Annotated in this window: 91 protein-coding genes, 2 tRNA genes and 2 pseudogenes (1 of these 95 running past the window's edge); 44 read left to right on the top strand and 51 right to left on the bottom strand. The window is 70.8% G+C overall.

The window, feature by feature from the left end:
• Positions 1–116 precede the first annotated feature (116 nt).
• A complete protein-coding gene (locus OJ962_RS02985; RefSeq protein ID WP_202955404.1) occupies positions 117–1265 on the bottom strand; it encodes a hypothetical protein in 1149 nt (382 codons plus the stop codon).
• A 279-nt stretch (positions 1266–1544) separates the two neighbouring features.
• On the opposite strand from OJ962_RS02985, the gene OJ962_RS02980 reads away from it, so the two are divergent.
• From OJ962_RS02980 to OJ962_RS02965, 4 genes are read left to right on the top strand one after another with little or no spacing between them, the layout of a single operon-like run.
• The gene (locus OJ962_RS02980) at positions 1545–2831 is read left to right on the top strand and encodes an O-acetylhomoserine aminocarboxypropyltransferase/cysteine synthase family protein (protein WP_238931824.1); all 1287 of its coding nucleotides are present in this window, start codon (positions 1545–1547) and stop codon (positions 2829–2831) included.
• The gene (locus tag OJ962_RS02975; protein ID WP_202955405.1) at positions 2828–3301 is read left to right on the top strand and encodes a CoA-binding protein; all 474 of its coding nucleotides are present in this window, start codon (positions 2828–2830) and stop codon (positions 3299–3301) included. The genes OJ962_RS02980 and OJ962_RS02975 overlap by 4 nt, the downstream gene beginning before the upstream one ends.
• Positions 3294–4295 carry a homoserine O-acetyltransferase MetX gene (gene metX, locus OJ962_RS02970; RefSeq protein ID WP_202955406.1) on the top strand — a complete coding sequence of 334 codons (1002 nt, stop codon included), beginning with the start codon at positions 3294–3296 and terminating at the stop codon, positions 4293–4295. The genes OJ962_RS02975 and metX overlap by 8 nt, the downstream gene beginning before the upstream one ends.
• 6 nt (positions 4296–4301) lie before the next feature.
• Positions 4302–5015, top strand: coding sequence for an alpha/beta hydrolase family protein (locus tag OJ962_RS02965; protein ID WP_202955407.1), 714 nt, complete (start codon positions 4302–4304; stop codon positions 5013–5015).
• Here the strand turns inward: OJ962_RS02965 and OJ962_RS02960 are convergent.
• Both OJ962_RS02960 and OJ962_RS02955 read right to left on the bottom strand, forming a co-directional pair.
• Positions 4990–7485: an ATP-binding protein gene (locus tag OJ962_RS02960; RefSeq protein ID WP_202955408.1), complete on the bottom strand. Its 2496-nt coding sequence runs from the start codon at positions 7483–7485 to the stop codon at positions 4990–4992. The two genes, OJ962_RS02965 and OJ962_RS02960, sit on opposite strands and share 26 nt — an antisense overlap.
• On the bottom strand, positions 7482–8198 hold the full coding sequence (locus OJ962_RS02955; protein ID WP_202955409.1) for a response regulator transcription factor: 717 nt from the start codon (positions 8196–8198) through the stop codon (positions 7482–7484). The genes OJ962_RS02960 and OJ962_RS02955 overlap by 4 nt, the downstream gene beginning before the upstream one ends.
• A gap of 58 nt (positions 8199–8256) precedes the next feature.
• On the opposite strand from OJ962_RS02955, the gene OJ962_RS02950 reads away from it, so the two are divergent.
• From OJ962_RS02950 to OJ962_RS02935, 4 genes are read left to right on the top strand one after another with little or no spacing between them, the layout of a single operon-like run.
• Complete coding sequence (locus OJ962_RS02950) at positions 8257–9639, top strand: acyl-CoA synthetase (RefSeq protein ID WP_202955410.1); 1383 nt, start codon at positions 8257–8259, stop codon at positions 9637–9639.
• A 41-nt stretch (positions 9640–9680) separates the two neighbouring features.
• Positions 9681–11486 carry a putative bifunctional diguanylate cyclase/phosphodiesterase gene (locus OJ962_RS02945; RefSeq protein WP_202955411.1) on the top strand — a complete coding sequence of 602 codons (1806 nt, stop codon included), beginning with the start codon at positions 9681–9683 and terminating at the stop codon, positions 11484–11486.
• 49 nt (positions 11487–11535) lie between these two features.
• The gene (locus tag OJ962_RS02940) at positions 11536–12669 is read left to right on the top strand and encodes a hypothetical protein (RefSeq protein ID WP_202955412.1); all 1134 of its coding nucleotides are present in this window, start codon (positions 11536–11538) and stop codon (positions 12667–12669) included.
• Between the two features lie 26 nt (positions 12670–12695).
• The gene (locus tag OJ962_RS02935; protein WP_270006171.1) at positions 12696–12884 is read left to right on the top strand and encodes a hypothetical protein; all 189 of its coding nucleotides are present in this window, start codon (positions 12696–12698) and stop codon (positions 12882–12884) included.
• Here OJ962_RS02935 and OJ962_RS02930 read toward each other — a convergent pair.
• The 5 genes and pseudogenes from OJ962_RS02930 to OJ962_RS34295 form a co-directional block, all read right to left on the bottom strand.
• Complete coding sequence (locus OJ962_RS02930) at positions 12881–13783, bottom strand: hypothetical protein (protein WP_270006170.1); 903 nt, start codon at positions 13781–13783, stop codon at positions 12881–12883. The two genes, OJ962_RS02935 and OJ962_RS02930, sit on opposite strands and share 4 nt — an antisense overlap.
• 662 nt (positions 13784–14445) lie before the next feature.
• Positions 14446–15684, bottom strand: coding sequence for a S8/S53 family peptidase (locus OJ962_RS02925; protein ID WP_202955415.1), 1239 nt, complete (start codon positions 15682–15684; stop codon positions 14446–14448).
• The gene (locus tag OJ962_RS02920) at positions 15681–17384 is read right to left on the bottom strand and encodes a peptidase associated/transthyretin-like domain-containing protein (protein ID WP_202955416.1); all 1704 of its coding nucleotides are present in this window, start codon (positions 17382–17384) and stop codon (positions 15681–15683) included. The genes OJ962_RS02925 and OJ962_RS02920 overlap by 4 nt, the downstream gene beginning before the upstream one ends.
• A 37-nt stretch (positions 17385–17421) precedes the next feature.
• Positions 17422–17898, bottom strand: a complete 477-nt coding sequence (locus OJ962_RS02915) for a DICT sensory domain-containing protein (protein ID WP_270006169.1) — start codon at positions 17896–17898, stop codon at positions 17422–17424.
• A 242-nt stretch (positions 17899–18140) separates the two neighbouring features.
• Positions 18141–18677: pseudogene (locus tag OJ962_RS34295) on the bottom strand (EAL domain-containing protein); the annotation flags it as partial.
• Positions 18678–18737: 60 nt separating this feature from the next.
• On the opposite strand from OJ962_RS34295, the gene OJ962_RS02905 reads away from it, so the two are divergent.
• Together OJ962_RS02905 and OJ962_RS02900 are read left to right on the top strand one after the other, a co-directional pair.
• Positions 18738–19493 carry a polysaccharide deacetylase family protein gene (locus tag OJ962_RS02905; protein WP_202955418.1) on the top strand — a complete coding sequence of 252 codons (756 nt, stop codon included), beginning with the start codon at positions 18738–18740 and terminating at the stop codon, positions 19491–19493.
• Entirely contained in the window at positions 19490–20482 is a 993-nt protein-coding gene (locus OJ962_RS02900; RefSeq protein WP_202955419.1) for a C45 family autoproteolytic acyltransferase/hydolase, read from the top strand. The genes OJ962_RS02905 and OJ962_RS02900 overlap by 4 nt, the downstream gene beginning before the upstream one ends.
• Here OJ962_RS02900 and OJ962_RS02895 read toward each other — a convergent pair.
• From OJ962_RS02895 to OJ962_RS02855, 9 genes are all read right to left on the bottom strand, one after another.
• Positions 20424–21389 carry a TerC family protein gene (locus tag OJ962_RS02895; RefSeq protein WP_202955420.1) on the bottom strand — a complete coding sequence of 322 codons (966 nt, stop codon included), beginning with the start codon at positions 21387–21389 and terminating at the stop codon, positions 20424–20426. The two genes, OJ962_RS02900 and OJ962_RS02895, sit on opposite strands and share 59 nt — an antisense overlap.
• 68 nt (positions 21390–21457) lie before the next feature.
• Positions 21458–22570: an aminotransferase class I/II-fold pyridoxal phosphate-dependent enzyme gene (locus OJ962_RS02890; protein ID WP_270006167.1), complete on the bottom strand. Its 1113-nt coding sequence runs from the start codon at positions 22568–22570 to the stop codon at positions 21458–21460.
• Positions 22549–22707: a biotin synthase auxiliary protein BsaP gene (gene bsaP / locus OJ962_RS02885; RefSeq protein ID WP_238931826.1), complete on the bottom strand. Its 159-nt coding sequence runs from the start codon at positions 22705–22707 to the stop codon at positions 22549–22551. Before bsaP ends, OJ962_RS02890 begins: the two co-directional genes overlap by 22 nt.
• A complete protein-coding gene (gene bioB / locus OJ962_RS02880; RefSeq protein ID WP_202955422.1) occupies positions 22704–23693 on the bottom strand; it encodes a biotin synthase BioB in 990 nt (329 codons plus the stop codon). Before bioB ends, bsaP begins: the two co-directional genes overlap by 4 nt.
• Complete coding sequence (gene bioD, locus OJ962_RS02875) at positions 23690–24277, bottom strand: dethiobiotin synthase (protein ID WP_202955423.1); 588 nt, start codon at positions 24275–24277, stop codon at positions 23690–23692. The genes bioB and bioD overlap by 4 nt, the downstream gene beginning before the upstream one ends.
• Complete coding sequence (locus OJ962_RS02870; protein ID WP_202955424.1) at positions 24274–25476, bottom strand: adenosylmethionine--8-amino-7-oxononanoate transaminase; 1203 nt, start codon at positions 25474–25476, stop codon at positions 24274–24276. Before OJ962_RS02870 ends, bioD begins: the two co-directional genes overlap by 4 nt.
• Positions 25473–27008 carry a metallophosphoesterase family protein gene (locus OJ962_RS02865; RefSeq protein WP_238931827.1) on the bottom strand — a complete coding sequence of 512 codons (1536 nt, stop codon included), beginning with the start codon at positions 27006–27008 and terminating at the stop codon, positions 25473–25475. The genes OJ962_RS02870 and OJ962_RS02865 overlap by 4 nt, the downstream gene beginning before the upstream one ends.
• 22 nt (positions 27009–27030) lie before the next feature.
• Positions 27031–27786, bottom strand: a complete 756-nt coding sequence (locus OJ962_RS02860) for a GNAT family N-acetyltransferase (protein WP_202955425.1) — start codon at positions 27784–27786, stop codon at positions 27031–27033.
• Positions 27787–28066: 280 nt separating this feature from the next.
• Positions 28067–28762 carry a ribonuclease activity regulator RraA gene (locus OJ962_RS02855; RefSeq protein ID WP_202955426.1) on the bottom strand — a complete coding sequence of 232 codons (696 nt, stop codon included), beginning with the start codon at positions 28760–28762 and terminating at the stop codon, positions 28067–28069.
• A 15-nt stretch (positions 28763–28777) separates the two neighbouring features.
• Here OJ962_RS02855 and araD point away from each other — a divergent pair, with 15 nt between their 5' ends.
• From araD to OJ962_RS02840, 3 genes are all read left to right on the top strand, one after another.
• A complete protein-coding gene (gene araD / locus OJ962_RS02850) occupies positions 28778–30451 on the top strand; it encodes an L-arabinonate dehydratase (RefSeq protein WP_202955427.1) in 1674 nt (557 codons plus the stop codon).
• Positions 30448–31650 (top strand): L-2-hydroxyglutarate oxidase, encoded by a 1203-nt coding sequence (gene lhgO, locus OJ962_RS02845; RefSeq protein WP_202955428.1) that lies wholly within the window; start codon positions 30448–30450, stop codon positions 31648–31650. The genes araD and lhgO overlap by 4 nt, the downstream gene beginning before the upstream one ends.
• Before the next feature lie 22 nt (positions 31651–31672).
• Positions 31673–31745 (top strand) — tRNA-Thr (locus OJ962_RS02840).
• Positions 31746–31800: 55 nt separating this feature from the next.
• Here OJ962_RS02840 and OJ962_RS02835 read toward each other — a convergent pair.
• The 6 genes from OJ962_RS02835 to OJ962_RS02810 are packed head-to-tail and all read right to left on the bottom strand — an operon-like array spanning position 31801 to position 36713.
• Positions 31801–32952 (bottom strand): tyrosine-type recombinase/integrase, encoded by a 1152-nt coding sequence (locus OJ962_RS02835; protein WP_202955429.1) that lies wholly within the window; start codon positions 32950–32952, stop codon positions 31801–31803.
• Positions 32949–33389 (bottom strand): helix-turn-helix domain-containing protein, encoded by a 441-nt coding sequence (locus tag OJ962_RS02830; protein WP_202955430.1) that lies wholly within the window; start codon positions 33387–33389, stop codon positions 32949–32951. Before OJ962_RS02830 ends, OJ962_RS02835 begins: the two co-directional genes overlap by 4 nt.
• Positions 33386–33604 (bottom strand): helix-turn-helix transcriptional regulator, encoded by a 219-nt coding sequence (locus OJ962_RS02825; RefSeq protein WP_202955431.1) that lies wholly within the window; start codon positions 33602–33604, stop codon positions 33386–33388. The genes OJ962_RS02830 and OJ962_RS02825 overlap by 4 nt, the downstream gene beginning before the upstream one ends.
• Positions 33601–34986 carry a replication initiator gene (locus OJ962_RS02820; RefSeq protein WP_202955432.1) on the bottom strand — a complete coding sequence of 462 codons (1386 nt, stop codon included), beginning with the start codon at positions 34984–34986 and terminating at the stop codon, positions 33601–33603. Before OJ962_RS02820 ends, OJ962_RS02825 begins: the two co-directional genes overlap by 4 nt.
• Positions 34983–36356: an FtsK/SpoIIIE domain-containing protein gene (locus OJ962_RS02815; RefSeq protein WP_202955433.1), complete on the bottom strand. Its 1374-nt coding sequence runs from the start codon at positions 36354–36356 to the stop codon at positions 34983–34985. The genes OJ962_RS02820 and OJ962_RS02815 overlap by 4 nt, the downstream gene beginning before the upstream one ends.
• 9 nt (positions 36357–36365) lie before the next feature.
• Positions 36366–36713 (bottom strand): hypothetical protein, encoded by a 348-nt coding sequence (locus OJ962_RS02810; protein WP_202955434.1) that lies wholly within the window; start codon positions 36711–36713, stop codon positions 36366–36368.
• Between the two features lie 137 nt (positions 36714–36850).
• Here OJ962_RS02810 and OJ962_RS02805 point away from each other — a divergent pair, with 137 nt between their 5' ends.
• The 7 genes from OJ962_RS02805 (at position 36851) to OJ962_RS02775 (ending at position 43323) form a co-directional block, all read left to right on the top strand.
• Complete coding sequence (locus tag OJ962_RS02805; protein ID WP_270006166.1) at positions 36851–37477, top strand: helix-turn-helix domain-containing protein; 627 nt, start codon at positions 36851–36853, stop codon at positions 37475–37477.
• A complete protein-coding gene (gene cutA, locus OJ962_RS02800; RefSeq protein WP_202955436.1) occupies positions 37474–37836 on the top strand; it encodes a divalent-cation tolerance protein CutA in 363 nt (120 codons plus the stop codon). Before OJ962_RS02805 ends, cutA begins: the two co-directional genes overlap by 4 nt.
• 69 nt (positions 37837–37905) lie before the next feature.
• The gene (locus OJ962_RS02795) at positions 37906–39102 is read left to right on the top strand and encodes a hypothetical protein (RefSeq protein ID WP_202955437.1); all 1197 of its coding nucleotides are present in this window, start codon (positions 37906–37908) and stop codon (positions 39100–39102) included.
• Positions 39099–40106, top strand: a complete 1008-nt coding sequence (locus tag OJ962_RS02790) for a hypothetical protein (RefSeq protein WP_202955438.1) — start codon at positions 39099–39101, stop codon at positions 40104–40106. The genes OJ962_RS02795 and OJ962_RS02790 overlap by 4 nt, the downstream gene beginning before the upstream one ends.
• Positions 40107–40277: 171 nt before the next feature.
• Positions 40278–41582, top strand: a complete 1305-nt coding sequence (locus OJ962_RS02785; RefSeq protein WP_202955439.1) for a DNA cytosine methyltransferase — start codon at positions 40278–40280, stop codon at positions 41580–41582.
• Positions 41583–41702: 120 nt separating this feature from the next.
• Positions 41703–42416 carry a hypothetical protein gene (locus tag OJ962_RS02780; RefSeq protein ID WP_202955440.1) on the top strand — a complete coding sequence of 238 codons (714 nt, stop codon included), beginning with the start codon at positions 41703–41705 and terminating at the stop codon, positions 42414–42416.
• 64 nt (positions 42417–42480) lie between these two features.
• Positions 42481–43323: a hypothetical protein gene (locus OJ962_RS02775; protein WP_270006165.1), complete on the top strand. Its 843-nt coding sequence runs from the start codon at positions 42481–42483 to the stop codon at positions 43321–43323.
• A 375-nt stretch (positions 43324–43698) separates the two neighbouring features.
• Here OJ962_RS02775 and OJ962_RS02770 read toward each other — a convergent pair whose 3' ends face one another.
• Positions 43699–44475, bottom strand: coding sequence for a hypothetical protein (locus tag OJ962_RS02770; RefSeq protein WP_202955442.1), 777 nt, complete (start codon positions 44473–44475; stop codon positions 43699–43701).
• Positions 44476–44820: 345 nt separating this feature from the next.
• On the opposite strand from OJ962_RS02770, the pseudogene OJ962_RS34290 reads away from it, so the two are divergent.
• Positions 44821–44919: pseudogene (locus OJ962_RS34290) on the top strand (type II toxin-antitoxin system HicA family toxin); the annotation flags it as partial.
• 102 nt (positions 44920–45021) lie between these two features.
• Positions 45022–45249, top strand: coding sequence for a type II toxin-antitoxin system HicB family antitoxin (locus OJ962_RS02765; RefSeq protein ID WP_270006164.1), 228 nt, complete (start codon positions 45022–45024; stop codon positions 45247–45249).
• A 17-nt stretch (positions 45250–45266) separates the two neighbouring features.
• Here the strand turns inward: OJ962_RS02765 and OJ962_RS02760 are convergent, their stop codons facing one another.
• From OJ962_RS02760 to OJ962_RS02725, 8 genes are all read right to left on the bottom strand, one after another.
• Positions 45267–46274, bottom strand: coding sequence for a lytic transglycosylase domain-containing protein (locus tag OJ962_RS02760; protein ID WP_202955444.1), 1008 nt, complete (start codon positions 46272–46274; stop codon positions 45267–45269).
• A 4-nt stretch (positions 46275–46278) separates the two neighbouring features.
• Positions 46279–46863 carry a hypothetical protein gene (locus OJ962_RS02755; protein WP_202955445.1) on the bottom strand — a complete coding sequence of 195 codons (585 nt, stop codon included), beginning with the start codon at positions 46861–46863 and terminating at the stop codon, positions 46279–46281.
• Complete coding sequence (locus OJ962_RS02750; protein ID WP_202955446.1) at positions 46856–48823, bottom strand: type IV secretion system protein; 1968 nt, start codon at positions 48821–48823, stop codon at positions 46856–46858. Before OJ962_RS02750 ends, OJ962_RS02755 begins: the two co-directional genes overlap by 8 nt.
• On the bottom strand, positions 48820–51231 hold the full coding sequence (locus OJ962_RS02745) for an ATP-binding protein (RefSeq protein WP_202955447.1): 2412 nt from the start codon (positions 51229–51231) through the stop codon (positions 48820–48822). Before OJ962_RS02745 ends, OJ962_RS02750 begins: the two co-directional genes overlap by 4 nt.
• A complete protein-coding gene (locus OJ962_RS02740; RefSeq protein ID WP_202955448.1) occupies positions 51228–51743 on the bottom strand; it encodes a TcpE family conjugal transfer membrane protein in 516 nt (171 codons plus the stop codon). Before OJ962_RS02740 ends, OJ962_RS02745 begins: the two co-directional genes overlap by 4 nt.
• Positions 51743–52042: a hypothetical protein gene (locus OJ962_RS02735; protein WP_202955449.1), complete on the bottom strand. Its 300-nt coding sequence runs from the start codon at positions 52040–52042 to the stop codon at positions 51743–51745. The genes OJ962_RS02740 and OJ962_RS02735 overlap by 1 nt, the downstream gene beginning before the upstream one ends.
• A 5-nt stretch (positions 52043–52047) precedes the next feature.
• Positions 52048–52893, bottom strand: a complete 846-nt coding sequence (locus tag OJ962_RS02730; RefSeq protein WP_202955450.1) for a conjugal transfer protein — start codon at positions 52891–52893, stop codon at positions 52048–52050.
• 193 nt (positions 52894–53086) lie between these two features.
• Positions 53087–53260 carry a hypothetical protein gene (locus tag OJ962_RS02725; protein WP_202955451.1) on the bottom strand — a complete coding sequence of 58 codons (174 nt, stop codon included), beginning with the start codon at positions 53258–53260 and terminating at the stop codon, positions 53087–53089.
• A gap of 378 nt (positions 53261–53638) precedes the next feature.
• Here OJ962_RS02725 and OJ962_RS02720 point away from each other — a divergent pair, with 378 nt between their 5' ends.
• Complete coding sequence (locus OJ962_RS02720; protein ID WP_202955452.1) at positions 53639–53911, top strand: hypothetical protein; 273 nt, start codon at positions 53639–53641, stop codon at positions 53909–53911.
• On the opposite strand, the gene OJ962_RS02715 is transcribed toward OJ962_RS02720, so the two are convergent.
• On the bottom strand, positions 53880–54923 hold the full coding sequence (locus tag OJ962_RS02715; protein WP_270006172.1) for an alpha/beta fold hydrolase: 1044 nt from the start codon (positions 54921–54923) through the stop codon (positions 53880–53882). The two genes, OJ962_RS02720 and OJ962_RS02715, sit on opposite strands and share 32 nt — an antisense overlap.
• Here OJ962_RS02715 and OJ962_RS02710 point away from each other — a divergent pair.
• The gene (locus OJ962_RS02710) at positions 54807–56348 is read left to right on the top strand and encodes an alkaline phosphatase PhoX (protein WP_202955454.1); all 1542 of its coding nucleotides are present in this window, start codon (positions 54807–54809) and stop codon (positions 56346–56348) included. The two genes, OJ962_RS02715 and OJ962_RS02710, sit on opposite strands and share 117 nt — an antisense overlap.
• Here OJ962_RS02710 and OJ962_RS02705 read toward each other — a convergent pair.
• Positions 56345–57037: a DUF2461 domain-containing protein gene (locus OJ962_RS02705; protein ID WP_238931904.1), complete on the bottom strand. Its 693-nt coding sequence runs from the start codon at positions 57035–57037 to the stop codon at positions 56345–56347. The genes OJ962_RS02710 and OJ962_RS02705 overlap by 4 nt on opposite strands.
• 124 nt (positions 57038–57161) lie before the next feature.
• On the opposite strand from OJ962_RS02705, the gene OJ962_RS02700 reads away from it, so the two are divergent.
• The gene (locus tag OJ962_RS02700) at positions 57162–58511 is read left to right on the top strand and encodes a prolyl oligopeptidase family serine peptidase (RefSeq protein ID WP_202955456.1); all 1350 of its coding nucleotides are present in this window, start codon (positions 57162–57164) and stop codon (positions 58509–58511) included.
• A 44-nt stretch (positions 58512–58555) separates the two neighbouring features.
• Here the strand turns inward: OJ962_RS02700 and OJ962_RS02695 are convergent, their stop codons facing one another.
• The 4 genes from OJ962_RS02695 to OJ962_RS02680 are packed head-to-tail and all read right to left on the bottom strand — an operon-like array spanning position 58556 to position 59799.
• Positions 58556–58735, bottom strand: coding sequence for a hypothetical protein (locus OJ962_RS02695; protein WP_202955457.1), 180 nt, complete (start codon positions 58733–58735; stop codon positions 58556–58558).
• 20 nt (positions 58736–58755) lie between these two features.
• Entirely contained in the window at positions 58756–59238 is a 483-nt protein-coding gene (locus OJ962_RS02690) for an RICIN domain-containing protein (RefSeq protein WP_202955458.1), read from the bottom strand.
• Between the two features lie 34 nt (positions 59239–59272).
• Entirely contained in the window at positions 59273–59590 is a 318-nt protein-coding gene (locus tag OJ962_RS02685; RefSeq protein WP_202955459.1) for a DUF3140 domain-containing protein, read from the bottom strand.
• Positions 59587–59799 (bottom strand): hypervirulence associated TUDOR domain-containing protein, encoded by a 213-nt coding sequence (locus OJ962_RS02680; protein WP_202955460.1) that lies wholly within the window; start codon positions 59797–59799, stop codon positions 59587–59589. The genes OJ962_RS02685 and OJ962_RS02680 overlap by 4 nt, the downstream gene beginning before the upstream one ends.
• A gap of 55 nt (positions 59800–59854) precedes the next feature.
• Between OJ962_RS02680 and OJ962_RS02675 the strand changes: the two genes are divergently transcribed.
• Positions 59855–60118 (top strand): hypothetical protein, encoded by a 264-nt coding sequence (locus tag OJ962_RS02675; RefSeq protein ID WP_270006163.1) that lies wholly within the window; start codon positions 59855–59857, stop codon positions 60116–60118.
• On the opposite strand, the gene OJ962_RS02670 is transcribed toward OJ962_RS02675, so the two are convergent.
• On the bottom strand, positions 60115–60435 hold the full coding sequence (locus tag OJ962_RS02670; protein ID WP_202955462.1) for a hypothetical protein: 321 nt from the start codon (positions 60433–60435) through the stop codon (positions 60115–60117). The genes OJ962_RS02675 and OJ962_RS02670 overlap by 4 nt on opposite strands.
• Before the next feature lie 121 nt (positions 60436–60556).
• On the opposite strand from OJ962_RS02670, the gene OJ962_RS02665 reads away from it, so the two are divergent.
• Entirely contained in the window at positions 60557–61045 is a 489-nt protein-coding gene (locus OJ962_RS02665) for a hypothetical protein (protein ID WP_202955463.1), read from the top strand.
• Here the strand turns inward: OJ962_RS02665 and OJ962_RS02660 are convergent, their stop codons facing one another.
• On the bottom strand, positions 61046–61504 hold the full coding sequence (locus tag OJ962_RS02660; protein WP_202955464.1) for an Lrp/AsnC family transcriptional regulator: 459 nt from the start codon (positions 61502–61504) through the stop codon (positions 61046–61048).
• 106 nt (positions 61505–61610) lie between these two features.
• Here OJ962_RS02660 and OJ962_RS02655 point away from each other — a divergent pair, with 106 nt between their 5' ends.
• Entirely contained in the window at positions 61611–62816 is a 1206-nt protein-coding gene (locus tag OJ962_RS02655) for an APC family permease (RefSeq protein WP_202955465.1), read from the top strand.
• On the opposite strand, the gene OJ962_RS02650 is transcribed toward OJ962_RS02655, so the two are convergent.
• Both OJ962_RS02650 and OJ962_RS02645 read right to left on the bottom strand, forming a co-directional pair.
• Positions 62813–63424, bottom strand: coding sequence for an HD domain-containing protein (locus tag OJ962_RS02650; protein WP_202955466.1), 612 nt, complete (start codon positions 63422–63424; stop codon positions 62813–62815). The genes OJ962_RS02655 and OJ962_RS02650 overlap by 4 nt on opposite strands.
• A gap of 6 nt (positions 63425–63430) precedes the next feature.
• Entirely contained in the window at positions 63431–63796 is a 366-nt protein-coding gene (locus tag OJ962_RS02645; RefSeq protein ID WP_202955467.1) for a hypothetical protein, read from the bottom strand.
• Positions 63797–63903: 107 nt separating this feature from the next.
• On the opposite strand from OJ962_RS02645, the gene OJ962_RS02640 reads away from it, so the two are divergent.
• Together OJ962_RS02640 and OJ962_RS02635 are read left to right on the top strand one after the other, a co-directional pair.
• On the top strand, positions 63904–64254 hold the full coding sequence (locus OJ962_RS02640) for a hypothetical protein (protein ID WP_202955468.1): 351 nt from the start codon (positions 63904–63906) through the stop codon (positions 64252–64254).
• A gap of 12 nt (positions 64255–64266) precedes the next feature.
• Positions 64267–64536: a DUF3303 domain-containing protein gene (locus tag OJ962_RS02635; RefSeq protein WP_202955469.1), complete on the top strand. Its 270-nt coding sequence runs from the start codon at positions 64267–64269 to the stop codon at positions 64534–64536.
• A 47-nt stretch (positions 64537–64583) separates the two neighbouring features.
• Here OJ962_RS02635 and OJ962_RS02630 read toward each other — a convergent pair whose 3' ends face one another.
• Both OJ962_RS02630 and OJ962_RS02625 read right to left on the bottom strand, forming a co-directional pair.
• Entirely contained in the window at positions 64584–65009 is a 426-nt protein-coding gene (locus tag OJ962_RS02630; protein ID WP_202955470.1) for a VOC family protein, read from the bottom strand.
• 11 nt (positions 65010–65020) lie between these two features.
• Positions 65021–65455, bottom strand: a complete 435-nt coding sequence (locus tag OJ962_RS02625; RefSeq protein ID WP_238931829.1) for a helix-turn-helix domain-containing protein — start codon at positions 65453–65455, stop codon at positions 65021–65023.
• 67 nt (positions 65456–65522) lie between these two features.
• Here OJ962_RS02625 and OJ962_RS02620 point away from each other — a divergent pair, with 67 nt between their 5' ends.
• From OJ962_RS02620 to OJ962_RS02610, 3 genes are read left to right on the top strand one after another with little or no spacing between them, the layout of a single operon-like run.
• Positions 65523–67748: an NADP-dependent isocitrate dehydrogenase gene (locus tag OJ962_RS02620; protein ID WP_202955472.1), complete on the top strand. Its 2226-nt coding sequence runs from the start codon at positions 65523–65525 to the stop codon at positions 67746–67748.
• Positions 67749–67802: 54 nt separating this feature from the next.
• Positions 67803–68555, top strand: coding sequence for a VOC family protein (locus OJ962_RS02615; RefSeq protein WP_202955473.1), 753 nt, complete (start codon positions 67803–67805; stop codon positions 68553–68555).
• Complete coding sequence (locus OJ962_RS02610) at positions 68555–69022, top strand: cupin domain-containing protein (protein WP_202955474.1); 468 nt, start codon at positions 68555–68557, stop codon at positions 69020–69022. The genes OJ962_RS02615 and OJ962_RS02610 overlap by 1 nt, the downstream gene beginning before the upstream one ends.
• Here the strand turns inward: OJ962_RS02610 and OJ962_RS02605 are convergent.
• A complete protein-coding gene (locus OJ962_RS02605) occupies positions 68914–69390 on the bottom strand; it encodes a hypothetical protein (RefSeq protein WP_202955475.1) in 477 nt (158 codons plus the stop codon). The two genes, OJ962_RS02610 and OJ962_RS02605, sit on opposite strands and share 109 nt — an antisense overlap.
• On the opposite strand from OJ962_RS02605, the gene OJ962_RS02600 reads away from it, so the two are divergent.
• The 4 genes from OJ962_RS02600 to OJ962_RS02585 all read left to right on the top strand — a co-directional run bounded on the left by OJ962_RS02600 (position 69389) and on the right by OJ962_RS02585 (position 72253).
• A complete protein-coding gene (locus tag OJ962_RS02600; protein ID WP_202955476.1) occupies positions 69389–69643 on the top strand; it encodes a DUF7218 family protein in 255 nt (84 codons plus the stop codon). The two genes, OJ962_RS02605 and OJ962_RS02600, sit on opposite strands and share 2 nt — an antisense overlap.
• Positions 69644–69653: 10 nt before the next feature.
• The gene (locus OJ962_RS02595) at positions 69654–69935 is read left to right on the top strand and encodes a hypothetical protein (RefSeq protein WP_202955477.1); all 282 of its coding nucleotides are present in this window, start codon (positions 69654–69656) and stop codon (positions 69933–69935) included.
• A gap of 251 nt (positions 69936–70186) precedes the next feature.
• Positions 70187–70261: transfer RNA gene (locus OJ962_RS02590), tRNA-Arg, on the top strand.
• Positions 70262–70414: 153 nt separating this feature from the next.
• The gene (locus OJ962_RS02585) at positions 70415–72253 is read left to right on the top strand and encodes a TROVE domain-containing protein (protein WP_202955478.1); all 1839 of its coding nucleotides are present in this window, start codon (positions 70415–70417) and stop codon (positions 72251–72253) included.
• A gap of 33 nt (positions 72254–72286) precedes the next feature.
• Here the strand turns inward: OJ962_RS02585 and OJ962_RS02580 are convergent, their stop codons facing one another.
• The 5 genes from OJ962_RS02580 to OJ962_RS02560 all read right to left on the bottom strand — a co-directional run bounded on the left by OJ962_RS02580 (position 72287) and on the right by OJ962_RS02560 (position 77569).
• Entirely contained in the window at positions 72287–73597 is a 1311-nt protein-coding gene (locus tag OJ962_RS02580) for an acetamidase/formamidase family protein (protein ID WP_202955479.1), read from the bottom strand.
• Between the two features lie 13 nt (positions 73598–73610).
• Entirely contained in the window at positions 73611–73856 is a 246-nt protein-coding gene (locus OJ962_RS02575; RefSeq protein WP_202955480.1) for a MoaD/ThiS family protein, read from the bottom strand.
• Entirely contained in the window at positions 73853–75997 is a 2145-nt protein-coding gene (recD2, locus tag OJ962_RS02570; RefSeq protein WP_202955481.1) for an SF1B family DNA helicase RecD2, read from the bottom strand. The genes OJ962_RS02575 and recD2 overlap by 4 nt, the downstream gene beginning before the upstream one ends.
• 95 nt (positions 75998–76092) lie before the next feature.
• Positions 76093–77034: a C40 family peptidase gene (locus OJ962_RS02565; protein WP_202955482.1), complete on the bottom strand. Its 942-nt coding sequence runs from the start codon at positions 77032–77034 to the stop codon at positions 76093–76095.
• Between the two features lie 7 nt (positions 77035–77041).
• Entirely contained in the window at positions 77042–77569 is a 528-nt protein-coding gene (locus OJ962_RS02560) for a TetR/AcrR family transcriptional regulator (protein ID WP_202955483.1), read from the bottom strand.
• Between the two features lie 61 nt (positions 77570–77630).
• Here OJ962_RS02560 and OJ962_RS02555 point away from each other — a divergent pair, with 61 nt between their 5' ends.
• The 5 genes from OJ962_RS02555 (at position 77631) to OJ962_RS02535 (ending at position 87290) form a co-directional block, all read left to right on the top strand.
• Entirely contained in the window at positions 77631–78530 is a 900-nt protein-coding gene (locus OJ962_RS02555; RefSeq protein ID WP_202955484.1) for an oxidoreductase, read from the top strand.
• Between the two features lie 96 nt (positions 78531–78626).
• Positions 78627–81806, top strand: a complete 3180-nt coding sequence (locus OJ962_RS02550; protein WP_270006162.1) for a response regulator — start codon at positions 78627–78629, stop codon at positions 81804–81806.
• A complete protein-coding gene (locus OJ962_RS02545; RefSeq protein ID WP_202955486.1) occupies positions 81803–82204 on the top strand; it encodes a response regulator transcription factor in 402 nt (133 codons plus the stop codon). The genes OJ962_RS02550 and OJ962_RS02545 overlap by 4 nt, the downstream gene beginning before the upstream one ends.
• A gap of 10 nt (positions 82205–82214) precedes the next feature.
• Positions 82215–86882: an NAD-glutamate dehydrogenase gene (locus OJ962_RS02540; protein ID WP_202955487.1), complete on the top strand. Its 4668-nt coding sequence runs from the start codon at positions 82215–82217 to the stop codon at positions 86880–86882.
• A gap of 3 nt (positions 86883–86885) precedes the next feature.
• Positions 86886–87290, top strand: coding sequence for a nitroreductase family deazaflavin-dependent oxidoreductase (locus tag OJ962_RS02535; RefSeq protein ID WP_202955488.1), 405 nt, complete (start codon positions 86886–86888; stop codon positions 87288–87290).
• On the opposite strand, the gene OJ962_RS02530 is transcribed toward OJ962_RS02535, so the two are convergent.
• Complete coding sequence (locus OJ962_RS02530; RefSeq protein WP_238931909.1) at positions 87265–87579, bottom strand: PilZ domain-containing protein; 315 nt, start codon at positions 87577–87579, stop codon at positions 87265–87267. The two genes, OJ962_RS02535 and OJ962_RS02530, sit on opposite strands and share 26 nt — an antisense overlap.
• A gap of 29 nt (positions 87580–87608) precedes the next feature.
• Here OJ962_RS02530 and OJ962_RS02525 point away from each other — a divergent pair, with 29 nt between their 5' ends.
• Both OJ962_RS02525 and OJ962_RS02520 read left to right on the top strand, forming a co-directional pair.
• Positions 87609–88199, top strand: coding sequence for a flavin reductase family protein (locus tag OJ962_RS02525; protein WP_202955490.1), 591 nt, complete (start codon positions 87609–87611; stop codon positions 88197–88199).
• 48 nt (positions 88200–88247) lie between these two features.
• Positions 88248–88790, top strand: partial view of a putative bifunctional diguanylate cyclase/phosphodiesterase gene (locus tag OJ962_RS02520; RefSeq protein ID WP_270006161.1) — the beginning only. The gene runs 1401 nt beyond the window's last position; only the first 543 of its 1944 coding nucleotides appear in the window; the start codon lies at positions 88248–88250; its stop codon lies beyond the right edge, outside the window.

Below are 88790 nucleotides of genomic sequence, written 5' to 3'. Positions count from 1 at the left end.
ACCCCCCCCCCCCCCCCCCCGCGCCCCCCCCGCCCCCCCCCCCCGCCCCCCCGCCCCCCGCCCCGCCCGCCGCCTCCGCCCGCACCACCAACTTCTGGAAGACCATGCGCCCCTTTTTAGCCGGTCACCCGCGGCGTCCGCCGCGATTGGACCTGCCGCGGCTGCCGGACCGTGAAGCGCGCCACGTCCGAGCACTGCGCCACGCGGATCGTCGCGCGGCCCGACTTGGTCGGCCGGACGCGGAACGTCGCCGTCCCGGACGAGTTCGTGTTCGCCCGCAGGACCTTCCCGCCCGGAAGCGTGATGCGCGCCTGCGTGCCCGCGTCCACGTTGCGCACGCGCACGCGGATCGTGGTCAGCTCACCCGCGCGCACGGTCAGGCCGGTGGGCGACGCGATCTCGCACGGCGCCTGCGTCGCGTTGGCCGGCTTGACGCCGGCGGCCGGAACCGGCGGCGGGTTCTGGGCGGGCGGGCTCGCGGGCGGGTTGCCCGGCGGGTTCGTCAGCACGACCGTCCACGTGTCCGGCGGCGAGCACACTTTCGACTCCGGCCGCGGGTCGAGCGCGTTGTAGGCGCAGGCCTTGGCCGTGTTCGTGTATGAGCCCGGCGCCTGGTGCAGCATCGAGCAAGTGAAGATGTAGACCTCGCCGACCGCCAACTGGCCGTCGCCGTTGTCGCCGCTTCTGTACACCGGGTTGGTGCAGATGTCATCCTCGACCGCGACCTGCGAAAGCGGGATCGGCGGCTTGCTCGTGTTCCGCACCTCGTAGGTGTAGTCCACGTTCTGCGGACCCACCCCGGTCTCGATCGAGCCCTTCTTGTCGATCGTGAGCGTCGGCGGCACGATGATCAGGCTGACGGTGTTGTACCGGTTGAAGGGGTCCAGCGCGCCGTCGAGAGACTGCAGCATGCCGTTCGTGATCGTCGCCTCGGCCTGGGCCAGCTTCACGCCGGGATTGAGGACGAGCCTGTGCGTGAACGTGCCGATCGTGTGCTTCGGCGTCCCCGCCGGATAGGCGGCATCCGTCGTCACACGCGTCATCGGGCCGGCGGGCTTGCCATCCGGACCCGGGAACCTGATGAAGACGTTGACCTTCTCGACGTCGCACGTGCGCGCACCCTGGTTGGTGATGCTTACCGTGTACGTGACAAGCTCGCCGGAGCTGTAGATGCCGTCCGTCCGGTCACGGCCGGTCGACAGCAGTAGGTCGTTCTCGGCACACGTCGAAGGGCTGTGGCGCTGCGCCGATGCCGGTACCGCCATTGCCAGGCTCGCTACCAACACCGCACCAATAAGAACTGCTCGCCGCATCGATCCCCCTGCCGCTTTCATAAAGACGCGGCCACGCTATACCCTTGGCCAGGTCCGGTTTATGCCCGCTTGCAGGTGCATCGTCGCCTCTTTCTCGGCATAAGGCATTCCACCGCAATGCACCGGAAAAGTCGGTGAGTGAAACTGCAAGCACTCGTACAGCGGGCGTTGTTGGCGCTCTGACCCGCCTCCCCCGCAGGCCCGCCTGTGGCCCTCGGTACCGTCATGGGCATGAGCGACCCTGCAGACCGCGATTGGGGCATGCGCACACGCGCGATCCACGCCGGCGCGCGCCCTGACCCGACGACCGGGGCTCGCGCCGTGCCGATCTACCAGACGACCTCGTTCGTGTTCGAGGACACCGAGGACGCGGCCGACCTGTTCGCGCTGCAGAAGTACGGGAACATCTACTCGCGGCTGGGCAACCCGACGGTCGCGGCGCTGGAGGAGCGGGTCGCGAGCCTCGAGGGCGGGATCGGCGCCGTCGCCACGTCCAGCGGCCAGGCCGCGGAGACGCTGCTGTTCACGCAGCTGTGCGACGCCGGTGACCACGTCGTCGCGTCCAGCGCCCTCTACGGCGGCACGTTCACGCTGCTCAACGTCACGCTGCGCCGGCTCGGCATCGAGACGACGTTCGTCTCCGCCGATGACCCGCAGGCGTTCGCGGACGCCATCATCCCCGGCCGCACCAAGCTGCTGTACACGGAGATCGTGGCCAACCCGTCGGGCATCATCGCGGACCTCGAGGCGCTCAGCGAGATCGCCCACGCGGCCGGGCTCCCGCTCGTCGTGGACTCCACGCTCGCGAGCCCGTACCTGTGCCGCCCGCTCGACTTCGGCGCCGACGTCGTCATCCACAGCGCCACCAAGTACCTCGGCGGGCACGGCACGTCGATCGCGGGCGTGATCGTCGACTCGGGCCGCTTCCCGTGGGACAACGGCAACTTCCCGGTGATGACCGAGCCGGTCGCGACCTACGGCAACCTGCGCTTCTGGGACAACTTCGGCGAGTACGGCTTCGCCACCAAGCTGCGCGTCGAGGGCCTGCGCAACCTCGGCGGCGTGCTGTCGCCGTTCAACGCCTTCCTGATCCTGCAGGGCATGGAGACGCTGCCGCTGCGGATGGACGCGCACGTGGCCAACGCCCAGCGGATCGCGGAGTGGCTGCAGGCCGACCCGCGCGTCTCCTGGGTCCGCTACGGCGGACTCCCGGACGACCCCAACCACGCGCTGGCCAACAAGTACCTGCCCAAGGGCCCGGGCGCCGTGTTCAGCTTCGGCTGCGAAGGCGGGCGGGAAGCGGGCGAGGCGTTCATCGGCCGCGTCGAGCTGTGCTCGCACCTGGCCAACGTCGGCGACACGCGCACGCTCGTGATCCACCCCGCCTCCACCACGCACCGCCAGCTCTCCACCGCCGCGCTCGAGGCCGCCGGCGTGCTGCCGGAGCTCGTGCGCATCAGCGTCGGCATCGAGGACGTCGACGACATCATCTTCGACCTGGATCGAGCGCTCGGATGATCACGACAACGGCCGGTCAACGCCTGCAGATCCTGCGCCGCGCGAAGACGATCGCGGTCGTCGGCGCCTCCGCGAACCCCGCGCGCGCGAGCAACTTCGTGCTCACCTACCTGCTGTCGAGCTCGACCGACTACGAGGTCTGGCCCGTCACGCCCAAGGAGGACGAGATCCTGGGCGCGCAGTGCTACCCGTCGCTCGCCGACCTTCCCGGCGCGCCGGACATCGTGGACGTCTTCCGCCGCGCCGACCAGCTGCCCGCCGTGGCGCGCGAGGCGGTGGAAGCCGGCGCCGGCGCGTTCTGGATGCAGCTCGGCCTGCACAGCGACGAGGCGGCGCAGATCGCGGACGCGGCCGGGCTGGACGTCGTCTCCAACCGCTGCGTGAAGATCGAGCACGCCCGCTTCAACGGCGGCCTGCACCTCGCCGGCTTCGACACCGGCGTGATCTCCTCCAGGCGCACCCGTGGTTGAGACGCTCGTCGTCGAAGGCGGTCTGACGCTCGAGTCCGGCGCGCACCTCGCGCCGCTGGAGATCGCGTACGCGCGCTACGGCGACCCGTCGCACCCCGTCGTCTACATCTGCCACGCGCTCACCGGCGACGCGGAGGCGGCGGTGTGGTGGGACACGCTGATCGGCCCGGGCAAGGTCCTCGACACCGACCGCTTCCACGTCGTCTGCGCGAACCTCCTCGGCGGCTGCATGGGCACGACCGGGCCGAGCTCGACCAACCCCGCCACGGGCGAGCCGTACGGCACCGACTTCCCGCTGTTCACCATGCGTGACCTCGTCGCCGTGCACCGCACGCTGCTGCGCGCGCTCGAGATCGAGCGCGTGGACATCGCGGTCGGCGGCTCGCTCGGCGGCATGCAGATCCTGCAGTGGTCGCTCGACTTCCCGGGCGAGATCGACCGCGCCGTGCTCGTGTGCGCCTCCTCGCGGCTCACGGCGCAGAACATCGCGTTCAGCAAGGTCGCACGCCACGCCATCCTCACGCACGACGCGATGGACGTGGCGCGCATGATGGCCCACATCACCTACCTGTCCGAGGAGGGCATGGAGCGCAAGTTCCAGCGCGCCCGCCGCGTGCCCGACGCGGACATGACCCTGCACTCGGACTTCGAGGTCGAGCACTATCTCGACCACCAGGCGAAGATCTTCCTCGCGCGCTTCGACCCCGGCACGTACCTGTACCTCTCGCGCGTGATGGACTACTACGACGCGTTCGCCGACGAGCGCCCGCAGCCGCCGACCACGAAGTACCTGCTGGTCAGCTTCAGCTCGGACTGGCGCTTCGGCACCGACCACTCGGTGGCGATCCAGCGCCAGCTCAAAACGCTCGGCGCCGACTCCACCCATCACGAGGTCGAGTCGCCCTGGGGCCATGACTCGTTCTTGATGAACGTCCCGGAGTACCACCGGCTCGTCAAGGAGTTCGTGTATCAGGACGTGGCCAGCGCGCTCTAACCGGGCGTGACCGAGCTCTGCGTCATCCACCCCGGCGAACTCTCCCCGCTCTCCTGGCCCCGCATCGTCCGGCACCTGCCGGCCGGAACGCGCCTGCGCGTGCTCGAGCTGGAGGCCCTCAACGGCTACTGGGAGCACGATCCCAACGCCACCGTCAACGGCCTCGCCGACCGCCTCCGGCTCACGCTGGACCCGCGTACCGAGCGCGTGCTGATGGGCTGGGGCGTCGGCGGCGTGATCGCCGAGGCGCTCGCCGCGCGCCTCACCGTCGCGCCGCGCCGCACGGTGCTGCTGGACACACTCGCGCCGCGGCTCGCGCGCCGGCCCACCGACGCCGCGCTGCGCCGCTCCTACGCGTTGCTCGTGTGCGCTCGCCGCGGCCGCCCCCACGCCATCCCGACGGACGCGCTGGACCCGATGGTCGCGCGTCTGTCAGAGCTCGGCTTCGGCAGCCAGGAGGCGCTGCGCAAGGGCTTCTTCCAGCACCAGCGCGCGCGCCAGTTCGACCAGCGCCTGATCTCGGGGCACCACCCCGCCGGCGTCCCGCTCACCGTCGTGCAGCCGACCGGCAGCCTGCACGCCGACCTGGGCTGGGAGCTGACGAATCCGGTGGAGACGCTCACGGTCGGCGGCGACCACTACACGATGCTGACCGAGCACGCGGTGCCGCTGGCGCTGGCGCTCTCGCGCTGGCTCACGCCGCCGCTTGCAGTCGCGTAGTCAGCGCGCGATCGGCCTGGGCGGCGGTGTCGTCGACGCAGTGCAGCGGGGCCATGATGCCCTTGCGCGCCGCCGCCTCCACGCGGCGCAGGCGGGAGGCCAGGCGCGCGATCCCGAAGCCCGCCGAGGGTGAGCGCAGCGCGTGCGCAGCCTCGCGCAGCTCCTCCGGCGTCCGCGCGGTGGCCAGCCGCTCGAGCCGGCCCGGCAGCTCGGAGTGGTAGACGGCCAGCATCTGGTCGACGAGCGCGCGGCCCCCGAGGTTGTCTGCGAGCTCGTCGAGCAGCGTGTCGTCGAGCACGGGCGTGATGCGGCGGTCGAGCTCGGTGCGCAGCGCGGGCAGCGAGATCGGCTTGGCCAGGTGGCCGTCCATGCCCGCCGCGCGGCAGCGCGCGACGTCCTCGGCCGCGGTGTCGGCGGTGAGCGCGAGCATCGGCACCTCGTCGTCGAGCGCGCGGATCCGCTCCGCCGCCTCCAGACCGCCCATGACCGGCATGCGCAGGTCGAGCAGGACCGCGTCGAAGGACTCGCGGGCGATGCGGTCGACGGCGGCCTGGCCGTGCTCGACGAGCACCGTGGTGACCCCGAGGCGCTGCAGCTGCATGCCGATCAGGCGCCGCAGCGCCGCGTCGTCCTCGGCCACCAGCACCTTGCTCGCGGAGAGCGCGGGTGCCGCCCCGAAGCCCATGTCCGGCGTCGCCTCGCCCGGCTGCAGCGGCAGCTCCAGCGTGAACGCGGAGCCCTCGCCGAGCGTGCTGACGACGGTCACGTCTCCCTCCATCGCGCGCGCCAGCCGGCGCGCAATGCTCAGGCCGAGGCCGGTGCCCGCCCACGCCCGCGTGTGCGTGCGCGTCCACGGCTCGAACAGCCGCTGCAGGTCCTCCGCGGCGATGCCGCGGCCCGTGTCGGAGACCGTGATCTTGAGGCGGTCGCCGTCGACGTGGGCGTGGATGCGCGCGTGCCCCTCCTCGGTGTACTTGACCGCGTTGGAGGCGAGGTTGAGCACGATCTGGCGCACGCGCGCGGGGTCGCCGCGGAGCGCGTCCGGCACGTGCGGGTCCACGTCGACGGTCAGCTCGAGGTTGCGGCCGCGCAGGCTCGGGCGCAGCACGCCCGCGATCGAGCTCAGCAGGCGGCGCGGGTCGTAGTCGGAAGCCTCGCCCTCCTCGCGCCCGGCCTCCGCGCGGGAGACGTCGAGCACGTCGCGCAGCAGGCCGGTGAGCGACTGGGCGGCGTCCGAGATCACCTGCGCGAGCTCCTGCTCGTACTTGGGGAGCCCGGCGTCGACCAGCAGCTCGGCCGCGCCCGCGATGCCCGACAGCGGCGTCTTGATCTCGTGGCTCATCGTGGCCAGGAAGTTGCGCTGCTCCTCCTCGATGACCTTGAACTGGGTCACGTCGCGGAACGACCACAGACGCCCGCCGTCGGCCAGCGGCACGAAGTCGAAGCCGACGCGGCGCCCGTCCTTGCACTCGAAGAACACGAACCGGACCGGCTCGCGCGTCTTGCTGATCTCCAGCAGGCGCTCGATCGACGCGTCCGGCTCGGCCAGCAGGCGCCGGATGGCGTCGATGACGGGGCGCGGGTCCGCGCCGACGAGCTCCGCCGGGGCGGCCGCGAGCTCGAGCAGCGAGCACGCCTGCTCGTTGATGACGGCGATCTTGCCCAGCTCGTCGATCATCAGCGTGCCGTTCGGCGTCGCCGCGACGAGCGCCTCGAGCTGGGAGGACAGCTTGCGGCCGCGGTCCTCGGCGGCACGGGTGCGCGTGATGTCGCGGCCGGTGATCTCGACCGCGATCGCCCTGCCGTTGAGGAAGCGCAGCGTGGCCTGGCCCTGGATCGTGCGGTAGTCGCCGTCACGCGTGCGCAGGCGCAGCTCGAGCATCTTCGTGCGCGGCTCGTCGGGGCCGGCGTCGGCGAGCGCGGCGCGCAGCGTGGGCACGTCCTCGGGATGGGTCAGCGCGCGCCAGAGGCGGCCGAGCACCTCGTCCTGGCGCAGGCCGAGCGCCTCGGCCACCGAGGGGCTGGCGTACTCGATGATCCCGGAGGCGTCGAACATCCACACGAGGTCCGGGGACTCGTCGACGAGCGTGGTGATGCGCGCGGCGGCGCGCGCTTTCGCCTCGGCCTCGGTGATCGGCGTGAAGAGGGAGACGATCAGGCCGTCGGGCGTGGGCGCCGAGCGCACCGCGACCCACAGCACGTCCTCCTCGTCGAGCGCGATGCCGTACTCCTGGTCGACGCGGCCGTGGGTGCGGGCGACGCGGCGCGCGGGCAGCTGCTCCTCCGGCAGCACGCCCCCGCCGGGCTGGCGCAGCCAGGACACGTCGGAGGGCGAGCCCACGATCAGCTCCCGCGGTGCGCGCAGCAGCCGCGCCATCGCGTCGTTGACGTCGACGACGCACCCGTCCGGGTCCCACACCATCAGGCCGTCCTCGAGCACGGACGGCAGCGCGATCGAGACTGCTGTCACCGTCCCGCGCCCATCCGGTAGCCGACGCCGCGAACGGTGCAGACGAAGTCCGGAGAGCGGGGATCATCCGCGAGCTTGCGGCGCAGATTGGAGACGTGGACGTCGACGAGGTGGTCGTCGCCGAACCAGTTGGGGCCCCACACGCGCTCGAGGAGCTGGGCGCGGCTGAACGCGACGCGCGGCTCGGCGGTGAGGGTGTCGAGCAGGTCGAACTCGATGCGGGTGAGGTCGAGCGGCTGGCCGTCGAGCGTGACCTCACGAGCGAGCGGGTCGAGCGTGAGCGAGCCGAACGTGCGGCTCGTCGCGGGCGCGGCGGGAGCGGTCGCGGGGGTGCGCGTCGCGCGGCGCAGCACGGCCTTCACGCGGCCGACGAGCTCGGCGACCGAGAACGGCTTCGTGACGTAGTCGTCGGCGCCGGCCTCGAAGCCGACGACCTTGTCGAGCTCGGTGTCCTGGGCCGTGAGCATCAGGACGTGCGCGTCGCTGAAGGAGCGCACGCGGCGGCAGACCTCCACGCCGTCGATGTCGGGCAGGCCGATGTCGAGGACGATCAGGTCGGGGTGCGTCTGCTCCGCCGCCTGCACCGCGGCCTCGCCGTCGGCCGCCTGATCGACCTCGAACCCCTGCTGGATCAGCAGGGCGCTGACGAGCATCCGGTTCTCGGCCGCGTCGTCGACGACGAGGGCGCGGGGTGTGGCAGTGGTGCCGGGCATGGTCTCGGCCACTGTCATCGGCACGCGTGAGCGAACCTGCACCGGGTAGAACTTCCGCGTGCTTCTGACAGGTTTGCGCGATCCGGACGGGCGCGAGGCGGTGCGGGTGGGGGAGAACGCCCTGAGCTACGAGGCGCTGGCCGCCGCGGCCGGGGCGGTCGCCGCGCGGGTGGAGGGCGCGTCGCGGGTGGCGGTGGTCGCTCAGACGCGGCTGGAGACCGTGGTGGCGGTGGTCGGCGCGCTGGCCGCCGGGGTGCCGATCGTCCCGATCAACCCGAAGGCGGGTGAGCGCGAGCTCGAGCACATCCTCTCGGACTCGCAGCCGGACCTGATGCTCGACGACGTGGACCTGTCCGCCGCGGGTCCGTGGCCGAAGGACGAGCCGGAGGACGAGGCGCCGGCGATCATCGTCTACACCTCGGGCACGACCGGACCGCCGAAGGGCGTCGTGCTGCCGCGGCGCGCGCTGGCCGCGAACCTGGACGCGCTGTACGACGCGTGGGCCTGGACCGCGGACGACGTGGTCGCGCACGGGCTTCCGCTCTTCCACGTGCACGGGCTGATCCTCGGGACGCTCGGCCCGTTGCGGCTGGGCGGCGGCGCGTGGCACCTCGGCAAGTTCTCGACCGCGGCGGCCGCGGAGGCGTTGCGCGGGCGCGCGACGATGCTGTTCGGCGTGCCGACCATGTACCACCGGGCGGCGGCGGACCTGGAAGCGGACCCGGAGCTCGCTGCCGCGTTCGGCGCCGCGCGACTGTTGGTGAGCGGCTCGGCGGCGCTGCCGGCGGCCGACCACGAGCGGATCCGCGCCGCGTGCGGGCAGGAGCTCGTCGAGCGCTACGGGATGAGCGAGACGCTGATGAACACGGCGATCCGCGCCGACGGCGAGCGCCGGCCTGGGACGGTGGGCGTGCCGCTGTCCGGCGTCTCGGTGCGGCTCGTGGACGACTCCGGGGCCGAGCTCGACGTGTGGGACGACGAGACCGTGGGCGAGATCCAGGTCCGCGGATCCAACCTCTTCCTCGAGTACCTCAACCGGCCGGACGCGACGGCGGAGGCGTTCCGGGACGGCTGGTTCGCGACCGGAGACGTCGCGACGCGGTCCGCCGACGGCTACATCCGGATCGTGGGCCGGCGCGCGACCGACCTGATCAAGAGCGGCGGCTACAAGATCGGCGCGGGGGAGATCGAGAACGCGCTCAACGAGCATCCGGCCGTGGCCGAGTCGGCCGTGACCGGCGAGCCCGACGCGGACCTGGGCGAGCGGATCGTGGCCTGGGTGGTCGTCGAGGAAGGCGCGTCGCGGCCGTCGGCCGAGGAGCTGGCCGACCACGTCGCGCGGCTGCTCACGCCGCACAAGCGTCCACGCGATGTGCGGTACCTCGACGCGCTCCCGCGCAACGCGATGGGCAAGGTCACCAAGGCGACGCTGGGCTCATGAAGCGGTAAAGAGCGTCCGGTTCCCGCCGACCACCCGGGGGGATGTTGAGCAGGCGCACCTTCACGATCGCGAGCGTCGTCGCGTTCGTCGCTCTGGCGGCGGGCCTCGGCATCGCCATGCTGCACCTGCACGCGGACGAGCAGCGCCAGCGTTACGAGGTCTTCATCGAGCTCGAGTCCAGCGCGAACCGGATCGACGCGCTCGAGTCCGAGGTCAACGCCGAGCGTCGCGTCCCGCTGCGCGCGCAGGCCGAGCTCAACGGGCTGCTCGACACGACGCGCGCCGACCTCGCGCAGCTGACCCAGGACGGCGCGCACGGTGCCGCCGCGCTGCTGCGCGCCTTCGACGGCTACCGGCCCCTGATCGTCGAGGAGTTCGCGCTCATGCGGGCCCGCGACTTCGAACAGGCGGAGCGGATCGACGCGCAGGTCGACTTCGACGCGGTGCGCGCCGGGTTGCGCGCCGGCGCCGTGCGCTCGCACGACCTCGCGGACCGCACGGACCGCATCTCCTGGATCGGCACCGTGATCGTGCTGATCGCCGCCTTCACCGGGCTGACCGCGCTGCTCGCCCTGCTCGACCGCGCCGGCCGCCGCCGCGTGCGCGAGGAGGAGCTGCAGGAGCTGGCGTTCACCGACTCGCTGACCGGCCTCCCGAACCGCGCACGCTTCGAGAACCGGATCGCGGAGGTGCTCGAGGGCGGCGAGGACGCGGTCGTCGCGTTCCTGGACCTGGACGATTTCAAGCGCGTGAACGATTCGCTCGGGCACGCCGCGGGTGACCGCCTGCTCGAGGTCTGCGGCGAGCGCCTGCGGCACGCGCTGCGCAGCTCTGACACGGTCGCACGGCTCGGCGGCGACGAGTTCGCGGTGCTGGCCGTCGGCGCGGACAACCCCGACGCGCTCGTCGACCGCCTGTTCGGCGTGCTCGCCGCACCCGTGATGCTGGAGGGCAAGCGGCTGCATCTGCGCGCGTCGATCGGGATCGCGACGACGGCCTCGGGCTCTGAGCTGCTGCGCAACGCGGACCTCGCGATGTACGCCGCCAAGGGCAGCGGCACGAACCGCTTCGCGGTCTACACGGCCGACATGCATGTGCACGCGCTGGCGCGGCTGGACCGGCGCGAGGAGCTCGAGCGCGCGATCGAGAACGAGGAGCTCGTGCTCCACTACCAGCCGATCGTGGACCTGGACCTGGGGCGCGTCGCGGGCTTCGAGGCCCTGGTGCGTTGGCAGCATCCCTCGCGCGGACTGCTCGGCCCGGGCGAGTTCATCCCGCTGGCCGAGGAGACTGGCCTGATCGTGCCGTTGGGGCGTTGGGTGCTGCGCGAGGCGTGCAAGCAGGCGACGAGCTGGGCGGGCGCGCCGTATCTGTCGGTGAACGTGGCCGGCCCGCAGCTCGAGCAGGAGGGCTTCGTCGAGGAGGTCGCCTGCGCGTTGAGCGACGCGGGCCTGGTGTCTTCGCGCCTGGTTGTGGAGGTCACCGAGTCCTCCTTGGTCGGCGACGCCGAGGCCGAGCGCCTGCAGGCGCTGCGCAAGCTCGGCATCCGGCTCGCGATCGACGACTTCGGCACCGGCTACTCGTCCTTGTCGTATCTGCGGCGGTTCCCGATGGACGTGCTCAAGATCGACCGCTCCTTCACGCGCGACGCGTGCGAGGACAGCGCGCTGCTGCAGGCGATCGTGGCCATGGGCGAGTCGCTCGGGCTCGTGCTCGTGCCGGAGGGCATCGAGACCGAGGAGGTCGCCGACGAGCTGCGCGCGCTCGGCTGCCGCCTGGGCCAGGGCTACCTGTTCGGCAAGCCCGTGCCCGCGAGCGAGCTGACCGGGATCGCCCTCTCCGCGTAAACGAACGTTCGGCGCGGCGCGAGCGGCCCGTCGCCTACCTTTGTCGGCCGTGCTTCGTGCTGCTGCTCTGGTCGTGCTGTGCTTCGCGGCGTTCGCCGGGTCCGCCTCGGCTGACGTGTTCGACGACAACCCCGCCGCGGTCGCGACCGGTCCCGGCGCGGTGACCGTGTACGTGCGCGGCGCCGACGGCGGGCTGCTCGCCCGCTCCTCGGCCGACGGTGCCTGGGGTCCGTGGACGGCCGTTCCGGGCCTCGAGGCCGGGTCAGGGCCCGCGGCCGTGCGCTACGGGTCCTCGACGATGCTGTTCGTCCGGGGCGCCGCCGACAGCCAGCTGTGGACGAACACGCTCACCGACGGTGCGTGGAGCGGCTGGCTCAGCCTCGGCGGCTCCCTCGTCTCCGCCCCGGCGGCCGCGCTGCGAGCCGGCAGCACCACCGTCGACGTCGTCGCCCGCGGCACCAACAACCTGATCGTCCGGCGCGAGTTCGTGGGCGGCGGCAGCGGCTGGGGTCCCTGGGGCGCGCTCAGCACACCCATGACCGCCGGTCCCGCGGCGACCGGCACCGTCTACGAGGGGTTGTCGGCGAGCAACGTCCTCGCCCGCGGCGAGGACGGCGGCCTGCGCTCGATCCACCTCAACGGCACCGCGCAGCCCTGGGCCGACCTCGGCGGCTTCATCCTCGGCTCACCCGCGAGCGCCTCCGCCGCCCCGAACGTGATCGACGTCTTCGCCCGCGCCGGCGATTCCACCCTGCACCATCGGCCCGTGTCCGGCGGCGCCTGGCGCCGCGTCGACACGCAGCGGCTGAGCTCCTCACCCGCCGCCGTGTCCGACACGCCGGGCCGGGAGCTGACCTTCGCCCGTGTCGGCAGCGAGATCTGGACCATGACCGTCACCCGCGCCGGCACCGACACCCCGGCGTTCGGCCCGTGGTCCTCGCTGGGCGTCCCGAGCCCGCCCGGCCCGCCCGCACCGCCTCCCGGGCCCACGGACACCGACACCGACGCCGACGGCGTCCCCGACCCGGGCGACCGCTGCAGCACCACTCCGGGCGCGCCGAGCCGCTCCGGCTGCCCGGCCGGGCTCCGCGCCGACCCGTCCATCCGCTACCGCGTCGTGCGCGGCGGCATCCGCGTGGTCGCCTACTACGTCAAGGCCACGCGCGGGCCCGCGTCGTGGTGAGTTGCTCGCGCGGCTGCCGCCGCACGGTGTTGAAGGGCCGCGGCACCACCCGCGCCGTCCGCGTGAGCCGCCTCAACGGCCGCAGGTTGCGCAACGGCACCCGCATCACCGTCACCGCCTCGATGCCGGGCCGCCTCACCACGACGGTCACCGACCGCGTCACGCGCGGAAGGCGCGTCGAAGGCCGCCCGATCTGCAAGCCGGTCGGCTGCTAGCGGCGGCCCGTCTCGATGCTGAACTCGACCGCGGTGTTCGAGCTCCGCGACGCCGAGCGCGCGAGCCGCCGCTTGAGCGTCGTCTTCCTGAAGTCCGCCTGCCCGGCGTAGCTCAGCGTCAGATACATCGCGCCGGCCGCGCGCAGTGTCGGCGACAGCTTGAGCCGGATCGACCACTTCCCCTGGCGCGGGGTCGTCCGGCTGCTGCTGAGGATTCGGCCCGAGCGGCTGCGAGCGACGCCCGCCGTGATCCGCGCGGACGCGCCCCGCGCGATCGTGCCGGACAGCGTGAGCGTGGACCCGGACCGCCGCGCCTTCGTCACCTTCAGCCGCGACGACGGCGCCGGCCCGGAGGGCAGCAGGATCGGCGGGTTCGTGTCCAGGACCCGCGGCGACCGCTGCACCGACGTGTCCACCGGAACCGTGGCGTGCCGGCTCGGATCGGCGTTCCCGGCTTCGTCCTCCAACCACACGCGCAGGGCGTACTTGCCTGCGGGCAGGCTCAGCTTCTCCACCGGGGTCCGTACGCGCTGTGCAGCCTGACACGTCTGCACGGGCGCCTCCTCGCAGATCGCATAGCGGGCCGCCACGACCGGGGCGGCCGTGCCTTGATCCCCGTTGGTCCAGGCCAGCGCGTAGGTCCCGTTCTCGTCGGGCGTGAGGCTCAACCCGCTCGGCGCCACGGGCGCCGTGCGGTCCACCCGAATCGTCCCGGTCGTGGCCGCGGGCTGGTCCGCAGCGTCGGTGGCGACCACCTTCAGCTCATGCGTCCCGTCCGGCACCTTCGCGGTGTCGAGCACGAAGGTCTCGTTCATCGAGCCCTGGCACGGCTGCATCCGCGTGTAGTCGCACGCGCCGGCCTTGCTGGCGAGCTCGTTGTTGCCCGCAAACAGCCGCATCGTCCGAATCCCGCTCGCGTCGCTGGCCGACACCGAAACCGAGTCGGTCCCGCGATGCCACCCGGCATCGCTGAAGCTCCCGCTCAGCGCCGAGACACTCGGCGGCGCGGGATCCTCGATCTGCAAGGTGGCCTGGTACACGGCGATCAGAGCTCGGTGTTCGTTGGTGCCGTTCGTGCACCCGCCGCTCGTGCCGCATGCGACGCGGAACGTGACGGCTCTCGTCCGGAGGTCGTCGAATTGCGCTGTGTTCGCCCGACCCGACGCCGCGGGGGCTCCGCGTTCACAGGAGACGAGGTACCAAGGAACGTCACAGGAATCGAGGACGACCCCTTCGTCGGTGACGATCTCGGCGCGCCAATCCCACCATCGGCTCAGGTGCCGGGAGACCGTCATGCGCCGAATCACCGTCGACGGCGGTGCTGCGACTCGCCAGGACGCCGCAGAACCGTGCGAGCTCGCGCCGCGACCACGCGCATCACCGGCGAAGAACCCGGCTCCCGGACAACTCGCCGAGGACAGCGTTCCGGTCGACGATGTGCTCGTCCAGCTGGTGTCGGTTGCGCCGGACGTGCAAGCGCGGACCTCATACACCTGGGCGCCGCTCTTCGCCGGCAAGAGGCATGCGCTGAGCGCACACGCGATGAGCACGATCGCGCGCCTCATCGCTTGTGTGAAACCGTCGTGGTCGGGCTCGCGGTGCTCGCCGCGCTCGGGTCGGTGTACTTGACGACCACGCGGGACCAACGCCGGACACGGATCCGCATGGTGGCCGCCTGGCGCGAACGTGTCGCGACCCGCCGCAGCCTCTTCCCGTTCCTTACATACACGCGTACCTGGACCGTGGTCCCTGCCGGACGATTCCTCACACGCACCGTGAGCACGCGCGCCCGGAACTTCACGGTGACTCGCGGCTTGACAAGCCGCGGCTTTGGCGTCGGCTGCACGGGTGGTGGCACCGTGGCAGGAGTGGCCGGAGGTTGGACGACGGTCGAAAGGCCGGCTGCGGTGAAGGCGGCGGCAAGATTGAGCCTGCGACCGGCCAACGTCGCTGTGCCCGTCTCGTTGAGGAGCTGTTCGGCAATCGCCGGCGCCAGGTCGGGCCGCCAAGTGCGCAGGGCGGCGAGCGCTGTACCGACAATGACCGCCGCGGCACTGGTCCCGCTCTGGCTCGTGATCGGCTGCCCTGTGGAGGGGTCGGCGCCGTCGATCGAGCATCCTGGCGCCAGCAGCAGGGCACCCGTTGCGCTCGACGCACAGAGGCTGCCCGAGGCCGCGTCCGACGCGCCGACGGAGAAAGCTCCGGGCGCGTTGGCCGGTGTCCCGACCGGTCGCCCGTCCAGGTTGCCGGCCGCGACGACGACGCTGAGGCCTTGAGCCCGTGCCGCGGCGACCACCTCGTGCAGTTGCTGTTGCTCTCCCTCGGTGAGCGGCGATTCAGAGGCGATCGGCACGACGATCACCCTCACTCCGTGGGTCTCGGCAGCGCGTGTGCACACGTCGATTCCTCGCACGTAGGCGGTCACGACAAAGGCATCCTGGCCAGGGAAGTTGGCTTGGACACTCACGATGCGAGCCGAGGGCCAGAGTCCGACCATCCCGTAGCCATTCGGAGCCGCACTCGCGAGCATCGCCATCTGGGTTCCGTGAAGCGTGGGACTCTGGTCGGTCCCGTCGAGCCCGGGGAGGGAGAACTTCGCGACCACGCCACCAGTATCCGGGTTGGCGTTGACACCGGTGTCGACCAGGCAGATCGCTGCTGGTGCCGCGGGCGGCGTGGCACGCAAGAGAAACTCGGCGTTCGCCGCTTTGGCCTGAGCCGTCACGTCGACCGGCTCCGCGGTCGCAACTGATATGGGTCCCAAGAGCAGCGCGCACACCAGGAATGCAAGACGTTTCATGGCCTCACCTGCACGTCGATGGTGCGGCTCACGCCGCGGGAGTAGGTGAACGCGGAATCGTCAGCCGCGACCACGCGGAAGCGATAGGTCGACGGTTGGAAGGTACGTCGGAACCGGTATGCGAGCCGGAAGCGACCTGTGGCGTTCGTTCTGACCCATCGGCGGGTCGTGGCGACCGGGATCCAACGTCCCGGTTCGCGAACCTCGAGGGCGACGAGGACGCCTCCGGCGGGGATGGGACCTCGAACTCGCCCAGTGAACACGGCGGATTGGCCGTTGCGAATTCGTGTGGCACGGGCGCTTGCGGTCACTTGGGCCGGAACGATGACATCCGCGTGCGCCGCGACCGCGGCGAGCCCGTCGCCGGCCTCGCGCATGACCTGCACTGTGCGCGAATCGCCGGCGGGAATCCGCGCGTCGAACCTGCCGTCCGGCCCGGTGATCACTTGCCCGACGACGGACCAATCGCCGGTGGCGAGGTTCGCCTTCGGCACGAAGGGACGGCTCCGCACGGTCAGGGTGGCGCCCGCGAGCGGGCGCCCGTCGATCTCCGTGAGGCTTCCGCGCAGTCTGAACGGCTCGGACTTCGGCAGGCTGCGCCGGGCAGCGCCTTCGACACGGAGCATGAGGTTCCGAGGAGCCGCCGTGAGCGCGGGTGTCGCGCTTCCGGGAGGCTCTTTCGCCAGGAACTTGCGCGCCGTGATCACCGGCGTCCGGTTGCCGGAGGCGTCCTCGACGGTGACGCGGAAGTCGTGTTCGCCCTGAGGGAGCGAGTCGGTCTCGAACTCGACTCGCGCGCCACTGAGGGTCAGCGGGCAGGGCTGTGGATGGTCGAACTCGTACGGATGCGCGGTGACATCGAGTTCTCGACACGAGACGCGTCCGTGGCCGATCGGGACCGTGGAAAGCGTGAGCCAGTTGCCTTTGCCGAGCAGGCGCGCCTCGACCACGGCGCGGTAGGCCCCGACACCCCTGTCGGACACGTCGAAATCGACGCTTTCCCGGCCGGCGTGCGAGAGGTTCGACGCGAGCGCTCCGCGCACTTGGCTGACGAGGGGGGCCTGATCGTCACGGATGTCAGCGCGGAAACTCGCGATCTCGACCGAAGCCTGCACGGGCAGCGAGCACTGCACCAAGCACGCTGCGGTGAAGTGCACGCTGGGGACCGGTGGAACCGATCGCTGAAAGGTGTTCCGAACGTCGGCCCAGTAGGAGGAGCCGCCGTGACAGCCGACTTCGCCCTTCGAGGTCCAGGGACCTCCCTGCGCCGACCTGAGCGGCAGCGCGTTCGGCCAGCCCAAGCCGGCGACACCGATCGGTCCGGAATCCACGGTGAAGGAGCGCAAGCACGCCGCCGCCGCGAACCCGATGATCGAGGTGTCTGCCACGGCGCTGAAGGCCCACGAAACGGTTTCGGGCAAGGGACGGCCGCCTGCGCGGACGTAGAGCGCGCCGTACGGTCCGTTCTCGCAGTCGCTGAACGCCTGACCGCGATCCAAGCCCGCTGTGTGGCTCCATCCGTGGACTCCGACGGGGGTGCCGGTCGGCGTGTGGCACGAGTAGACGTGCATCGTCCCCGCCTGCGCTGACGCGGCGACCACGAGCAGCGCGATCAGCGCAGCCTGAGTGGCGATCAATCCCCTGATGGGCGGCAAGCTTGCATGCCGCCGCCCGTTTTGCAACCCGTTGGAGTGCTTCACTCCCCCACCTAGGCGGAGGAGCGAAAAGTTCTCCCCCCTACCGCGGAGCGATGCGCGCGAGCAACCCGCGCGCGGCCTCCACAGCGAGGTCGCGATCGTAGGTCAGGCAGAAGTCGAAGCGCCGCTCCATGTCCGCACAATCGGTGTCGCCGAGGTCGCGCGCGACGAACGCCGCCGCAAAGTGCGGAGCGACGACGGTCACGTTCCACTCGCCCGCGAGGGCGTCGTCGACGTCGAGGTCCGCGCCGCGCACGCCCGGGACGGGCTCGGCCGTCAAACCGACGCCCAGCGCGCCGACCAGAGCGGCCGACGCGGCCAGCTTCTCGTAGCGAGCGGCAGAGCGCGGGGTGAAGTGGCGCGCCTCCTGGAAGGCGGCGAAGACCACCGCGGATTCGCCCTGCGCCGCCACCTGGGCCTCGAGGTGGCGGGAGATGGCCAGCAGCAGCGCCTTGGTGCCGCGGCGGGGCCGCACGCGGGCGGCGACGGCGCGGTAGGGGGACGCCGGGGCGGGCACAGAGGGGCGGCGCGCGGCGAGCGGCGCGGGCACGGGAGCGGTGCCGGCCGGCAGCTCGCCCGGCCGGCCGAAGAGCCACCCCTGGCCGTAGCGGGCGCCCAGCGCGAGCGCGACCGCCAGCTGCTCCTCGGTCTCGATGCCCTCGGCGAGCAGGACCGCGCCGGGCGCTCGGCCTCGGCGTTGACGGCGTGCACGATGGCGGCGATCGCGGGCGACGGGTTCTCCTGCACGAGCCGCAGGTCGAGCTTGATGACCTCCGGGTTCACGAACGGCATCAGCGCGAGCGAGCGGGGGTCGGCGCCGATGTCATCGAGTGCGATCATCATGCCGCGCGAGCGCATGGTCTCGACGCGGGCCAGCATCTCGGCGGGCTTGTCGGTCAGGGCGCGCTCGGTCAACTCGATCACGACCTCGAGCTCGCGCGTCGCGCGCGCGAACAGGGCCATGAGCTCCTCGGGCATCGCGACGTCGAGCAGCGACGGCTCGACGTTGACGAACAGCGTCTTGCGCAGCCGGGCGTCCAGGGCGCCGCGCAGCGCGGCGGCGCGGCACGCCCACTCGAGCTCTTCGACCAGCCCGCACGCGCGGGCGGCCTCGAACAGCAGGTCGGGGCGTTCGAGCGGCGACCCGACCGGGCCTCGCGCCAACGCTTCATAGCCGACGACCTCACGCGTGTCGAGGTCGACGATCGGCTGGTAGACGGAGCGGACGAGGCCGGCCTCGAGGATCGAGCGGAGCTCAGCGGTGCGGGCGGCCTCCTGGAACAGGATCGCGGTCATTGACCGTGTGATCGGCAACAATTCCGCGAGATGCGAACGGACTGGCCAAATCGAGCTTCGGTGGCTATCTCGCTGACCTTCGACGTCGACGCCGAATCCGGCTGGCTCGGCGAGGACCCCGCGTATGAGCAGCGGCTGAGCACCCTGTCCGAAGCCCGCTACGGGATCACGCGCGGCCTGCCGCGCATCCTCGACATCCTCGACCGCCACGGCATCAAGGGCACGTTCTACGTGCCCGGCTACACGGCGGAGCTGCACCCCGAGGCGATCAAGCGGATCCACGACGAAGGCCACGAGCTCGGCCACCACGGCCACATGCATCTGCGCTCGGACACGGCCACGGAAGCCCAGCAGCGCGAGGAGATCGAGCGCGGCCTGGAGGCGCTTGCCCCGCTCGCGACCCCCACGGGCTACCGCTCCCCCTCCTGGGAACTGACGCCGACGACCCTGCAGCTGCTGCACGACCACGGCTTCACGTACGACAGCAGCCTGATGGGCGACGACCGCCCGTACACGTTGGACAACGGCCTGCTCGAGATCCCCGTCCACTGGAGCCTCGACGACTGGCCGCACCTGCACTGGAAGGCGGGCCGCGGCGACGCGTTCACCAGCCCGCAGGCCTTCCTGGACACGTGGCTGCGCGAGTTCGAGTCAGCCGTCCGCGACCGCCGTCACATCACGTTCACGATGCACCCCGAGGTGATCGGCCGCGGATACCGCGCGCAGCTGCTGGAAGAGCTCATCACCGCCATCAAGGACCGCGCCGACGCATGGTTCGCGACCCACGGGGATGTGGCAGCCTTCGTCGTGTCATGACGTTCCCCGTCCACCGCTCGGACGAGGCCACGCCGGAGCAGCGGGGCGAGGCGTTCGGACGAGCCATGGCGACCCAGGTCCAGCACACGGTCGCCGTCTACCGCCGCATGTTCGCGGAGCGCAACGCCCGCGTCCCGGACGAGCTCCCGCCGCACCTCGAGATCGACGCGATCGCGCGCGGGGCCAACGTCGACCCCCACGCCCTGCGTGCGGTCAACGCCCGCACGGAGATCCTCGCCGGCGCGGACGAATGCAGCGTCCAGGGCGCCGGCGGCCTGCTCGCCCAGAACTGGGACTGGCATCCGGACCTGTCCGCCTCCACCGTCATCCACATCGTGGAGCACCCCCACGGCTGGTTCGCCACGCTCACCGAGGCCGGCATCCTGGCCAAGATCGGGCTCAACGGCCACGGTCTGGGCGTCTGCCTGAACATCCTGCGCACGAGCGCCGACGGCGGCACCGACGGCACCCCGATCCACCTGCTGATCCACCAGACGCTGAGCACTGCCGCCACCGTCGACGAGGCGATCGCACGGCTCACCGCGGCCACCGTCAGCGCCTCCTCCGCCGTGACCGTCGCCACTCCCGGGGACGTCGCCCACGTGGAGCTCAACCCGGGCGGCGCCAACGTCATCCGCGGCGCGGTCGGCGCCCACACCAACCACTTCATCGAGCCCCCCAAGCGCGGCATCGACGTGATGGCCGCCGAGTCCCCGACGACCCGTCAGCGGCTGGAGGTCGTGAAGACCCAACCGCTGCTCGACGCCCTTCGGGACCATACGGGCCACCCGAAGGGCGTCTGCCGTCACGTCGACCCGGCTGACCCGTGGGTCGAGCAGACCGTGACGGTCGCGTCAGTGGTGATGAACCTCGAGAAGCTGCGCCTGCACGTGGCCGACGGCCCGCCGTGCACGCACGAGCACCAGGAGGTCACGCTGCCGACGCGGCGTGCTTCTTCCGGTCGGCTCGCATCGACAGCAGCGCGGTGAGCACCAGCGTCACGACGATCACGGCCAGCGACAACCAGATCGGCACGTGCCAGATGTCCACCAGCAGCATCTTCACGCCGATGAACGCGAGGATGAACGCCAGGCCCTGCGTCAGATAGACGAACTTGTCCATCAGGCCGACGAGCAGGAAGTACAGCGCGCGTAGGCCGATCAGCGCGAACGCGTTCGCCGCGAACACGATGAACGACTCCTGCGTGACGGCGAAGATCGCGGGGATCGAGTCGACGGCGAAGATGATGTCCGTCGTCGCGATCACGACGAAGACGGCGAGCAGCGGCGTCGCGATCCGCTTGCCGTCGACGTGCGTGAAGACCTTCTTGCCGTCGAACTCCTGCGTCATCTTCACGTGCTTGCGGATGAACTTGAGCGCCGGGTTGTGCTCGGGCTCGACTTCCGCGTCGTCGTGGCGCGCGAGCTTCCAGGCCGTATAGAGCAGCAGCAGGCCGAAGAAGTAGAACGTGATGTGGAACGCGTTCAGCAACGCCGCGCCGAGCAGGATGAAGATCAGGCGCAGGACGAGCGCGAGGATGATCCCCCACGCCAACACGCGAGCCTGCGCCTGGAGTCCGGGCACGGCGAAGTAGCTCAAGATCACCGCGAAGACGAAGATGTTGTCGAGCGAGAGCGAGCGCTCGAGCAGGTAACCGGCATAGAACTGCGAGCCGGCGTCCGAGCCCTGCCAGGCCCAGAACACGGCGCCGAACAGCAGCGCGATCGCGATCCAGCCGATCGACCAGATCGTGTTCTCGCGCACGCTCGGGGTGTGCCCGCGTGCATAGATCACGAGGTCGAAGATCGCCATCACGACGATCAGGCCGCCGAGCCCGGCCCACGTCGCAATGTTGATGTCCAGGTTCAGCGCGTCAGCAGAGGAAGCAGCAAACAACGAAGGTCCTTCTCCAGGCATGGTTGGGAGAAGGTTTCGTCCGCCGGTTTCGGCCGATGGCGCCGGGCCTATTGACCGTGCTGACGAACGCCACCCGTCGGGACTACTTCCCTTCGGCGGACACGATAGCTCATGAGGTTCTCACGCAATGCGGCCAGTGTTGCCGGGTTGTGAGCGGCCGTGGCGACCGCCCGCAAGCGGGACGTCCCGTCCGGCACGGTGGGTGGGCGGATGGCCTGGACGAACACGCCGTCCTCCAGCGCGGCCTCGCACAGCGCCATCGCCTCGTCGGCCTCGCCGATCACCAGCGGCACGATCGGCATGTCTGACACCTCCACGCCCAGCGCGTCCCGCAGCACCCGCGCGTTGGCGTGCAGCCGGCTCACGAGCTCCGCGTCCATCAGGTCCAGCGCCTTGAGCGCCGCCCCGATCGACGGCGGGGGGAGCGCGGTCGAGTAGATCATCGTCCGCGCTCGGTTGACCAGGTAGTCCGCGACCTCGCGCGAGCAGCACACGAACGCGCCGTAGGAGCCCAGCGCCTTGCCCAACGTACCCACGGTGATGACGTGGTCCTGGAGCCCGAGCTCGTGCACCAGCCCCCGGCCCTCGCGCCCGATCACGCCGGTCGCGTGCGCCTCGTCGACGATCACCCGCGCGCCCGTCTCCACCAGCGCGGTCAGGTCCGCGACGTCGCCGTCCATGGAGAACACCGCGTCGGTGACGATCACGTCAGCGCCGACAGGAACGTCCCCGTGCGCGTACACGTGCGTACGCGCCCGCGCGAGCCGGCAGCCGTCGATGATCGACGCGTGGTTGAGCGCGTCGCTCGCGACCACGCCGTCGCTGGCGAGCGCCGCGACGACGCCCGTGTTGGCCAGATAGCCCGAGCCGAACAGCACGCAGGCCTCGGTGCCCTTGAGCTCCGCGAGCCGCTCCTCCAGCTCGCGGTGAATGCTCATATGGCCGGAGACGAGTTGCGAGGAGCCGGCGCCCGCGCCCCAGCGCAGCGCCGCCTCCGCGGCCGCCTCGGCCACGCGCGGATCACCCGCCAGCCCGAGGTAGTCGTTCGAGCACAGCAGCGTCACCTCGCGGCCGTCGAGCGTGACCGTCGGCCCCTGCGCGGACTCGATCTCGCGCAGGAACCGCCTCAGCGACGGCTCTACGTCGGGCAGCGGACGCACGTCGCCACGTACCCCGTCGGCAGCACCTGGACCTTCAGCTTGCGCCCGCAGTGGATGCAGAAGCGCGGCGGATCGAGCGGGCGGACGCAGCTCTCGTGCCCCGCGTCGCTCTTCCCGCATCCGGGACAGAAGCTCACAGCGTCTTGCTCAGCTCCTTCACCGGCATCGACAGCTCGGCCAGCAGGTCCAGGTCCTCCTGCGGGTCACGGCCGAGCGTCGTCAGGTAGTTGCCGACGATCACGGCGTTGATGCCGCCGACCATGCCCTGGCGCGCGCCCAGGTCGCCGAGCGTCAGCTCCCGGCCGCCGGCGAAGCGCAGGATGGTCCGCGGGAGCGCGAGGCGGAAGGCCGCGATCGTCCGCAGCGCGTCCATCGCCGGCACCGGCTCGAGGCCGGCGAACGGCGTGCCCGGCCGGGGGTCGAGGAAGTTCAGCGGCACCTCGTCGGGGTTCAGCGCGGCGAACTGCGCGGCCAGCTCGGCGCGCTGCTCGAGCGTCTCGCCCATGCCGATGATCCCGCCGCAGCAGACCTCCATCCCCATCTCGCGCACGAGCTGCAGCGTCTCCCAGCGCTCTTCCCACGTGTGCGTGGTGACGACGTGGCCGAAGTGGCTGCGGGCCGTCTCGAGGTTGTGGTTGTAGCGGTGCACGCCGAGGTCGCGCAGCTCCTCGCCCTGCTCGCGGGTGAGGATGCCGAGCGAGCACGCGACGTTGATCTCGACGTTGTCGTGGATCGCCTTCACGCCCTCGCGCACCTGCGCCATCAACCGCTCGTCCGGGCCGCGTACGGCGGCGACGATGCAGAACTCGGTCGCGCCGGTGGCCGCGGTCTGGCGGGCCGCTTCGACGAGGCTGGGGATGTCCAGCCGGACGGCCCGCACGGGCGTCTCGAAGCGGCCGGACTGGCTGCAGAAATGGCAGTCCTCGGGGCAGCCGCCGGTCTTGATGGAGACGATGCCCTCGACCTCCACCTCCGGCCCGCAATGGCGCATGCGGACCTCGTGGGCGAGCTCGAGCGCGTCATCGACACGCTCATCCGGGAGCCGCAGGACCTCGAGCGTCTGCGCCTCGTCCAGGCCGACGCCCCGCTCCAGGACCTGCTCACGGGCGATGTCGAGAATCATGCGGGGATCTCCATGGTCGTGAATTCTCCCTCCGGGATCCTCCCGAGGACGGGCGCGATCTGGGTGAGGTCTTCAAGGTTGCACTGCGCGGCGAGGTCGGGGTCGCGCGGCCAGGCGCCGATCACGAGGCCGAGGCAGCGCAGCCCGCGCCGCTCGATCGCCTCGACGGTCAGCGCCGTGTGATTGAGCGTGCCCAGGCCCGCGCGCGCGACCACGATCAGCGGCGCGTCGAGCACATGCGCGACATCGGCGATCGTCCCGCCCTGGTCGTCGAGCTGCACGAGCAGCCCGCCGGCACCCTCGATGATCACGCGCTCGTGCTCGAGCTGCTGCACGAAGTGCGCGACCTCGGCCATGGGGACGGTCGGCATCTTGGCCCGCCGCGCCGCGGTGGCGGGCGCGAGCGGCTCCGGGTAGCGCGCGAGCGTGTGCACCTCGGCGCCGCTCAGCTCGCGCACGGTCGCCGCGTCATCGTCGTCGCCGGTCTGCGCGGCCTTGACGTAGGCGTCGCCGGGGCGGGCGATGGCGGCGCTCACCCACGTCTTGCCGACCCCCGTGTCGGTGCCGGTCACGACGACCCTCATCCGGCCGCCGCTCCCGCGATGGCCGCGGCGCAGATGCGCGCGATGTCCTCGTCGTCGGTCACGTAGGGAGGCATCGTGTACACGAGGTCCCGGAACGGACGCAGCCACACACCGTGCTCGACCGCCGCCCGGGTGGCCGCGACCCCGTCGATCGGGTGGTCGAGCTGGATGACGCCGATCGCGCCCTTCACGCGGACGTCTTTCACTCCGGGCAGCTCGCGCGCGTCGTGCAGCTGCGCCAGCCCGCGCTCGATCCGTGCGACGTCGTCCTTCCAGCCGCCGTCCTCGAGCAGCCCGGTGGAGGCGAGCGCCGCGGACGCGGCCAGCGGGTTGGCCATGAACGTCGGGCCGTGCATGAGCGGCCCGTCAATCCGTTCCGCGAGCTCCGCGCGGCAGAGCGTGGCGGCGAGCGTCATGTAGCCGCCGGTGAGCGCCTTGCCGAGGCACAGCACGTCGGCCAGCTCGGCGGCGGCGAACAGCGTGCCGGTGCGGCCGAAGCCGGTCGCGATCTCGTCCAGGATGAGCGGCACGCCGTGCTCGTCGCAGAGCTCGCGCAGCAGCTGCACGCACTCGCGGGGGTGGAACCGCATGCCGCCCGCGCCCTGGACGACCGGCTCCACGATCACGCCGGCGAGCTCATGCGCGTCGAACAGGCGGCGGACCTCGGCTTCCCACTCCGGCGTCCACTCGGGCAGCGGCGCGAACACGTGCTCGGCCAGCGATCCCTTCCACATCGAGTGCATCCCGCCGTCCGGGTCGCAGACCGCCATCGCGCCGAACGTGTCGCCGTGATAGCCGCCGCGCCAGGTCAGCAGCTGCCGGCGCTCACCGTGCCAGGACTGCAGGACGAGCTTGATCGCGACCTCGACGCTCACGCTTCCCGAGTCGGCGAAGAACACATGGTCGAGCCCGGTCCAGTCCGTCAGGCGCTGGGCGAGCCGGATCGCCGGTTCGTGCGTGAGCCCGCCGAACATCACGTGCGCCATCCGGCCGAGCTGGTCGGTGACGGCAGCGTCGATGACCGGATGGCGATACCCGTGAATCGCGCACCACCAGGAGGCCATGCCGTCCACGAGCTCCCGCCCGTCCTCGAGCCTGAGCCGCACGCCCTCGGCCGAGACCACGGGCAGCGGCGCCGTGGTGGCGGGAATGGGGCCATACGGGTGCCAGATGCGCGTCCGGTCCAGCTCGAGGTTCAAGGCGTCGACCCTACCGGCTCCAAGATCTCGCGCCGTGCGGAGGAGTTGCCCGTGCCGGGGTCGATCGACACCAGGTCCGCCGCCAGCGGCTGGAAGGAAGGCTTGAGCGTGAACGTGAAGCGGGCGAGGCTGAGCGCGGTGCTCTCGGTCAGGTTGCCGGTGCCGCCCGCGCCGATCGAGCCGCCGTTGATCACGCTGACGCCCGGCTGGGTGGCGACGTCGGTCTCGTGCGTATGGCCGACGAGAAAGACGAGCGGGCGCTCCGGCGGGTCGTCCTTGAGGACCTGGAGCGCGGTGCTCAGCAGCTGCGGCTCGTGGACCATGACGACGTCGACCTTCCCGACCAGCGGTCGCAGCCAGTTGGCGAACGTCTCCGGCATGCCGGGCTGCGGGATGTTGTCGAAGCGGTCGCGGAACGACTGCGAGCTCAGGCGCTCGAACGGGTCGTCGTACCCCGCCACCTGCAGGCCGGCGATCCTGTTGATGACGGGCCCGTAGGAGCCGTCCGCCTTCAGCCGCCCGCGGCGCGTGAGCACGATCGCGCCCTCCTCCGCCAGCTCCCGCGAGAGGTAGTCGGAGTCGTGGTTGCCGGAGACGAACACGAACGGGTCACCCGCGTGCGCGACGCGCCGGACCAGGGCGGTCTCCAGCGGCGAGCCGCGGTCGGTCAGGTCGCCGACGAAGAACAGCGGACCATCGTCGCTGGCGCGTTCGAGCACGTCCAGCGCCACCGCGTTGTTGTGCAGGTCCGAGGCGACGGTGATGGTCGGCTGGCCGGCCAGGCTCTGCCGCCGGCCCGGGTCGATCACGAGCCGCGCAAGGCCGACGAGCTGGGCGTCGAGCTCCTGGTCGAGCACCCCCGGTGTGCGCTGCGCGGCCTCCACCGCCTCGAGCGCGCGCGGGATGTCCGGGCCGTGCGCGTAGTACTGCGGGTCGGAGATCTCGCCGCGCGGCGGGATCAGCGCCACCATCGCGACACCGATCCCCACCGCGGTCAGGACGGACGTCGGCGCTGTCCATCTGAGCCGCAGGACCCGGCTGCGGATGGCGAACGCGGTCAGCAGCCCGAGCGCCGCTCCCGCGCCGACCGTCAGCAGGATCAGCCGGATGATGAAGCTCCTGAGCGCCTCCTGCGCCTCGATCCGCACCCGGTCGATGTCGAGCGACTGCCCCTGCGCGAGCCCGGTCGCGACGCCGCGGTTGATCGTCTGCAGGTCGACCCGCAGGCGCAGCGGCGCCCGGATCGCCTCAAAGCGCGCACCCCAGTCCACGAGCGGGACGTAGACGTCGAGCGCGCCGCGATGCCCGGGTGACACGGACATGCGGATCTCGCCCACCGACAGCGTCGAGCTCTGGTTGTAGGCGACCAGCGCGAGGTAGGCGCCGCCGCACGTCGCGGCGACCACCAGCAGGATCGACAGCGCGCGCCGGACCGAGGTGATCAGGCGGCTCTTGAGGTCCGGTCGCAGGTGCCGCGGCGGGGGCCCGCCGTTCCCGGTGTGCTGTTCGTGCCGTTCGGCAACACTCGCCATCCGTCCCAACTAACGTACGACGTCAGCGTCGCCGTTCCCACAACTCCATCGGACAGAGGCGTCTTAGACCCAGCTGTTGGTACAGACGTTCCCCTAGCTCGGTGGCCTGCAGCGTGATAGTGGTGAGCTGGAAGCGTTGGGCATCCGCGAGCGCGCTGCGCATCACCTGCGTCGCCAGGCCCTGGCGTCTCGCCTTCGGGACGGTCGCCACGAACGAGACGCCGCAGTCCTGCCCGTGGTGCAGCGCGAGCGCGACCGCGGCGGGCGCGCCGTTGAGGTCGGCCTTGTAGCCGCGCAGCGTGCCCTCGTGCAAGGTCGCGAGCGTGCGTTCCAGCCGGCTGTCGACGTTCCCGTAGGCGAGGTCGTTGACCCGCCCGACGGTGCGCAGGTCGGCATTCGGACGCGGGTTGGCCGTCGTGAGGTCGATCTTGAGGTCCTCCAGCGCCGCGCCCATGCCGGGGGAGGCGGACGCGATGGCGAGGCCCGCGTGCCGCAGCTCGGACGTGACGCCGCGCGCGCTGCCGTCGACCCAGATCGCCCAGCGGCGCACGCCGGCGTCGCCGTAGCGGACCTCCAGCTCGTCGAGCATGTGCAGCGCCATGTCCGGCTTGAGCGCCACGGCGGCGTTCAGCGCCGGGGAGTCGGGCGCGCTCGGGACCACCGACGCCATCAGGCCGTCGCGCTCGAGGACGAACCCGTTCTTCGCACTTCCCCCGAGCAGCGTCTGCAGCGAGGCGAAGCCGTCCCACAGGCGCCGTTTGAGCTCCGCGTCATCCATCGTGATGGCGGGACCCTAGCGGCGGAGCTGAGCCCTTGGGGGGCTCAGCTCACGCTGCGGGGAGTCTGTCTAGAAGATGAGCGCGCTCAGCTGGTCAGGCTGTGCGCTGGGTGCGTCGCTGGCTGCGCTGCCAGGAACGCGCGCGTCGACCGCCGGTGAAAGCGCATTGGCGGCCGCGGCGTGGCTGTTGAGCGGGGAGGAGGATCGCTTCAGCACGAGACGTAGCTTCGCTCGCCGGGGCCCGGCCCGCCTTCATGCCCGCACGTCTCTTCGGGTGCGGCTAGCCCGAGGTGCGCTGCTGGTGGTAGCGCTCCAGGGTGGTTCGGTCGGGCGGGTACGTGCCTCGGAGCGGCTTGCCGGTGGCGATCTCGGCGGCGATCCATTCCTCCAGCCGCTCCTGCTCGTACGCCGCCTCCGCGACCTCGGTCGCCAGCTCCTGCGGCACACACACGACGCCCTCGCCGTCGCCGACCAGGATGTCGCCCGGATAGATCGCGACCTCGGCGCAGCCGATCGGCACGTTGATGTCCACGGCGTGGTGCTGCGCCAGGTTGGTGAGCGGGCTCGCGCCCTGGGCGTAGACCGGCAGGTCGAGTGTCTCGATCGCGGGCGTGTCTCTCAGGGTGCCGTCGGTCACGAGCCCTCCGGCTCCGCGCACCTCGAGCCGCTTGGCGAGGATCGCGCCCGCGGACGCCGCCCGGCCCTGCCCGCGGCAGTCCATGACCAGGACGTGGCCTTCTGGCACCGTCTCGACCGCCTTGCGCTGCGGGTGGTCGTAGTCCTGATAGACGGACAACACGTCGAGGTCCTCGCGCGCCGGGATGTAGCGCAGCGTGAAGGCGGGCCCGGCCATCCTGCGGTCGGTGAGCGGCTTGACGCCGTGCAGGAAGGTGTTGCGCAGCCCGCGGCTGAGCAACTGCGTGGAGATGGTGGCGGTGCTGGCCTGTTTGAGGAGGTCGAGCGTCCGGGCGTCCATGCGAGGATGGTGACGATGCGCAGCCACCGGTGGTTCGGCGTCGACGACCTGCGGTCGTTCGGGCACCGCTCGAGGACGTTGCAGATGGGCTTCGACCGCGAGGACTTCCGCGGCAAGCCCGTGATCGCGGTGGTCAACACGTGGAGCGAGATCAACCCGTGTCACACGCATCTGCGCGATCGCGCCGAGAGCGTCAAGCGCGGCGTCTGGCAGGCGGGTGGGTTTCCGTTGGAGGTCCCGGCGCTGTCGTTGAGCGAGCCGTTCATGAAGCCGTCCACGATGCTGTATCGGAACCTGTTGGCGATGGAGACCGAGGAGCTGCTGCGCTCGTATCCCTTCGACGGCGCCGTGTTGCTGGGCGGGTGCGACAAGACGACTCCCGCGCTGGTCATGGGCGCCGTGTCCGCGCAGCTGCCGTTCATCTTCGTGCCCGCCGGCCCGATGCTGCGGGCGTCCTGGCGCGGGCGGACGCTGGGGAGCGGCAGCGACGTCTGGAAGTACTGGGACGAGCTGCGCGCGGGGACGATCACGGAGGACGATTGGCACTCCGCGGAAGAACGCATCGCGAGTTCGCCCGGCCACTGCATGACGATGGGCACGGCGTCGACCATGACGTCCGCCGTGGAGGCGCTCGGGTTGTCCTTGCCGGGCGCGGCGTCGATCCCGGCAGCCGATGCGGATCATCCGCGTATGGCGGTGGCGTCCGGCCGTCGCATCGTGTCCTTGCCTGCGCCGCCGCTGTCGTTGGACTCGTTCGAGAACGCGATCAAGGTCGTATTGGCCTTGGGCGGCTCCACCAACGCGGTGATCCACCTGATCGCCATGGCGGGGCGCGCCGGCATCGACGTGTCGTTGCGGCGCTTCGACGAGCTCTCCCGCGAGGTGCCCGTGCTCGCGAACCTGCGGCCCAGCGGGCAGTACCTGATGCAGGACTTCTTCGAGGCCGGCGGCCTGCGCGGATTGATGTCGCGCTTGCAGTTGCACGACGTCCCCACCGTCTCCGGCCACTCTCTGCACGAGACGCTGGCGGGCGCGCAGGTGTGGGACGACGACGTCATCCGGCCGCTGGAGAACCCGGTCAAGCAGCAGGGTGCGCTGGCCATCCTGCACGGCTCGCTCGCGCCGGACGGCTGCGTCATCAAGGCCTCTGCAGCTTCTCCGGAGCTGTTGCAGCACACCGGCCCGGCCGTCGTCTTCGAGGACTACGACGACATGAACGCGCGCATCGACGATCCCTCGTTGGATGTGGGGCCCGAGTCGGTGCTGGTGCTCCGCAGCTCCGGACCGCTGGGTGGCCCGGGGATGCCCGAGTGGGGCATGCTGCCGATCCCCAAGAAGCTGCTGGCGGCCGGCGTCCGTGACATGGTGCGGATCAGCGACGCGCGCATGTCCGGCACCGCTTACGGTACGTGCGTGCTCCACGTCAGTCCTGAGTCCTTTCTGGGCGGCCCGCTCGCCTTGATCCAAACCGGTGATCGGGTGACCCTGGACGTGCCCGGCCGCCGCCTCGACCTCGAGGTGTCCGCCGAGGTGCTGTCGTCCCGCCGCGACGCGTGGCGCCCGCGAGCGTTCCCCGCCGAGCGCGGCTACGCGAAGCTGTTCGCCCAGCACGTCACCCAGGCCCACCAGGGCTGCGACTTCGACTTCCTCCACGGCGCCGGCGGGGTCCCGGAGCCCGCGATCCATTGAGCGACGCGTCCTGGGACACGGTCGTCGTCGGCGCGGGCATCCTCGGCCTCGCGACGGCCCGCGAACTGCTGCTGCGCTCGCCCGGCTCCCGCGTGTTGGTGTTGGAACGCGAGCCGCAGATCGCCCCCCACCAGACCGGCCACAACTCCGGCGTGGTGCACGCGGGCATCTACTACAAGCCAGGATCGCTGAAGGCCCAGCTCTGCACCGAGGGCCGCAACGAGCTCTACCGGTACTGCGACGCCCACGGGGTGCCCTACGAGAAGTGCGGCAAGCTGATCATCGCCCGCAACCCGTCGGAGCTCCCCGCCCTCGACGAGCTCGAGCGCCGAGGGATCGAGAACGGCGTCCCGGGCCTCCGCCGCCTTTCCGGCGCGGAGATCCCCGAGATCGAGCCCCACGCGGTGGGCGCCGCGGCCCTGCTCAGCCCTGAGACGGGCATCGTCGACTTCGCCGCCGTCGCCCGCGTGATGGCGACGGAGATCGAGTCCCTGGGCGCGACCATCCAGACGGGCGTGTCGGTGCGGGCGATCACCCGCTCCGGTGGGACGACGGTCGTCTCCACCAGCGCCGGCGACATTCCGGCGGCGCGCGCTGTGGCCTGCGCCGGCCTGTGGTCCGACCGGCTCGCCGAACGCAGCGGCGAAGACGAGAACCCGAGAATCGTCCCCTTCCGCGGCGGCTACCTGAAGCTGAAGCCCGCGGCCCGTGAGCTCGTCCGCGGCCTGATTTACCCGGTCCCGGATCCGTCGCTGCCGTTCCTCGGCGTCCACCTGAGCAAGACGATCTCCGGCGACGTGTGGCTCGGCCCCACGGCCTTGTTGTCGCCCGGCCGCTCCGCGTATTCACTGCGGACCCTGAACCGCTTTGACATCGGCGCGACCTTGCGCTGGCCCGGCACCTGGCGGATGGCCCGCCGCTTCTGGCGCACGGGCCTGTCCGAGATGAACTTCGCCGCCCGCCAGAGCACCTTCGTGCGCGCGTGCGCCGACTACGTCCCGGCGTTGACCACCGACGACGTCGAGCCGGGCCCCGCCGGCATCCGCGCCCAAGCCGTCGACCGCTCCGGCGCCTTGCTCGACGACTTCGCCTTCGCCTCCGGCCCGGGCGTCCTGCACGTCCGCAACGCCCCGTCCCCGGCCGCGACCTCGTCCCTGGCAATCGCCAAGATGATCGCGAATCGCCTCGAGGCCGCCTAGGCGCTACCCTGCTTTCGCGCACGCCCTCTTAGCTCAGTTGGTAGAGCACTTCCATGGTAAGGAAGGGGTCGCCGGTTCGAGTCCGGCAGAGGGCTCTGCCACGAAACCCTCGCCTTTGCGGGGGTTTCGTCGTTCTTGGTGAGGTGTGCGTCAAGCATCAGATTTCGCCTCATCCCGCACCCGTGACACACGGGCCGCCCGGATCGCCTCTTCAGCGCCGATTCTCGGCGCCTCGTCGAGCTCGTCGATCACATGCCCGTAGGTGCCCAAAGTGAGCGCCGCGTCGTGGCCGAGCTGGCGCGCGACGTAGACCACCGAGCGCCCCTCGTGCAGCAGCAGCGAGCAGAAGCTGTGCCGCAGCGTGTACGGCGTGGCCTCCGGAACGCCGGCCTTGATCGCCGCCCGCGCGAACGGTCCCGGGCTGCCGCTGCGCTGCTTCTCGCCCGGCTTGCGGCGACCGCGCGGCTTCTTGCGCGCCCAGCTCTTGTAGGCGTCCGGCGCCCAGCGCTCGCCGTCCTCGCCGGGGAACACGAGCCCGTCCTCGCGCACGTTGGGCTGCGCCTTGCGCCACGCGTCCAGGTCCTCGCGGAGCGGTTCGAGCAGCCGCACGTTGCGGCGCTGCCCGGTCTTGGACGCGTTGATGACGGTCGTCCGCTCGCCGATGTCGCGCCAGCGCAGCGCGAGCGCCTCCTGCGGCCGCAATCCCGCGTAGGCCAGGACCGAGATCAGCGTCGCGTCCCGATGCGTGCTCGCCGCGCGCATCGCCTCGACGGTCTTGGGCGCGAGCGGCCGGACCTCGCCCTTCGGCGGCCGGCGGACCTTGCGCACCAGCCGAGCAGGGTTGCGCGCGAGCCGCTCCGACTCGACCGCCCGCTGCAGGATCGAACCCAGCACCGACAGCGCCTTCAGGATCGAAACCCGACCGGCGCCGTCTGAGAGCCGCTCCGCCTGCCAGTGCGAGATCGCCTCCGGCGTGATCTCGATCAGCTTCAGGTGTCCGAGGAACGGCGAGATGTGCTTGTCGTACAACGACCCGTAGACCTTCGCCGTCGCCGGCGCGAGCGTCGGCAAATGCGTCGGCGCCCACGTCCCGGTCACGTACTCGTCAAGCGTCTCCTTGGACGCGATCAGCAGCCCCAGCTCACCGAGCCGTCGGCGCCGCCGCAGCTCGTCCTCGAAGTGCTGCGCGTCCGACTTGCGCGTGAACGTTCGCGAGCGCTCCGCCGAACCACGTCCGCCGTCACGCCAACGCACCCGCCAAACGACCGAGCCGTCCTCGCGCTTGACTCGGTGCAGGCTCACCGCTCCGCTCCCACACCCAGCGTCCGGATCACGTCACCAAGCGGACGCGGATAGCTCTGCCGCCCCGCACGCCGTCGCACCGGCCGCGGCTGCCCCGCTGGGATCGCCGCCGCGTCCGGAGGCTCGTTGCTCGCGATCCAGGCTTCAACGTCCTCGCGCCGCATCCGCGGGCGCTGGCCGACGTAGCCCACAACCTGCAGCGCGCCCGTCTGGATCGCCCGTCGCACCGTCTGCGCGTGCACACCGGCGATCTCGGCGACGTCGTTCGTGGTCAGCAGCGGGGCCTCACCGGCCGCCCGCCGCTCCGCCAGCCGCTGCGCAACGAGATCGGCCAGCCGATCCAGTGTCTGCGGCCCGAGCTCGTCGAGCGCCTGAGCGTCGAGAGTGACCGTCGCCAGCGCGCGGATCTGCTCAGGGGCGCCGGCCCGCGGTGTCATGCGGCATCACCCAGCTCGAGCTGGCGGTCGCAGTCCCACACCGACTGGACCTCGCTCCACAGGAAGCGGATCGGCCGCACCTGCCCCGGCAGCCGCCGGCCCGGGATCCGGCCCTCGCGGTAGTAGCGCAGGATCGTCTCCGGCGACAGCCCGACCCGATCGCCGACCTCCTTCGCCGTGATGTACCGCTCGGCCTGTTGCTCGCCGTTACTCACCTTCGTCTCCCTTCGACTGGACTGGACCGAAGTTCCTCGCGCGCCACCCGCCGCTGCCGTACCGCCCGCCTGCGACCGGACTCGGCGAGCCACGCATCGCCCGGGGTCCTGTAACCCGCGCCGCTGTAGCGCCAGTAGCGCACGTCACGGCTGCGGTCGCGCAGCTGGCCCTGGCGGCGCAGCACGTGTTCATGGCGAGCCTGGCGCAGCGCGGTGAAGGTCGTGGAGTAGCGGCGGCTCTTGGTGAAGCAGTGCCCACGAAACCCGAGCTGGTGCGCCCAGCGGCGCAACTTGAGCGGGTGCAGCTCGCGGCGCAGCGCGAGGTCCCACGCCGTCTTGACCAACCGCTGCACGTGCGGGCGGACCTTCAGGCGGTCGATGTCGCCGGGCTCGAGCCGGTAGAGCAGCCCGCCGACGACCTCGGTCGACTTGGTCGCGTACTTGGCGATGTAGCCCGCCGTCAGCTTCGACGTGTCCGCGTCCAGCGGGCGCGCCTCGATCTGCGCGCCCCAACCGATCGGCAGGCCGGGATGCGCTGGCGAGCCGGGGGAGAGGAACGACGCGTGCTGGGCCGCCGCGGTGGCCGCGTCGACGAGCAGCTGCTCGGTGAACCGCGCGGGTGGCGCAACGATCTCGCCGTCATCGTCCAGGACGTCCAGGCGCAGCACGCAGTGGAAATGCAGCGCGCCACGGCGCTGGAATTCGGCCACTTTCACGTAGGACACGCGCGCGCTTAGCTTGTTCTGGCTGACGCCCGTGAGCCGGGCGAGCTCGCGCGGGAACTGGATCGCCGTGCGCCGCCACAGCTCGGGCGCCAGCGCGTTCCACAGCACCGCATGCTCGTACTCGAAGCACTCCGTGCACAGCGGCTCGCCGAGGCGCTCGTCGTCTTCGTCATGGACGAGCGAACAGCCAAGCGGGACACCGTGCGGGCAGATCCCGCCGTCGCGCCGAGGGCGGCAGCGCCGCGCCTGGCCGTCGATCACGCGGCGCGAGTGCACCGGCCCGAAGCTCGGGGCCGTGAGGGTCAGGAACACCATCGGATGCTCGATGACGGTCTCGGGGACGCCTTTGCCGCCGCGCATCCCGCTCACGACGAGCTGGTAGGCGTCACCGCGGTAGACCTCAGCGCACGACGGGCACACGGCCTCGCGCCGGTTGCCGCAGCACTTGAGCAGCGTCCCGTCCGGCTCATCGTCGGTCGAGTAGCGGCCGACGACCTCGCCCGTCTGCGAGTCGATCGACGTCACGCCGCCCTTCAGCCGCACCGGCCGCCGGCAGTACCCCGCCGACTTGAGCTGGCGCTCGAAGCGCTCGCACTCGTTCGGGTCGGCCGCGCGCGCGAACACGTCCTGCAGCAGCGGACTCGCTACGGCCGTCATGCGCTCACACCCTCCGCGAGCCACTTGTCCGCCCGCGCAGCCGACGCGCGCTCGGCGATCGCCGACACGTCCTCGTCACTGAGGTAGTAGCCGCGCATCCGCACCGGCCGATCGCCGTCCGCGAGCAGATACCCCACGCCCCGCTGCGCGCCCGGGATGTCGGACGCGTCTGCGCCGGCCGAGGCCCAGCCCTGCCCGAGAATCGTGTCCGAGGCCTGCGGCGTCGTGCACCGCATCGCCAACCGGAACCCGAACAGGTCCCGCAGCGCCGAGGGCACCACGTCGGCACCGGGCTTCTGCGTGGCGGCGCAGACGATCACGCCGGCCGCTCGGCCGCGGGCCACCAGGTCGCGCAGCAGCTCGGCGAATTCCTTCTGCACGGCCCTCTCCGGCACCGTCAGGTAGAACGCCAGCTCGTCGCACACCACCAGGTGCAGCGGCAGCCCGTCGCCGCGACGGACCTTGCGTTGCCCCTTGGCGAGCAGCTCGCGGTAGCGCTCGTCCATGACGTCCCGCACTTCGCGCAAGAGCGCGAGCGCGTCGTCGCCGCTCGGGCCGGCGACCTTCCGAGCGAGGGGCGCCCACGCCGCCAGCTCCACGAGCTTGCCGTCCAGCAGCCACACGCGCGTCTCCGGATCGAGCGTGGCCGCAGCGATCACAACCGAGAGCGCCGCGGACTTGCCAGCGCCGGGCTCGCCGCCGATCAGCACATTGCGCTCGACCAGCGAGACCGCCACGTGCTCGCCCTGCTCGTCCACGCCGAGCGGCACCGGCTCCCACAGCGACAGCCGCTCCGTCGTGACCGATGGCCATGTCACAGGCGCCGCGTCCTCGAACGGATCACGCCGGATCACGAGCACGCTCGCCCGCGCCGCATTCCGCCGATCACGCAGCACCCGAACCTCGCGCGCACGCAGGCACGCCGCCAGGTGCTCGGAGCGAGCGTCCAGGTCAGCGACCGACTGCCCACGCCGCACATGCACGTCGAGCACGTCACCCGCAGGCACCCGCGAGACCGACCACACCCCCGGACACCGGAACGGACCCGCCGCGACACCCGCGTCGATCGTCGCCCGTGCCCACGCCCGCCGGACATGCATCGCCCGCAGCAGATGCCCCAGGAAACGCCGCGTCCTCGGGATCGCCACCACACCCGCGACGCAAGCCACGACAGCGATCCAGCCGAGCACACCACCGACGAGCCGCTGCATTACCGCGAGCACGAGCACCAGGGCGAGTTCCAGGCGCACGCTCCACACGGCCCACGCGAGCCCGACGAGCAGCGCCTCGACCTCGACCCTCCAGCGCTCACGCCGCTGCGCGCGGGCCAGTTCATCGACGACGTGGACCACTGACGACCGGCGCCACATGATCGAGACCTACGCCGCGGCCTTCTCGCTCGGCTTGCCGTTAGGCGACCCGCCGGCGACTCCTACGATTTTCACGGCGCTCGCGCGGAACGCGACGCCCGATCGGTCGTTCATCGACCAGGGCATCGCCACGAGCCCTTCGAGCGCCAGCATCGCGCCCTGCGCGACCTGAGGATCACCCGCGACCTTGACCGTGATGATTTGCGCGCCGTCGGGATCGAGCGCGACGACCTGGAGGTTGAAGAGCAGTTCGCCGTTCTCGTCGGCTCTCTGCACACGCGTCTCGAAGTCCGTGACCGGTCTCGCCTCGGCTGCGGCCATGAATGTCATGCCGGACGTGTCGATTGGCAGCTTCATGACGGACCCCGCTTCGTTGTCGACTGGACGGACACTAGACCTCCTAGTCAGTCGGAACCTGACGAATACGTCCACAACGGTAGCGACTAATAAGTCGTCTTGTCAACGACTGATGGGTCTGTACGATGACCTCACCCGTGGAAGCGAGCCAAACCGAGCCCCACTTCGGCGAGATCATCAAGCGCCTGCGCCAGGAAGCCGGTCTCTCGCAGGCCGGTCTCGCAGCCGCGGTCGGCATCCACACTCGGCAGATCACGCGGTACGAGAACGGCGAGCAGCAGCCGGTCCTCGGCGTCGCTCAGCGGCTCGCCCAGGCGCTCGGCGTCTCGCTCGACGAGCTGGCTGGGGCCCCTGGCGACCGCATCAAGCTCGAAGGCACCTGGTGGGCCGCCTGGCAGACCTTCAACGACGGCCAGGAAGTCATCGCCACCCAGCCAGTCGGCCTGTCGCAACACGGCTCAACGATTCAGATCGAAGCGCTCGAGCGCAGCACCGAGAACGAGCGCGGGGGCTATCTCTGGCGCGGCGAACTCCGCCTCTGGGACGGTCAGATCCTTATGGGCTACTACGCAGCGGCCGACGGCAACGTGCGGTCAAAGGGCACCATGTACTTCGTGCTGCACGCCCAAGGCGAACACGCGCACGGCCGCTGGGTCGGCCTCTCCTATGACGGACCCGTCGTCAGCGGCCGAGCCGCCTTGGCGCGAACCCGCGAAGAGGCGCAAGGCGTCGTGCGCGAGCGAACCGAACGAGCTGCAACATGACGCACGATCTTTGCGAGGTGATAGTCACCGCGCCCGATCCCGAATGGTTGACGGATCTCTGTCGCGACCTGGTAACCGCGGGCCTCGCCTCGTCTGCGCACGTGGTTCACCCAGTGACCAGCATCTACCGTTGGAAAGGCGAGGTGCACCAGGCGAACGAGGCTCGGGCCTTTCTGCGCACCCGGCAGGCACTCGTGGCAGCCATTGTCGAGTTCGTTGTACCGCGACATCCGTACGAAGTTCCGAACGTGACCGCGCTGCCGGTGATCGCCGGCAACTCGCCCTATTTAGCGTGGATCCGTTCGGAGACCCGCAGCGCTTTGGACGCCCGCGAAAGTCGGACCAGCCTGGAGCCCTAACGAGACCTCTGGCCATCGACGGCCCGCGTCCCGTGTATCGGCGCGTCCTCCAGCCGCGATAATGCGCCGATGCCCGGCGACGGACCAACCATCAAGCAGCTAGTGGGTCGCCCTATCGGTGACCTCCTGCTTGATCCCAAAAACCCCCGACTTCCGCTAGATCTGGACGGCGACGACCAGTTCGCGCTCATCCAGTTCTTCGACAAGCGCTACGACCTCGACGAACTCGCCGAATCCATGCTTGAAAAAGGGTTCTTTCCGCAGGAGCCCTTGCTCGTTCTCAAGCCGGACTACATGTCGAACGAGGACGCGGAAGGGCCTCAGCATGACGGCCATGCGCGCGTCGTAGTCGAGGGCAATCGTCGTCTCGCGACGCTAAAGCTGCTGCTCGATGAGGACGCGCAGAACCACGTGGAGAGGAGTGCACACTGGAGAGGTCTTCGAGAGCGAGCCGAAGCGGTACGCGATCGGCTCGAGATCGTTCCCACTCAGCAGTACGCTGAGCGTGGCGAAGTCGAGGACTATCTCGGCTTCCGGCACGTCACGGGCATCGAGCAATGGACCGCTGAAGCCAAGGCTCGGTTCGTGACCGAGATGGTGGCTGGCGGCGCCTCGTTCAAAGACGCGGCACGAAAGATCGGCAGCCGCCAAGACGCGGTGCGGCGCCAGGTCATCACCTACGCCTCGCTACGGCAAGCGCAAGATGACGGCCAGGATGTCGAGCGAGCCGTGCGTTTCTTCGGCGTCTTCTATCGCGCCCTACAGACTCAAGGCATCCGCGAGTTCGTCGGGGTCCCGGACTACCGCGAATTCGATGCGTACGACCCAGCACCGGTTCCGCCCGGAAACGAGCCGCGCGTGGCCGAACTCGCCAGCTGGCTATTCGGAGACGGCGCGCATGTCAAGCCGCTATTCACGGACTCTCGCCGCTTGACCGATCTAGGTCGGGTCCTCCGGGCGCCCGACGCAGTAGTGCTTTTGCAAGAAGAGCGGGACTTTGCGGGGGCCCTCGCTCTCAGCGATACAGACAAGAGCAGCATCCAAACGTCACTCAACAAGGCGCGCACAGAGCTCGTGCGAGCCAACGGATTGGCCTTCAATTTTGTTGGCGACGCCGAGGTCATCTCACGCGCCCGCGACGTCGCGCGCGTGCTGGACGCGATCGTCGGCACCCTGGGCGAACCCCGCGCTGACAGCGTCGAGACCTCGCCAGCGACTGGGACCGTTGAGAAAGACAGCGCCGCTTCTGGGGCTCCCAAGACGTGATAGAGCTGCCAGCCGGAGATCCGACAGTTGAGGAGCTGGCCGACTGGGCTGAGCTCGAGATCATGTTCGGCGACACGCTCGGAATGGGCACCGGGCAACTCGCTCAGCTCTTTGCCAACGCTTTCGGAGACGACGAGCCGGATGAGCTTCGTCTTGAGCAGGAACAGCTCACTGACGACGAAATGGAGTTCGACGAGCGGTCCCTACGTGAGGACATTCGCGCCGCAGCGGCGGCTGGAGACTCCCCCTCCTCCAGGCGAGCCGACGATGTTCTCCGAGAGCTGAGCTTCAGGGCGCAGGTGGTCGGGGGCGCCTACCCGCTTTCTGTCGACGGCGGCGGGATCGAGCTGTTGCGCCTCTGGGACGACGACCCGCTTTACGCCTTCTTGGCACTCGTTGGCGCGCGCCTCGAGTCTGGGCTTGATATTCCGTTCCACGAGCCGGCCTGGCTATTCGAGGAGATTGTGGCTTGCGCCCTGGCTCGCTACGTCGGGGGAACGGGATACCGGTTCGGGTGGCCGCAGAAGGATGGCGAGCCGATCGAGGACTTCGTCGCCAAGGCACGACGTTTGTCGAAGCGACTGGGTGAGTTGCCGGGGGCGATGCGAAACGTGTCGCCCGCTGCGAAGGACTACACGCTCGACGTCGTGGCCTGGCGATCGTTTGCGGACGACACGCCGGAACAGCCCACGCCAGGGCAACTCGTCGTCCTTTGCCAGTGCGGGATCGGGAAAGACTGGGCGGCGAAGAGCATGCAAGTCGGCAAATGGCGTGAGGTGATCCAATTCTCCGTCGAGCCGATCGCTGCGCTCGCGTTCCCGCACACGCCATCACGAGTGGACTCGGAGCTTCATAGATGGCACGACGTCGCCTCCTCGCCCAGCATCCCATTTGATCGGCTCCGAATTGCCTCCCTGCTCACAGTTGAAGATTTGCCTGGCGCACTGATCGCTCGTCTAAGGGACTGGATCGAGAGATCGCTCGACAAGTTGCCCATCGACTGAGTCAGTCGCCGGTCCTCCGCCCGCGGCCCCGGCCGTAGGGGACGCTGGCCGACGGTCATCGTGAGTCGCTCGACTTCTCGCATCCGTCGGCGGCCACAGCCCAATCCAATTGGGGTTGCCTCCGGCATGTCGGGGCCGTAGCTTCCGGCGGCGAAGGTAGGCTGTCTGAGAATGCCTCAGCTCGCGCGCACCGCGCTATCTCTTTACACGGGCGCGGGTGGTCTCGACTACGGCCTTGAGGCAGCGGGATTCCGCATCGTGGCGTGTGTCGAGCGCGACAAGGACGCACGTGCGACCATCGGCGCGAGTCGAGATTGGAGACTTGCCGAGCGGCCAGACATTGCGAGCTACGCTCCAAGCGAGCTCCTCGACGAGTTCTCCCTTCAGGAAGGCGCGATCGACGTCCTCGCCGCGGGGCCGCCTTGTCAGCCCTTCTCGAAAGCCGGCTGGTGGTACCGGGACGCCCGTAGACTCGCCGATCCGAGATCCGACACGCTCCGGATGCTTCTTGACGTTCTTGAGGAGACGCTTCCGCGCATTCTGCTTCTGGAGAACGTTCGAGGCTTCGCTTACCGCGATCGCGACGAAGCGGTCACTCTGATCCGGAGCCGCCTCGCCGCGCTAAATCACACACGAGGCACAAATTATGTGCTGCGCGCTCTCGAACTCAATTCGGCCGACTACGGCGTTCCGCAGCGTCGAGATCGGCTGTTTCTGTACGCGTGCATCGATGGCGCGGAGCTTCAGCTTCCCGAGCCCACACATGGACCCGGCCGACGGAATCCCTACCGCACAGCCTGGGACGCCCTGGGGGATGAAATCCCGGATGACGTGGAGGAACTCATGCCGTCCGGAAAGTGGGCGGAGCTTCTGCCCACGATTCCGGAAGGCCACAACTACTTGTGGCACACGCGACGGGGCGGAGGCGAATCGCTCTTCGGCTATAGGACGCGCTATTGGAGCTTTCTTCTGAAGTTGGCGAAGGCGATGCCATCGTGGACGCTGCCGGCGACACCCGGCCCATCGACGGGTCCGTTCCACTGGGATTCTCGTAGATTGGCCCGAAGCGAACTCCAGCGGCTTCAGACCTTCCCGTCCGACGTGACGGTCGTAGGAAGCCACACTTCCGCTCATCGGCAGCTAGGCAATGCTGTCCCTTCCGCCATCGGAGAACTACTCGGTCGCCTCGCGCTCGACTACCTCGGGAACAAGGCGCCGTCTGGCGAGCTCACCCTCATCCCCGGCGCACGAGCCGGCATGCCTCCTCCTCTGCCGCCGCAGCCGGTCCCGGGCTGGATTCGGAAGAAACACGCTCGTCCCCACGACGATCATCCTGGCAAGGGGAAGGGGCCGGGCGCGAAGGAGCGAGCCGAGCGTTCTCGCCCTACGCCGATCGAACCCATTGGCGCGCCTGACATCGTGCAGCTTCCGCATGTGAACCAAGTTGACCAGCCCGAGGAGTCGGTCCGGCGGTAATAGGCAATGCCGCTAGAGAACGTCTCAGCCAGGTGCTAGGGTTTCGCTTTCAATCGACTGCTTCCTGACTTCTCGCCGCGGATCGGCCTGATTTCTCCGAAGCAAAGGAGTGTGGTGCCAGTGCGCACCGTCGAAACGCCTCGCACGGCTGCGGAGATCGCCGAAGCGAAGCACGCTGCCGACCTTGACTTCGCCGCTGCCGTGGAGGAAGGCTTCAAGGACGTTCTCGTCAAGTCCGGTCTGGCCAACGAGGACGGCGGTCCCGACCTGTCCGTGTGCGCGGACAAGGTGTACGCCGAGATCAAGACGAAGCACGTTTCCAACATCGGCGAGAACGACGACCGCTTCAGCCCTGCCACGAGTTCCTCTCGTGAGGAACTGACTCGTGTCGTTGTGACCGAAGCCCCGACTCCCGCCGAGATCGAGCATGACGAGGTTCACGCCGCGATCTGGAAGAAGTGCCACTCGCTGATCTGGAACCTCACCGCGACCAACGGCGATCGCGGTCGCGTGCAGAAGAAGCTGGACGCCGACAAGCTCATCCTCGTGCGCGGCAAGGTGTACCGGAACGGCAACACCATCAAGGATGGCATCTACGTCTCGACTCACGAGGAAGTCGTGCTGCGTGAGTTCATCGGGCCGCATCTCGTGAAGATGCGAAAGCTCGCCGAGGCGCTCGAGGTCGACTTCGAGATGGCGGCCGAGCGGTCTCCGGCGCTTGCCGCGCCGATGCGCGCTGCGATCGAGCGGGCGCTCATTGAGGTGTCCGCCACTCTGCCAGTTCCGACGCTGGGATCGGGCGAATCGAACGGTCGGAAGGCGCTCGGGGCCTAGGCCCAGCCCGCTGGTGCGTCCTCGCTTCGGAGGGCGCGCCAGCGACGGGTTCCTCTCAAGCGCCATGGCAGAGCCAAGACCAAGCACAAAGGAAGCGATCCTCGAGGTGATCGGCAGCGGCGCCGCCACCGAGACCGAGATCAAGGCGGCAACCGGGTTCAGCTCGAGCCGCATAACGCCCGAGCGCATTCGCATGTGGCAGGACGGGATCATCGAGCCCGAGAACGAAGATGGCTGGACCGCAGCTCTGCGGAACCGTCCAAAAACCGTTCGCTGGCGTCGAGTCGACGATCAGGACCGGCAGAAGGAGGTAGCAGAGCGCGCAGCGACTCGAAAGACCCGCAACGCCAAACCTTCCGCCGAGGAAGAGGCGCGCAGGATCGTTGAGGCCTTGAGCGATCCGACAGTGAATCGACTCGTGCTGCAGCTTACGAAGGCTGGGCCCGGGTCGCGACGCGCAGTTCGCGAGGCGGAGAAGGTCCTAAAGCAGCAACACAGTGATGCTCGTCAGCGGGCCCGTCAGGCAGAACGCGACAAGGCGACGAACGCCGACTTTCAACGGATGATCGCGACCCTGTGGGACGCTCGAGGTGCAGTCGCTGCGATCGACGCACACCTGATTCGAGAGCGTGCTCGCGTGTCCAATGGCGAGCCGAGGCTAATAGCAGACGCCGACTGGCTGGTCGCTCTCCGTGACGTTCGCACAATCATCGAGAGCTTCGGCACGATGTGGAAGAACGTACGCGACCTCGGAGACGCTGACGCGCCTTGTCCTGCTTGTGGTGCGCCCCAAGCAGCTGAGCACCGGGGCCTGAACCCCCAAATCGTGGATACCTCGGCGGAAGAGTTCACCGAGGCCGAAATTGTTTCGGAGGACATCGTCGACGCTGACGCGGCCGCGATGTAGCACTTCCGGCGCGTTGGCGCCGAAAGGGGGTGAGCCCCGGCAACCGGCGACTCGCTGGAATCTCGTCTCTCCGGCCTGATTCCTCCGACGCCGATCGGGTACCGCTGACGAGGCTTTGCTTCGTCAGCGGGCTCCTCTCTTCACCGCCGTCACTGCAAACGGCCGCGCGTACTCCACCAGCGCCTGCGACATCCTCTTCCGTATCAGCCTGGGCTACCCGTCGGTACGTGAGGACCTTCACTACGTTGTCAAGGGCGGCTCGCTTCGCTCGCCGCCGCGCCGGCTGCGGGCGGCCGCAGGCGGCCGTCCTCGCCGGCGTGCACTCGGCTGAATGCGGGACCCGGACCGACACGGCCCGCGCCCTGCCCACGATCCCTAGAGAGGCCTCGGCACGGGCGCAGTCAGGCTGCCCATGACGTTGTAGAGCGCCTTCGTGAACCCGATCAGCGTCTCATGCGTCAGCAGATTCCGTTGCTTGAAGTCCACACGAGCAGAACTCGGCCAAATCTCCGCAACCGCGAATTCGTCCGGGTACGGAACATCCTTGAAACGCCACTCGTCGAGCAGACTTCCGGTCACCTGAAGGACGAGCGCAACGGCGGTCATCGTGACGAAGTACACGGTGACTTCGGCGGGCTCCGGCTCGCCACGCTTCCCTAGCCGTATCCCCTGATACGCGTAATGGCCGATATCCCGCGCCTCGTAGGTCGCCACGCGGATCCAGACGCCGTCGGGTGGCGGCTCCTTGTGCTCGTAGAGAAATTGACGGTGCGCCTCCGGCACGGTTCGCTCCGCCGGATGGAGCTCGTCGAAGATGCACGCTTTCAAGAAGGCCCAGGTCGCGAGGGTCCTCTGCATCCGCCGATGCAGCTGCCGACCTTCCGCCCGGACGAGCGCTTGAAGGATCGGCTTCGCGGCGGACTCGATCTCGGACATCCACCCGTTGTTGCATCGCGCGCAGACCGCCTTGACCTGCTGGTTGAACGGCGGGGCAGTCCACGCTTGGTCTCGCGTCGTCGTCCCGTCCGACTCCTGCTGCATCCGCCAGTCGAAACCAGCCTTGATCTCCAGCTCACGTCGCAGCCAGTCCGGCCACAGGTGCTCGCGGGTGAGGGGCGTCCCGCCACAGAAGATGCACGCCTTCGAAGCCACCCACTCAATGTAGGCCCTGGCGATCAAGAGATTCGAACCGCGGGGCAGCGGCGACGCGGCCGTTGGCATCGTAGTGAGCAGAGCACCGCCGTGATCCGTTCGCTGCGGCGCCATCCGACAGGCGCGACAGGTAGCTACGGCGTCCGTCGGCGTCAAGACGACTGCTTCGCAGCTCGCTGCGCTCGGCCCTGACGGGCTCATCTTGACCCCGCCGGCCGCCTCCGCTCTTGTGCAGGTGAGGACCGGCTGCGCCGGTTGACAGCGGACCATCCGCTGCGCTCAGGCACGGCGACAACCACGGGGCGGCGAGGCGGGACGGTCCGCGACGTGGCGTACGGTGCACGCATGCCGGTGAAGGTCCGAGAGGCGATCAGGCGCATCGAGGCCGCCGGGTGGCAGCTCTCCCGCACGCGCGGGAGCCATCGGCAGTTCCGGCACCCCGAGCGGCCAGGCTTGGTCACGATCGCGGGCAAGCCGTCGGACTCCTTGCATCCGAAGACCCTGGGCGAGCATCATCAAACAGGCAGGACTCCAGGACGAGGACCGATGACCGAACGCCAGTACCTGATCGTGATCGAAGGCAACGACGAAGCCGGGTTCTCCGCCTACGTGCCCGACCTGCCCGGGTGCGTGGCCGCCGGCAAGACCCGAGAGACCGTCGAGCGCGAGATGCACGACGTGATCGCCTTCCACCTCGAAGGCCTGCAGCAAGCCGGCGAGCCGATCCCCGAGCCCTCCGACCTGACCGCCACGTACGTCAAGGTCGCGGCGTAGCGACTGCAGCTCGCCAGTCACGCGTCCATGCCCCAGTGGATGTGGTCGCAGTGGTCGCCGCGGGCGAACATGCCCGGGTCAGCCGGGTCCGGGTCCCAGCAATAGATCAGCTCGGTCGAGCGCGTCGGGCCAGTCACCGCAGCGAGCTCGCGCACCAGGTCCGCGCACGCACCGCGCCGGCCACCGCGGCAGACCTCCCCGTCGACGGCGCCGATGTCGAATGCGCGCCCGGCTTCGTGGTTGGTTCCCGGCGAGTGATCGGCCCGGAGCGAAGTGACGACGATCGAGCGGCGCTCGCCGATCCAGGCCAGCGTGGAGAGCAGCCGAGCGTCGAAGCCGCCGGCGCGAAGGTCGGCGCGCTGGCCGACCGTGAAGATCAGGCGCCGGTTGTCGAGCAGCTCGCGGACCGTGGCGCGTTCGGCCGGTGAGGTGTTCGTCGAGCCGGCGGCCGCGCCGCGATAAATCTCGGCCTGGGCCAGGACGTCGGCGACGTACCACTCGGCGTGGTTGTAGGCGAAGATCGCGCGGTGGTAGTCGGCCGGGGCGCCCGAGGCCTTCAGGTAGCGGGCGGCCGCGGGGATCGCATCCTGCGGGTCATACGGGGACTTGCGGCCGTCGTTGTTGCCGTCGACGCCGTAAGCGTCCCAAGTGCTCGGTGAGCCGACGATCGAGAACTGCATCGGGCCGGCACAGCAACCGAAGGCGTTGACGCCCGACCGCACGCCGGGCGCGGCGAGCCGGCCGTGGTTGGTCTCGATGTGCCCGATGGCAGCAAGAATCCACGGGTCGACGCCGTAGCGCGCACCGGCCTGTTGGTAGAGCTCGAGATAGGCGTGCGGGATGTCTGCGAGCGCCGTGCGCGACGGCTCGTAGCCGCTGCCCTGCGGCGCCTGGAGGCCGAACAGTGCGCCGAGGACGCCGACCAGGACGATCAGCCACACGCACCCGAAGACCAGGAGCGCGATGATCAGCTTGCGGCCGCGGCGTGAGCGGGCGACGCCGATGGCGATCGTCGCAGCGGCCATCGTGTCAGCGCTCCAGCTCGGTGACGAGCCAGCCCGTCGGCGTGTTCGCGAGCTGCAGGTGGATCGAGTAGCGGCGCGCGTCGTCGTCGATGACCGCGAGCAGCTCGGCGCGCTCGCGGGTGACGCTGTCGCTCTGCAGCAGCTCGACGCGCGCTCGGCGCCGGCGCTCGGTGGCCGGGACGCGCGGGCGCTCGCGGAGGAGCTGCGCACGCAGCTCAGGTGTCGCCGCGGTGAGCTTGGAGTCGCGGCCGTAGGTGTGTGCCAGGTAGCCCTTCAGGAAGCGGCGAGCGGCGCGCTTGCCGCGGGCGATGTCGTCAGGGCGCGCCTGCAGGTTCGGCGGCGGGTTGCTCTCCTCGCTCGGCACCTGCGGCGTGGCGGGCGGGGCGAGCACCGGAAGCGGTGCGGGCGGCTGCACATCACCGTCGCGCGGAGCGGGGGCGGAGGCTGGACGTGGTGACGGGCCCGCGTCGTCGAGCAACGCGAGCGTGGCCACGACACCGAGGATCAGGACGACCGCGATCGCGAACAGCCGCGGGCGGTCGCCGTCGGCGATCGGCGTGTTCGCGAACAGGCGCAGGCGGTCAAGCACGGTCCCAGGTGTCGCCGCGGTTGATCGGCTCGTGCGGGCGCTCGCGCAGCTCGCGGGCGCGACGCATGACGTCCTCGTGCGAGTCGCGCGGTGTCGGCTCGGCAGCCGGAGCGGACGGCTCACGCGTCGCCGGAGCGGAGCGCGGAGGCGTAGCCGGCGACGAGGCAGCCGCACTGTCTGCAGATGACGCAGGTGCCTGCAGCGGATCGCCGAGGACGACGGCCGGGGCCGCCGTGGCGGTTGCGCTGGGGGCCTCGGCGGGCTTGCTTGGCGGGGCGAGCACGGCGACGCCTCCGCCGCTGTGGCCCTTGCTTGCGGCGGGCGCGGAGTCGTTGGCGCGGGAGACGTGGCCGTCGGTGGCCGCGAGCGTGCCGTTCGGGCCAGAGGCGGATGCGTGATCGGTCGTCGCGGCCGGTGCGGGTTCGGGCGTCTTCGCCGAGCGGGTCTTCTCGGAGCCGGCGAGCGCGCTCTCCTGGCGGCTCATGCGACCCGCGGTGACGCCGGCGAGCGCCGTGAACGGATGGCTGGCGGCGACCGCGCCCTTCTGCACGACGGTCATGCGGGGGACCTTCGGGGCGTCCGGGCTGCCGGAGGTGGCGGCGACGAGCCGGCCGGTGATCTGCTTGCGGTACAGGAAGATCGCCCAGAAGAAGATCGTCTGCAGCCCGAAGGCCAGCAGGAAGCCCAGCGAGCCGGTGCTCGCGGTCAGCGCCGCGCTCACGGCGAGGACGATCGCGATCACGAGCGAGTAGAGCGCCTTGATGAAGATCGCGGTCGCCAGCTTGGACAGCCACGTCTTGAAGAAGGCGTGGCCGGCGCCGGGGAAGATGCCGACGATCAGCGCGACCGGGGCGAAGCCGAGCAGCACGAGCGCGACGACCTGGGCGAGGATCACGGCCAGCGAGAGGAAGCCGAGCAGCGCGACGGCCCCGAGCGCGCCGATCAGCACGACGACCGAGAAGGTCAGGCGCTGGTAGGCGCCGCCGGCCTGCTGGGCGTCGACGGCGGGCGCGTCGGCCTTGTCGACCTGGTAGCCGCGGAACTGCGGATCGTTGGGCGCCTGCCCTTCACGCAGCGCGTCGTACTCGGCCTTCCGTTCCTCCGAGCCCGGGCGCTGAGCGAGGTAGCGGGACGCGTAGCCGCCGTGGCCGTCCTTGCCCTGCTTGAGGTGGTCGCGGCAGACGTCGCGCGCCGGGTCGTGCGGGCTGACCGGGCGCGGGAAGCCGTCGTCATCGAGCCGGTCGGTGTCGACACAGTGCGTGAGCCCGCCAAACTGCAGCACCGCCCACGGCTGCACGACCAGCGTCTCGAACAGGTGATCGGCGACCTGACGCTTGGCGCCCTGCGGATCATCCAAAGAGCCGGAGTTCGCGCCAGAGAGAAACGCGTTCGAGAGCTGGTTCGTCCACTGGGAAGCCTGGCCGACGGTGCGCTCGGGCTGGTAGACGAAGAACAGCGCCAGCAGCACGAACAGCACCGAGACGGCGAGCGCGCCGGCGGTCTCGGTGTAGCGGCGCTGCACGAGCGCCTTCCAGATCGCCCAGATGCCGGCGACGAGGATCGCGACGACGATCCAGGCCTGGCCGATGACGTTCTCGTAGAGGTTGGTGATCGCGTCGCCGATCGGCTTCAGCGCCCCGTCGCCCCCGTTGAGCAGGTCGAGCGAGAACGCCCACGTGAGCAGGTCGATCGTGCACTTGACCAGCAGCGAGGTCGCGCTCCAGATCTGCGCGGCGGCCCACTGGGCGATCATCGGCGGGATGCCCTCAGGCTCGGTCACGCCGACGTCGACGTGGTAGTCGAGCGCGTACGCCGACAGCGGATAGCGATCGGCGAGCCCGCCGTCGACCTGGGACTGCGGCGAGACGTTCCCGAGCAGGTCGCTGCCGCGGTACTCGGCGCTCGCCCCCGGCCACGCGAGCAGCACGAGGGCGAGCGCGAGGACGAGCACCTTGGTCATGCCGCGGCCTCCAGGACCGGGCGGGCGCCTGGGGAGGTGTCCAGGATCCGCAGCAGGTGCTCGTGCACGGTCTCGATCTGCAGCTCGGCGACGCGATCGTCGATGTCGCGCATCAGGCACCGCCCGCGCCGGTAGGAACGGACGCGCTCGACCAGCGCGCGATCCTCGGGATCGAGCCCGAGCAGCTCCAGCGCGCGGCGCGCTTCGGCCGCGGTCTCCTGGCCGAAGATGAACCGCGTGCCGATCAGGTTCTCGATCTCGCCGACGTCGGTGAGCTGCTGGGTGGCGAGGATCAGCGTCGCGTTCTCCGCGCGACCGAGCCGGTTGAGCCGGTCGATCAGGCGCCGGCCGTCGCGGGACGCGAGCAGGAACCAGGCCTCGTCGAAGAGCACGACCTTGTGCACCGAGCGGTCGCCGGCCACGAGCCGCATCGCGTAGGCGGCGATCAGCTTCAGGGTCGCGACGCCGAGCCGCTCGGCCTGGTCGTAGTCGCCGCGGGCGATCCCGGGAGCGGGGAGCGAGAGGCCGCGGGCTTTGATTGTCGTCACCGGACGCTGCGCGGCGACCCGGGCGCGATCACCGTCGCCGAAGCCGAGGCGGGCGACGCCCGAGTCGGCCCACACGCTCAGCGCCTCACCGGCCGCCCGGGCATCGGAGTCCGATGAAGCGAGCAGCAGCTCCAGCACCCGCAGGCAGCTTGGAGCCGGCGACTCGATCGCCTGGCGGACGGCCTTGCGGACCTGCGTCTCCCACGCCGGTGGGGACTGCGGCAGCAGATCGACCAGGTAGGAGCTCGCGAGGTCCTCGCGCAGCGACTCGGGCGCGACGGACAGCGGGTCCAGCAGCCCGCGGTAGCGGTCATCCCCGGAAAGCTCGATCACATGGACACGACCGTCGAGCTCCGGCAGGCCTTCGAGGTTGTGGTCGGGCTTGGGATCGACGTCGACCACCAGCGAGCCGCGACGCTCGGCCTGGAAGGCGAGCAGCTCGGCCGCGATCGTCTTCCCGGACCCAAGTGTCCCGGCGAGCAGGATCGACGGCGGCCGTCCGGCGCGAGACGCCTCGGTCACATCAAAGCGGACAGGTCGTGCGCCGCCGGCGAGCGTGCGGCCGATCAGCACGCCGCGCTCGGAGCCGGCCTGGTGGGTGCCGATCGGCATCAACGCGCCGAACTGTTCGATCGTCAGCACGTCGGCGTAGTCACGCACGGTGCCGCCATCGGCGCGTGGCAGGTGATCGAGAAACAGCGCGGGCTGCAGCCCGAGCGGGCGATGCAGCGCGACGGTGCCGTATCGGTGCACGAGTGCCTCGACGCGCTGCTCCAGCTCCCCCTCCGACGGTGCGCCGACCGCGAGCGAGATCGCGACGTTGAGCAGCGGCGGCCGCTCATGCGACTGCAGGTAGGCGTCCAGCTCCCGCGCGAGCGCCCGGTTCTCCTCGGCCACGTACGACAGCGGCCCGTGCGTGGACTGCAGCTGCTCAGAGAAGGCCACGTCGGCGTCGACGATCCGCCGGCGCACACGCGAGATCGCCTCCCGGTTGCCCAGCCAGCGCGCGTGCAGCACCACGTCGACCGGGAACGGCAGCGCCTCCAGCGGCGAGAACAGCAGCTCCGCGCCGCCCGGAAACTCGGACTCCTCAGGCAAGGCGCCCATCCCGAGCATCGCCTGATGCGTGCGGCCCGCTTCGGCGTCAACCACCAGGGCGCGGTCCTGCTCGAACACCGGCGCGTTGCAGTGACGCACGATGTCGGTGCCGAGCGGCTCGTAGGCCGGTTGGCCGTACGCGGTCTCAACGATCAGCGCGCTCGGCTCCCAGTGGTCATCGAGTGCGGGCTCGGCGACGCCACGGCTCGCGGCGCGGCGCAGCAGCCACTGCAGCTCGCGCGTCGTGGCGCGGCGCACGGGCAGTGCCGCTTCGGCGCGGCGGAAGGCGCGTTCCTCGGCGGCGACCAGGGCGTCGATGTCTGACGCCGGGATCGGTACCGGATGCTCGACGCCGAACAGGCCCTCGATCCGCCGGCGCATCCGGTCGACACCGGCCGAGCGTTGTGACGGCAGGGACACCGCTAGGTAGACCTCGGGCGTGAACGAGCGCAGCTCGCGCAGGTGCGCCTCGTGCCCGTTCAGGTATGCGCGCCACGCCGCCGCGGACTGCCCGCGCTCGTCGAGCAGCGCCATCGCCTGATCGGCGTAGCCGGCGGCCGGATAGGCGCGGCACACCCGCCACAGCGAGAAGTCGGCCTCGACCGCGAACGCGAACCGCGCCGGCCGCCGCAGCCACTCGCGCTTGTCCGCGACCGCCAGGAACGGATACGAGACCGTGTCCACGCGAAACAGCGCGGCCCGCGCGTCACCCTGGCCGACGAGGATGTTCTGATGCGCGTAGCGCAGCGGGAAGCGCGTCATGGCCGGATCTCCATCTCAGTCCGCGCGCACAACACGACGGCGCCGCCCGGCTCGCCGAGCGTCGTGGGCACGTTGAACGTCACGCGCGCCGGCCCCACCACGCGCGCAGGATGCAGGGCGGGAGCGTCAGCGTCCCAGCGCACCGCCAGCTCGCCGTCCCAGCGCACCGGCTCACCGTCGAGCGGCACGACACGGCCGGCGGAGCGGCGATGCGCCCGCACACGACAACGCAGCCAGTCCCAGGCGAAGCGATGAGCGGTTCGTCCATCCGGCGCGGCCTGGACGCCGAGCACCGCGACCGCGAGCGGCAGCACCACGTAGCGCAGCGGCGGCGACAGGAACGCCAGCAGGTCGCCGAGCAGCACGACCAGCAGCACCGTCGCGGCGAAGTAGCCGACCGCCCGCAGCGGCACGCCGCCGGGCACGGGAAGCGCCCAGCGGTCTACGCGGTAGATGCGCCGGTCGACCTCGAACACGCGCCGGTAGGAGCGGATGACGAACCGCTCGGACATCAGCCCGTGATCGTCTTCCAGATGTCCTGGACCGTGCCGGCAACATCGTTCGGGGCCATCACGAAGCCGCCCACGATCAGCGCCGCGACCATGAAGACCGCCAAGTCCGCGAACCGCCGGTTCAGCAGGAACATCAGCGCCACGACAGCGGCGATGCCGACGTACAGGCTCTGGGCCCAGCCGCCGAGCAGGTTGCCGATGTTCTCGCCGACCTTCTCGCCGTCGCCCTGGGCATAGGCCGAGGCCGCCACCGACCAAGCGCACGCGGTCACCGCCGCGCCCGTCATCAACTTGCGCATCGTTCTCATCCCGCCTTCTTCGAAGAATTGACCGCCGCGACCAGCCAGCGGTCTTCGCGAACGAGCTGCAGCCGGTAGCGCAGCCCGTAGGTCGCGCCCGTCGCCGCGTCCTTGGCGCGGACGGTCGCCATCACCTCGCGCACGCGTCCCTGCGCGGGCGCCACCAAGGCCAACGACGTCACGTCGACCAGCTCGTGCTCGGCCGCGAGCGCACCGATCCGCACGCCGGTCGGCGTGAAAAACGACAGCTCCCCCGCATCACCGGCGAGGTAGGCCGTCAGGAACCTCGAGACCACGTCCTCGATCGGCGCGCGCTCACTCGCCGGCAGCGACTCGCCCGACATCTGCGGCGCCGACGCCAACGTGGGCGGCGCCGCCAGCGACGGCAGATCCGAGACCACCAGACCGCCGCGCGCATCCCGCGCCACCGGAACCGTCAGATATCGCGTACCGCCGGTCGCCGCGGCCGCCACCGTCACCAACGCCCGCGAGTCATCGACCCGGAGCACGCGCGCCACCGAAACCGACCCGACCGCCCGCCGCGGCGCATCCTCGCCGTACTCCGGCACGACCGAGCTCGCCAGCTCCGGCCCCACGAACGCCCGGATCGCCGACTCAGACGCCTCCGGGTCCTTCGCGTTGTACGTCAGATACGCACGCGCGAAATCCGACGCGAACGCCCGGACCTCGTCGTCCGGCCACGATGCAACCGCGGGCTTAGCCGTCGCGGCGACGGCGCCCGGCCTGCGCGGCTCCATCACGCTCGCCACGCCACGCAGCAACAGCACCAGCACGAGCAGCCACAACACCGCCCGTCCGAGCCGTTTGACCAGCCCGCCAGGAGTCCGCACAACACCGCGACGCGGACCGCGCGAGACCGCGCCTACTCGCAGGTGGGCCACAGCCACACCTCCCCGTCGATCGACAGACGACGAACCCGACCGTTGCACCTGGGCCGGATGTCATCGACCTTCGCCGGGCTGATTCGCAACAACTCAGAAACATCCTCTGAGCAGGAAGTTTTGACTCTGACAACATCGGCCCTCATGCCGACCACCGCCGCTCCAGCAGCGCCCGATGCGCACCCACCAGACGGTTCACCGCTTCCCACGGCGTGCGCCCCGACTCGCGCAGCAACGGGTAGCCCTCCACCTCGGCCTCGAAGCGGCCGGCGCACTCGCGTACGATCAACGCGACCCGCAGCTCGGTCGCCCTCACGAGATCACCCGCACATCCCTTAAGCCCGCCGAGCCGGCCCGGGGAACAAAGAGATCTCGACCAGCGTCCCGCACCCATGACACACATGTGCGGAACGGACGCAACCGACCGCTTACCCGGTCAAGGCGAAAACCCCGCGTTTGCAGGCAAGACGCACCTCGACGCCGGACGCCAAGTCGATCCAGGCCAGCATGGTAAGGAAGGGGTCGCCGGTTCGAGTCCGGCAGAGGGCTCTGGCCTTCGCTCGTCCCTGAATCGCGGGCCGTCAGCGCGCCCACGCCAACGTCCCACCGCCAGCGCCGCCGGAGTGCCGAAGGCGGTGCTCAAAGCGCGCCGGTCTTTCGCTCGTCAGGATCGTGCGCCGGTACCCTCGAGGGAATGGCCGAGCCGTCCAAGCGCCGCCTCCCGGCGACCGTCCGCAACGTCCCGTGGCCGGAGTTTCGCAAGCAGGCGACGACGGTCTTCCTCATGCTGCAGGCCGGCTGGACGGCGCTCACGCCACAGGAGCGCGAAGAGGCGCGCAAGCTCGTCACGAAGTCGAAGGGGCGCCCGAGAAACCTCACGAAGCTCGAGGCGCGCCGGCTCGGGAAGCTGGCTGCGAAGGCCGCGCGCGCCGCGGCTAACGAGCGTTCGCGACGATCGCCTCGATGATCCGCGGCCACGCTCCCGGCGGGAGGTCGTGGCCGAGTCCGTCGATCAGCTCGAACCGAGCGCCCGGGATGGCGTCGGCGGTCGCGCGGCCGCCGCTCGGCGCGCACATGACGTCCGCGGATCCGTGGATGACGACCGTCGGGCACGAAATGGCGCGCAGCGAGCCCGTCCGATCGCCGGCGCGGCGAACGGCGCGGTGCTGACGGCGCCGCCCCGCGCGACCCTGCGGATCGCGCGCAGCTGCCACTCGCGAGACGCGGCGGATCCAGTCGACGTCCTGCTCGAACCTGGTCGAGCCGATCACGGAGAACATCCGCACGCGCCGCTCGCCCGCATCGCGAGAGCGGCGCAGCGCGGCCAGGAAGACGCGCGGTGACGTGCGGCCGACGCCGCGCGCGCCGGTCGTGGACATCAGCGACGCCAGAGACAGCACGCGCGACGGATGCCGCACGGCGACGACCTGCGCGATCATCGCGCCCAACGAGGCGCCGGCCACGTGCGCGGCGCTGACGCCCAGCGCGTCGAGGAGGCCGACGGCGTCGTCGGCCATGTCCTCCAGCCCGTACGGCGCGTCCACGTGCGTCGAGCGCCCCGCATCGCGGTTGTCGAAGCGGACCACGAAGAACCCGTGGCCGGCCAGCGAGGCGCAGAACGCATCCGGCCAGTGCACGAGCTGGAACCCCATGCCCATGATCAGCAGCAGCGCCGGATCGCTCGGTGAGCCGAACGTCTCGTAGCACAGCTCCACTTCGCCCACGGAGGCGAATCGCTCGCCCGCACCGACAACCGAGGTCATAGAACGCGCATGATGGCGGCAACCGACGTTGACCGTGGAGTTCTTCCTCTCCGAGAGGCGTAGTGTCCCCCGAGTCCTGCAAAGCGGGAGAGGAGAGACATGCAGACAGGACTTGATCGGCGGACGTTTCTGGCGCGCGCCGCCGCGGCGGGCGGCGGTTTGGCGAGCCTGGGCGCGCTCGAACGGCTCACAGCCGCCAACGCGAGAGCCAATCACGGCCATCGCCCTCAGCCGTACGGGCCGCTGAGACGAACGAAGGATCAGCGGGGCGTCGAGGTGCTCGCGCTTCCGGCCGGCTTCAGCTACGTCACGTTCAGCCACACGGGCAGCACGATGTCGGACGGGTACCCGACGCCGCTCGCGCTGGACGGCATGGGCTCGTTCGCGAACCCGAGGCACCGCCGGCACCCGGGCCACGGCCACGGGCACGGCCACGGCGATCACCTCGTCCGTCTCGTCCGCAACAGCGAGGATCGCAACCCGGCCGGCACGCCGGGCGGCCTCCTCGGCGATCGCAGCCAGGCGTACGACGCGACGGCGTACGGCGGCACGACGACCCTCGTCTATGACGAGCATCGCCGCCGGCTCGTGCAGGACTTCGTGAGCCTCAATGGCACGACGGTCAACTGCGCGGGCGGGATTGCCTTCCGGCGGCGGTACTGGCTGACGGGGGAGGAGACGGTCGGCGGACCCGATTCTGCAGACCCGGAGGCCCGCTTCGCCAAGCGCCACGGCTACCTCTTCCAGACGCCGGTCGACCGCGACGCGCACGAGCTCGAACCGGGCGTCCCGATCACGGCCGCCGGGCGGTTCAGCCACGAGGCCGCCGCCGTCGATCAGCGCACCGGCATCGTCTACGAGACCGAGGACCCGGGCTCGGGCGTCGGCGCGGGGTTCTATCGCTATACGCCGGTCAACCCCGACGATCTGACGCGCGGCGGGACACTCGAGATGCTGGCGATCGCCGGCCGCCCGAACGTCGACCTGCGCGAAGGCCAGCGCCGCGGGATGCGGCTGCCGGTGAGCTGGGTGCGGATCGACGAGCCCGATCCGGAGCTCGCGGCGGTCGGCGACCCGCGCAGCACCTTCAACCAGGGCTGGGCCAAGGGCGGCGCGAAGTTCAACCGCCTCGAGGGGTGCTGGGAGGACGACAGCACGATCTTCTTCGTCTCCACGAGCGGCGGCAACGCCAAGAACGGGGACGTCAACGACGACGGCTACCGCGAGGGCTTCGGGCAGGTCTGGGCGTACCGGCCCGGCCATCACCGCAGCGGCGGAACCCTAACGCTCGTGTACGAGTCCAGCTCCGCGACCGAGCTCGACTCGCCGGACAACCTCACCGTCACGCCGCGGGGCGGCCTGGTCGCGTGCGAGGACGACGCGTCCTCGGCCACCGTGGACACGCACCCGCTCGCGCCGGGCATCGAGAACGTCAACCGCCTGATCGGGATCACGCAACGCGGCGAGGCCTTCGAGCTCGCGGTCAACGTGCTCAACGGCTCCGAGCTCGCGGGCGTCTCGTTCAGCCCGAGCGGGCGGACGATGTTCTTCAACCTGTTCGGCCGGGCGGAGTTCACCGAGGCGCCGGTCGAGGGGATGACCTGCGCCGTCACCGGCCCCTGGCACCGAGGCCCGCTCTAGTACTCGACCCGCGTCGCGTCGCACAGGAACCGCATGAAGTCGCTCGCCCGCGCACAGCGAGCGATGAACTCGTCGAGGAACTCGCCCGACACGGCCTCGTCCTCGGAGAACTCCGAGATCGCCATGAAGTCCTTGCGCTTGAGCTCCTCGATCAGCGGGTGATCGCGGTCGAAGCCCGCCGGCGGGCGCTTCAGGGACTCGCCGCCGAGCCGAAAGCCGGGGATGTCGCTGACCGCGGTCCACCGCGCGGGCTTGGCCGCGATCGCCGAGCGGATCGCGTGCAGCGTCTCGCGCTCCGGGTGCCAGACCCCGCACGCCATGAACACCGACCCCGGCTCCAGGTGCAAATAGAAGCCGGGCGCGTGGACGTCACGCGTCCGCGCGTGTCGGAACTGCACGCCGCAGTGGGTCTTGTAGGGCGTCTTGTCCTTCGAGAAGCGCGTGTCCCGGTAGATGCGGAACAAGGACCCGCCCGTCGTGCGCGCGTCCGCGACGATGTGGCGGCTGATCTCGGGCATCCGCATCCCGACGTCCTCGACGAAGGCCAGTGCGGGCTCCTGGACGTTCGCCACGTACCGATCCTTGTTCTCCGCGAACCACGTTCGATCGTTGTTCGCGGCCAACTCGCGCAGGAACGCGAAGAGCTCAGGTCCGAAGGAGGGCGCTTCAGCAACAGTCACGGTGACCATCATCGCCGGTGACTCGTGTCACCGGCCAAACACGCGCGCTGGACAACGCACATCTCACCCGCGACGCTCCGGCAAGCCGGCGCGGCAGGGGGTCGCGGCCGGCGCATACAGGGAGGAGAGACCCGTGCGTTTCATCGTGCTCGCGCTCGTCGCGCTGGCAGGACTCGTGCCGACGGCGGTCGCCCAAGCGGCGCCCGCACCCGCACCGCCGAACACGGTCGTCAGGACCGACGTCATCACGGAGGTCAACCCGCTCGGCTGGCGCGTGGCGGCCGTCGCCATCGAGTACCGCAAGCCGATCAACCTCGGCACCGCGCAGATCCCGAACCAAGCCTTCACGGTCACGGCGACGATCAACGGCACCACCGCGCCGCGCACCGTCACCGCCGTCTACACGAGCGACGCGCCGGAGCTGGACACGCGCGGGCCCAAGGGCACGCCCGGCCGCTTGATCATCATCGAGCTCGACCAGAACGATCCCAACGCGGGCGCGCTCGTCTACGCCCAGGGCCGCAACGAGCCGATCCCGCTCACGGGCGCCTACGCCGTCCGCCAGACCCAGCCGATCACCGACGATCGCGGCCGGACACGGCTGCCCGCAGCCCCGTACGCTCTCACGAACCAGGGCCAGATCAATCCGCTCGTCGACGACTTCATCAGCGCGAACTTCACCGACAGCGCGAACACGACGATCAACTTCCGCCTCCTCCAGCCGCAAGCGCAGCCGGCCCACCGGAAGGACGGCTTCCCGCTCGTCGTCTTCCTGCACGGCGGCGGCGAACGCGGCGCCTCCAACCTCACGCAGATCACGGCCAACCAGGGCGCCGTCGCGTTCGCCAGGCCCGAGCGCCAGGCCAGCGACCCGGCCTACGTGCTCGCCGCCCAGGTCCCGGCCGGCCAGACCTGGACGACGCCCACCCAGCAACGCGCGCTGATCGAGCTGATCGACACGCTCACCGCGTCCAACCCGATCGACACCGATCGCATCTACGTCACGGGCATGTCCCTCGGCGGCATCGGCACGTTCGACATCCTCCAGAACAACCCGGGCAAGTTCGCGGCGGCCTTGCCGATCGCCGCCGCCGGTGACCCCACAAGGATGCCGCTGATCAAGCACGTCCCGATCTGGGCGACGCACTCGATCGACGACCCGGTCGTCTCCTACACCAACGGCACGCTCGCGCTCTTCAACGCGCTCGATGCCGCCGGCACGCTCACCACGCGCGCCCAGTGGGCCGGCAACCTGCCGGAGCTCCAGGCCGAGGCGAACGCGCTCAACCAGTGGGCGCAGGCGGAGGCCAACGACAGCCACGCGCTCCTCACCGCGTTCAGCGCCGGCACGACGCCGGTGAACGCGCACTGGTCGTGGGTCCCGACCTACCTCAACGACGTCATGCTCGACTGGCTGTTCGAGCAGGACCGGCAGGACCGCGCGCCGAGCCCCGCCGCCACGGCGCTCCTCCTCGCTCGCTAGGACAACAACGGAGTCGGACGGCTCGCAAGGAGCCGGCCGGCGACTCATCCGGTGGGCTTGTTGGCCCGCGCGCCCGGGACGCTTCCGAGGATGCCCTCCTCGGTCACGCTCTCATCGGGCTGCTCGTCGCGGCGCTCCTCGGGCGAACGCTCGTCCGGATTGCGCTGCTTGAGCTCCTCTTCGTGCTCGTGGGAGTCGCCCACGTGCTGCTCGTCAGTGGACATGCACGGGCACTACCCAATTCCTAGGCCGGGATCGAGAACCAGTTGCGGTTGTCGAACGGCCCCATCTTGACGACGTGGTTGATGTTGTTGAAGTCGGCGATCGCATGGCTGGCGGGATTGCCGGCGATGAGGCGCGCGCGGTTGGCGAGGCGGCCGGCGGACAGGATCCACTGCTGCTCGCGCGAGGCCGCGTTGTCGGAGAAGTTGCACGTCGACATGCGCAGGAACGCGTTGTTGGAGGCGCTGGCGCGCATGCACAGCCCCGAGCTGACGTGGCGGAAGTAGCTCGTCGGCCCCGGGCCCTTGATCTGGTCCCAGCGCTGCTGGCTCGGGGTCGCGGACGTCGTCGGCTTCATCGTGGGGAACCCGACGGTCGGGTTGTACGTCAGGAACTCGTTGCTGCCGGATACGCCGAGCTTGACGACGGCGGCGTCAGCGGTCATCGGGGCGGCGAGCGCGACACCCGCGACCGCGAGGGAGAGGAACCTCTTCTTGATGTTCATGGCGGTGACGACGCCGTTGCCGCCGCGAACATTCCTACTTCAGCGGATCGTGGCCCCAGTTCATGAGCGAGTAGCGCCACCTGGAGTGCTCCTTGTCCTCCTTGGGACCGCCCTGCGCGAGGTGCCGGTGCACGTAGCCGACGACCTTCTTCATGTGGGCGAGGTCGTCGTCGGTCAGCTCGTCCTTCTTCTTGCGCTTGATCTCGACGATCCGCCGCCCGGACTGGTGTCCGAGGGACTCACCTTCGCCCCAGCCGACCTCCTTGGACTCGTCGGTCTGCAGCCAGTCCTCGAGCTCCTTCGGCGTCATGTTGACCGCGTCGTCGAAGTCCCCGCGGACGTCGTCGCTCATCGCCGCTTGAGCGCGTCCGGCTTGTGTACGGCCTCGCCGCCGCCCTTCTCGCTCTTGACCAGATACTGCGGCTCGTCCTTGGAGGCCTTGACCTTCCGGCCCCCCGCCTCGGTGTCCGACGTGATCTTGCGCTCGACGACGCCGGGCGTGTCGTCCTTGCCGTGTGAGCTCCACACGACCTTGTCGCCCTTCTTGAACTCTTCGGCCATGTCATCGGGCTACCCGCCGCGCGAGCGCCCGCGCGCCGACGGGCAGACTGCAGGCATGAAGGACGACCGCCTCAAGCTCCTGCTCGTGCGGGTGACCTTGCCGGTCACGGTCTTCGTCGTCGGCGTGATCCTGATCATCGTCGGTGGGGAGGTGGCGCAGGGCGCGGGCATCTTCCTGATCGGCTCGGCGGTGCTCGGCGCGCTCGCGAACGCGTACATGCGGCTCGGGCTGCAGAGCAACGCGGACCGCGAGCGGGAGGAGGCACGCCGGCGGTTCTTCGACGAGCATGGCCGCTGGCCGCGGCGCGACGAGATCTAGAGCGGCCGCCCGTGCGTCGACGTCGCGTGGTTCGGCAGCTCGCGCCGCCGTGCGAGCTCGGCGGCCGCCTCCACGTCGGCGAGGACGACCGTGAACGCGCGGCGGAGCAACTCGGTCGCGCGCTCGAAGTCCGCCGGCGGGACCGTGGCGAGGCGGACGCTCGTCGTGCCGAAGATCATCGTCAGGATCTCCGCGGTGGCCTCGTCCTCGGAGCAGCCGGCGGATTCGACGTAGCCCTCGATCAGGTTGTCGACGAGCCGGGTGAGCCGATCGCCGACGTCGAGCAGGGCGAGCATGAACGCTTGAACGGATTCCATGCTCGTCCTAGGACGGCGCTTCGCGGACTCGCCCCCGCGCACTGCAACGGAACTGCATCAACTCTGTGAAAAGTCACGCGCGCGAGGCCCGACTGCGGTCGCCCCGTGAGACCGTCCGGCCATGCATGACATCAGCCCGCAGGATCGAGTGACGCTGCTCAAGGACGGCATCACGGTGCTCACGGTCGAGAGCGACGCGCGCGGGATGCACGTGTGCGTCTCCGGCCGGGACGAGGAGCGGGTGCGCAAGCGGGTCGGCGAGGTGCTGGGGGACGCGGTGCACGTGTGGGTCGCCGGCGACACGCCGCGCCAGCTGCGTCCGCGCGCGTGCGTCGGGTACCTCGAACGTGAGCCGGGCATGCTGCAGCTCCGGTACGTCGTCCAGGGCGCACAGCACGTGGACGCCATCTCGCTCGCCGAGGACGACGAGACCGTCGTCGTGTTCGGCACGGTCTGCATGTCGGTCGCGGGCGAGGACGGCGAGCCGATCGACTGCCCCGCCTACCTGGAGCTTCAGCGCCCGCTCCAGGAACGCACGGTGATCGACGGCGTCAGCGGTGCTGTCGTGCCGTACCGGAACATCTACGAGGGGATCGAGGAGCCGGCGTAGCTACAGCGGGAGCGGGCTCTCGGACTTCACCGTGCGCAGCGCGAAGTCCGACCGCACGTCGGTCACGTGCGGGAGCTTGAGCAGCGTGTCGAAGAGCAGCCGCTCGTACTCGACGAGGTCCTTGACAACCACTTCCAGCCGGAAGTCGGCCACGCCGGAGACGATGTGCGCCGAGATGACCTCGGGCGCCGCGGTGAGGGCGCGCGAGATCTCCGCGGCGGACTGGTCGGAATGCCGGTCGACCTTCAGGTCGACGAAGACGGTGAGGCCGAGGCCGAGCCGCGGGCGGTCCAGGATGGCGGCGTAGCCCGTGATCACGCCGGAGCTCTCCAGGGCGCGCAGGCGGCGAAGGCAGGGTGACGGCGACATGTGCAGCCGCTCGGCCAGGGCGGCGTTGGAGATCCGGCCGTCGCTCTGCAGAATGGCCAGCATCTCGCGGTCGACGCGGTCCAGGGGCATGATCGTCCTCCTCGGGTGAAGTGCGGAGCAGATTGTTGCCGAAAGGTGTGGCTAGCACCGCACAAGTCGGCACCATCTGCCCCAGGATCGGCGAGAAACTGCCTGCATGCTCACCACGCGGACGGCCATCGCCCTCTATGTCGGCGCCGTGCTCGGGCCAGGCGTGCTGTTCATCCCGGCCGTCGCCGCGCGGGAGGCGGGGCCGGCGTCGGTGCTCGCGTGGGCGGCGCTGCTCGCGCTGTCGGTGCCGCTCGCGGCGACGTTCGCGGCGCTCGGTACGCGCCAGCCCGAAGCGGGCGGCACGGCGGCCTACGTCCGCCGGGCATTCGGCCGGCGCGCCGGTGCGACGACGGGCTGGTGGTTTCTCGGCGGAGTCATGATCGGGGCGCCCGCCGTCGCGCTGGTGGGCGGCTTCTACGTCGCCGAGCTGCTGGACGCGGGACGCGGCGCGGCCGTCGCGGCGGCCGTGGCGATGATCGCGATCGTGCTGGCCGCGAACGCCGCGAGCCTGCACACCACGGCGCGGCTGCAGCTCGGGCTGGCCGCGGTGCTCGGTGCGCTGCTGCTGGTCGCCGTCGTCACCGCGCTGCCGCACGGTCAGGCCGACAACTGGACGCCGTTCGCGCCCAACGGCTGGCTCGCGATCGGCGGTGCCGCGAGCGTGCTGATGTTCTCGTTCGTCGGCTGGGAGGCCGGCTCCCACCTCGCGGGTGAGCTCAAGGACCCGGCGAGGCAGCTGCCGCGCGCGATCGGCGCCGCGGTCGCGATCGTCATCGTCCTCTACCTCGGGCTCGCGGCGGCGACGATCGGCGTCGGCACGACCTCTGATGTCCCGCTCGCCGACCTGATGGGGGCGGGTCTGGGTGAAGCCGGCCGGACGCTCACGGCCCTGCTGGCGGTGCTGCTCACGATGGGCACGATGAACACCTACGTCGCGGCCGCCACCCGCCTGGCGGGTGCGCTGGCCGAGGAGCGCAACGCGCCGTCGTTCCTCGTCACGCCCAAGCACGCGCTCGCCGCGATGGCCGCCATCTCGGGCACCCTGCTGCTCGGCCTCGCGGTCGAGTTGATGGACGTCGATGCGCTGTTGCGGGCGACCAGCGCCCTGTTCGTGGCCGTCTACGTCACCGCCACCGCTGCCGGCAGCAAGCTGCTGGAGGGAGCGGGGCGCGCCGCGGCCCGCGTCGCGTTCGTCGCGGTCCTGGTGGTGTTCGCCTTCTCCGGCGCGTACATCCTCCTGCCGCTGGCCTTCATCGTGGTCGCCAGTGTCGCGCGGCGCTTCGTCCGCGCGTCGGTGGCGACGCCGGTCTAGCCGGCGAGCCGGTCGATCTCGTCGATGGTCCGGCCCAGCTCTTCGAGCGCGGGCACGGCGCGCGGCCCGAGCGCGTCGCGGCGGGCGTCGAAGGCGTCGTAGAGGCCGCGGTAATAGGCGCGGACGGCGCCGCTCTCGCCGGCCTGGAACCGGGTCCAGATCGTGTCGCCGTGCGTGCGGAGGTCGAGCAGGATCGCGCGGGCGTTGTGGAGCTTGTCCGCGAGCGAGACGCGCAGCTCGTCCGGCTGCTTGTGGGCGATCGAGGCGATGTACGCGCGCTTGCGCTCGCTCCAGGGCGGCTTCGGCTCGGTGTCGCTGTCGGAGTTGGCGAGCACCATGCGGGCGACGTCGGGGCCGAAGTCGGCCTCCAGGCGCGCGAGCATGGGTGGGCCGCCGCCGTCCTCGACGGCGTCGTGTAACAGCGCGGCGATCGCCTCCGTCTCGCTGCCGCCCATCTCGAGCGTGAGCGCGGAGACGCTCAGCAGGTGGCTGACGTACGGCACGTCGGTGCCCTTGCGCAGCTGCCGGCGGTGGTGCTCGGTGACGAGCAGCAGCGCGCGGTCGAACGCGTCGCTGAGCAGCGGGCTGTCCGTGTAGGTCTCGGGCACGCGCCTTCAGTATCGCGTGCCGCGCTTGCGCGGGATGGCGGGACGCTGGAGACGGCGGTGGGCCGTGCGCGGGTCGCGGCGGGGCACCTCGGCCTCGACGTCGCAGGGGGCGAAGTCGAAGCGCGTCGCTGTGATGTTCGCGGCGGCCTCGACGGCGGCGGTGGCGGCGCGCAGCTCGCGCGGGCCGAGCAGCAGCGACAGCGGAGCGAGCAGCTCGTGGAACGCTTCGCGCAGGAACTCGACGGCGGCGCCGCGATCAGCGACGTCGTGCGCGCGCGTGAGGTCGTCGAGGATGCCGCTGGTGGAGGTGGCGAGCTCGAGCAGCGCGTCGATGAGCTCGGTGTGAGCCTGGGGCAGGGCGAGTTCTTCCATGGTGCTTGTAGGGCTGGGCAGCGGTTCTTCGCCCCCCCGGCGAATTGGCACACTTTTGTTGCAATTACGTCTTGTTCCGTTGCAGCGCCTTCGCGCATGCTCCGGGCATGAGATACGAACAGACGTTCGCAGCGGAGCTGAGGAACTTCGAGCGGCCCAACTGGGACCCGCTGCTCGACCTCGTGGGCGCGCACCTCGTCCGCTTCTTCATGTGGATGAGCGAGTTCGAGGTCGACGGTGTGCACGCGCACGCCTACAAGCACGCGGCGACGCGGCAGTACCTCTACATCGGGGAGGACGGCCGGTTGTTCGAGCTCGTCGGGCGGTTCCGCTACCGCGTCGCGGACCGTCGGCGGGCGCTCGAGCAGGTCTTCGAGGAGTGGGAAGGGCTGTCGCCTGAACCCGACGAGGCCGCGCGGGCCGAGCTCGAACGCCTGCGCCGGAGGGCGGCGTCGTGAGAGGGTCGGCGCATGCAATTCATGGTGATCGAACGCTTCCGGGCCGGCGCCCGTCCGGTCTACGAGCGCTTCGGGGAGCAGGGGCGCCTGATGCCGGACGGGCTCGAGTTCGTGGCGAGCTGGGTGACCGCGGACCTAGGCCGCGTGTTCCAGGTGATGGAGTGCGACGACGTCACGCTGCTCCAGCGGTGGGTCGCCAGCTGGGAGGACGTCGCGGACTTCGAGATCCTGCCCGTCGCCGGCGGTGGGGCCGCGGTCGCCGATGCGGTCCTGGGGAACTGACTCGCCGCGCGCCGGGTGTGCGTGCGGCGGTTCGTAGAGGCACATCGCTACGCGGGGTTTGCGACCTGCGTCAGCTGGGACAACCGGAAGTGGTTGCCGGAGGGGTCCCGGAAGCCGCAGTCGATGCCGTACGGGCGCTCCTCGGGCGGCTCGGTGAACTCGACGCCGCGGGCGCTGAGCGTCTCGTAGTCGGCGCGCACGTCCTCGGTGGTGAAGAAGACGGCGGTCGCGACGCCCTTGCTCATGGCCTCGTTGGCGAGCTTCCAGCGCTCCTCGTCGAACATCGGGGCGCCGGGAATGGCCATCAGCACGAGCGCGACCTCGGAGCCGGCGGGCGCGACGGTCAGCCAGCGGAAGTTGCCGAGCTCGGCCATGGTGACATCCTCACGGACCTCGAAGCCGAGCTTCTCCGTGTAGAAGGCGAGGGCTTCGTCCTGGTCGTGAACCCAGATCTGTGTCGTGGCGATCTTCATGGGGCGGCAAGTTACGGCTGGCCGTCCGGGCTGTCTTCTCGAAACGTGCGGTGTTGTGGCCGGCCGTGCGCGCGGACGACGCAGCTCGGGACGACGACGCGCGCGGCCGCCGGCGGGAACTGCGCCCGGTACTCGGTCGGGGTGGCGCCGAACATGCGCTTGAAGCTCGTGGTGAACGAGCCGACGCTCGTGAGGCCGACGTCGAAGCAGATCTCGGCGATCGAGCGGTCCGTGTTGCGCAGCAGCGCGGCGGCGCGTTCCAGCCGGCGCGTGAGCAGGTACACGTGCGGGGACTCACCGAACTCGCGCCGGAACGCGCGCGAGAAGTGCGCTCGGGAGAGGCCGGCGGCCGCGGCCATGTCGTCGACGCCGAGCCGCTCGCTGTACCGCAGGTCCGCGAGGTCCTTGGCCTTCAACAGGTGCCGTGCGGGTGAGACGTACGCCATGCCCGGTCCGAGTATCGCCGATGGATACCCTCGTCGCCCTAGGTCTCCCGAACGCGAAGAGCAGGCGATGAAGCTCATCTACACGTACACGGACGAGGCGCCCGCGCTGGCGACGCACTCGTTGCTGCCGATCGTCGAGGCCTTTGCCGGCCAGGCGGGCGTCGACATCGAGCTGCGCGACATCTCGCTCGCGGGCCGCATCCTCGCGCAGTTCCCGGACCGGCTGACGGATGAGCAGCGGGTGCCCGACGCGCTGAGCGAGCTCGGCGAGCTGGCCAAGACGCCCGAGGCCAACATCATCAAGCTGCCGAACATCAGCGCGTCGATCCCGCAGCTGAAGGCGGCGATCAAGGAGCTGCAGGACGCGGGCTACGACATCCCGGACTACCCGGACGACCCGCGCGACGAGGACGCCATCACCGCCCGCGAGGCGTACGACCGCGTCAAGGGCTCCGCGGTCAACCCGGTGCTGCGCGAGGGCAATTCGGACCGGCGCGCGCCCGCCTCGGTGAAGGCGTACGCCCAGGCGCACCCGCACTCGATGGGCGAATGGTCGAAGGACAGCCGCTCGCACGTGGCGACGATGAGCGACGGCGACTTCCGCTCGACGGAGCTGTCGGTGACGATGCCGCACGCGGACGAGCTGCAGATCGAGTTCGTCGCGGCCGACGGCACGGCGACGGTGCTCAAGGCCGACATCAAGGTGCAGGAGGGCGAGGTCGTGGACGCCGCCGTCATGAGCGCCCGCGCGCTGGACGCGTTCCTGGCCGAGCAGATCGCGGACGCCAAGGAGCAGGGGCTGTTGTTCTCCCTGCACCTGAAGGCGACGATGATGAAGGTCTCGGACCCGATCATCTTCGGGCACGCCGTCCGGACGTTCTTCGCGGGCGTGTTCACCGAGCACGGCGCGGCGCTGGAGGAGCTGGGCGCGAACCCGAACAACGGCCTCGGCGCGATTCTCTCGGCGCTGGAGGGACTGCCCGGCAAGGACGGCGACCGGATCCGCGCGGAGATCGAGGCGACCTACGAGACCGCTCCGGCGATCGCGATGGTGGACTCGGACCGCGGGATCACGAACCTGCACGTGCCGAGCGACATCATCATCGACGCGTCGATGCCGGCGATGATCCGCTCGTCGGGTCAGCTGTGGAACGCCCAGGGCGAGCAGCAGGACACGAAGGCCGTGATCCCCGACCACTCGTACGCGGCGCTGTACGCGGAGACGATCGACTTCTGCCGCGAGCACGGAGCGTTCGACCCGGCGACGATGGGCACGACGCCGAACGTCGGCCTGATGGCGCAGAAGGCCGAGGAGTACGGCAGCCACGACAAGACGTTCGAGATCGCGGCCAACGGGCGCGTGCGCGTGGTCGACGCGGCCGGCGACACGCTGCTCGAGCACGAGGTCGAGGCCGGCGACATCTGGCGTGCGTGTCAGACCAAGGACGCGCCGATCCGCGACTGGGTCCGCCTCGCGGTCGAGCGGGCGCGCGCGACGGGCGCGCCGGCCGTCTTCTGGCTGGACCGCACGCGGGCCCACGACGCCGAGGTGCTCAAGAAGGTCGAGGCGTACCTGGGCGAGCACGACACGGACGGGCTGCAGATCGAGATCCTGCCGGTCGCCGAGGCGACGCGGTTCACGCTCGAGCGTGCGAAGCGCGGCGAGGACACGATCTCGGTCACCGGCAACGTGCTGCGTGACTATCTGACCGACCTGTTCCCGATTCTCGAGCTCGGCACCAGCGCGAAGATGCTCTCGATCGTGCCGCTGATGCAGGGCGGCGGCCTGTTCGAGACGGGCGCCGGCGGCTCGGCCCCGAAGCACGTGCAGCAGCTGGTCAAGGAGAACCACCTGCGCTGGGACTCGCTCGGTGAGTTCCTCGCGCTGGCGGTCTCGCTCGAGTTCCTGGCCGACAAGACCGACAACGCGCGGGCGAAGGTGCTGGCGACGACGCTGGATGCGGCGACGGGCCAGCTGCTGGAGAACGGCAAGTCCCCGCAGCGCAAGGTGCACCAGCTCGACAACCGCGGCAGCCACTTCTACCTGGCGCTGTATTGGGCGCAGGCGCTCGCGCAGCAGTCCGACGATCCGGAGCTCGCGGAGGCGTTCAAGCCGCTCGCCGAGCGCCTGGCGGGCGATGAGGACACGATCGTCGGCGAGCTGGACGCCGTGCAGGGCGACAGCGTGGAGCTCGGCGGCTACTACTTCGTCGACCGCGACAAGGCGACCAGGGTGATGCGCCCGAGCGAGACCTTCAATGCGGCGCTGGAGACGCTGACCGCGACCGCGTAGCTCTCCGGAGCCGGCTGGCGTATGCCCGCGGCCGCGCGGGCATACGATCCGGCGATGGGAGATCGAACGAGCTACGCGCCCGGGACGGTGTCCTGGGCGGAACTGGTGACGAGCGACGCCGAAGCGGCGAAGGGGTTCTACACGGACCTGTTCGGCTGGACGTACGACGACCGGCCGGTCGGCGAGGACATGGTCTACTCGATGGCGCAGCTGGAGGGCAAGAGCGTCGCAGCGCTGTACCGGGCCGACGAGCACCCGCACTGGAACTGCTACGTGACGGTCGAGTCGGTCGAGGACACGTGCGCGCGGGTGGCCGATCTCGGCGGGTCGGTGATCGGTGACCCGTTCGACGTCATGACCGCGGGTCGCTCCGCCGTGATCAGCGACCCGAGCGGCGCGGTGTTCTTCCTGTGGGAGCCGGGCGACAACATCGGCGCGTACTACGTCAACGCGCCCGGCGCGATGGCCTGGAACGACTTGGTCACGCCCGACCCGGACGCGGCGGCGGCGTTCTACGGCGCGCTGTTCGGGTGGACGTTCCAGGAGATCCCGGGGGCTCAGGGCTACCGGTCGATCCAGAACGGCGAGGCCAAGAACGGTGGCGTCTTCCCGATGGAGGGCGCGCGGCCGGGGTGGATCCCCTACTTCGGACACGAGGACGTCGATGGCGTCGTCGCGCGGGTGGACGAGCTCGGCGTGCGGATCGTGGCCGGGCCGATCGAGGTGCCCGGCGGCAAGTTCGCGATCCTCACCGATCCGCAGGGCGCCGCGTTCGGCGTGCTGCAGTCCGACGACTACGACGACTGATGGAGCTCGAGACCTGGGCCGCGCCGCCCGGCGAGACGATCCCGAACCACCCGCGCTACGAGGTGCTCCTCTACCGCGGCGTAGACGTGTCCGACGTGCAGGCGCTGTTCGCCGAGCACGGGTGGGGCGGGTCGTGGGTGAACGGGGTGTTCGACTACCACCACTTCCACTCGACCTCGCACGAGGTGCTCGCAGTGATCGCGGGCAACGCGCGGCTCGAGCTGGGCGGCCCGCAGGGCGACACGTTCGTCGTCGCGGCGGGTGACGTGATCGTGCTTCCGGCGGGGACCGGGCATCGGCGCGCCGAGGCGTCCGCCGACTTCCGGGTGGTCGGCGCGTACCCGGAGGGCCAAGAGGACTACGACCTGCTGCGCGAGGCCGACGAGGCGGCGATCGCGAGGATCGACGCGGTGGCGCTGCCGCGCGCGGACCCGGTCGGCGGGGAGGGCGTCGGGCGCTGGAGTTGAGGGGGAACGGAACTGGCGTCATGCGCCAGTTCGGTTCCCCGCAAGCTCCGCGAGGCGGTCGCGGCGGCGCACGCGCGCTCGGGCAGCTCGTGCGCGATCGTCCACTGCATCCGGTGGCGCAGCGTGGGGTCGGGCGCGTCGGGCAGCCGCCGGCCGCCCGAGAGGGAGCGCAGCTGCTCGAGCAGCCCGAGGTCTGGGCGTGGGGCGGACTCGCGTTCGTGCACGGGCGACTCGACGACCGCGACGGCGCGGCACGTGACGGCGGCGCGCAGGACCGGCTCGAGCTCGACGAGCGCCGGCTTGCGCTTGGCGAAGCCGGACAGGTAGTTCTGGTCGAGATAGACGCGCAGCGGGTAAGGCGCGGGCATGGCCAAGAATCACGGTCCGTCCGTGAAGGACGACGAGCAGTACGAGGCACTGCGCGAGAAGGGCGAGAGCAAGGAGAAGGCGGCGCGGATCGCCAACTCCAAAACCCAGTCGACGGCGGAGAAGGGTGGGAAGTCGCCCTCGTACGAGGACTGGACGAAGGACGACCTCGAGCAGCGGGCCAAGGAGATCGGCATCGAGGGACGCTCGGACATGAACAAGGACGAGTTGATCAAGGCGCTGCGCAACCACTAGCGTTGCGGGCTTGAGCGCTGAGGCACCGAGATGGTGGACGGTGCGGCCGGCGGCGAACCTCAAGCCGGTCACCTATCGCTGCCCGTTCTGCAAGGAGCACCTCCCGGCGCTGATGGAGCACGTGCTCGTGCTGCCTGAAGGCGACACCCGTCGGCGCCGGCACGCGCACACGGAGTGCGCGCTGGCCGAGAGCCGCGCCGGGCGGCTGCCGTCGCGCGATCAGTGGCTCGCGACGCAGCCGCAGCGCCCGGGTCGCTTGGCGCGGCTGTTCGCCAGAAGCCGCGCACGCTGACGTCGCGGGCGCGGACTCGAACCCGCCGCGCCGCGGACTCGAACCGCCGAGCCGCTTGCGACACCCGCCACGACCTCCTACCTTCCGTCACCGCATGACAAGCAGCCGCCGAGAACTGAATCTGTTCCACGCCCTCGTCCGGAGGTGCGTCCACGCCTGAGCCGTGCTCGGACACGTAGACGCATCGCTACACGAGGGCGGCCCGGCGGGCCGCCCTTTTTCGTTCTTTGACAACTGAACACGCAACACAGACGCTCGTAGCTCAGTGGACTGAGAGCACCGCCCTGCGACGGCGGAGGCCGCTGGTTCGAATCCAGCCGGGCGTGTTTCACCGCGGGCCGGAGGGTGCCGGTTATCGCCTGTCACGCGCAGGGACTCGAAACCCCTGCCCCGGCGTCTGCTCGACGCCGGGTTCCGATGCCCACACCACGACCGCGGTGATGTCTTGATCACACCTGACCCGAAAGGAGGTCGATCCCATGAACTACCTCACCCGCTTCGGCCTCCGGCGCACGCGCCAGAGCGAGCCGATCCCCGGCACCGCCCAGGTGCGCAACTCGGCCGGCGGCTACGCGTGGGCCGTCGACGACTGGACGCGGCTGCGCCGCTTCCTGATCCTCGGCAGCGAGGGCGGCTCGTACTACGCGCGTGAGCAGACGCTGACGCGCGAGAACGCGCTGGCCGTCAGCCGGGCGATCGCGGCCGACGGTCCGCGCGCCGTCCGCGAGATCGTGACGATCTCCCGCGAGGGCCGCGCCCCGAAGAACGACCCCGCGATCTTCGCCCTCGCGCTCGCCGCGGCGGCCGAGGACGAGGCGACGCGCAAGCTCGCCCTCGACGCGCTGCCGGCCGTGTGTCGCACCGGCACGCACCTGTTCGCGTTCACCCGCTACGTCGAGCAGTTCCGCGGCTGGGGCCGCGGCCTGCGCCGCGCTGTCGGCGCCTGGTACGTCGACCAGTCCCCGGACCGGCTCGCCTACCAGGCCATCAAGTACCGCCAGCGCGACGGCGTCAGCCACCGCGACGTGCTCCGCCTCGCCCACCCGGGCGCGAAGACCCGCGCGGGCAACCCGCGCCTGGCCGTCACGGACGAGCAGGCGCGGCTGTTCGAGTGGATCGTGCGCGGCGGCGCGGCCGCGGCGGGCGGCGGCGATGACGCGGCGCGCGGCGAGGTCGCGGCTCGTGGCGGCGAGGACGCGGCTCGCGGCGACGTGGTGGGCGGCGGGGGGCCCGCGGCCCGTGGCGACGAGATCACGGCGCGCGGCGACGTGCCGCGCGGTGACGCGGTGCGCGGTGACGCGGTGCGCGGCGCGGCTTCGGCCGGCGCCGGTGACGGCGTTGCGGTCGGTGAGGCCACGGATGGCCGTCTCCCGGCCCTCGTCGCCGCGTTCACCGCCGCGCAGGCGGCGGGCACCACGGCCGAGACGGCGCGGCTCGTGCGCGAGCACGGGCTGCCGCGTGAGGCGGTCAAGCCCGAGCACCTCGACGATGCCGAGGTGTGGGCGGCGCTGCTCGAGCGGATGCCGATGACGGCGCTGCTGCGCAACCTCGCCACGCTCACGCGTGTCGGGGTCATCGCGCCCGGCTCGTACGGGACCGACTACGCGGCCGAGCAGCTCGCGGACGCGGAGCGCTTGCGCAAGGCGCGGGTGCACCCGATCGCGGTGCTGTCGGCGATGCGGACCTACGCGAGCGGGCGAGGCGTGCGCGGCCGGCACACGTGGGCGCCGGTGGGGCGGATCGTCGACGCGCTCGACGCCGCGTTCTACACGGCGTTCGGCAACGTGGAGCCGGCGAACGCACGCATGATGCTCGCGCTCGACGTGTCGGGCTCGATGACGTTCGGTGAGATCGCCGGCGTGCCGGGGCTGACGCCGCGGGATGCGTCCGCGGCGCTTGCGCTCGTGACCGCGGCGACGGAGCCGCGCTACGAGATCGTGGGCTTCACCGGCAGCCTCACGCCGCTGGCGATCAGCCCGCGGCAGCGGCTGACCGACGCGGTGAAGGCCGTGTCGGACCTGCCGTTCGGCTCGACCGACTGCGCGCTGCCGATGCGCTACGCGCTCGCCAAGGGGTACGAGATCGACACGTTCGTGATCTACACCGACAGCGAGACGTGGTACGGCGACATCCTCCCGGTGCAGGCGCTGCGCGAGTACCGCGAGCGGACCGGGATCGCCGCGCGGCTCGTGGTCGTCGGCATGGTCGCGAACCGGTTCACGATCGCCGACCCCGAGGACCCGGGGATGCTCGACATCGTCGGGTTCGACGCCGCGACGCCGGAAGTGGTCTCCGGCTTCGCGCGCGGGGTGGTGTAGGTGAAGGGGCGCCGCGAGGCGCCCCTTCGCTCGTTAAACGGTGCCGTACTGCTCCATCGCGTAGCCGAGCAGGCCCGCGGCCTCCAGCGCGGCCACCGGCGCGCGGAATGTGACCTGCACCACGCCCGGCGCGCGGCCGATCTCGATCGCGCCCGTGATGGTCGCGCGGTTCATGACCTCCGGGACGCTCATCTCCAGCAGCGCGGCGGCGCGGCGCAGACCGTTGTCGGTCGCGGAGTTGAGGTCGGGGCCGGTGCCGATGACCGAGATCGGCAGCGACTCCTCGATCGCGACCCCGCCCTCGCGCTCGGCCAGCGCGGCGGCGCGAGCACGCTCCTCCGCGGTGAGCGGCTTGGCCAGGAAGGGCAGGTCCTCCTCCAGCGGGAAGAGCACCGGGCCGTCGATGCCCAGGCCCTTGAGCACTTCGACCTGCAAGGTGACTGTGCCGGCGACGTCCGCGGTGTGCCCGGCGATCTCGCCGTCGCCCTGCATCGCGTGCATGTCGCCCAGGTACACGCCGCCGCCCGGCACCTTCACCGGGCACACGATGATCGCGCCGGCGCGGACGGCGTCGATGTCCAGGTGCCCGTCCGTCTTGTGCTGCTGCAGGTCCTGCGCGTCCATCGCGAACCGGTGCGGCGCGCCGACCAGGAACGCGCCGAAGTCGCCCGCGTTGTGGGAATCGGGCATTGTCGCGCTGGGCGTCGTGCCGAGCTGGCCGAGGAACGGGCGCATGCGGCTGACGACGCCGACCAGGTGGCTCGGCGCGAACGTCAGGATCGGGTTCTGAACGCTGTTGTCGGGAAGCGCGGCGTAGGCGGCCGCGTCGGCGGCGATCTCGTGCGCGCGGCGCTCGTCCACCGTCACGCCCAGGCGGCCGTCGAAGGCCATCGTGTAGCCGTTGGTGAACGTGAACGGCGTCGCGTCCGCACCGCACGCGGCGCAGCGCACGGCGGTCTCGCCGATCCCGTCCAGCCGGGTCTCGGGCCACTGCGCGCCGCACCCGGGACAGACCGCGGCGCAGTACGGGTCACCGTTGAAGCGGCCCTCCATCGCCTGGTCGTTGCCCGACGAGGTCGCGCGTGAGGTGACCGCGATCTCCTTGATGCGGATCGCGATCGCGTCGCCCGGCTCAGCGCCCTCGACGGCGACCGGCGTGCACACCTCGTGCCCGCCGCGGATCGCGGGCGTGATCATCGGGCCCCAGCAGCCCGGGGTGGAGTTCCACACGATGTGCCCGCCGTCGGCGACCGGGCCGAGCTGCTGCACGTCCGGGCCGAGCACGCCGTCGGTGAACGTGTCGACGATGACGGTGCGGCGGGTGGTCGTGTCCTGAATCGCCATATCCACTCCTTGTTCAGCCGCCCGAGACGGGCAGCAGCAGGGCGACCTCTTCACCTGAGACCAGGTGATGGTCGCGGGTCACGTGCGCGCCTGCGACGACCGGGAGCACCGATCGCAGCGCGGGCGCGAGGTCCGGCTCGTCCTCCGCGAGCCGGGCGAAGAGGTCGCGCACGGTGGCGCCCTCAGCGAGCTGGACAGACTTGAGCGGCGCGACCGAGAGGCGCGCGAGCCCAGCGCCGAGACGGACCCGAACCGTCAATCCTCGGCAAGCCTAACCGCCAGGCGCGAATACCGACGCGACGTGTCCGGCGTGGCCGCCGCGCGCGTCACGACGGCGCGCGTGCCGACGACCAGCGTCGCCTTTCGCGCGCGGGTCATCGCCGTGTAGAGCATCTCGCGGCGCAGGAAGTACGGACCGGCGGCGGGGTGCGCGACGACGATCGCCACCGGCAGCTCGATCCCCTGCCCCTTGTGGATCGAGCACGCGTACGCGAGCTGCAGGCGCGGCGCCTCCTCGTCGGGCAGCTCGACGACGACGCCGTCCGCGCTCACGACGAGCTTCTCGTCCTGGTGGTCGAGCAGGCGCAGGATCGTCCCGTTCATGAGGCCCAGCTCGTGCAGGTTGCGCCCGGAGAGCATCAGCTTGTCGCCGATCCGCAGCCGCCCGCCCATCACCGGGCGCCCGCCGGCGTTGAGCGCTTGGCGCAGGCGCTGGTTGATCGCTTCGATCCCGAGCGCGCCGCGATAGACGGGCGCGAACACCTGCACGTCGGTCAGCGGGTCCACGCCGTAGTGCTTGGGCAGCCGCGCGCTCACGAGCGACTCGATCTCGTCCAGCGCCGCCGCGGGATCGCTGCGCTCGATCAGGAACAGGTCGCGCTGCAACCCCTCGTGAGGCGTGAAGTCGGGCGGCTGGCCCTGGCGCACGGCGTGCGCGCCGCGCACGATCATCGACCCCGCCGCCTGCCGGAAGATGTGCGTGAGCTCGGCGACCGGCACCGCCTTGGTCGCCACCAGCTCCGCGAACGGCTTGCCCGCGCCGACCGGGGCGAGCTGGTCGGCGTCGCCGACGAGCACGACGTGCATCTGATCCCCGACCGCCCGCAGCAACGTGACGAGCAGCTCGAGGTTCGCCATCGACGTCTCGTCCACGACCAGCAGGTCGGCCTCGATCTCGTCGCGCGTCGGGCCCTGGCCGGGAATCCAGCCGAGCGCGGAGTGGATCGTCGACGCCTCCATGTCCGTGGACTCGGCCATGCGCCGTGCCGCGCGGCCGGTGGGCGCGACGAGCGCGATCGACGCCTTCTGCGCCTTGGCCGCCGCGCAGATGAGCCGGATCGTCGCGGTCTTGCCGGTGCCGGGACCGCCGGTGACGATCGACAGCCGCGACGTGAACGCGGCCGTCACCGCGCCGGCCTGCTCGGGCGCGGGCACGAGGTCGTCGGTGGCGACGACGGCCGGCTCGAGGGTCGGCTGCGCGTTCGCCAGCCCGTTGACGAGCGCGGCGAGCTCGGCCTCGAGCCGGGCGGTGACGGGCCGATACGCCCACAGGGCCGGCGAGTCCGGCGCGGGCGCGGGCGTGCGTGCGGGCGGGTCGGCCTCCAGCACGAGGTCTTCGTGCTCGACCATGTCGTGCAGCAGCTGGGCGTCGGGCGGCGGGCCGTTGAGCAGCGTGCCGGCCTTGGCCGTGAGCTCCGGCACGGGGAGGCACGTCGAACCGTCGCGCTCGGCCTCGATCAGGACGTGGACGACCGCGGCGCGGCGGCGGCCGGGCGAGTCGCGCGGGACCCCGGCCGCGCGGGCGATCGTGTCGGCGATCTGGAAGCCGACGCCGAACACGTTGGTGAGCTCGTACGGGCGCTTGCGAACCGTGTCGTGCGCGCGCTCGCCGTACTCGGCGGCGATGCGCGGGACGAGCCAGGCGAGGCCGTGCGGGGCGAGCAGCAGGTGCAGGGCGCGGGTGGAGCGCAGCGCCTGCCAGGACTTCGCGGCCTCCTTGGAGCGGGCGTGGGAGAGGCCGGCGCGGCGGAAGGCGAGGCCGGGGTCCTCATCGACGATCTCCAGCACGCGTTCGCCGTAGCGCTCGAGCAGCCGCGCGGCGCGCACGCCGCCGACGTGGCGGACGCGTTTGAGGTAGGCGAGCAGCGCCTCGTCGCCCGACGGCGGCACCGACTCGGCCATGGATACCTTGACCTGCGGGCCGTAGCGGCGATCCTCGTGCCAGACGCCGCTGATGCGCACGTGCTCGCGCTCCTCCAGGTGCGCCAGCGGGCCGACCAGCACGAGCTCGTCGCCGCCGCGGTCGGCGTCTATGACCGCGAAGCCCGTGTCCTCGCTGGAGAAGCGGATGCGGCGGATGACGATCTCATCCTCGAACGGGGTGCCGGGCGCATCCTCCATGGCTCGCTGAACCTAGCGGTCGGCCGGACGGATCAGCGTCGGGGCGCGTGAGTCGTCACAGAGTCGGTGCAGAATCGGCGCAGACCGTGCGCAAGTCAGAAGCGGCGGGCGCCGTGGAAGTGCCTGCCCCAGTAGTCGCCGCCGATCGGGTGCTCGCGCACGCCGTGCGTGGTGGCGGAGATCACGGTCGTCGCGCTGGTGGCGATGCCGACGTGCGACGCGCCCGGGCCGTTGGCGTCGAAGAACACGAGGTCGCCGGCCTGGATGTTCTCGCGCGCGACGGGCGTGCCGACGTTGAACTGGTCGAAGCTCGTGCGCGGGATCGTGACGCCGGCCTGGGCCATCGCCCACTGCGTCAGGCCCGAGCAGTCCCAGGCCGGACCCTCGCCGCCGAGCTCGTAGGGCGCACCGAGCTTGGACTGCGCGGCGCCGACCGCCGACATGCCGGAGCCGGAAGGGGCAGAGACGGAACCGGAGCCGGAGGAACCCTGGGTGTTGCCGGACACGCCGAGCGCGCCGAGCGTCGCCGGACCGGCGATGCCGTCCACGAGGAGCCCGCGGCTGCGCTGGAAGTCCCGCACGGCCTGGCGCGTGATCGGCCCGTACACGCCGTCGGCGGAGATGCCGAGCGCGCGCTGGATGGCCATGACCGTCGCCGCGTTCGACGACCCGCGCGGGGACGCGGGCGCAGGCGCGCCCGCGAGCCCGAGCGCGCGCTTGGTGGCCGGGCCGACGATGCCGTCCACGACGAGCCCGCTGCGGGCCTGGAAGTCCCGCACCGCGCGGCGTGTGACCGGGCCGAAGACGCCGTCGGCCACGATGCCCAGCGCGCGCTGGACGGCGCGCACGTCGTCGCCGGTGTTGCCGCGCTCGAGCTCCTGCGCCGCGGCGGGGGCCGACGGCACCGCGACCGTCGCCGCGAGCAGCGCGGCCGACACCTGCACGCCCGTCACACGGTGCTTGCTCTGCGCCCGGCGGCGGCGCGAGCGCTCCAGCGAACGCTCCCACAGCTCGACGCTCGCAAGATCTCGCTCCATCTCGCCATCACACCACGAGCCCCCGACGGATCTGCTCGATGGCGTCGGACACGTGCTCGTCCAAGCGCTCGGCCGCGAGCATGCCGCTGTTGATCAGCCCGGCCAGGCCGTGCAGCGTCGCGAAGGCGACCACGCCCGTGCGCTCGGACTCGAACAGCGCGAACGCGGGCGAGAAGCAGCGGTGGGAGGCGGCCATGAGCTCGCGCGAGCGGTGCTTGCCCGCGAACATCAGCTCCAGCAGCGCGGCGTGCTCGGTGGCGAAGCGGACATAGGTCCGCGCCCATGCGGCCAGCGGGTCCTCGCCCGCGAGCGCCTCGGCGAGCTGCGCGCCCAGGCGCCGGAAGCCGTCGAGCGCGAGCTCGTCGAGCAGCTCCTGCTTGTCGAAGAAGTGGCGGCGGGGCGCGGCGTGGCTGACGCCCACCTTGCGCGCGAGCTCGCGCAGCGAGATCTCGCCGCCCTCGGCAAGCGTCTGCTCGGCGCTCTCGAGCAGCGCCGCGCGCAGGTTCCCGTGGTGGTAGGTCCGGACCGGAGGCACTTACGGACAGCTTAGGATGTTGCCATTGACATCATTGTTGTCATCGTCTACTTTAGAGCGCATGAGCCCCTGGACCGCCACCGACATCCCCGATCAGACCGGCCGCACCTACGTCATCACCGGCGCCAACAGCGGCATCGGTCTCGCCGCCGCGCGCGAGGTGGTGCGCAAGGGCGCGCGCGTGATCCTCGCGGTCCGCAACACCGCCAAGGGTGAGGAGGCGGCGCGTGGCATGCCGGGTGAGACGGAGGTACGCGCGCTGGACCTCGCCGACCTGAGCTCGGTGCGCGCGTTCGCGCAGGCCGTGGACGAGGACGTCGCCGTGCTGGTCAACAACGCGGGCGTGATGAACATCCCGCTGGCGCGCACGGCCGACGGGTTCGAGATGCAGTTCGGCACCAACCATCTCGGGCACTTCGCTCTCACGAACCTGCTGCTGCCGCGCATCACCGACCGGGTGGTGGTCGTGGCCTCCGGCGCGCACCGCTTCGGCAAGATGCGCTTCGACGATCTCAACTGGGAGCAGGGCTACCAGCGCCACCGCGCCTACGGGCAGGCCAAGCTGTCGAACCTGCTGTTCATGTCCGAGCTGCAGCGCGAGCTGGAGGCGGCCGGCTCGTCGGTCAGAGCGGTCGGCGCGCACCCGGGATGGGCGGCGACGAACCTGCAGCGCAACTCCGGTAACCCGATCGAGCACCTGCTGGTGCACACCATCGGTAACCGGCTGTGGGCGCAGAGCGGGGACATGGGCGCGCTGCCGACGCTGTTCGCCGCCACGCAGGACATCCCCGGGGACACCTACATCGGGCCGGACGGGCGTGGGGAGATGCGCGGGTACCCGACCGTCGTCGGGCGCAGCGCCGCCGCGCAGGACGCCGAGGCAGCCGCGCGGCTGTGGGCCGAGTCCGAACGCCTCACCGGCGTGAGTTTTCCGCGCGAGGCGTCAACTTTGGTCCGGTAGTCCTCCGTTTATCTCCACCGGGCGGAGGAAACACCTCCTCGGGTGACGTCACGGCGGTCGCCAGTCCGCGCGCCGGGGGCCAGCATCCTGCTCGCGGTGGCGGTGCTCGCCGCCATCGCCGCGGTGTTCGCCAACCACCAGCTGTCGCGGAACACGCTCGAGCACACGTCGCAATGGCGCGAGTATGTGGCGACGATCCGCAACGAGGCTTCGCTCGGCCGGCTCGCCGCCGAGCGACGGGCGGCCGGTTTCCCCGACGCGGATGTGGACACGCCGCTGGCCGCCGCCCTGGACGCGTGCGATCGGCTGCGTGCGCGCGGGGACGACGGCGTGCGCAGCGCCGCCAACACGCTCTGCCGCCAGGTGGTGTTGCTGCGGGCGACGCCGCGCGACGACGTCGTGTTCGGCCGGCTGCTGCGCGAACGTGACCGGACCGTCGCGGCGATCGAGGCGCGCCGGCACGCGGACGAGGACTGGCTGTTGCGGCTGGCGCTCATCCTCGGGGCGTTGGTCGTGGCGCTGTTCGCCGGGGCGGGCTTCGCGCTGCGTCGCGCGCGTCTGAAGCTGGCGCTGCAGGCGCGCCAGCACGAAGGCATCCTGCGTTCGGTCGGTGACGGCATCATCACCACCGACGCCGACGGGATCATCACGTACGCCAACCCGGCGGCGCACGAGTTGCTCGGCGCCGACGATCTGCGCGGACACTCGGTCGCGGAGGGTTCCAGCTCACTCCCGCTCGCGACGCTGCGGGACGGCAAGACCCGCTACGTGGAGGGTGAGGTCGTGCAAGGTGGCGACGGCGTCGAGCGGGTCCTGTCGTACACATTGAGCGGGCTGCGCCGTCGCGACCGGGTCGTCGGTGTGGCGTCGGTCTTCCGCGACGTATCCGATCGGGTCCGAAAGCAGCGCCGCACCGATGCCGAGCACGCCGCCACACGCGTGCTGGCCGGTGCCGGCAACTTCGGCGAGGCGGCTCCGCGGCTCGCCGAGCTCGTCTGCACGGCGCTGCGCTGGAAGGTCGGCGCGGTCTGGCTCGTGGACGGCGGCGAGCTCCGGCTGGCGGCGCATTGGTCGTCGAATGCCGAGACGGCCGAGGAGATCCGGGCCCGAGCCGGCGATCTTTCGCTCAGACGCGGTGAAGGGCTCGCGGGGCAGGCGTGGGCGGCGCGAGAGCCGGCCTGGATCGTGGACGCGCAGCAGGACGAGCGCTTCGCGCACGCGCGGGCGCTCGGGCTCCGCGGGGGCCTCGCCGTTCCGGTCATCAGCGACGGCACGTGCCTCGGCGTGCTCGAGTTCTTCGACGACGCGGTGCACCCGCGCGACGGCGATGTCGAGTCCACGATGACCTCGATCGCCGTCTATCTCGGCCAGTTCATGCAGCGCCGGCGGGCGGAGGCCGAGCTCGTGGTGGCGCGCGACGAGGCACTGGAGGCGGCGCGCCTGAAGTCGGAGTTCGTGGCCAACGTCAGCCACGAGATCCGCACCCCGATGAACGGCGTCCTCGGCATGGCCGACCTGCTGCTGGACACGCCGCTCGACGACGAGCAGCGCTCGTTCGCCGAGACCGTCAAGAGCTCGGGCGGCGCGCTGCTGTCGATCATCAACGACATCCTCGACTTCTCCAAGATCGAGGCCGGCAAGCTCGACCTGGACCCGGTGGACTTCGACATCCGCGAGGCCGTCGCCGACGTCTGCGACCTCCTCGCGGGACGCGCCCGCGACGACGTCGAGCTCGTTGCGCAGATCTCGGAGGACGTCCCGCGGACGGTGACCGGCGACGAGGTCCGGCTGCGTCAGGTCCTCACCAACCTCGTCGGCAACGCGCTCAAGTTCACGCACGAGGGCGAGGTCGTCGTGACCGTGACGGCCGAGACCGGCGGGTTGCGGGTCGCGGTGCGCGACACCGGCATCGGCATCGACCCGGCCAAGCTCGACGGGCTCTTCGACTCCTTCAGCCAGGCCGACGCCTCGACTACGCGCCGGTACGGCGGCACCGGACTGGGCCTCGCGATCTCGCGCCAGCTGGTGGAGATGATGGGCGGCCGGATCGGCGCCGAGTCCGTCCCGGGCCAGGGGAGCACGTTCTGGTTCACCGTCCGCATGGCCACGGCGCAGACGCGCGAGCGGACACCGGCGCGCGAGCTGGCCGGGCTGAAGGTCCTGATCGTCGACGACAACGCGACCAACCGCGAGATCCTCGAGCGCCGGCTGAACTCGTGGCGGATGAACGCCGGAAGCGCCGACGACGGGCACGCCGGCCTGGCCTGCATCCGCAAGGCGCGTGCCGCCGGCGAGCCGTACGACCTCGTGCTGCTCGACCATCACATGCCCGGCCTGGACGGGCTCGGCGTCGCGGCCGCGCTCGACGAGGGCGGCCCGCGCGTGATCCTGCTCAGCTCCGCGGGCCGCACGCGCGGCGGCCCGGGCATCAACGCGACGCTCACCAAGCCCGTGCGCGAGTCGCGCCTATACGACACGATCGCGAACACGATGGTGGGCCGCGCCCCCACGCCCAAGGCACCGGCCGCCCAGCCGCCGGCGTCGGCGCCGGCCCGCGACGGCGCGCCGATCCTGCTCGCCGAGGACAACCCGACCAACCAGGCCGTCGCGCTCAACGTCCTGCGCCGGCGGGGCTTCCGCGTGCAGGTCGTCGACAACGGCGCCGAGGCCGTGGAGGCGATCCGGCGCGAGCCGTTCGCGGCGGTGCTGATGGACTGCCAGATGCCCGTGCTCGACGGCTACGCGGCCACGGCGGAGATCCGCGAGATCGAGGGCGAGGAGCGCCACACGCCGATCATCGCCATGACCGCGCACGCGATGGAGGGCGCGCGCGAGCGCTGTCTGGCCGCCGGGATGGACGACTACCTGAGCAAGCCGCTGCACGCGGACGCGCTCGACGAGGTGCTCCGGCGCTGGATCGATGCGCCCAACCCGACCGTGATGGACCGCGGCTTTCTCGCCTCGCTGGCCCGCGACATCGGCGGGGAGGACGTCGTGGCCGAGATCTGCGACCTCTTCCTGTCCGACATCGACCCGCGCATGGACGAGCTCCGGCGCGCCGCCGAGGACGGGGACGCCGAGTCGCTGCGCCGCGGAGCGCACCAGCTCAAGGGCAGCGCGTCGAACATCGGTGCCGTCGCGGTGTCCGGCGCGGCCGCCGAGCTCGAGCGGCTGGCCAAGGCGGGAGAGCTCGACGCGGTGCAGGCGCCGCTCAGCCGTCTCTCGGACGCGGTGCGGTTGACCCGCGCGGCGCTGGGTAAACCGTCAACTCAGTGAAGATCATTGTCGCGGAGGACGATCCGGTTTCGCGCCGCGTGCTCGAAGCAGTGCTGAACCGGATGGGCCACGAGTGCGAGTCCGCCGAGGACGGCGAATCCGCGTGGGCGCACTTCAAGGCCGCGGTCCCCGACGTGCTCATCACCGACTGGATGATGCCGGGCATGGCGGGCCCGGACCTGTGCCGCCACGTGCGCGCCGCCTACGGGCCTGATTGCTACGTGATCATGTTGACCGCGCTCAGCGGCGACAACGAGATCCGGACCGCGATCGAGGCCGGCGCCGACGACTTCCTCAATAAGCCGCTGGACCGCAACCAGCTGACGATGCGCTTGGCGGTCGCCGACCGGTTGCGCGCGCTGCGGCTCAAAGTGGCTGAGCTCGACGGAAAGGCGTAGCGTCCGTGACATGTCCACTCCAGCGCAGGACGTCGAGTCGGCGCTCATCGAATCGGTCTGTGAACGGGTTCGCGAGCGGGTGGCCCCGGAGGAGGTCGCCGAAGCCGAAGCGTTCGTCCGCCAGTACTACCGCCGCGCCCCCGCGGCCGACCTGAAGGGCCGCGAGCCGGTCGACCTGTACGGCGCCGCGCTGGCGCACTGGGCGTTCGGGAAGGATCGCGCCCCGGGCGAGCCGCGCGTGCGCGCGTACAACCCGACGTTCGAGCAGCACGGCTGGCAGTCGCCGCACACGGCGATCGAGGTCGTCTCCGACGACATGCCGTTTCTCGTGGACTCGGCGAGCATGGAGCTCAGCCGGCGCGAGCTCGGCATTCACGTGCTCGTCCACCCGGTCATCGGCGACGAGTCCTACATGCACATCGAGGTCGACCGCCAGGCGGACGGCTTCGAGACGCTCGAGCAGGCGATCCTGGGCGTGCTCGCACAGGTGCGCGCGGCGGTCGAGGACTGGCAGCCGATGCGCGAGCGCATGCAGGCGCTGCTCGAGGAGCCGATGCCGGCGGGCGTGGACACCGACGAGTTCGAGGAGGCCCGGGCGCTGCTCGCCTGGGTCGCCGACCACCACTTCACCTACCTCGGCTACCGCGAGTACGAGCTGACCGAGGACTCGCTGCGCGCCGTCGAGGGCTCCGGCCTCGGCCTGCTGCGCGGGGGCGGGGCCGAGTCGACCGGCTTCTCCAAGCTCCCGGTGGCGGTGCGCGCGCTCGCCCGTGAGCCCGACCCGCTCGTGCTGGCCAAGGCGACGACGCGCTCCCCGGTCCACCGGCCGGCGTACCTGGACTACATCGGCGTCAAGCGCTTCGACGACGACGGCAACGTGATCGGCGAGCGCCGCTTCCTCGGCCTCTACACGACCGGCGCCTACCGCGAGGTGCCGGCCAACATCCCGGTGCTGCGGCGCAAGGCGGCCGCGGTCCGCGAGCGCGCCGGATTCGTGGCAGGCAGCCACGACGACAAGGCGCTCGTCGAGGTCATCGACACCTTCCCGCGCGACGAGCTGTTCCAGATCGGCGTCGACGACCTGTACGAGATCGCGGTCGGGATCCTCGAGCTCGGCGAGCGCCAGCGCGTGCGGCTGTTCATGCGCACGGACCGCTACGAGCGCTTCGTCTCCTGCCTGGTGTTCGTCCCGCGCGACCGCTTCAACACGGCCAACCGGATCAAGATCGGCGAGATCCTCACCGAGGCGCTCGGCGCCGAGTCGCTGGACTGGGGGCTGCGCCTGACCGAGTGGGTGCTGGTGCGCATCCACTACACGCTGCACCTGCCCGCCGGGACCCGCCCGGACTACGACGCGCAGGAGCTGGAGGCGCGGATCGTCGAGGCCATCCGCTCGTGGGACGACGACCTGTTCGACGCGCTGCTGGAGGAGTTCGGCGAGGAGAGCGGGATGGCGCTCAACCGCCAGTACGGCGCCGCCTTCCCGCCCGCGTACCGCCACGACCTGCTGGCGCGCTCGGCCGTCGCCGACGTCCAGCGCATCGAAGGCCTGAGCGACGAGAATGACCTGGACCTCTCCCTGTACCGCCCGCTCGAGGCCCCGCCCGGCGCGCTGCGCTGCAAGGTCTACCGGCGCGGCGAGCGCGTGTCGCTGTCCGACGTGCTGCCGATGTTCGAGTCGCTCGGCCTCACCGTGACGGACGAGCGGCCCTACCAGGTCACCCCGCGCGAGGGTCCTCCGGCGTGGCTGTACGACTTCGGCCTGCATGCGCAGGGACCGGTGGACGTGGACGCCATCCGCGACCGCTTCCACGAGGGCTTCGAGCGCGTCTGGCGCGGCGAGGCCGAGCAGGACGGCTTCAACGGCCTCATCCTCGCCGCCGGGCTCGACTGGCGCGAGGTGACCATGCTGCGCGCGGTCGCCCGTTACCTGCGCCAGGCGGGAATCCCGTTCAGCGACCGCTATATGGAGAACACGCTGCTCGAGCACGCGGGCGTGGCGCGCGCGCTGGTGGAGCTGTTCCGCGCGCGCTTCGATCCGTCCGGTACCCGCGGCGGCGCCGACCGGATCGCGGAGCGGATCGAGCAGGCGATCGACGCCGTGGACTCGCTCGACCAGGACCGCATCCTGCGCGGCTTCCTCAGCGTCGTCACCGCGATGCTGCGCACGAACTACTTCCTGCCCGGCCCGAAGCCGTACGTCAGCTTCAAGCTCGACCCGCACCAGATCCCGCTCACGCCCCTGCCGCGCCCGAAGTTCGAGATCTTCGTGCACTCCCCACGCGTGGAAGGCGTGCACCTGCGCGGCGGCGCGGTCGCGCGCGGCGGGCTGCGCTGGTCGGACCGGCGCGAGGACTTCCGCACGGAGATCCTCGGCCTGATGAAGGCGCAGATGGTCAAGAACGCCGTCATCGTGCCGGTCGGCTCCAAGGGCGGCTTCGTGGTCAAGCGGCCCGGTGACCAGGTGGTCGAGTGCTACACGACCTTTCTGTCCGGCCTGCTGGACGTGACCGACAACATCGTCGGCGAGGACGTCGTCCCGCCCTCGCACGTCGTCCGCGCCGACGGCGACGATCCGTACCTGGTCGTGGCCGCGGACAAGGGCACTGCGACGTTCAGCGACATCGCCAACGGCGTCGCGAACCAGTACGGCTTCTGGCTCGGGGACGCGTTCGCTTCCGGCGGCTCGGTCGGCTACGACCACAAGGCGATGGGCATCACCGCGCGCTCCGCCTGGGTGAGCGTACAACGCCACTTCCGCGAGCTCGGCGTCGACGTCCAGGCGCAGGACTTCACCGTCGCGGGCATCGGCGACATGAGCGGCGACGTGTTCGGCAACGGCATGATGCTCTCCCCGCACATCAAGCTCGTCGCCGCGTTCGACCACCGGCACGTGTTCCTGGACCCCGACCCGGACCCGGCCGCGAGCCTGGCCGAGCGCGAGCGGCTGTTCAAGCTTCCCCGCTCATCGTGGGACGACTACGACCGCGCGCTGATCTCCGAGGGCGGCGGCATCTTCCCGCGCACCGCCAAGTCGATCGACCTCACCCCGCAGGTGCGCGAGGCGCTCGCCGTCGAGGCCGAGCGCCTCACCCCGTCCGAGCTGATCCAGGCGATCCTGAGGGCGCCCGTCGACCTGCTCTGGAACGGCGGCATCGGCACCTACGTCAAGGCCGCGAGCGAGACCCACGCCGACGTCGGCGACAAGGCCAACGACGCCGTGCGCGTGAACGGCCGCGAGCTGCGCGCGCGGGTCGTGGGCGAGGGCGGCAATCTCGGCGGCACGCAGCGCGGACGGATCGAGTTCGCGCTCGAGGGCGGGCGCATCAACACCGACGCGATCGACAACGCGGGCGGCGTCAACTGCTCCGACCACGAGGTCAACATCAAGGTCCTGCTCGACAGCGTGGTCGCGGCCGGCGACATGACCGTCAAGCAGCGCAACCGCCTGCTGGCGGAGATGACCGACGCCGTCGCCGAGCGCGTGTTGCGCGGCTCCTACACGCAGACGCAGGCGCTTTCCCTGGCGCGCTTCCAGGCGCCCGCGATGCTCGACGTCCACGACCGCTTCATGCGTGACCTGGAGGCGTCCGGCCGGTTGGACCGGGCGATCGAGATGCTGCCGGACGCGGACGCGATCGCCGAGCGCCGCCAGGCCGGGCTCGGCCTCACCCAGCCCGAGCTCGCCGTGGTGCTCGCCTACGCGAAGATCACCCTCTACGCCGCGCTGCTGGACTCCGACCTACCGGACGACCCGGCGCTCGAGGAGGAGCTCGCGGTCTACTTCCCGCCGCCGCTGCCCGAGCGCTTTCGCGCGGAGATGGCCCGGCACCGGCTGCGGCGCGAGATCATCGCGACGCGGGTGGCGAACCAGCTCGTCGACCGCGCCGGGGTGACGTTCCTGTTCCGCCTGCGCGAGGACACGGGCGCCTCACACGCCGACATCGCGCGCGCGTCGGTGATCGCGCGCGACGTGTTCGACATGCGCACGCTGTGGGCGGACGTGGAGGCGCTCGACGGCCAGGTCACGGCCGACACGCAGACGTTCATGCTGCTGAGCGGGCGCCGGATGGTCGAGCGGGCGACGCGCTGGCTGCTGCGCACGCGGCCCCGCCCGCTGGACATCGGCGCCGAGGTCGCGCGCTTCGCCGACGGTGCGCGCGCGGTGGCCGAGTTGCTGCCCGGCGTGCTCGTCGACGCCGAGCAGCAGGCGTGGCGGGAGCGCGTCGGCGGGCTGTGCGACGCGGGCGTGCCGGAGGCGCTGGCGGCGCGCGTGGCCTCGCAGGGCGCGCTGTTCGCGGCGTTGGACATCGTCGAGGTGGCGGGCGCGACCGAGCGCGGCGTGGAGGAGGTCGCGGCGCTGCACTTCGAGCTCGGCGGCCGGCTGCACCTGCACTGGCTGCGCGACCAGATCGCTCAGCTCACGCGTGACACGCGGTGGGCGACGATGGCGCGCGCCGCGCTGCGCGACGACCTGTTCTCCCTGCACGCCGACCTCACGCGTGAGGTGCTGCGCTTCGAGTCGCTGGACGCGTGGTTCGCCGCCAACCGGGCCGCGGTCGAGCGTGCGCAGGAGATCCTGGGCGAGATCCGGGCGGGCGGGACGTTCGATCTGACAACGTTGCCGGTGGCACTGCGCGAAGTGCGCAATCTCATCGCTCCCGCGGGAAGGACATGACGCATGCTCTTCGGTGAAGAACACACCCGGAAGTACAAGGAGACCGACGGCGAGGTCGGGCACGACTGGCAGGGCACCCAGACGCTGCTGCTCACCACCAAGGGCCGCAAGTCGGGCGAGCCGCGCGAGCTGCCGCTGATCTACGCCCCGTGGGAGGACGCCTATCTGATCGTCGCGTCCAACGGCGGCCAGGACCGCCCGCCGGCCTGGTACCTGAACCTGCAGGCCGACCCGAGTGCGGAGGTCCAGGTCTGGGGCGACCGCTTCCCGGCGAAGGCGCGCGTGGCCACGCCCGAGGAGAAGGCGCAGATGTGGTCGACGATGATCAAGGAGTGGCCTGCGTACGACGACTATCAAGAGAAGACGGACCGGGAGATCCCGATCATCGTGCTGGAGCGGGCGGGCTAGCCGCCACGGCGGCGATCTCCGACCGGGCCTCCTCGCCCAGGTTCTCGAACCGCAACCCGTAGACCCGATAGCCGCGCTCGTTCACCACACGGGCGCGGCCGTTGATCCGCGCCCGGTCGGGCAGCTCGAAGTCGAAGGTCTCGTCCACGGCCATGGGCCGGTTCGCCTTGACGCGCATCCCGCCCGGCCCGATGTCAAGTGTCGTCGCCTCGATCGTCTTGCCCGTACGGCGATGCAGCAGGCACTCGAGTGCGACCTCCGTGCGCCAGGAACGGCGCCGGTCCGTCATGGCTCCCACATCAACCAGTATGTCTCGCCATGGTCTTCTATGAACCCGATAGGCGCGACCGCGAGCTGCTGCCGCATGATCCGTTCAAGGCGTTCATCGCGCCGCGCCCGATCGGGTGGGTGTCGACGCTCGGTGCGTCCGGCGCCGTGAACCTCGCGCCGTACTCGTACTTCAACGCCGTCTGCGACACCCCGCCGACCGTCATGTTCTCCAGCAGCGGGCCGAAGGACTCGGCGACCTTCGCGCGCGAGGGCGGCGAGTTCGTGTGGAACATGGCCACGTGGGAGCTGCGCGAGCCGATGAACCTCAGCTCGAAGGAACTCGCGCGCGGGGACAGCGAGTTCGAGTTCGCCGGGCTGGAGACGGCGCCGTCGCGCCTGGTCGCACCGCCGCGCGTGGCCGCCGCGCCGGTCGCGCTCGAGTGCCGCGTGTCCCAGGTGGTGGAGGTCGCGGACGGCCCGAACATCGTGACCTTCGGCCAGGTCGTCGGCGTGCACGTCGACGAGTCGGTGATCGTCGACGGCCGCGTGGACCTCACGCGGATCCGGCCGATCGCCCGCTGCGGCTATCGCGGCGACTACACCGTCGTCGACTCACTGTTCGAGATGCTGCGGCCCTGAAACCGGTTCGTTGGCCTTTGCGGGCGCAGTGCGGTTGTATCTGCACTGATGTTCGTGGAGGCGGCTGGTGGGGTGCTCGTCTGCGGGGGCCTCGCGTGCCTGGCCTCGGCCGTCGCGGGACGCCGCTCGTGGCTCGTCGCCGCCCTGTTCGCGGCGGCGCTGGCGTGCGCGGCGGCGGATGCGTTCGGGGCGAGCTCGGTCTTCCACACCGTGGCCGGCGCGCTGGGTTTCGCGGGCGCGGCGGCGATGGTGCTGCAACGACTTGGGAGGCCGCTGGCGCTGAGTTGGCTGGACTTTGTGATGGGCGGGTGCGCCGTCGGCGCGCTGTCGGCCACGACCGGCGCGGAGCTCGGCGCGACGCTGGGCGCCAGCGGCGTCGCGGCGGCGCTGGGGCTCGCGCGCTGGCGGGTGAGCGGGGCGCTCGCGGCCGCGCTGGTCGGGTTGATCGCGCTCGGCGAGCTGCCGTGGCTGGCGGTGCTGCCGCTGACGGCGGCCGTGTGGCTGCGCGAGCCGCCCGCGACGCCCTCGCCCGAGTTCAACCCGGTCGTGCTCGCGGCGCTGTTGGCCTACGCGGCCGCGGCGATGGTCCTG

The sequence above is a fragment of the Solirubrobacter deserti genome (assembly GCF_027587175.1).
In the GTDB taxonomy this organism is placed as follows: domain Bacteria; phylum Actinomycetota; class Thermoleophilia; order Solirubrobacterales; family Solirubrobacteraceae; genus Solirubrobacter; species Solirubrobacter deserti.
Note: the sequence above shows the minus strand (reverse complement) of the source record. Positions and strands in the feature narration are given on the sequence as shown.

What these genes read in the sequence shown, in the direction of transcription:
- OJ962_RS02985 (WP_202955404.1), bottom strand. Translation starts at nt 1,265, where the DNA reads ATGGCGGTACCGGCATCGGCGCAGCGCCACAGCCCTTCGACGTGTGCC.
- OJ962_RS02980 (WP_238931824.1), top strand. Translation starts at nt 1,545, where the DNA reads ATGAGCGACCCTGCAGACCGCGATTGGGGCATGCGCACACGCGCGATC.
- OJ962_RS02975 (WP_202955405.1), top strand. Translation starts at nt 2,828, where the DNA reads ATGATCACGACAACGGCCGGTCAACGCCTGCAGATCCTGCGCCGCGCG.
- OJ962_RS02955 (WP_202955409.1), bottom strand. Translation starts at nt 8,198, where the DNA reads ATGCCCGGCACCACTGCCACACCCCGCGCCCTCGTCGTCGACGACGCG.
- OJ962_RS02945 (WP_202955411.1), top strand. Translation starts at nt 9,681, where the DNA reads ATGTTGAGCAGGCGCACCTTCACGATCGCGAGCGTCGTCGCGTTCGTC.
- OJ962_RS02930 (WP_270006170.1), bottom strand. Translation starts at nt 13,783, where the DNA reads ATGCGGCTGTTTGCGGGCAACAACGAGCTCGCCAGCAAGGCCGGCGCG.
- OJ962_RS02925 (WP_202955415.1), bottom strand. Translation starts at nt 15,684, where the DNA reads ATGAAACGTCTTGCATTCCTGGTGTGCGCGCTGCTCTTGGGACCCATA.
- OJ962_RS02900 (WP_202955419.1), top strand. Translation starts at nt 19,490, where the DNA reads ATGACGTTCCCCGTCCACCGCTCGGACGAGGCCACGCCGGAGCAGCGG.
- bioB (WP_202955422.1), bottom strand. Translation starts at nt 23,693, where the DNA reads ATGATTCTCGACATCGCCCGTGAGCAGGTCCTGGAGCGGGGCGTCGGC.
- bioD (WP_202955423.1), bottom strand. Translation starts at nt 24,277, where the DNA reads ATGAGGGTCGTCGTGACCGGCACCGACACGGGGGTCGGCAAGACGTGG.
- OJ962_RS02865 (WP_238931827.1), bottom strand. Translation starts at nt 27,008, where the DNA reads ATGGCGAGTGTTGCCGAACGGCACGAACAGCACACCGGGAACGGCGGG.
- OJ962_RS02860 (WP_202955425.1), bottom strand. Translation starts at nt 27,786, where the DNA reads ATGGATGACGCGGAGCTCAAACGGCGCCTGTGGGACGGCTTCGCCTCG.
- OJ962_RS02855 (WP_202955426.1), bottom strand. Translation starts at nt 28,762, where the DNA reads ATGGACGCCCGGACGCTCGACCTCCTCAAACAGGCCAGCACCGCCACC.
- araD (WP_202955427.1), top strand. Translation starts at nt 28,778, where the DNA reads ATGCGCAGCCACCGGTGGTTCGGCGTCGACGACCTGCGGTCGTTCGGG.
- OJ962_RS02830 (WP_202955430.1), bottom strand. Translation starts at nt 33,389, where the DNA reads ATGACACCGCGGGCCGGCGCCCCTGAGCAGATCCGCGCGCTGGCGACG.
- OJ962_RS02820 (WP_202955432.1), bottom strand. Translation starts at nt 34,986, where the DNA reads ATGACGGCCGTAGCGAGTCCGCTGCTGCAGGACGTGTTCGCGCGCGCG.
- OJ962_RS02815 (WP_202955433.1), bottom strand. Translation starts at nt 36,356, where the DNA reads ATGTGGCGCCGGTCGTCAGTGGTCCACGTCGTCGATGAACTGGCCCGC.
- OJ962_RS02810 (WP_202955434.1), bottom strand. Translation starts at nt 36,713, where the DNA reads ATGAAGCTGCCAATCGACACGTCCGGCATGACATTCATGGCCGCAGCC.
- cutA (WP_202955436.1), top strand. Translation starts at nt 37,474, where the DNA reads ATGACGCACGATCTTTGCGAGGTGATAGTCACCGCGCCCGATCCCGAA.
- OJ962_RS02795 (WP_202955437.1), top strand. Translation starts at nt 37,906, where the DNA reads ATGCCCGGCGACGGACCAACCATCAAGCAGCTAGTGGGTCGCCCTATC.
- OJ962_RS02785 (WP_202955439.1), top strand. Translation starts at nt 40,278, where the DNA reads ATGCCTCAGCTCGCGCGCACCGCGCTATCTCTTTACACGGGCGCGGGT.
- OJ962_RS02775 (WP_270006165.1), top strand. Translation starts at nt 42,481, where the DNA reads ATGGCAGAGCCAAGACCAAGCACAAAGGAAGCGATCCTCGAGGTGATC.
- OJ962_RS02765 (WP_270006164.1), top strand. Translation starts at nt 45,022, where the DNA reads ATGACCGAACGCCAGTACCTGATCGTGATCGAAGGCAACGACGAAGCC.
- OJ962_RS02760 (WP_202955444.1), bottom strand. Translation starts at nt 46,274, where the DNA reads ATGGCCGCTGCGACGATCGCCATCGGCGTCGCCCGCTCACGCCGCGGC.
- OJ962_RS02750 (WP_202955446.1), bottom strand. Translation starts at nt 48,823, where the DNA reads ATGACCAAGGTGCTCGTCCTCGCGCTCGCCCTCGTGCTGCTCGCGTGG.
- OJ962_RS02745 (WP_202955447.1), bottom strand. Translation starts at nt 51,231, where the DNA reads ATGACGCGCTTCCCGCTGCGCTACGCGCATCAGAACATCCTCGTCGGC.
- OJ962_RS02740 (WP_202955448.1), bottom strand. Translation starts at nt 51,743, where the DNA reads ATGTCCGAGCGGTTCGTCATCCGCTCCTACCGGCGCGTGTTCGAGGTC.
- OJ962_RS02735 (WP_202955449.1), bottom strand. Translation starts at nt 52,042, where the DNA reads ATGCGCAAGTTGATGACGGGCGCGGCGGTGACCGCGTGCGCTTGGTCG.
- OJ962_RS02720 (WP_202955452.1), top strand. Translation starts at nt 53,639, where the DNA reads ATGGCCGAGCCGTCCAAGCGCCGCCTCCCGGCGACCGTCCGCAACGTC.
- OJ962_RS02710 (WP_202955454.1), top strand. Translation starts at nt 54,807, where the DNA reads ATGCAGACAGGACTTGATCGGCGGACGTTTCTGGCGCGCGCCGCCGCG.
- OJ962_RS02705 (WP_238931904.1), bottom strand. Translation starts at nt 57,037, where the DNA reads ATGGTCACCGTGACTGTTGCTGAAGCGCCCTCCTTCGGACCTGAGCTC.
- OJ962_RS02695 (WP_202955457.1), bottom strand. Translation starts at nt 58,735, where the DNA reads ATGTCCACTGACGAGCAGCACGTGGGCGACTCCCACGAGCACGAAGAG.
- OJ962_RS02690 (WP_202955458.1), bottom strand. Translation starts at nt 59,238, where the DNA reads ATGAACATCAAGAAGAGGTTCCTCTCCCTCGCGGTCGCGGGTGTCGCG.
- OJ962_RS02685 (WP_202955459.1), bottom strand. Translation starts at nt 59,590, where the DNA reads ATGAGCGACGACGTCCGCGGGGACTTCGACGACGCGGTCAACATGACG.
- OJ962_RS02680 (WP_202955460.1), bottom strand. Translation starts at nt 59,799, where the DNA reads ATGGCCGAAGAGTTCAAGAAGGGCGACAAGGTCGTGTGGAGCTCACAC.
- OJ962_RS02675 (WP_270006163.1), top strand. Translation starts at nt 59,855, where the DNA reads ATGAAGGACGACCGCCTCAAGCTCCTGCTCGTGCGGGTGACCTTGCCG.
- OJ962_RS02670 (WP_202955462.1), bottom strand. Translation starts at nt 60,435, where the DNA reads ATGGAATCCGTTCAAGCGTTCATGCTCGCCCTGCTCGACGTCGGCGAT.
- OJ962_RS02665 (WP_202955463.1), top strand. Translation starts at nt 60,557, where the DNA reads ATGCATGACATCAGCCCGCAGGATCGAGTGACGCTGCTCAAGGACGGC.
- OJ962_RS02660 (WP_202955464.1), bottom strand. Translation starts at nt 61,504, where the DNA reads ATGCCCCTGGACCGCGTCGACCGCGAGATGCTGGCCATTCTGCAGAGC.
- OJ962_RS02655 (WP_202955465.1), top strand. Translation starts at nt 61,611, where the DNA reads ATGCTCACCACGCGGACGGCCATCGCCCTCTATGTCGGCGCCGTGCTC.
- OJ962_RS02645 (WP_202955467.1), bottom strand. Translation starts at nt 63,796, where the DNA reads ATGGAAGAACTCGCCCTGCCCCAGGCTCACACCGAGCTCATCGACGCG.
- OJ962_RS02640 (WP_202955468.1), top strand. Translation starts at nt 63,904, where the DNA reads ATGAGATACGAACAGACGTTCGCAGCGGAGCTGAGGAACTTCGAGCGG.
- OJ962_RS02635 (WP_202955469.1), top strand. Translation starts at nt 64,267, where the DNA reads ATGCAATTCATGGTGATCGAACGCTTCCGGGCCGGCGCCCGTCCGGTC.
- OJ962_RS02630 (WP_202955470.1), bottom strand. Translation starts at nt 65,009, where the DNA reads ATGAAGATCGCCACGACACAGATCTGGGTTCACGACCAGGACGAAGCC.
- OJ962_RS02625 (WP_238931829.1), bottom strand. Translation starts at nt 65,455, where the DNA reads ATGGCGTACGTCTCACCCGCACGGCACCTGTTGAAGGCCAAGGACCTC.
- OJ962_RS02620 (WP_202955472.1), top strand. Translation starts at nt 65,523, where the DNA reads ATGAAGCTCATCTACACGTACACGGACGAGGCGCCCGCGCTGGCGACG.
- OJ962_RS02615 (WP_202955473.1), top strand. Translation starts at nt 67,803, where the DNA reads ATGGGAGATCGAACGAGCTACGCGCCCGGGACGGTGTCCTGGGCGGAA.
- OJ962_RS02610 (WP_202955474.1), top strand. Translation starts at nt 68,555, where the DNA reads ATGGAGCTCGAGACCTGGGCCGCGCCGCCCGGCGAGACGATCCCGAAC.
- OJ962_RS02600 (WP_202955476.1), top strand. Translation starts at nt 69,389, where the DNA reads ATGGCCAAGAATCACGGTCCGTCCGTGAAGGACGACGAGCAGTACGAG.
- OJ962_RS02605 (WP_202955475.1), bottom strand. Translation starts at nt 69,390, where the DNA reads ATGCCCGCGCCTTACCCGCTGCGCGTCTATCTCGACCAGAACTACCTG.
- OJ962_RS02585 (WP_202955478.1), top strand. Translation starts at nt 70,415, where the DNA reads ATGAACTACCTCACCCGCTTCGGCCTCCGGCGCACGCGCCAGAGCGAG.
- OJ962_RS02580 (WP_202955479.1), bottom strand. Translation starts at nt 73,597, where the DNA reads ATGGCGATTCAGGACACGACCACCCGCCGCACCGTCATCGTCGACACG.
- recD2 (WP_202955481.1), bottom strand. Translation starts at nt 75,997, where the DNA reads ATGGAGGATGCGCCCGGCACCCCGTTCGAGGATGAGATCGTCATCCGC.
- OJ962_RS02565 (WP_202955482.1), bottom strand. Translation starts at nt 77,034, where the DNA reads ATGGAGCGAGATCTTGCGAGCGTCGAGCTGTGGGAGCGTTCGCTGGAG.
- OJ962_RS02555 (WP_202955484.1), top strand. Translation starts at nt 77,631, where the DNA reads ATGAGCCCCTGGACCGCCACCGACATCCCCGATCAGACCGGCCGCACC.
- OJ962_RS02540 (WP_202955487.1), top strand. Translation starts at nt 82,215, where the DNA reads ATGTCCACTCCAGCGCAGGACGTCGAGTCGGCGCTCATCGAATCGGTC.
- OJ962_RS02535 (WP_202955488.1), top strand. Translation starts at nt 86,886, where the DNA reads ATGCTCTTCGGTGAAGAACACACCCGGAAGTACAAGGAGACCGACGGC.
- OJ962_RS02530 (WP_238931909.1), bottom strand. Translation starts at nt 87,579, where the DNA reads ATGACGGACCGGCGCCGTTCCTGGCGCACGGAGGTCGCACTCGAGTGC.
- OJ962_RS02525 (WP_202955490.1), top strand. Translation starts at nt 87,609, where the DNA reads ATGGTCTTCTATGAACCCGATAGGCGCGACCGCGAGCTGCTGCCGCAT.